Source organism: Phreatobacter sp. AB_2022a, assembly GCF_026847585.1.
Lineage (GTDB): Bacteria > Pseudomonadota > Alphaproteobacteria > Rhizobiales > Phreatobacteraceae > Phreatobacter.
In genome coordinates this window covers 1-98,199 of record NZ_JAPSET010000025.1, presented here as the reverse complement: position 1 = coordinate 98,199, position 98,199 = coordinate 1, and the positions used below count along the sequence as shown (strand labels likewise).

General features: G+C 68.5%; 81 protein-coding genes and 1 tRNA gene. 50 read left to right on the top strand and 32 right to left on the bottom strand.

From position 1 onward, the window contains the following. Positions 1-4 precede the first annotated feature (4 nt). Positions 5-919 carry a hydrogen peroxide-inducible genes activator gene (locus tag OZ671_RS18720; protein WP_268862145.1) on the bottom strand — a complete coding sequence of 305 codons (915 nt, stop codon included), beginning with the start codon at positions 917-919 and terminating at the stop codon, positions 5-7. Positions 920-1,019: 100 nt separating this feature from the next. Here OZ671_RS18720 and OZ671_RS18715 point away from each other — a divergent pair, with 100 nt between their 5' ends. The 8 genes from OZ671_RS18715 (at position 1,020) to OZ671_RS18680 (ending at position 9,221) form a co-directional block, all read left to right on the top strand. After that, on the top strand, positions 1,020-2,498 hold the full coding sequence (locus tag OZ671_RS18715; RefSeq protein ID WP_268862144.1) for a catalase: 1,479 nt from the start codon (positions 1,020-1,022) through the stop codon (positions 2,496-2,498). Between the two features lie 43 nt (positions 2,499-2,541). Beyond that, complete coding sequence (locus OZ671_RS18710; RefSeq protein ID WP_038302738.1) at positions 2,542-2,739, top strand: hypothetical protein; 198 nt, start codon at positions 2,542-2,544, stop codon at positions 2,737-2,739. 57 nt (positions 2,740-2,796) lie between these two features. Next, a complete protein-coding gene (locus OZ671_RS18705; protein WP_268862143.1) occupies positions 2,797-3,714 on the top strand; it encodes a polyprenyl synthetase family protein in 918 nt (305 codons plus the stop codon). A 92-nt stretch (positions 3,715-3,806) separates the two neighbouring features. Next, positions 3,807-5,324, top strand: a complete 1,518-nt coding sequence (locus OZ671_RS18700) for an ABC transporter substrate-binding protein (RefSeq protein ID WP_268862142.1) — start codon at positions 3,807-3,809, stop codon at positions 5,322-5,324. A gap of 142 nt (positions 5,325-5,466) precedes the next feature. Then, positions 5,467-6,384, top strand: coding sequence for an ABC transporter permease (locus OZ671_RS18695; RefSeq protein ID WP_038302734.1), 918 nt, complete (start codon positions 5,467-5,469; stop codon positions 6,382-6,384). A gap of 1 nt (position 6,385) precedes the next feature. Continuing rightward, a complete protein-coding gene (locus OZ671_RS18690; protein ID WP_038302732.1) occupies positions 6,386-7,285 on the top strand; it encodes an ABC transporter permease in 900 nt (299 codons plus the stop codon). After that, on the top strand, positions 7,282-8,247 hold the full coding sequence (locus tag OZ671_RS18685) for an ABC transporter ATP-binding protein (RefSeq protein WP_268862141.1): 966 nt from the start codon (positions 7,282-7,284) through the stop codon (positions 8,245-8,247). The genes OZ671_RS18690 and OZ671_RS18685 overlap by 4 nt, the downstream gene beginning before the upstream one ends. Beyond that, complete coding sequence (locus OZ671_RS18680) at positions 8,244-9,221, top strand: ABC transporter ATP-binding protein (RefSeq protein ID WP_268862140.1); 978 nt, start codon at positions 8,244-8,246, stop codon at positions 9,219-9,221. Before OZ671_RS18685 ends, OZ671_RS18680 begins: the two co-directional genes overlap by 4 nt. A gap of 21 nt (positions 9,222-9,242) precedes the next feature. Here OZ671_RS18680 and OZ671_RS18675 read toward each other — a convergent pair whose 3' ends face one another. Beyond that, entirely contained in the window at positions 9,243-9,485 is a 243-nt protein-coding gene (locus tag OZ671_RS18675) for a hypothetical protein (protein ID WP_038302726.1), read from the bottom strand. Between the two features lie 167 nt (positions 9,486-9,652). Here OZ671_RS18675 and OZ671_RS18670 point away from each other — a divergent pair, with 167 nt between their 5' ends. Next, complete coding sequence (locus OZ671_RS18670) at positions 9,653-11,047, top strand: M20 family metallopeptidase (protein WP_268862139.1); 1,395 nt, start codon at positions 9,653-9,655, stop codon at positions 11,045-11,047. Beyond that, positions 11,044-12,315 carry an NAD(P)/FAD-dependent oxidoreductase gene (locus tag OZ671_RS18665; protein ID WP_268862138.1) on the top strand — a complete coding sequence of 424 codons (1,272 nt, stop codon included), beginning with the start codon at positions 11,044-11,046 and terminating at the stop codon, positions 12,313-12,315. The genes OZ671_RS18670 and OZ671_RS18665 overlap by 4 nt, the downstream gene beginning before the upstream one ends. 252 nt (positions 12,316-12,567) lie before the next feature. On the opposite strand, the gene OZ671_RS18660 is transcribed toward OZ671_RS18665, so the two are convergent. After that, complete coding sequence (locus tag OZ671_RS18660) at positions 12,568-13,206, bottom strand: TetR/AcrR family transcriptional regulator (protein WP_268862137.1); 639 nt, start codon at positions 13,204-13,206, stop codon at positions 12,568-12,570. 153 nt (positions 13,207-13,359) lie between these two features. Between OZ671_RS18660 and OZ671_RS18655 the strand changes: the two genes are divergently transcribed. Next, complete coding sequence (locus OZ671_RS18655; protein WP_268862136.1) at positions 13,360-15,093, top strand: CocE/NonD family hydrolase; 1,734 nt, start codon at positions 13,360-13,362, stop codon at positions 15,091-15,093. Between the two features lie 101 nt (positions 15,094-15,194). Here OZ671_RS18655 and OZ671_RS18650 read toward each other — a convergent pair whose 3' ends face one another. Together OZ671_RS18650 and typA are read right to left on the bottom strand one after the other, a co-directional pair. Further along, complete coding sequence (locus OZ671_RS18650) at positions 15,195-15,596, bottom strand: c-type cytochrome (RefSeq protein WP_038302845.1); 402 nt, start codon at positions 15,594-15,596, stop codon at positions 15,195-15,197. Between the two features lie 128 nt (positions 15,597-15,724). After that, a complete protein-coding gene (gene typA, locus OZ671_RS18645; protein WP_268862135.1) occupies positions 15,725-17,548 on the bottom strand; it encodes a translational GTPase TypA in 1,824 nt (607 codons plus the stop codon). Between the two features lie 683 nt (positions 17,549-18,231). Between typA and OZ671_RS18640 the strand changes: the two genes are divergently transcribed. The 6 genes from OZ671_RS18640 to OZ671_RS18615 all read left to right on the top strand — a co-directional run bounded on the left by OZ671_RS18640 (position 18,232) and on the right by OZ671_RS18615 (position 24,370). Continuing rightward, on the top strand, positions 18,232-18,597 hold the full coding sequence (locus OZ671_RS18640; RefSeq protein ID WP_038302718.1) for a hypothetical protein: 366 nt from the start codon (positions 18,232-18,234) through the stop codon (positions 18,595-18,597). A 150-nt stretch (positions 18,598-18,747) separates the two neighbouring features. Beyond that, positions 18,748-19,932 (top strand): cupin domain-containing protein, encoded by a 1,185-nt coding sequence (locus OZ671_RS18635; RefSeq protein ID WP_268862134.1) that lies wholly within the window; start codon positions 18,748-18,750, stop codon positions 19,930-19,932. Between the two features lie 479 nt (positions 19,933-20,411). Beyond that, entirely contained in the window at positions 20,412-21,263 is an 852-nt protein-coding gene (locus OZ671_RS18630) for a hypothetical protein (RefSeq protein WP_268862133.1), read from the top strand. A 26-nt stretch (positions 21,264-21,289) separates the two neighbouring features. Then, positions 21,290-21,550 carry an acyl carrier protein gene (locus tag OZ671_RS18625; RefSeq protein WP_038302842.1) on the top strand — a complete coding sequence of 87 codons (261 nt, stop codon included), beginning with the start codon at positions 21,290-21,292 and terminating at the stop codon, positions 21,548-21,550. After that, positions 21,550-23,085: an AMP-binding protein gene (locus OZ671_RS18620; RefSeq protein ID WP_268862132.1), complete on the top strand. Its 1,536-nt coding sequence runs from the start codon at positions 21,550-21,552 to the stop codon at positions 23,083-23,085. Before OZ671_RS18625 ends, OZ671_RS18620 begins: the two co-directional genes overlap by 1 nt. Next, positions 23,072-24,370 (top strand): type III PLP-dependent enzyme, encoded by a 1,299-nt coding sequence (locus tag OZ671_RS18615; protein ID WP_268862131.1) that lies wholly within the window; start codon positions 23,072-23,074, stop codon positions 24,368-24,370. Before OZ671_RS18620 ends, OZ671_RS18615 begins: the two co-directional genes overlap by 14 nt. 36 nt (positions 24,371-24,406) lie before the next feature. Here the strand turns inward: OZ671_RS18615 and OZ671_RS18610 are convergent, their stop codons facing one another. Then, positions 24,407-26,176: a flavin-containing monooxygenase gene (locus OZ671_RS18610; protein WP_268862130.1), complete on the bottom strand. Its 1,770-nt coding sequence runs from the start codon at positions 26,174-26,176 to the stop codon at positions 24,407-24,409. 166 nt (positions 26,177-26,342) lie between these two features. On the opposite strand from OZ671_RS18610, the gene OZ671_RS18605 reads away from it, so the two are divergent. Continuing rightward, positions 26,343-27,587 carry an aminotransferase class III-fold pyridoxal phosphate-dependent enzyme gene (locus tag OZ671_RS18605; RefSeq protein WP_268862129.1) on the top strand — a complete coding sequence of 415 codons (1,245 nt, stop codon included), beginning with the start codon at positions 26,343-26,345 and terminating at the stop codon, positions 27,585-27,587. 4 nt (positions 27,588-27,591) lie between these two features. Here OZ671_RS18605 and OZ671_RS18600 read toward each other — a convergent pair whose 3' ends face one another. Together OZ671_RS18600 and OZ671_RS18595 are read right to left on the bottom strand one after the other, a co-directional pair. Further along, positions 27,592-29,013 (bottom strand): amidase family protein, encoded by a 1,422-nt coding sequence (locus OZ671_RS18600; RefSeq protein WP_268862128.1) that lies wholly within the window; start codon positions 29,011-29,013, stop codon positions 27,592-27,594. Positions 29,014-29,024: 11 nt separating this feature from the next. After that, positions 29,025-30,458, bottom strand: a complete 1,434-nt coding sequence (locus OZ671_RS18595; RefSeq protein WP_268862127.1) for an amidase — start codon at positions 30,456-30,458, stop codon at positions 29,025-29,027. A 272-nt stretch (positions 30,459-30,730) separates the two neighbouring features. On the opposite strand from OZ671_RS18595, the gene OZ671_RS18590 reads away from it, so the two are divergent. Continuing rightward, the gene (locus OZ671_RS18590; RefSeq protein ID WP_268862126.1) at positions 30,731-32,308 is read left to right on the top strand and encodes an ABC transporter substrate-binding protein; all 1,578 of its coding nucleotides are present in this window, start codon (positions 30,731-30,733) and stop codon (positions 32,306-32,308) included. 60 nt (positions 32,309-32,368) lie between these two features. Here OZ671_RS18590 and OZ671_RS18585 read toward each other — a convergent pair whose 3' ends face one another. Both OZ671_RS18585 and OZ671_RS18580 read right to left on the bottom strand, forming a co-directional pair. Then, entirely contained in the window at positions 32,369-33,166 is a 798-nt protein-coding gene (locus OZ671_RS18585) for an AAA family ATPase (protein WP_268862125.1), read from the bottom strand. A 9-nt stretch (positions 33,167-33,175) separates the two neighbouring features. Then, the gene (locus tag OZ671_RS18580) at positions 33,176-33,379 is read right to left on the bottom strand and encodes a MerR family transcriptional regulator (RefSeq protein WP_268862124.1); all 204 of its coding nucleotides are present in this window, start codon (positions 33,377-33,379) and stop codon (positions 33,176-33,178) included. Between the two features lie 365 nt (positions 33,380-33,744). Between OZ671_RS18580 and OZ671_RS18575 the strand changes: the two genes are divergently transcribed. Further along, positions 33,745-37,161, top strand: coding sequence for an autotransporter-associated beta strand repeat-containing protein (locus OZ671_RS18575; RefSeq protein ID WP_268862123.1), 3,417 nt, complete (start codon positions 33,745-33,747; stop codon positions 37,159-37,161). A gap of 63 nt (positions 37,162-37,224) precedes the next feature. On the opposite strand, the gene OZ671_RS18570 is transcribed toward OZ671_RS18575, so the two are convergent. Then, positions 37,225-37,848: a TetR/AcrR family transcriptional regulator gene (locus tag OZ671_RS18570; protein ID WP_268862149.1), complete on the bottom strand. Its 624-nt coding sequence runs from the start codon at positions 37,846-37,848 to the stop codon at positions 37,225-37,227. 182 nt (positions 37,849-38,030) lie between these two features. Between OZ671_RS18570 and OZ671_RS18565 the strand changes: the two genes are divergently transcribed. Genes OZ671_RS18565 through OZ671_RS18540 form a run of 6 tightly spaced genes read left to right on the top strand, consistent with a single transcriptional unit; the run spans position 38,031 to position 44,290 of the window. Next, a complete protein-coding gene (locus OZ671_RS18565; RefSeq protein WP_268862122.1) occupies positions 38,031-39,080 on the top strand; it encodes an ABC transporter ATP-binding protein in 1,050 nt (349 codons plus the stop codon). A 36-nt stretch (positions 39,081-39,116) separates the two neighbouring features. Then, positions 39,117-40,166: an ABC transporter substrate-binding protein gene (locus OZ671_RS18560; RefSeq protein WP_268862121.1), complete on the top strand. Its 1,050-nt coding sequence runs from the start codon at positions 39,117-39,119 to the stop codon at positions 40,164-40,166. Positions 40,167-40,183: 17 nt separating this feature from the next. Further along, positions 40,184-41,029, top strand: coding sequence for an ABC transporter permease (locus tag OZ671_RS18555; RefSeq protein ID WP_268862120.1), 846 nt, complete (start codon positions 40,184-40,186; stop codon positions 41,027-41,029). Further along, on the top strand, positions 41,026-41,829 hold the full coding sequence (locus OZ671_RS18550; RefSeq protein WP_268862119.1) for an ABC transporter permease: 804 nt from the start codon (positions 41,026-41,028) through the stop codon (positions 41,827-41,829). Before OZ671_RS18555 ends, OZ671_RS18550 begins: the two co-directional genes overlap by 4 nt. Then, a complete protein-coding gene (locus OZ671_RS18545; RefSeq protein WP_268862148.1) occupies positions 41,826-43,451 on the top strand; it encodes a class I adenylate-forming enzyme family protein in 1,626 nt (541 codons plus the stop codon). The genes OZ671_RS18550 and OZ671_RS18545 overlap by 4 nt, the downstream gene beginning before the upstream one ends. Before the next feature lie 41 nt (positions 43,452-43,492). Beyond that, positions 43,493-44,290, top strand: coding sequence for an enoyl-CoA hydratase/isomerase family protein (locus OZ671_RS18540; RefSeq protein ID WP_268862118.1), 798 nt, complete (start codon positions 43,493-43,495; stop codon positions 44,288-44,290). A 496-nt stretch (positions 44,291-44,786) separates the two neighbouring features. Here the strand turns inward: OZ671_RS18540 and OZ671_RS18535 are convergent. Next, positions 44,787-44,862, bottom strand: a tRNA-Ala gene (locus OZ671_RS18535). Between the two features lie 107 nt (positions 44,863-44,969). Further along, on the bottom strand, positions 44,970-47,768 hold the full coding sequence (gene secA / locus OZ671_RS18530; protein ID WP_268862117.1) for a preprotein translocase subunit SecA: 2,799 nt from the start codon (positions 47,766-47,768) through the stop codon (positions 44,970-44,972). Between the two features lie 386 nt (positions 47,769-48,154). On the opposite strand from secA, the gene OZ671_RS18525 reads away from it, so the two are divergent. The 3 genes from OZ671_RS18525 to OZ671_RS18515 all read left to right on the top strand — a co-directional run bounded on the left by OZ671_RS18525 (position 48,155) and on the right by OZ671_RS18515 (position 51,893). Beyond that, positions 48,155-49,156 (top strand): peptidylprolyl isomerase, encoded by a 1,002-nt coding sequence (locus tag OZ671_RS18525; RefSeq protein WP_268862116.1) that lies wholly within the window; start codon positions 48,155-48,157, stop codon positions 49,154-49,156. A gap of 158 nt (positions 49,157-49,314) precedes the next feature. Continuing rightward, the gene (locus OZ671_RS18520) at positions 49,315-50,718 is read left to right on the top strand and encodes a lipopolysaccharide biosynthesis protein (protein WP_268862147.1); all 1,404 of its coding nucleotides are present in this window, start codon (positions 49,315-49,317) and stop codon (positions 50,716-50,718) included. Next, entirely contained in the window at positions 50,715-51,893 is a 1,179-nt protein-coding gene (locus OZ671_RS18515) for a GNAT family N-acetyltransferase (RefSeq protein WP_268862115.1), read from the top strand. Before OZ671_RS18520 ends, OZ671_RS18515 begins: the two co-directional genes overlap by 4 nt. Here the strand turns inward: OZ671_RS18515 and OZ671_RS18510 are convergent. From OZ671_RS18510 to OZ671_RS18500, 3 genes are all read right to left on the bottom strand, one after another. Next, positions 51,862-53,481 (bottom strand): AMP-binding protein, encoded by a 1,620-nt coding sequence (locus tag OZ671_RS18510; RefSeq protein WP_268862114.1) that lies wholly within the window; start codon positions 53,479-53,481, stop codon positions 51,862-51,864. The genes OZ671_RS18515 and OZ671_RS18510 overlap by 32 nt on opposite strands. A gap of 104 nt (positions 53,482-53,585) precedes the next feature. Beyond that, positions 53,586-55,562, bottom strand: coding sequence for a protein meaA (locus OZ671_RS18505; protein WP_268862113.1), 1,977 nt, complete (start codon positions 55,560-55,562; stop codon positions 53,586-53,588). A 153-nt stretch (positions 55,563-55,715) separates the two neighbouring features. Continuing rightward, the gene (locus tag OZ671_RS18500) at positions 55,716-55,970 is read right to left on the bottom strand and encodes a GlsB/YeaQ/YmgE family stress response membrane protein (protein ID WP_268862112.1); all 255 of its coding nucleotides are present in this window, start codon (positions 55,968-55,970) and stop codon (positions 55,716-55,718) included. A 307-nt stretch (positions 55,971-56,277) separates the two neighbouring features. Here OZ671_RS18500 and ccrA point away from each other — a divergent pair, with 307 nt between their 5' ends. Next, positions 56,278-57,555 (top strand): crotonyl-CoA carboxylase/reductase, encoded by a 1,278-nt coding sequence (gene ccrA / locus OZ671_RS18495; RefSeq protein WP_268862111.1) that lies wholly within the window; start codon positions 56,278-56,280, stop codon positions 57,553-57,555. 48 nt (positions 57,556-57,603) lie between these two features. Here the strand turns inward: ccrA and OZ671_RS18490 are convergent, their stop codons facing one another. The 3 genes from OZ671_RS18490 to OZ671_RS18480 form a co-directional block, all read right to left on the bottom strand. Then, complete coding sequence (locus OZ671_RS18490) at positions 57,604-57,912, bottom strand: DUF1330 domain-containing protein (protein ID WP_268862110.1); 309 nt, start codon at positions 57,910-57,912, stop codon at positions 57,604-57,606. 121 nt (positions 57,913-58,033) lie between these two features. Continuing rightward, positions 58,034-59,023: a Bug family tripartite tricarboxylate transporter substrate binding protein gene (locus OZ671_RS18485; protein WP_268862109.1), complete on the bottom strand. Its 990-nt coding sequence runs from the start codon at positions 59,021-59,023 to the stop codon at positions 58,034-58,036. After that, the gene (locus tag OZ671_RS18480) at positions 59,020-59,259 is read right to left on the bottom strand and encodes a hypothetical protein (protein WP_268862108.1); all 240 of its coding nucleotides are present in this window, start codon (positions 59,257-59,259) and stop codon (positions 59,020-59,022) included. Before OZ671_RS18480 ends, OZ671_RS18485 begins: the two co-directional genes overlap by 4 nt. Before the next feature lie 28 nt (positions 59,260-59,287). Here OZ671_RS18480 and rpmI point away from each other — a divergent pair, with 28 nt between their 5' ends. From rpmI to pheT, 6 genes are all read left to right on the top strand, one after another. Continuing rightward, positions 59,288-59,488, top strand: a complete 201-nt coding sequence (gene rpmI / locus OZ671_RS18475; RefSeq protein WP_038302662.1) for a 50S ribosomal protein L35 — start codon at positions 59,288-59,290, stop codon at positions 59,486-59,488. Positions 59,489-59,535: 47 nt separating this feature from the next. Continuing rightward, positions 59,536-59,901 carry a 50S ribosomal protein L20 gene (gene rplT, locus OZ671_RS18470; RefSeq protein ID WP_038302660.1) on the top strand — a complete coding sequence of 122 codons (366 nt, stop codon included), beginning with the start codon at positions 59,536-59,538 and terminating at the stop codon, positions 59,899-59,901. A gap of 167 nt (positions 59,902-60,068) precedes the next feature. Then, the gene (locus OZ671_RS18465) at positions 60,069-61,127 is read left to right on the top strand and encodes an aromatic ring-hydroxylating oxygenase subunit alpha (RefSeq protein WP_268862107.1); all 1,059 of its coding nucleotides are present in this window, start codon (positions 60,069-60,071) and stop codon (positions 61,125-61,127) included. 90 nt (positions 61,128-61,217) lie between these two features. After that, a complete protein-coding gene (gene pheS / locus OZ671_RS18460; RefSeq protein ID WP_268862106.1) occupies positions 61,218-62,300 on the top strand; it encodes a phenylalanine--tRNA ligase subunit alpha in 1,083 nt (360 codons plus the stop codon). Further along, a complete protein-coding gene (locus OZ671_RS18455) occupies positions 62,297-62,722 on the top strand; it encodes an ASCH domain-containing protein (RefSeq protein ID WP_268862105.1) in 426 nt (141 codons plus the stop codon). The genes pheS and OZ671_RS18455 overlap by 4 nt, the downstream gene beginning before the upstream one ends. Continuing rightward, positions 62,719-65,136, top strand: a complete 2,418-nt coding sequence (pheT, locus tag OZ671_RS18450; RefSeq protein WP_268862104.1) for a phenylalanine--tRNA ligase subunit beta — start codon at positions 62,719-62,721, stop codon at positions 65,134-65,136. The genes OZ671_RS18455 and pheT overlap by 4 nt, the downstream gene beginning before the upstream one ends. A gap of 64 nt (positions 65,137-65,200) precedes the next feature. On the opposite strand, the gene OZ671_RS18445 is transcribed toward pheT, so the two are convergent. Continuing rightward, positions 65,201-65,791, bottom strand: a complete 591-nt coding sequence (locus OZ671_RS18445; protein WP_268862103.1) for an isochorismatase family protein — start codon at positions 65,789-65,791, stop codon at positions 65,201-65,203. 152 nt (positions 65,792-65,943) lie between these two features. Between OZ671_RS18445 and OZ671_RS18440 the strand changes: the two genes are divergently transcribed. The 3 genes from OZ671_RS18440 to OZ671_RS18430 all read left to right on the top strand — a co-directional run bounded on the left by OZ671_RS18440 (position 65,944) and on the right by OZ671_RS18430 (position 70,652). After that, on the top strand, positions 65,944-66,798 hold the full coding sequence (locus OZ671_RS18440) for a LysR family transcriptional regulator (protein WP_268862102.1): 855 nt from the start codon (positions 65,944-65,946) through the stop codon (positions 66,796-66,798). 84 nt (positions 66,799-66,882) lie between these two features. Next, entirely contained in the window at positions 66,883-68,268 is a 1,386-nt protein-coding gene (locus tag OZ671_RS18435) for a leucyl aminopeptidase family protein (protein ID WP_268862101.1), read from the top strand. Positions 68,269-68,366: 98 nt separating this feature from the next. Then, positions 68,367-70,652: an NADP-dependent malic enzyme gene (locus OZ671_RS18430; protein WP_268862100.1), complete on the top strand. Its 2,286-nt coding sequence runs from the start codon at positions 68,367-68,369 to the stop codon at positions 70,650-70,652. Positions 70,653-70,655: 3 nt separating this feature from the next. Here OZ671_RS18430 and OZ671_RS18425 read toward each other — a convergent pair whose 3' ends face one another. Next, positions 70,656-73,235 carry an EAL domain-containing protein gene (locus OZ671_RS18425; protein ID WP_268862099.1) on the bottom strand — a complete coding sequence of 860 codons (2,580 nt, stop codon included), beginning with the start codon at positions 73,233-73,235 and terminating at the stop codon, positions 70,656-70,658. A gap of 105 nt (positions 73,236-73,340) precedes the next feature. Here OZ671_RS18425 and OZ671_RS18420 point away from each other — a divergent pair, with 105 nt between their 5' ends. Continuing rightward, on the top strand, positions 73,341-73,952 hold the full coding sequence (locus OZ671_RS18420) for an HAD family hydrolase (RefSeq protein WP_268862098.1): 612 nt from the start codon (positions 73,341-73,343) through the stop codon (positions 73,950-73,952). Here the strand turns inward: OZ671_RS18420 and OZ671_RS18415 are convergent. Together OZ671_RS18415 and OZ671_RS18410 are read right to left on the bottom strand one after the other, a co-directional pair. After that, positions 73,897-75,978 (bottom strand): PAS domain-containing hybrid sensor histidine kinase/response regulator, encoded by a 2,082-nt coding sequence (locus OZ671_RS18415; RefSeq protein WP_268862097.1) that lies wholly within the window; start codon positions 75,976-75,978, stop codon positions 73,897-73,899. The genes OZ671_RS18420 and OZ671_RS18415 overlap by 56 nt on opposite strands. 219 nt (positions 75,979-76,197) lie before the next feature. Then, on the bottom strand, positions 76,198-76,701 hold the full coding sequence (locus OZ671_RS18410) for an AAA family ATPase (RefSeq protein WP_268862096.1): 504 nt from the start codon (positions 76,699-76,701) through the stop codon (positions 76,198-76,200). Between the two features lie 93 nt (positions 76,702-76,794). Between OZ671_RS18410 and OZ671_RS18405 the strand changes: the two genes are divergently transcribed. Next, entirely contained in the window at positions 76,795-77,244 is a 450-nt protein-coding gene (locus tag OZ671_RS18405) for a GNAT family N-acetyltransferase (protein ID WP_268862095.1), read from the top strand. 4 nt (positions 77,245-77,248) lie between these two features. On the opposite strand, the gene OZ671_RS18400 is transcribed toward OZ671_RS18405, so the two are convergent. From OZ671_RS18400 to rsmI, 6 genes are all read right to left on the bottom strand, one after another. Then, on the bottom strand, positions 77,249-78,784 hold the full coding sequence (locus OZ671_RS18400) for a YifB family Mg chelatase-like AAA ATPase (RefSeq protein ID WP_268862094.1): 1,536 nt from the start codon (positions 78,782-78,784) through the stop codon (positions 77,249-77,251). A gap of 95 nt (positions 78,785-78,879) precedes the next feature. Next, entirely contained in the window at positions 78,880-79,182 is a 303-nt protein-coding gene (locus OZ671_RS18395; protein WP_268862093.1) for an AzlD family protein, read from the bottom strand. Between the two features lie 4 nt (positions 79,183-79,186). Further along, positions 79,187-79,939 carry an AzlC family ABC transporter permease gene (locus OZ671_RS18390; protein WP_268862092.1) on the bottom strand — a complete coding sequence of 251 codons (753 nt, stop codon included), beginning with the start codon at positions 79,937-79,939 and terminating at the stop codon, positions 79,187-79,189. A 116-nt stretch (positions 79,940-80,055) separates the two neighbouring features. After that, positions 80,056-80,997 carry a glutathione synthase gene (gene gshB / locus OZ671_RS18385; protein ID WP_268862091.1) on the bottom strand — a complete coding sequence of 314 codons (942 nt, stop codon included), beginning with the start codon at positions 80,995-80,997 and terminating at the stop codon, positions 80,056-80,058. A gap of 11 nt (positions 80,998-81,008) precedes the next feature. Next, on the bottom strand, positions 81,009-81,404 hold the full coding sequence (locus OZ671_RS18380; RefSeq protein ID WP_268862090.1) for a YraN family protein: 396 nt from the start codon (positions 81,402-81,404) through the stop codon (positions 81,009-81,011). Next, the gene (gene rsmI / locus OZ671_RS18375) at positions 81,401-82,324 is read right to left on the bottom strand and encodes a 16S rRNA (cytidine(1402)-2'-O)-methyltransferase (RefSeq protein ID WP_268862089.1); all 924 of its coding nucleotides are present in this window, start codon (positions 82,322-82,324) and stop codon (positions 81,401-81,403) included. Before rsmI ends, OZ671_RS18380 begins: the two co-directional genes overlap by 4 nt. A gap of 279 nt (positions 82,325-82,603) precedes the next feature. Between rsmI and OZ671_RS18370 the strand changes: the two genes are divergently transcribed. From OZ671_RS18370 to OZ671_RS18340, 7 genes are all read left to right on the top strand, one after another. Then, positions 82,604-83,836, top strand: coding sequence for a penicillin-binding protein activator (locus tag OZ671_RS18370; RefSeq protein WP_268862088.1), 1,233 nt, complete (start codon positions 82,604-82,606; stop codon positions 83,834-83,836). Between the two features lie 138 nt (positions 83,837-83,974). Beyond that, a complete protein-coding gene (locus tag OZ671_RS18365) occupies positions 83,975-84,916 on the top strand; it encodes a DMT family transporter (protein ID WP_268862087.1) in 942 nt (313 codons plus the stop codon). Positions 84,917-85,025: 109 nt separating this feature from the next. After that, positions 85,026-85,652: a response regulator transcription factor gene (locus OZ671_RS18360; RefSeq protein ID WP_038302604.1), complete on the top strand. Its 627-nt coding sequence runs from the start codon at positions 85,026-85,028 to the stop codon at positions 85,650-85,652. Between the two features lie 159 nt (positions 85,653-85,811). Further along, positions 85,812-86,036: a hypothetical protein gene (locus OZ671_RS18355; protein WP_268862086.1), complete on the top strand. Its 225-nt coding sequence runs from the start codon at positions 85,812-85,814 to the stop codon at positions 86,034-86,036. Positions 86,037-86,217: 181 nt separating this feature from the next. Beyond that, on the top strand, positions 86,218-87,717 hold the full coding sequence (locus OZ671_RS18350; RefSeq protein WP_268862085.1) for a phosphomannomutase/phosphoglucomutase: 1,500 nt from the start codon (positions 86,218-86,220) through the stop codon (positions 87,715-87,717). Positions 87,718-87,823: 106 nt separating this feature from the next. After that, entirely contained in the window at positions 87,824-88,060 is a 237-nt protein-coding gene (locus OZ671_RS18345; RefSeq protein ID WP_038302600.1) for a hypothetical protein, read from the top strand. A gap of 384 nt (positions 88,061-88,444) precedes the next feature. Continuing rightward, positions 88,445-89,311 (top strand): GNAT family N-acetyltransferase, encoded by an 867-nt coding sequence (locus tag OZ671_RS18340; protein WP_268862146.1) that lies wholly within the window; start codon positions 88,445-88,447, stop codon positions 89,309-89,311. 84 nt (positions 89,312-89,395) lie between these two features. Here the strand turns inward: OZ671_RS18340 and OZ671_RS18335 are convergent, their stop codons facing one another. Together OZ671_RS18335 and OZ671_RS18330 are read right to left on the bottom strand one after the other, a co-directional pair. Then, a complete protein-coding gene (locus tag OZ671_RS18335; protein ID WP_268862084.1) occupies positions 89,396-90,592 on the bottom strand; it encodes an NAD(P)/FAD-dependent oxidoreductase in 1,197 nt (398 codons plus the stop codon). Positions 90,593-90,628: 36 nt separating this feature from the next. Continuing rightward, a complete protein-coding gene (locus OZ671_RS18330) occupies positions 90,629-91,390 on the bottom strand; it encodes an MOSC domain-containing protein (protein ID WP_268862083.1) in 762 nt (253 codons plus the stop codon). A 252-nt stretch (positions 91,391-91,642) separates the two neighbouring features. Between OZ671_RS18330 and clpB the strand changes: the two genes are divergently transcribed. Continuing rightward, a complete protein-coding gene (gene clpB / locus OZ671_RS18325; protein WP_038302596.1) occupies positions 91,643-94,240 on the top strand; it encodes an ATP-dependent chaperone ClpB in 2,598 nt (865 codons plus the stop codon). 104 nt (positions 94,241-94,344) lie between these two features. Next, positions 94,345-95,760: a methylenetetrahydrofolate--tRNA-(uracil(54)-C(5))-methyltransferase (FADH(2)-oxidizing) TrmFO gene (trmFO, locus tag OZ671_RS18320; RefSeq protein ID WP_268862082.1), complete on the top strand. Its 1,416-nt coding sequence runs from the start codon at positions 94,345-94,347 to the stop codon at positions 95,758-95,760. Positions 95,761-95,784: 24 nt separating this feature from the next. Here the strand turns inward: trmFO and OZ671_RS18315 are convergent, their stop codons facing one another. Continuing rightward, positions 95,785-97,713, bottom strand: coding sequence for a M23 family metallopeptidase (locus OZ671_RS18315; RefSeq protein WP_268862081.1), 1,929 nt, complete (start codon positions 97,711-97,713; stop codon positions 95,785-95,787). Positions 97,714-98,199: the final 486 nt, after the last annotated feature.

Sequence of the window (98,199 nt, the reverse complement as noted above, 5' to 3'; positions counted from 1 at the left end):
CGGGTCAGATCGTGCCGGTCTCCGGCGGCAGGGCAGGCCTGGCCTCGACGATCATGCGGCCGAACTCGACGAAGTCGCGCTTGCGGGGCGAGCTCGACCGCCAGGCAAGGCCCAGCACCCGGTGCGGCTCGGGATCGGCGAAGCGCATCAGCTTCAGCGCCCCGTAGCGCGCCTCGACGTCGACGCAGATCTCCGGCAGCAGGGTGAGGCCGAGCCCGTTCGCCACCATCTGCACCAGGGTCGACAGGCTCGACGCGCCGAACGTGTCGATGTTCTCGATCCTGCGCAGGTTGCAGAAGGTCAGCGCCTGGTCGCGCAGGCAGTGTCCCTCCTCGAGCAGCAGCAGACGGTCGTCCTTCAGGAGATCCGGCGTCGCCTGGACCCGGCCGTGCAGTTCGCGCGAGGCGGGCAGGGCGAGCAGGAAGCGGTCATCGAACAGGCGGATCGTCTCGATGTCGGCGTGGTCGACCGGCAGCGCCGCCAGCATCAGATCGAGGCTGCCCTCCACCAGCTCGGCGGTGAGCTGGCGCGTCTGGGTCTCGCGGATATGCACATCGAGCTCGGGAAACGCGTCGCGCAGCAGCGGCAGGAAACGCGGCAGGATGTAGGGCGCGATCGAGGGAATGACGCCGAAATGCAGCGTACCGGTGAGCCGGCCGGCGCGCTGGTGGGCATAGTCGCGCAGATCGCGCAGGTCGGCGAGGATGCGCTGGGCCCGGCGCGCGATCTCGCGGCCGTCCTCGGTGAGCTGGATGCCGTTGCGCCGGCGCTCGACGAGCTGAAGCTTCAGCTCGCGCTCCAGCTCCTGGAGCTGCATGGAAAGGGCCGGCTGGGTCACGGCGCAATGATCGGCGGCCCGGCCGAAATGTTTGTGACGGGCCACCGCATCGAAATAGCGGAGTTGCTTGAAGGAAATCATATCGATCAGATTTTCTTATCGAGAGGCCAGGTTAATCCGATTGGCCTTGATCGACAAGGCCCGCCTAGAACGGTTCCGCTTCTCAGCCAGGAACCGTCACATGCCCGACAAACCGACCCTGACCACCTCAGCCGGCGCGCCGATCTCCGACAACCAGAATTCGCTGAGCGCGGGTCCGCGTGGACCCCTGCTGATGCAGGACTATCAGCTGATCGAAAAACTCGCGCACCAGAACCGCGAGCGGATCCCCGAGCGGGTCGTGCACGCCAAGGGCTGGGGCGCCTACGGCACGCTGACGATCACGCAGGACATCAGCCGCTACAGCCGGGCGAAGCTGTTCGCCAGGGTTGGCGGCAAGACCGATCTGCTGCTGCGCTTCTCCACCGTCGCCGGCGAGCTCGGCGCGGCCGATGCCGAACGCGACGTGCGCGGCTTCGCCGTCAAGTTCTACACCGAGGAGGGCAACTGGGACCTCGTCGGCAACAACACGCCGGTGTTCTTCGTGCGCGACCCGCTGAAATTCCCCGACTTCATCCACACCCAGAAGCGCCACCCCCGCACCAACCTGCGCTCGCCGACCGCCATGTGGGATTTCTGGTCGCTGTCGCCGGAAAGCCTGCACCAGGTGACCATCCTGATGTCGGACCGCGGCTTGCCGGTCGCGCCGATGTTCATGAACGGCTACGGCTCGCATACCTATGCGATGATCAATGCCGCGAACGAGCGGTTCTGGGTGAAATTCCATTTCAAGACCCGTCAGGGCCACAAGTTCCACACCAATGCCGAGGCGGCCGGCGTCATCGGCCGCTCGCGCGAGAGCTACCAGGAGGCCCTGTTCGGCGCGATCGAGCGCGGCGAGTTTCCGCGCTGGACGCTGTGCATCCAGGTCATGCCGGAGGCCGATGCCGACAGGACGCCCTACAATCCCTTCGACCTGACCAAGGTCTGGCCGCATGCGGACTATCCGCTGATCGAGGTCGGCGAGTTGGAGCTGAACCGCAATCCGGCCAACTATTTCGCCGAGGTCGAGCAGGCCGCCTTCTCGCCGTCCAACATCGTGCCCGGCATCGGCTTCTCGCCCGACAAGATGCTGCAGGCGCGGATCTTCTCCTATGCCGACGCCCATCGCTATCGGCTCGGCACACATTACGAGGCGCTGCCGGTGAATGCGCCGCGCTGCCCGGTGCACCACTATCACAAGGACGGCGCGATGCGGTTCTTCCGCAACGATACCGGCAACCCCGATGCCTATTACGAGCCGAATTCGGTGAACGGCCCGGCCGAGGCGCTCGACTATCGCGAGCCGCCGCTCGGGATCTCGGGCGATGCCGACCGCTTCGACCACCGGACGGGCAATGACGACTACACCCAGCCGGGCAACCTGTTCCGCCTGATGACGCCGGCCGAGCGCAACCGGCTGATGGACAACATTGCCGAGGCCATGCAGGGCGTGCCGGTCGAGATCGTCAGGCGCCAGGTCGGCCACTTCTTCCGCTGCGATCCCGACTACGGCATCGGGGTCGCCACCCGCATGGGCCTGTCGGTCTCCGACCTGCCCGGAGCCGAGGCCGCCGAATGACGCGGCGGTCTCACGTCAACCCCGTCCCGCCAAGGAGCATGCCATGACCACTGCCCATGCCACCAACCGTTCCGACGCGGTGAGCGAATTCCTCACCGATGCGCGCATCGACGCGCTCAACAGCGCGCTCGCCGATCGCGGCATCGGCGCCGACCGGATCATCTCGATCCTGCCGGTGGCCGGCCGCACGCTGATCGACGCGGCGCCGGAGCAGTTCCGGGTGCTCTACCGCCTCGGCTGAGCGACCGGGGACGGCGCGGCCCTTGACGCGCGCGCCGTCCTCGGCCACCCAGCGGTCATGTTCGAGACCCAGCTCACCGAATGTGCCCGCAAGGTCGAGGCCGTCCTCGACGACCTGCTCACCGAAGCCGCGCGGCCCGGCGAGATCGCAAGGCCCGTGCTTCTCGCCGCCGCCATGCGCCACGGCGTCCTTGCCGGCGGCAAGCGCCTGCGGCCCTTCCTCGTCCGCGAGACGGCGCGGCTGTTCGGCGTGCCGGAGGCGCGCGCCCTGCTCGCCGGGGCGGCGCTGGAGCTCGTCCATTGCTATTCGCTCGTCCATGACGACCTGCCGGCGATGGACGACGACGATCTGCGCCGCGGCCAGCCGACCGTGCACCGGGCCTTCGACGAGGCGACGGCGATCCTCGCCGGCGACGCGCTGCAGACGCTCGCCTTCGAGGTGCTGGCGGGCGAGGCGGTGCATCCCGACCCGCGTGTCCGGGCCGAGCTCGTGCTGCTGCTCGCCCGGGCGAGCGGCCTCGGCGGCATGGCCGGTGGCCAGATGCTCGACCTCGAGGCCGAAGGCCGCTTTGCCGGCGGCGTCCCGCTTGCCCTGCCCGAAGCGGCTATCCGCCGCCTGCAGGCGATGAAGACCGGTGCGCTCATCCGCTTCGCCTGCACGGCCGGCGCGGTGCTTGGCGAAGCCGGCGCCGACCGGCGCGCGGCGCTCGAAGCCTATGGTGCGACCATCGGTCTCGCCTTCCAGATCGCCGACGACCTGATCGATCTCGAAGGCGATGCGGCTAGCGCGGGCAAGGCGACCGGCAAGGATGCCGGCCGGGGCAAGGGCACGCTCGTCTCGCTGCACGGCGCGGCCTGGGCCCGGGCCGAGCTGGACCGGCTCGTCGCGGAAGCCTCCGGGCATCTCGCGCCCTTCGGCGCTGGCGCAGACCTGCTCGCAGAGACGGCGCGGTTCATCGCCTTCCGCAAAGCGTAAGGCGGCAGCGGCCATCCGCTTGACAAAATCCGGCCCGGGCCGGAAGGATCAGGATAAATCCTGATTACAGGATAAGACAGAAAGAGGGTCTGATGAGGCGGTTGTGGGGGCTCGCGCTGGGCGCGGCTGTTCTGTTCGGGCTGGCCATGCCGGCAGAGGCGCAGAAACGCGCCAATACGGTGCGCTTCGGTTACGACCAGGTGCCCGAAAATGTCGATCCCTACTACAACAGCGTCCGTATCGGCGTGATCCTTGGCCAGCAGGTCTGGGACACGCTGATCTATCGGGATCCGAAGACCAACGAATATCGCGGCCAGCTCGCCACCGCCTGGCGCTGGATCGACGAGCGCACGCTGGAGCTCGATCTGCGCCAGGGCGTCAAGTTCCACAACGGCGAGGAATTCGACGCCGACGACGTGGTGTTCACGCTGAACTACGTGTCCGATCCGGCCAACAAGTCGGTCACCCAGCAGAATGTCAGCTGGATCCAGCGGGTCGAGAAGATCGACAAGTACAAGGTGCGGATTGTCACGCGCCGGCCGTTCCCCGCGGCGATCGAATATCTCGCCGGGCCGATCGTCATCCATCCCAACGACTATTATGCCCAGGTCGGGCCGCGCGGCATGAACGAGCGGCCGATCGGCTCCGGTCCCTACCGGGTGGTCGAGCACCAGCTCGGCAAGCAGATCACGCTCCGGCGCAATCCCGACTATTTCCGCGACAGCCCGAAGCCGCAACCGACGATCGAGACGATCGTGGTGCGCTTCATTCCGGACCGGCAGACCCAGGTCGCCGAAATGCTGGCCGGCGGCCTCGACTTCATCATGAACATCGCGCCCGACCAGGCGGCGCAGATGCGCGCCGTGCCGACGCTGCAGATCGTCTCCGGCGAGACCATGCGCATCGCCTTCCTGCAGATGGCGACCTCCGAGCAGTCGCCGACGCCGGCGCTGCGCGACGTCAGGGTGCGCCGCGCGATCAACCATGCGATCGACCGCCAGACCATGGCGACCCAGCTCGTCGGGCCCGGCTCGCGGGTGCTCAACGCCATCTGCTTCCGCACCCAGTTCGGCTGCGACGATTCGGGTGCCACGCAGTACCCCTACGACCCCGCCAAGGCGCGCCAGCTGCTCGCCGAAGCCGGTTTCCCGAACGGTTTCGAGCTCGACCTGCACTCCTATCGCGAGCGCAACCAGGCCGAGGCGATGATCAACTATCTCCGGGCGGTCGGCATCCGGGCGACGCTGCGCTTCGGCCAGTATGCGACCTTTCGCGAGCAGAACCGGGCGAACCGCGCCTCGCTCGCCCACCAGACCTGGGGCTCGTTCTCGGTCAACGACACCTCGGCCTCGACCTCGGTCTTCTACAAGGGCGTCGACGACGATGTGACGCGCGATCCCGAACTGATCTCGCTCCTGTCGCGCGCCGACACCGTGACCGATCCGGACCAGCGCAAGGCGGCCTACCGGGCAGCGCTCGCGCGGATTTCCGAGCAGGCCTATTCCGTGCCGCTCTATTCGCTGGTCACCTTCTATGCGACGGCCAAGGACCTGGAGTTCACGCCCTATCCGGACGAGCTGCCGCGGTTCTGGGAAATGCGCTGGAAATGACCGGAGGGCGGCTGCCGCGCGCAGCCGCGTCGACCGGTTGATGCAATAGGCATGCACCTGGAACGGGCAACTGTTCCAGGTGCTGCGTTTCGAGCGGCCCCGAACGGCGTGGGTCGCGCCAAGCCAGGACGATCGGGGAGACATGCTGATCTACACGCTGAAGCGGCTGGGCCTCGCCGCGCTGGTCGCCTTCGCGGTCTCGGCGCTGGCCTTCCTCCTGCTGCGCCTGTCGGGCGATGTTGCGCTGGCGCTGGCCGGCGAGGGCGCGCGCGCCGAAGACATCGCGATGATCCGCCAGCAATATGGCCTCGATCGGCCGTTGCTCCTGCAATATCTCGAATGGCTCGGCCGCACGCTGACCGGCGATTTCGGCCAGTCGCTCTATTTCAAGTCGCCGGTGATCAATCTGATCGGCGAGAAGTTCGGCACCACCATGATCCTGGCGCTCCTGTCGATCGGCTTTGCGCTCGCCGTGTCGATCCCGCTCGGCGTGATGGCGGCGATCTGGCAGAATTCCTGGATCGACCGGCTGTGCCTCGCCATCGCGGTGGTCGGCCAGGCGCTGCCCAACTTCTTCTTCGCCCTGTGCCTCATCATGGTCTTCGCCATCGGCCTGCGCTGGCTGCCGGTCTCGGGCGCCGACGGCTGGGAATATTTCGTGCTGCCGACGATTGCGCTCGGCTACTACGTGACCCCGCCCTTCATGCGGCTCATTCGCGCCGGCATGATCGACGTGCTCGGCTCCGACTATGTCCGCACCGCCCGCGCCAAGGGCCTGCCGGCCTCCACCGTCGTGATCAAGCACGCCCTGCGCAACGCGCTGGTGCCGGTCGTCGCGCTGACCGCGGTGCAGATGGGCTTCCTGCTCGGCGGCTCGATCGTGGTCGAGACGGTGTTCGCGCTCGACGGCCTCGGCTACCTCGCCTACCAGGCGATCAGCCAGAAGGACTTTCCGGTCATCCAGGCGGTGCTGATGCTGCTGTCGGTCGGCTATGTCGGCCTGACGCTCGCCGCCGACCTCGTCAATGCCTGGCTCGATCCGCGTATCAGGGTGGCGTGACATGACCGACGCAATCCACGCCGACGCTTTCGACGTCAAGGAGCCCTCGGCCGCGCTCAGGCTGTGGCGCCGCATCCGCGGCCACAAGGGCCTGATGTTCGGCTCGGGTCTCTTCCTCGTCATCGTGCTGGTCGCTCTGACCGCGCCCTTCGTCGCCCCGCACGACCCCTATGCCCAGGACCTGATGAACCGGCTGGTGCCGCCGATCTGGTACGAGCGCGGCACTTGGGTCCATCCGCTCGGCACCGACAATCTCGGCCGCGACTATCTCTCGCGCCTGCTCTACGGCGCGCAGATCTCGCTGCTGATCGGTTTCGCCGTCATGCTGATCTCGGGCACGATTGGCACCGCGCTCGGCCTCTCCGCCGGCTATTTCGGCGGCCGCATCGACATGGCGATCACCTTTCTCGTCACCACCCGCCTGGCGCTGCCGGTCGTGCTGGTGGCACTCGCCGTCGTCTCGATGGTCGGCGGCACGCTCGGCATCGTCATCGCCGTGCTCGGTTTCCTGAAATGGGATCGCTTCGCCGTGGTCATGCGCTCGGCCACCCAGCAGGTGCGTTCGCTCGACTATGTCGCCGCGGCGGAGGCCGCGGGCGCGTCGAAGGCGCGCATCATCTTCGGCGAGATCCTGCCCAATGTCGCGCCCCAACTCATCGTGGTCGCCACCGTCGAGGCGGCGAGCGCGATCCTCTTGGAGGCTGCCCTGTCGTTCCTCGGGCTCGGCGTGCAGCCACCGCTGCCGTCCTGGGGCCTGATGATTTCCGAGGCCAAGAATTTCATGTTCTTCTCGTTCTGGCTGATCGCCATTCCCGGCAGCGCCCTGGCGCTGCTGGTGCTCGCCATCAACATGATGGGCGACGGCCTGCGCGACGTGACCGCGCCGGAGGGCCGCTCGTGACCGCGGTTCTCGACGTCCAGGATCTCAAGGTCGACCTCGCGGTCGCCGCCGGCACGCTGCATGCGGTGCGCGGCGTCTCCTTCGCCATCAACCGGGGCGAGACGCTCTGCCTCGTCGGCGAGAGCGGCTGCGGCAAATCGATGACCGCGCTGTCGGTGATGGACCTCCTGCCGCCGCGCGCGACCCGCTCGGCGAGCCGGCTGTCGCTCGGCGGCGAGGACCTGATCGCCGGCGGGCCGAAACGCTGGAACGCGCTGCGCGGCGACCGGATGGGCATGATCTTCCAGGAGCCGATGACCGCGCTCAACCCGGCCTATACGATCGGCGACCAGCTGATGGAGCATCATCGCCTGCACAAGGGCTCGACCGCTGCCGCCGCGCGCGAGCGGGCGGTGTTCCTGCTCGACAAGGTCGGCATCGCCAATGCCGGCCAGCGGCTCGGCCAGTATCCGCACCAACTCTCCGGGGGGCTGCGCCAGCGCGTGATGATCGCCATGGCGCTGATGTGCGGGCCGGACCTGATCGTCGCGGACGAGCCGACGACGGCGCTCGACGTGACCATCCAGGCGCAGATCCTCAGGCTGCTCATGGAGCTGCAGAAGGAGCTCGGCATCGCCCTGCTGCTCATCACCCACGATCTCGGCGTGGTCGCGCGCATGGCCCATCGGGTGGCCGTCATGTATGCCGGCGAGATCGTCGAGACCGGCACGGCGGCCGAGGTGTTCAACGCGCCGAAGCATCCCTATACGCTTGGACTGATGGATTGCATCCCGGTGCCCGGGCGGACGCTGCCGGGCGACCGGCTCGGCTCCATTCCGGGCGTCGTACCCTCGCTCGTCGGGGACATAACCGGGTGCGCCTTCCGCACCCGTTGCAAGCTCGCCGATACCGGCTGCGCGGCGGCGATCCCGTCCCACCGGGACGGCGGCCATGTCTGGTCCTGCCTGAAGGTTGCGGCATGACGACGCTCCTGACCATTTCCAACGTCTCGCGCACCTTCAAGGTCGCCCAGGGCCTGTTCGCGGCGAAGAAGACCCTGCACGCGGTCAACGGCGTCGACCTGACCGTCGAGAAGGGCGAGGTTCTCGGCATTGTCGGCGAGAGCGGCTGCGGCAAGTCGACGCTCGCCAAGATGGTGCTTGGCCTGCTGCCGGCTTCGACCGGCGAGATCCGGCTCGAGGGCACGGATATGCGCAGCCTCGACCGCAAGGCGGTGGCGCGACGCATCCAGCCGGTGTTCCAGGACCCCTATTCCTCGCTCAACCCGCGCAAGACGATCAGCGCCATCGTCGCCTTTCCGCTGGCCGTTCACGGGGTCGGCAGCGCCGAGGAGCGGCGCGAGAAGGCGATCGCCATTCTCGACAAGGTGGGCCTGCCGAAACGTTTCGCCGACCGCTATCCGAACCAGCTCTCCGGCGGCCAGCGCCAGCGCGTGGCGATCGCCCGCGCGCTGGTCATGGAACCGGAGCTGGTGGTGTGCGACGAGCCGACCTCGGCGCTCGACGTTTCCGTGCAGTCGCAGATCCTCAATCTGCTGATGGATCTCAGGCGCGACCTCGGGCTGACCTATGTCTTCATCTCGCACAATCTCGCCGTCGTCGAACATATCGCGACGCGGGTGGCGGTGATGTATCTCGGCCGGGTGGTCGAGCTCAGCGAGACCGCGACGCTGTTCCGCGCGCCGCGCCATCCCTATAGCCGGGCGCTGCTGCAATCGGTGCTGACGCCCGAGCCGGGCGGCGGCATTCCGGAAACCGGACTCGGGCTCGCCTTTCCCGATCCGCTCAATCCGCCGCCCGGCTGCGCCTTCAATCCGCGCTGCCCCGAGGCCTTCGCCGCCTGCCGGAGCATTGCACCGCGCAATGTCGGCGACGGCGGCGGGCTCGTTGCCTGCCACCTGCACGACCCGGAACGGACGAAGGCCGCCGCAGCCTGACGGCGGCGGCGCGCCCGGGCCTCAGCCCTTGGCGCGGCGGCGGGCGAATTCCTCGTCGATCCGCCGGAGCTCCTCGGCGGGAGCGTCCAGGAGCGGCTGGATGAGCGTGTCCCAGGCGCTCAGCTGATGGGCGAGCAGCGAATCCTTGCCTTCGTCCGCGACCTGCTTGGCAAGGTAGTAGGCAGCCGAATCCTCGGGGAAACGACCCGCGGCAATATGCTCCCGGAGCCGCCGCGACAGCTCCTCACGATCCGTGCCGGTCATGATGGCCTCCTGTCGATCATCAACAACGGCAGGGCAGGGGCCAAGGTTCCCTCGCGCCGCCGGTCTCGAATGCGCCAGGCGTCCTGGGCGGCACGGGGCGGCTCGGCTAGTCTCCCGGTTCCGATCCGGTCCTTTTCACCAGACAATCCCCCAAGCCCGAGTTGCCGATGACCCGCGCCGCCGCCATTTCCGCCGCCGAGAAGACCTTCGACGACGGCCGCCTGAAAGCGATCTTCGCCCGCCGGATCGCCATTCCGACCGAGAGCCAGAATCCCGATCGCGGGCCCGACCTGGCGCGTTACCTGACCGAGGAAATGCAGCCGTGCCTGGAAGCGCTCGGCTTCACCTGCACGATCCTGACCCATCCGAAGGCCAAGGCGCCGTTCCTGCTCGCCGAACGCATCGAGGACCCGGCGCTCGTCACCGTGCTCGGCTATGGCCATGGCGACGTGATCCGCGGCCTCGAAGGCCAGTGGAAGGACGGGCGCGATCCCTGGACGCTCGACGATACCGGCACGCGCTGGTACGGCCGCGGCGTCGTCGACAACAAGGGCCAGCACACGATCAATATCGAGGCGCTGCGCTGCGTGCTGGAGACGCGCGGCAAGCTCGGCTTCAACGTGCGCTATCTCATCGAAATGGGCGAGGAGGTCGGCTCGGCCGGCCTGCACGACCTCGCCCGCGACCACGCCGGGCTGTTCAAGGCCGACATCCTCATCGCCTCCGACGGCCCGCGGCTCGTCGCCGAGCGGCCGACGCTCTATCTCGGCTCGCGCGGTGGCGCCTCCATCGATCTCTCGATCAACGCCCGCGAGGGCGGCCACCATTCCGGCAACTGGGGGGGCCTTCTGTCCAATCCAGCGATCCGGCTCGCCCACGCCATCGCCACCATCGTCGGCCCGAAGGGCGAGGTGCGCGTCCACGAACTGCTGCCGAAGGAAATGCCGGCCTCGGTGAAGCGGGCGCTCGCCGACGTCGAGCCGGTGAGCGGCCCCGGCGATCCCGAGATCGAACCGTGGTGGGGCGAGCCCGGCTTCAGCGCTGCCGAGAAGCTCTATGGCTGGAACACCTTCGAGGTGCTGGCCTTCGGCTCCGGCAATGCCGACAAGCCGGTCAATGCGGTGCCGCCCTCGGCGATCGCCCGCTGCCAGATCCGCTTCGTCGTCGGCTCGGATCCGGCCGGCTTCATCCCGGCGATCCGCCGCCATCTCGACCACCACGGCTTTTCCGATGTCGTGGTCGCGCCCTCGCGCGATGCGATGTTCCATGCGACTCGCACCGACCCCGATCATCCCTGGGTGCGCTGGGCGGCGGCCTCCGTCGAGCAGACGACCGGCATCAAGCCGGCCGTGCTGCCCAATGCCGGCGGCTCGCTGCCGAACGACGTCTTCGCCGACATTCTGGGCATGCCGACCATCTGGGTGCCGCATTCCTACCCTGGCTGCTCGCAGCACGCGCCGAACGAGCATGTGCCGGTCGCGCTGCTGCGGCAGGCCATGGCCATGATGGCCGGCCTTTACTGGGACCTCGGCGAGGGCACCCATCCCAAGGTCGCCCGATGAGCGAGGGAAAGGGGGCGGGACCGGTCGACGTCGCCGTCGTCGGCGGCGGCATGGTCGGCATGGCGTCCGCCCTTGCCTGTCTCGAACGGGGCCTCAGCGTCGCCGTCATCGATCCCGGCGCGATCCGGGACGCCGCGAGCTACGGCAATGCCGGCGTCATCTCACGCGGCTCGCTGTTTCCCATGGCGGCGCCGGGTCTCACCGCCCGGCTGCCGTCCTACGCGTTCAACCGCAACCCGGCGATCCGGATCGACTACGGCTCGCTCCTTGCCGTCGCACCCTGGCTCCTCGCCTTCCTGCGCCGCTGCAACCTCGCCGCCTTTCGCGAGGCCGCCGCGGCGCTCGACCCGCTCTGCGCGGCCTCCTACGACGAGCACTGGCGGGTTGCCGGCGAGGTCGGCGCGCGCGACCTCATCGCCCGGCGGGGCTGGCTGAAGCTCTACCGGAGCGAGGCGGCCTTTGCCGCATCGGCGCTGGAGCGCGAGATCCTCGATCACTATCGCGTCGAGACCACGGTCATCGACGGCCCGGAACTCAACCCGTTCGAACCGGCGCTGACGCGGCGCTTCGCCAAGGGCCTCTGGTTCAGCACGACCGGTTCGGTCAGCGACCCAGGCGGCCTGGTGCAGCGCTACGAAAAGGCGGTGGCGGCGCGCGGCGGCCGCATCCACGCTGCCCGCGTCACGGCGCTGAGCGCCAGCGACGCCGAAGCGGCGGTGACGCTCGAGGGCGGCGGCGCGATCGCGGCCGGGACGGTGGTGCTGGCCGCGGGCGCGGCCAGCGGAGCGCTGGCGCGCACGCTCGGCTATCGCCTGCCGCTCGCCGCCGAGCGCGGCTATCACCGGCATTTCGCCGATGCCGGCCAGCACAAGCTGTCGCGGCCGATCTACGATACCGGCGGTGGCTATGTCGTCTCGCCCATGGCTGCCGGCCTCAGGCTGCTCTCGGGCGTCGAGCTCGCCCGCCACGGCGCGCCGCCCAACCCCGCGCAGCTCGCCGCGGTCGAGCCGGAGGCGCGCGGCACCCTTGCCTTCGGCGATGCCCTGGAGCCCGCGCCCTGGGGCGGATCGCGGCCGTCGACGCCCGACGGCCTGCCGGTGATCGGCCGCGCGCCGCGGCACCGGCGCATCGTCTTCGCCTTCGGCCATGGCCATATCGGCCTGTCGACCGGCCCGATCACCGGGCGGCTGGTGGCGGAACTGATCGCCGGCGCCGCGCCGAGCGTGCCGGTCGCGCCGTTCGGAGCGGAGCGGCTGCTTCGGGGCTGATCACGTCCGGCGGCCGCGTGGGGCAAGAGCGCATCGCAGATCCTTGCATCGAGCATTGCCGTGGTTTGCGTCTCGCTCCGCTCGCCCCCCAGCCATGCGGAATGCTCAGAATGGCATCGGGCATGCTTTTGAAGCGATGAGCTGGATGCGCATCCGGAACTGCCGCGAGCGAAGGCGAGCCTTGAAGCATGGCTTGCTTTCGCGCCGGGCGGATCATCCCGAACCAGCCCTGCGCCGGAGGCACGCCCCCGCTCAGCATGCCGCCGCCGCGCGTGCCTGCTGGCGCAGGTGCAGGTCGAGCACCTTGCGGTTGGCGGCGTCGAGCGCCTCGAAATGGCCGATGATCGTGCCGTCGCGCTCGAGGGCCGGCTGGCTGACCGCGGCATGGACGAGCAGGACGATCGACTGGTGCAGCGACGTCGCGCAGAGGCGGATGTGATCGGGATGCGCCTCCGGGCGGTGATCCCGCAGGATGGCCGCGAGGTCGTCGACCATGGTGCCGATATTGGCGTCGAAACGGGCCGCGCTCGGGACGCCGCCGCAGACGTCGATCAGATTGAGATGCAGCATCGGCTTGTCGCGATGATCGCGCAGGCAGGCGACGAAGATCGCCCGCAGCCGCTCGGACACGTCGTGGCCGCCTGATGCGAGGCGCGCGCCATGCACCAGCGCGGCGCTCTCCTCGAGGTGCCGCCGGAGGAGGCTGCGGGCGATGGCCTCCTTGTCGTCGAAATATTGATAAAGCGAGCCGATGCCGACGCCGGCGACTTCGGCAATCCGGTTGGTGGTCGTCTCGGCGAGCGGCGCAGTGTTCAGAACGCGAGCGGCGCCTTCCAGGATGAAGTCGACCATCTGCCGGGAACGCGCTTGCTGCGGGACTTTCCTGAGCATGGGGCTCCCCCGGCGTGGCGGCGGAAAACGCGAGTTGCGCGACCTTCCGGCATGCCCGGACACTGCGGCCGTCAAGCAGCAGAACCGGGGAGCGCCGCCGCGTCACCCGGATGGTGACACCCCGCCGCCCCCCTGACAACCGGACGAGCCCGCATGACCACTGTTCCATCCGCCCGCCGTGTCGAGACCGGCATTGCCGGCATGATCTTCGAACGCGATGTCGAGGTCACCATGTCCGACGGCCTCGGCCTCCGGCTCAACATCTACCGTCCCGACAGGCCCGGCCGCTTTCCGGTGGTGATGCTGCACGGTCCCTATGGCAAGGATACGCGCGATGCGGATGCGCCGGCCTACCAGGAGGCCTGGACAAAGCTCCTGGCCAAACATCCCGACCTCGGCAAGGCTTCGTCATGCCGCTTCATCCGCTGGGAGGCGCCCGATCCTGAACGCTGGGTCCCGGCAGGCTATATCGTGATCCATGCGGACAGCCGTGGCAGCAATGCGTCGCCCGGCTTCCTCGACCCGTTCGCGCCCCGGCACACGGAGGATTACGCCACGCTGATCACCTGGGCCTCGCGCCAGTTCTGGAGCAACGGCAAGGTCGGCCTGCTCGGCATTTCCTATTACGCGATCAACCAGTGGCAGGTGGCCGCGCGCCAGCCCGAAGGCCTGGCGGCGATCATTCCTTGGGAGGGCGCCTTCGATCATTACCGGGACATCAGCCATCACGGCGGCATTCCCAGCACCGAATTCCTGAAGCTCTGGTTCGCGCGCCAGCTGATTCCCAATCAGCACGGCAACGGCGAGACGCCTTATACCGATGCGCTGTCGGGCGAGACGACGACAGGTCCGGCCCTGTCCACGGCGCTCCTGGCGGCGAACCGGAACGCGCCGGCCGATACCTATCGCTCGCGCCCCTTCGACGGCGCCTATTTCGGCGAACGCACGCCGGACGGCAGCCGGATCCAGGTGCCGCTCCTGTCGGTCGGCAATTGGGGCGGCCACGGCCTGCACGGCCGCGGCAATATCGAGGGCTATCTTGCGGCCGGCAGCACGGCGAAATGGCTGCGTATCCATACCGGCGACCATCATGCGCCGTTCTATGCCGAGGAGGCGCTCGCGTTGCAGATGCGTTTCTTCGACCGCTTTCTCAAAGGCGAAGACAATGGCTGGGACGACGAGCCGCCGCTCAATCTGGCCATCCGTGGTCCGCATGGACTGGCCTGGCGCGCCGAGAGCCAATGGCCGCTGAAGGGCACGCAGTGGCGGCCCTATCATCTCGACGCGGCGAGCGGCGGCATGGCCGCGGGCGGACCGGCGGCACCGGCGGAGGCGTCCTACGAGGCGCTGGGTGAGGGGCTGACCTTCACGACGGCGCCGTTCACCGCGGAAGCGGAATTCACCGGGCCGGTGAAACTCAGGCTCTGGGTGAAGTCATCGACGGCCGACATGGACATTTTCGCGACGCTGCGGCTCATCGACCCCGAGGGGCGCGACGTCATGTTCGACGGCGCGACCGAGCCGCAGGCGCCGGTCTCGCAAGGGTGGCTGCGCGTGTCGCACCGGATGCTGGACGGCGAGCGTTCCACCGAGGCGCGGCCCTATCATCCGCATCGGACGATCGAACCGATCAGGCCGGGGCAGCTCTACGAGGTCGATGTCGAGATCTGGGCGACCAGCATCGTGGTGCCGCCGGGCTATCGCCTGGCCCTGACCGTCGCGGGCAGGGACTTCGCATGGCCCGGTGCGAGCGGCCTCACCAAGGGGTCCGGCCCGTTTCTGCACCTCGACAGGGACCCCGCGCTCTATGCGGGGACCAACACGATCGCGACCGGCGAAGGGCAGGCCTCCTACCTGCTCCTGCCGCTGATCCCGAAAAACCGGTGACCGACGGGCCGGCCGCCGCGGCGGCGCGCAGCGCGGCGATGCCGGACCGCGCCTCGCGGCGCGCCGCGTCCGCCGATGGTTGGCCCGACAGGCGCCGCGCCTTACTGCGCCGGCTTGCCGTCGGGTCCGAAGGTGCGCAGATAGGCGATGAGATCGGTGATCTGCTGGTCGTTGCGCAGGCCGGCAAAGACCATGCGCGTGCCCGGCGTCACGCCGCGCGGGTCGCGGATATAGGTGGTGAAGTTTTCCGGGCTCCACACCTTGGAGGTGATTTCCGGACGCTTGTAGGCGTCGGAATAGTTGTAGCCCGGGGCGGTGCCGGCGGTGCGGCCGAACAGGCCGTTCAGCTGCGGGCCGACGCCGTTGCGGGCGTTCTCGCCGACCTGGTGGCAGGCGCGGCACTGCGCGAAGACCCGCTGGCCGGCGGCTGCGTCCTGGGCCGAGGCGAGCTGCGGCGCCGCAAGGAGAGCGGAAAAGGCGGCAAGGGCGATCAGGTTGCGCATGGCGTTCCTCTGGGCATGTCCGGCGCTGCGCCGGCCCGGGGACCGGCGCATCACTCTATACCCATTCTAGCCAGCGCGGGCGGCGGCGGACAATTCACATGTCGTCGCGGCGGCCCTTCGGCCTCAGCTCAGCTCACCGCCTCGCGCGCCTTCTCGAAACGCTTGCGCTCGTTCGGGTCGAGATGGGTCTTGCGCAGGCGGATCGATTTCGGCGTCACCTCGACCAGCTCGTCGTCCTGGATCCAGGCGAGCGCCTTTTCCAGGGTCATGCGGATCGGCGGCGTCAGGCGCACCGCCTCGTCCTTCGACGTCGTGCGGATATTGGTGAGCTTCTTGCCCTTCAGCACGTTCACTTCGAGATCGTTGTCGCGGTTGTGGATGCCGATGATCATGCCGCGATAGACGCGCACGCCGGGATCGATGACCATCGGGCCGCGATCCTCGAGGTTCCACATGGCATAGGCGACCGCCTCGCCGATATCGTTGGAGATCAGCACGCCGTTGACCCGGCCGGCGATCTCGCCGCGATAGGGCCCGTAGGAGTGGAACAGCCGGTTCATGATCGCCGTGCCGCGCGTGTCGGTCATCAGCTCGCCCTGATAGCCGATCAGGCCGCGGGTGGGCGCCAGGAAGACGAGCCGCAGGCGGTTGCCGCCGGACGGCCGCATCTCGGTCATCTCGGCCTTGCGCTCGCTCATCTTCTGAACGACGACGCCGGAATGCTCCTCGTCGACGTCGATCAGCACCTCCTCGATCGGCTCCAGGGTGGAGCCGTCCTCGGCCTTCTGGAACACGACGCGCGGCCGCGACACGGCGAGCTCGAAGCCCTCGCGGCGCATGGTCTCGATCAGGATGGCAAGCTGCAGTTCGCCGCGGCCGGAGACGTAGAAGGAATCCTTCTCCGCGCTTTCTTCGATCCTGAGCGTCACATTGCCCTCGGCCTCCTTCAGGAGGCGGTCGCGGATCATCCGGCTCGTCACCTTGTCGCCCTCGGTGCCGGCGAGCGGCGAGTCGTTGACGATGAAGCTCATGGTGACGGTCGGCGGATCGATCGGCTGGGCCTGGATCGGGGTGTCGACCTCGGGGGCGCAGAACGTGTCTGCGACCGAGCCCTTGGAGAGGCCGGCAATGGCGACGATGTCGCCGGCGACGCCTTCCTCGATCGGCTGACGCTCGATGCCGCGGAAGGCGAGAATCTTCGAGACGCGCCCGGTCTCGACCACGCTGCCGTCGCGGGCCAGCACCTTGATGCTCTGGTTCGGCTTGACCGAGCCGGAGGAGATGCGGCCGGTGATCATGCGGCCGAGGAAGGGATTGGCTTCCAGCAGCGTGCCGAGCATGCGGAACGGGCCGGGCTCGACCTTGGCCGGCGGCACGTGCTTCAGGACCAGGTCGAACAGCGGCGCGAGGCCTCCGTCGATCGGGCCTTCCGGCTTCTCGGCCATCCAGCCCTCGCGGCCCGAGCCGTAGAGGATCGGAAAGTCGAGCTGCTCGTCGGTCGCATCCAGCGCCGCGAACAGGTCGAAGACCTCGTTGATGACCTCGACGTGGCGGGCGTCGGGTCTGTCGATCTTGTTGATCGCGACGATCGGCCTCAGGCCGATCTTGAGCGCCTTGCCGACCACGAACTTGGTCTGCGGCATCGGACCCTCGGCGGCGTCGACCAGCACGATGGCGCCGTCGACCATCGACAGGATGCGCTCCACCTCGCCGCCGAAATCGGCGTGGCCGGGCGTGTCGACGATGTTGATCCGCGTGTCCTTCCAGACGACCGAGGTCGCCTTGGCGAGGATGGTGATGCCGCGTTCCTTTTCCAGGTCGTTGGAATCCATGACGCGCTCGGCCACCCGCTGGTTCTCGCGGAACGAGCCCGATTGCTGGAGCAATTTGTCGACCAACGTGGTCTTGCCATGGTCGACGTGAGCGATGATGGCGATATTGCGCATGTTCATGGGTCGGCGTCCGTCGCGGAAAGCGAAAAAAGCGGGCCCCCGTCCGCCGTGAGCCCGCATGCCTTGCTGCGGTGCACATATAGGAGCCACGCGCCCTGCGCAACGGCGGTGACGCAACAGCGCGCGCATCGGCGACCGGGGCGCGCCCCTCGCAGGGCGGCCGCGGAGCCTCGCGCGGCGCATTCTGCGGCGGCCCTCGCGTTTTGCAAGACGTCTTGCATTCTGCAACTGCCATTCCGCGAGAGCCGCAGCCGGGCAGCCGGCACGCCATCGACATGTTGGGGGCGCTCTCGCGAAAGAGCCCAAGATGTGGGCCGGCACGACCATGCGGCCAATTGGCACCGGTCGTGCAGAAGAGACGGCGGACCGGCTTCTGGTATTGCGTCGCCGGTCCTCTGGCCAGGATGGGAGGGGACCGCAATCTGCGACCCCTTGAAAGCGGTCTCCTCCCCTCCACTTCGCCCCCCGCCGCACCTCATCCTCCGGACTGGCACCAGGCTTGCGGCCGTCGCCGCATCCAGCGGTTTTTCACTGTTGCTCCAGTGAGTTGGGTTGACGTGGCGCGTCATCTCGAGGGGTGACGCAAGGTCAATTTTTCTGTTGGTCAATGCGACAAGCTGTGGCAGCATCTGCCCGGTTCTAATCGCTTCGGAGTTCAGCCGGGGCGGTGTGGGGAGTGCACGATGACCGATGCCACCAACGACAAGCCGATGGTCCAGGATGCCGAGACGCCGGAAGCCGGCGCGGCCGGCAAGCCGGTGAACCGCAGGCTGTTCCTGTTCAAGTCGGCGCTCGGCGCCGCGACGCTGGCGACGGTCGGTACCGTGGTCGCTCCGGCCCCCGCCGAGGCGCAGCGCGTGCGCGTCACCGACAACGATCCCTATGACGCCGAGGGCCGCGGCCGTGGCCGCTATGTCCGCCGGCGCGGCACGGACAACGATCCCTACGACGCCGAGGGACGCGGCCGGGTCAGGGTCTATCGCCGCCGCGGCGTTCGCATCACCGACAACGATCCGCGCGATCCGCGCGGTGGCGGCCGCGGCTGGTAAGCCGGGCCTGACCTGCGGCGCGGAATCGAGCGGCCGCGCCGCCATCCCGCCGTCGACCCGAGGGAAAACCGGGCCTGCCCACGCCGAGCGGGATGGAAGAGAGACTGCCGCCGCCGGCACCGCGGCGACGGCTGCATTGGAGACATGGACATGACCCTGGCCGCGGAAGCCTTCGCGCTCGCCTTCGGAGACCTGTCGGTCGAAGACGGATTGAAGATGCGCGAGGCCGCGGTCATGCGGCACTTCCCGGCGGTCGACCGGGCGCGCTTCGCCCGGCTCCTGTCGGTCGCCGATCTCGACGCCTTCCTGAAGACCGATGCGGCCCAGGCGCCCCGGGTCACCATGGCCGACAGCGGCCGCACCGGCTCGGCCGGCGTGCCCGACGAGCTCTTCACCTTCTCCGACGGCAAGGTCGATCCATCACGGCTGTTTCCGCTGTTCGACGGCGGTGCGACGCTGGTCGTCTCGCAGTTCCACGAATTCCATCCGCCGCTCGCCCGCTTCTGCCGCGGGCTCGAGCAGATCTTCCTGCATGCGGTGCAGGCCAATATCTATCTGACGCCGCCCGGCGCTCAGGGGTTCCGCACGCATTACGACACGCATGACGTGCTGGTGCTGCAGGTGGCGGGCGAAAAGCGCTGGCGTGTCTGGGGCGATGCGGTCATGCCCCATGCCACCCGTCGGACACCGTGGGATTCGAAGATCCACCCGGTCGATCCCGAGGGCGGCCGCGAGGTGGTGCTGCGGGCCGGCGACGTGCTGTTCGTGCCGCGCGGGGTCTTGCACGACGCCTCGGTCCAAGGTGGCGGCGAACCCTCGCTGCATGCGACGATCGGCCTCCTGGAGCCGAGCTGGGCCGACGCGCTGCGTGCGGCCATCGATCAGATGGAAGCGCGCGAGCCCTCCTTGCGCGAGTCGTTCCGCACCTGGCGGCTCAATGACGACGCGGCGCGCCTCGCCTTGCCGGCGGCCGCGGCCGAGCGCCTGGCGCGGGTCGCGACCGAAACGAGCCTCGACCTCGTCGCCATGCAGTTCCTGCAGCAGCTCGCGACCGACCGCATGCCGATGTCGGGCCGCGGCCTGATCGCTCCGGCACCCGGTGCGGACGACCGCCTCGTCCTGGCGGAAACGGTGCATCACTATGTAGTGCCGGACGGTGGCGGCGCGGAATTGCGCTGGGCGGGCGAGGCCATCCGGCTCAGTGGCGACGAGCTCGACTGGCTGATGAGGCTGCAGGACGGCGCGAGCCCGAACATGCTGGGTGGCGGTCCGGCGCTCGCCTTCTGCCGCAAGCTCGTCGCGCTCGGCATTCTGGTGCGCGACCGCACGGCCTAGCGCCGCCGCTTCCCGGTTCTCGTTCTGGCTGGTGCGTGATCGCGGACACGGTCTGCGTCTCGCCGCGCTTCGCCAGCCCGACACGCCCCGATGCCGCGCAGACCGGCAGGCGGAGCGCGGCTGCCTCGTTCGGCGTGCCGTGGCCATCGGCTTTTTGCGACCGACACAACCCTTCGATGCAGCTGGTCCGCAGTTCGCGCCTTGCGCGGGCGGCCCATAAGTGTATCTGCTTATGCTCTGACGCTTTCGAAAGCTTGGTGCAGGACAGACATGCCAACGGCCAGCCGCCCGACTATGGCCTCTTGCAGTCTGCGGGCGCTGCGCTTTCGTCATGGACGACGCGGTCGAGGGCCGGCGCAGGCGCGGGCCATGTGGCCGATCGCCGCGCCGAGGCCCCGAACGGCGTTGTTAACGGTTTGATATTAAGAATGAATCGTCCTCCTTCTGCAAAATTGCCGATTCCGAGCTAGATCACCGTGATGCTGGTCCCGATCGACGAGACGAACATGGAGCGCGCGCATGCCCTGCTTGCGCGCGGCTTCCCGTCTCGCCAGCCGGCCTTCTGGGTCGAAGGACTGAAGCGGCAGGCGGAACACCACGCCCGGCGCGACGGCGGGGCGATCGGGCAACTCCTTCGTGTCGGCGGCGACGATGTCGGGGTGATCCTGACCATGCGCAGCTGGCGGGCCGATGCGGCCGGCGGTCGGCGCAAGATCGTCAACCTGTCGAGCTGGTATGTCGAGGAGGCCCATCGCTGGCTCGCGCCGCGCATGCTGAAATCGGTGCTGAGCGAACCCGACGCGATCCATACGGATCTGACTCCCAGCGAAAACGTCGAGCAGCTGAACGGCCGCCTCGGCCTGATGCCCTGGAACGACGGTGTGCTGCTGGTGGTGCTGCCGGCGGTGGCCTGGAGGCGTGACGAGAGGCCGGCCGAGGTGGTCGGGCTCGACGCGGTACCGCGCGGACAGCTGCCGGCGACGACCTGGACCATGCTCGAGGACCATCAGGCGCTGGGCTGCATTTGCATCGCGCTCCGGCGGGGCGAGGCCTATCGGCCGCTGATCTTCACCCGGACCCGCCGCAAGGGACTGCCCACCGCCCGGCTCATCTATGCGGACAGCAAGGGGGAACTCGCCGGCGCGATCGCCGCGGTGTCGCGGTTCCTCCTGGCGCACGCTATCCTCATGCTGGAAGTGCCGGCCCGGCGCGACGAGCGTCTTCCCGCGGCCTGGTTCAGCGAAGGCATGCGGCCGACTTTCGCGCGGGGCGCGATCGATCCCGACAGCGTCGACCACGCCTATTCCGAACTGGTTCTGTTGCAATACTGATCAATTTCCATGCGAGCCCGATGACCATGCCCGAGACCGATGCGGCCGATGCCAAGGCGATCATTCGCGAATTCCTGCTGCAGCGCTTTCCCGGCCTGGGGGCACGCCCCTTCGACGATCAGAGCTCGATCCTGACCGGCGGCGCGGTCGATTCGCTCGGCGTGCTCGATCTCATGGGCTTCATCGAGGAGCGGTTCGGCATCGAGATCTCGGATCAGGATTTCGATCCGGCCAATTTCGAAACGGTGGACCAGCTCGCCCGTTTCGTCGAGCAAGCGCGGCGGTGATGGCCTCGCCCTATCTCACCCATCACCTGCTTGCGACCGGCACATCCGGCGGCGACGCGGCAGTCGCGCTGATCGACGGCGAGCGGTCGATGTCCCATGGCGCGCTGCGCCGGCAGGTGGCGCACGCCGCCGGCGTCCTCGGCGGCCTCGGCCTCGGGCGCGGCGACCGGGTGGCGATCGTGCTGCCGAAATCGATCGAGGAATGCTGGGCGATCTTCGCGGTCAGCGCGGCCGGCGGCGTGTTCGTCCCCGTCAACAGCCTGCTCCAGCCAGCGCAGATCCGCCATATCGTCGCCGATTGCGGCGCCCGCATCGTGCTGACCAGCGCGGCGCTGGCCGAGCGGGTCGGCGAGGCGCTTGCCGGGTTCGAGGTGGCGATCCATCGCGTCGACGATGCGCGCTGGCAGCCCGCGGGCGAACCGGACGGGGTGCGCGATGCCGCCATCGGCGAGGATCTCGCGGCCATTCTCTACACGTCCGGCTCCACCGGCCGGCCGAAGGGCGTGATGCTCAGTCATCGCAACCTGATCGCCGGCACGCGCATCGTCCGCACCTATCTCGGCATCACCGCCGCCGACCGGATCCTCTCGGTGCTGCCGTTCAGCTTCGACTACGGCCTCAATCAGCTCCTGACCGCCATGGAGCAGGGGGCGAGCCTCGTGCTGCTCACCTTCCGGTTCGGCGACGAGATCGTCGCCGCCATCCGCGACCACGGCGTCACCGGGCTTGCCGGCGTGCCGACCATCTGGGCGATCCTGACCCGGGCGACCCCGTCGCTCGCCCGCACGCCCCTGCCGAGCCTGCGCTACATCACCAATTCCGGCGGCGCGGTCCCCTCGCAGACCGTGCGGCTGCTCCGGAGTCGGCTGCCGGATACGCGCATCTTCCTGATGTACGGCCTCACCGAAGCCTTTCGTTCCACCTTCCTGCCGCCGGAGGAGATCGACCGGCGCCCGACCTCGATCGGACGGGCGATCCCCGAGACCGAGATCTTCGCCATCGATGCCGAGGGCCGGCGCACCAAGCCCGGCGAGCCGGGCATCCTGGTCCATCGCGGGCCGACCGTATCGCTCGGCTATTGGAACCGCCCCGACGACACGGCCGAAGTGCTCAAGCCGCACCCGTTCATTCCGAGCGCCCAGGGCGGCGAGACCGTCTGCTATTCCGGCGACCTCGTCTATGAGGACGAGGACGGCTTCTTCCACTTCGTCGGACGCCGCGACGCCATGATCAAATCGGCCGGCTACCGCATCAGCCCGACCGAGGTCGAGGAGGTGCTGATGGCGACCGGCGCCTTCGCCCAGGTCGCGGTCGTCGGCCTGCCGGACCCCTTCGCGGGCCAGAAGGTGCATGCGGTGGGGGTCGCGAAAGACGAGGCGGTCGATGCCGAGGCGGTGCTGCAGGCCGCGGCGCTGCAACTGCCGCCCTATATGGTGCCACGGGCGGTCGAATGGGTGAGCACGCTGCCGGTGACGCCGAACGGCAAGGTCGACTATCGCGGGCTCGTTGCGGAGCGCAGCCGTGACGGCGCCTGAGGCGGGAAACGGCGGGCCGAGCCAGGCCGAGCGGCTGGCGGCCGAGATCTTCAGCGTCGAGGCCGGCCATCTCCTGGTCGGCGGCGTGAGGCTTGCCGATATCGCGGCCCGGCATGGCACGCCGCTCTATGTCTATGACGCCGCCGTCATGCGCCGCAATCACGCGCGGCTGGCCAGGGCGCTCGCCGGCCTTGCCGACATTCACTATTCGATCAAGGCCAATCCGAATCCGGCGGTGGTGGCCGTGTTCCTCGCCGAAGGAGCGGGCGTGGAGATCGCCTCGCTGGGCGAATACCGGATCGCGCGCGCGGCGGGCGCTGCGCCGGGACGGATCCTGTTCGCAGGGCCGGGCAAGCGCCGCGCCGAGCTCGCCGCCGTCATGGCCGATGGCATCGGCGAGATCCACCTCGAGAGCTTCGAGGAAATCGCCCGGATCGAGGCGCTCGCCGGCGGCACAGCGGTGCCGGTGGCGATCCGCGTCAATCCGGTCGCCGAGGTGCAGGGCGGCGCCATGCGCATGGGCGGTCGTCCGGCGCCTTTCGGCTTCGACGAGGAGGATCTCGATGCGGTCGTCGACCGTGTCGCCGCGAGCTCCTGTCTGAAGCTCACCGGCGTCCACATGTTCGCCGGCACCCAGATTCTCGACGCCGACATGCTCGCCGCGCAATGGACGCACGGCCTCGCCGTGGCGCGCCGTGTCGCCGCCCGCATCGGCCGCCCGCTCGACACGATCGATCTCGGCGGTGGCCTCGGCATTCCCTATTTTGCCGGCGAAAAGCCGCTCGATCTCGATCGCCTGGCCAGCCACGTGCCGACGCTCAAGGCAGAGCAGGCGGCCGATCCGCTGATCCGTGCGGCGCGGATCGTGGTCGAGCCCGGGCGCTTCCTCGTCGGACCGGCGGGCGTCTATGTCGCCGGCGTGCTCGCCGCCAAGCGCTCGCGCGGTGCACGCTTCCTCGTCACCGACGGCGGCATGCACCACCACCTGGCCGCCTCCGGCAATCTCGGCCAGGTCATCAAGCGCGACTATCCGCTGCTCGCACCGGACCGTGTCGGCGCAGCCTCGGCCGGGCCGGCCAGTGTCGTCGGGCCGCTCTGCACGCCGCTCGACACGATCGCGCGCAAGGCCGAGCTCCCCGACCTCGACGAAGGCGACCTGGTCGCCGTGCTGCAGTCCGGGGCCTATGGCCTGACCGCGAGCCCGGTCCATTTCCTCGGCCACCCCGCGCCGAAGGAGGTGCTGGTCGACAATGGCACGGTGCGCCTCGTCGGCGGCGATACCTGACCGCGGGGCCATGCGGGGTGCGCGGCGCGATCGGGATCAGGCGGCCGGGCCGGCGTAGACGGGTGTCGCGATGCGCTCGAAGCGCGCCTTGAGCTGGATCGCGACATAGCGGGAATAGTGCCGCGACTGGGCGAGGTTGCCGCCGTGGAACCACAGGCCTGCCTGTGCCGTCGGCTTCCACATGTTGCGCAGCTCGCCGAGCCAGGGCCCGGGGTCGCGCGCGGTTCCCGATCCCATGCCCCAGCACGGACCGACCTTGTCGGCCACCGCCTGCGAGATCAGCTCCGCCGCCCAGCCGGTCATCGAGCCGTAGCCGGTGGCATAGACGACGAGATCGGCCGGCAGGCTCGACCCGTCGTCGAGCAGGACCGCGTCCTCCGACAGGCCGGCAATGCCCACACCGCTGCGCAGCGCGATCTGGCGGGTGGCGATCAGCTCGGAGGCGCCGACATCGATGTAGTAGCCGGAGCCGCGGCGCGGATACATGAGGCTGAGGCCGGTCTCGTCCTCGCCGAAGGTGAGCTGGAAACCGACGGCCCGCAGCGCTTCGTAGAAGGCCGCATCCTCCTGCTTCATCTGCGCGACGACGGGCTTCAGCAACTGCGGCAGCAGCGCGTAAGGTGTCGAAGCCGCGATGAGGTCTGCCTTGTCGGCGTCGATGCCGGCGCGGTTGGCGGCCTCCGAATAGAGCGCCCAGCCGAGCCGCTGGACCGTCTCCGAGCGCACCACCAGCGTCGGCGAGCGCTGGACCATGGTCACCTCGGCGCCGTGCTCCCAGAGGTCGGCCGCAATATCGTGCGCCGAATTGTTCGCACCGATGACGACGCAGCGCTTGCCTGCGAAGGCTCGCCCGTCGGGATAGTCGCTCGAATGGCATTGCACGCCGCGGAATGCATCCTGGCCGGGCAGGCGGGGCAGCTGCGGCTTGCCCGACATGCCGGTGGCAAGAACCAGATGCTGCGGGCGCAGCGTGATGGTCTCGCCCGCACGCTCGACGGAGACGGTCCATTCGCCGCGACCTTCGTCATAGGCGGCGGCGCGGCAGGCGGTTCCGGTCCACAGGTCCAGCTCCATGATCGTGCTGTAGGCTTCGAGCCAGTCGCCCATCTTGTCCTTCGGGGTGAAGACCGGCCAATGGTCCGGGAAGGGCAGATAGGGCATGTGGTCGTACCAGACCGGATCATGCAGGCACAGCGAACGGTAGCGCCGGCGCCAGGCATCGCCTGCGCGGGCATGCCTGTCCACGATCAGCGTGGGCACGCCGATCTGCTTCAGCCTGGCGCCGAGCCCGAGCCCGCCCTGGCCGCCACCGACGATCAGGACGTAAGGCTGGCGATCGAGGCCGAGCCGGGCGTCCGCCGCACGCTGATCCGCCCAGGTCGTGCGGTTGCGGACCACCCCGTGGGCCGTGCCGAGCGGGCGCGTCTCGCGGCATTTTTCCTCGAAGCCTGTCAGTTCGCGCAGCGCCGTAAGCAGGGTCCAGCAGCGGCCGTCCTTGAGACGCGCATGGCCGCAGCCACGGCCGACGGCGGTTTCGAAAGTGAACCAGAACGCGACGCCCGCCTCGGTTGCTTCCGGGCTGCCGTCGAGCTGCCAGCGCGTCGAGGCGACCGCGCGGCCGCGCGCCCGAAGCATGGCGGCGATGGCGGCGCGCCCCTCCAGCGTGACGATGTTCCAGGTGAAGGCGACGAAGTCGCGCCAGTAGCTCTCCTCCAGGAAGAGCTCGGCCGCCGCCTCCGGGCCGGCATCGGCGAGATGCGCCGCGAAGGCGGCAAGCCAGCGTGTCGCCTCGGTCTCTGCATTCATGCGCGCTCGTCTCCTGCCCTGGCATCGGCAGGAATGCTGCCGCAGAGGCCGATCGGCCGGCAATCCGGCCGCATGTTCATGGCCGCGCGCGCATGGCTGTCATGCGTGCCGCTCCCGACGGGCGCCGCTTAGGCTGGCAGCAGCCCATGGCCGCCGGAGATCCGCGATGCCCCAGTCCAGCCCGCCCGCGCTCGCCAACTCGATCGACGCCGCCCTGCGGGCGAGGGCGAGGCAGGTGATCCCGGGCGGCCTCTGGGGCCATCTCAATGCGGCGAACCTGCCGGAGGGCTATCCGCAGTTCTTCGCCCGGGGCGAGGGCTGCCATGTCGTCGATGTGGACGGGCGGCAGTTCGTGGACTTCATGTGTTCCTGGGGGCCGATCGTCCTCGGCCATCATCACCCGGCGGTCGAGGCGGCGGCGCGGCGGCAGGCCGCCCTCGGCGACACGCTCAACGGCCCGGCGCCGGTCCTCGTCGACCTCGCGGAACTGATGGTCGAGACGATCCCGCATGCCGACTGGTGCCTGTTCGAAAAGAACGGTGGCGATGCGACCACCGCCGCGGTGACCATCGCGCGGGCCGGCACCGGCCGGAAGAAGCTGCTCGTGGCGCGCGGCAGCTACCATGGCGCCGTGCCCTGGTGCACGCCTTCGCTCGCCGGCGTGACGGCCGAGGATCGCGCCCACATCCTGCACTACGACTACAACGACATTGCCGGCGTCGAGGCCGCGGTCGAGCAGGCGAAAGGCGATCTCGCCGCGATCCTCGTCACCGCCTTCCGGCATGACATGGCCAGGGCGCTGGCGCTGCCGGAGCCGGCCTTCGCGCGGCGGCTCAGGGAGCTCTGCGACGACGCCGACGCGGCGCTGATCGTCGACGACGTGCGCGCCGGCTTCCGGCTTCATCTCGGCGGCTCCTGGGAGACGATCGGCGTGCGGCCGGATCTCTCGGCGTTCAGCAAGGCGATCGCCAACGGCTATCCCCTCGGCGCCATCACGGGCGGTGACCGCTGGCGCGAAGCGGCAACGAAGATCTTCACGACGGGGTCGTTCTGGTGCGCGGCGGTCCCGATGGCTGCGGCGCACGCGACGCTCACCGAGCTCAGGCGCATCGACGGGCCGGACCTGATGGCCCGCATGGGCCAACGGCTACGTGACGGCCTTGCGCGCGGTGCGGCCCGGCACGGTCTCTCGATCGACCAGAGCGGCCCGGCGCAGATGCCGCTGATGCTGTTCGCGGAGGATGCCGGCTTCGCGAAGGGCTCGGTCTTCTGCAGCGCCGCTCTGAGGGCCGGCGCCTATTTCCACCCGAAACACAACATGTTCCTGTCGTGCGCCCACACGGAAGCGGCGATCGATCGGGCATTGGAGGCCGCGGACGAGGGGTTCGCCGCGGTTGCCCGGATGGCCTGAACCGTCACATGGCGTCGAGAGCCTCGACCAGCCTCGGATGTGGCTGCGCGAAGCCGAGCGCGGCCTCGATGGCAAGACCCGCTTCCAGGATCAGCCGCTCCGCATATTTCGGGCCGACCACCTGCAGGCCGACGGGCAGGCCGGACGCCGACAGGCCGCAGGGCGTGGTCGAGGCCGGCTGGCCGGTCAGGTTGAAGGGCAGCGTGAACGCCACGCTGTCGCGCCAGCGATCATAGGTCGGGCCGTGATAGACCGTCTCCACCGGCGGCGCGACATGCGGCATGGTCGGCGTGAGCAGGAGGTCATGGTCGCGATGGAACGCCGCGAAGGTGCGTCCGAGCGCGGCGCGCGCCGCTTCGGCGTCGAGCAACTGGTCGATGCCCACATCCATGCCGCGCTCGGCGAGCGCGCGGAAGCCGGGGTCGAGGTCGGCCCAGCGTTGCCTCGGGATCAGCCGCATCCGACGCGCGAAGGCGCCGATCCAATAGGCTTCGAACCGGTCCTTCAGGTCTCCGATCGGCGAGGGCACCTCGGTGATCGTCGCGCCGCGGCCGCGCAGCGTCTCGACCGCCGCGTCGACAACGGCACGAACCTCGTCATCCGCACTGACGCCGCCGAGGGCCGGGGCATAGGCGATGCGCAGCCCGGCGAGCCTCGGCGTCAGGTCCGCCAGCCAGCCGTCCGGCGGCGGCGGCAAGGCGAACCAGTCGCGGTCGTCGGGGCGCGCCATGACTGCAAGCGTCACGGCGGCATCAGCAACCGTCCGGGCGATAGGGCCGCCAGCGACGAGCGTCGCGAACAGGCCTTCCTGAAGATGATGCGGCACCCGGCCGAAGGTCGGCTTGATTCCAAAGAGCCCGCAGAAGCTGGCGGGAATGCGGATCGAGCCGCCGCCGTCATTGCCGAAGGCGATGGTGCCGATGCCGGCCGCGACGCAGGCCGCCGCGCCGCCGCTCGATCCTCCCGGTGAGACCGCGATGTGCCACGGATTGCGCGTCGGGCCGCCCTGGAGCGGCCCGTCGGTGAGGCCCTTCCAGCCGAATTCCGGCAGGCGTGTCTTGCCGAGGATCACGGCACCGGCCTCGCGCAGCCGGGCGACGACCGGCGCATCCGCCGTCGCCGGCGTGTCGGAGCTGGTCAGCGAGCCGTGACGGGTCGGGAAGCCGGCAAGGTCGACATTGTCCTTGATGGTCACGGTGATGCCGTCGAGCAGGCTCGCAGGGCGACCCGCCGCCCAGCGTGCGTCGCTGTCCGCGGCCGCCTTCAGCGCGCCGTCGGCGTCGACGACCTGCATGGCGTTGAGTACGGGGTCGATCCGCGCGATGCGCGCGAGATGCCGGCCTGCGATGACGCTCGGCCTGGTGCTGCCGGCCGCGAAACGTTGGCCAAGCTCGGCGATGGAGAGGAAGCAGTCGGCATCGTGCATGGCCATCCCCGTCAGGCCGCCTTCGGCCGGTGCTGCGCCCAGGGGCGGGTCAGTTCGAGCAGCGAGGCGAAGCGAAGCACGTCGGTGTCGCAGCCCCACCGTCCGACGACCTGAATACCGGTCGGCAGGCCGTCGGCGCCGAAACCGGAAGGGATCGACAGAGCCGGATGGCCGGTGAGGTTGAACGGGTACTGGTAGGAGGTCCAGCCCTGGCGCGTGATCCCGCATTTGACACCGTCGACCTCGACCTCGTCGTTCGCGGCGTCGAAGCCGACCGGCAGCGCCGTGCGCGAATGGGTCGGCATGACCAGGACGTCATAGCGTTCGAACAGCGCCTGGATCTGCCGGAACAGCCGCGTGCGCGCGAACTGGGCGTTGCGGAAATCGGCCAGGCTGAAGCGGGCGCCCCGTTCCATGAAGGCGAGGGTCACCGGATCCATCCGGTCCCGCCACTTGGGCAGGTAGGGCGCGCAGAAGACGGCGAAGTTCGCCTGGTAGAGAATGCGTCCCTCGTATTCGATCCAGTCGATCGCGTCGGTCACCTCCTCCACATCCGCGCCGAGGCCAGCCCAGGCTTCGAGCGAGGCGCGCGTATTCGCCAGCACGTCGGCGGCAACCCGCGGATTGGCGCAACGCTCGACATAACCGATGCGGAGCCCGGACAGGTCATGCCCGATGAGCGCGGGAGAAAGCCGCCGGCGGTCCTCGCCGCCCTGCGACCAGGGATCCCTTGCCGTCGCGCCGGTCAAGACGGCATGCATCACCGCGGCGTCCGTTACGGTGCGGGCGAGCGGGCCGGCATAGACGTTGTTGCCGAAGGCATCGCGCGTCGTATCGTAAGGCACGGCTCCGAGCGTCGGTTTCAGCCCGACCAGGCCGCAGCAGGCGGCGGGGCCGCGCACCGAGCCTGCCCCGTCCGTGCCGAGCCCGAGGGGGGCAAGGCCCGCCGCGACGGCGGCTGCGGCACCACCGCTGGATCCGCCGGGGGTGCGTTCCGGGTTCCAGGGGTTGCGCGTGACGCCGAAGCTCGGGCCATCGGTCAGGCCCTTGTTGCCGAATTCCGGCGTCGTGGTCTTGCCGATGATGACGGCGCCGGCCTGGCGCAGGCGCGCGACGAGGACATCGTCATGAACCGCGACATTGTCGGTAAAGATCGCCGTGCCGTGCGTCGTCCTGACACCGGCGACATCGACAAGGTCCTTGATGTGGATGGGAACGCCGTGCAGCGGGCCGAGCGCGACTCCGGCCATGACGGCATCCTCGGCCCGCTTGGCTTCCGCCAGGGCCTGGTCCGCCATGACGGTCACGAAGCAGTTGAGGCGCGGCTGCTCCCGCTCGATCGCCGCCAGCACCGCGCGGGCATAGTCCACCGGCGAGAGCTTGCGGGCTCGGATCAGGGCTGCCGCTTTCGTCGCGGAGGTGAACAGAAGATCGGCATCCAGCATGACGAACCCTCCCGACGCGCGTCACGGCGGGGTGCGGGATGCGCCTGCCATGCTCAGCACCGGGGATCATGCGGCGTACCACTCTTTTGTCCATCCACCTGAAATGCAGGCCAGCATTCTCCAAAGACGGCCTTCGGGGGAAGAAAATTCGACCTGGACCGATTGCGCGCCCAGGCTGCCGGGCTAACCTTGCGAGGATCTGTCGACGTGCATCCTTCAGGCGGCGCGGGCCGGCTTCCCCGGCCTCATCATGTGCAAGCGAGGGCAGTGCCATGGCCTTGACGACCTTGACCCGCAGGAACGCGCTTGTCGGCGCGAGCGCCGTCGCCGCCGCCGGGATCATCCGGCCGCGCGAGGCGCGTGCCGAAAAATCGCTGACCGTCGTGCTGGAATCCGAGGTCGTGATCTTCGATCCGCATTTCACGACCGCCGCGATCACGCGCACCTTCGGCTACCACATCTTCGATACGCTGTTCGCCATGGACGGCAAGGGCGAGATCCGGCCGCAAATGGTGGCGCGCTACGAGACCTCGCCCGACAGGCTGACCTGGACCTTCACGCTGCGCGACGGCCTGAAATGGCATGACGGGGCGCCGGTGACCGCGGCCGAATGCGTCGCCTCGGTCAACCGCTGGGCGCCGCGCGACGCCATCGGCCGGATGCTGCGGGCCGCGACCGCCACGATGGCAGCCAAAGACGACAAGACCTTCGCGATCGTTCTGAAAGAGCCGTTTCCCTTGATGCTCCAGGCGCTCGGCAAGGCGAACGCGCCGCTGCCGGTGATGATGCCGATGCGCTTCGCGTCGACGCCCGGCGACCAGCGCATCACCGTGCCGCCCGTCGGCTCCGGGCCGTTCCGCTTCCGCGCCGACCTCTGGAAGTCCGGCACTTCCATGATCCTGGAGCGCAACCCGGACTATGTCCCGCGCGCCGAGCCCGCCGATTTCCTCGCCGGCGGCCGCGCGGTCAAGATCGACAGGCTCGACCTGCGGGTCATGCCCGACCAGATGACCGGCGCGAACGCCCTCATCAGGGGCGAGATCGACTATATGCAGTATCTGCCCTTCGATGCCCTGCCGCTGCTGCGCCGCGCGCGCGACGTCAAGCTGCTGAGCATCGGCGGCATCCATCAGTTCCAGGGCAATTTCCGGCTCAACCATGCATCCCCGCCGTTCAACGATCCGGCGGTGCGGCGCGTGCTCTGGAAGCTTGCCGACCAATCGTCGATCCTGTCGGCCATCGGCGTTCCCTCGGAGTTCCACGCGCCGCAATGCCCGTCCTTCTGGATGTGCGACGCGCCGCTGTCGACCGCCGCCGGTGCGGAGATCGCCAAGCTGGACATCGAAGCCGCGAAGGCTGCGCTGAAGGCGACCAGCTATGCCGGCGAGCCGGTCATCATCCTGGAGGTTGCCGGCTCGATCAGCCAGACCGCCGCGCAGGTGCTGGCGCAGAACATGAAGAATGCCGGCTTCACCGTCGACGAGCAGACGATGGACTGGGGCACGGTGCTCGCCCGGCGCGTCAAGAAGGATGGCTGGTCGATGTTCCCGGTCTATTCGAACGGCACCGACATGATCTCTCCGCTCAATCATTTCTATATCGCCTCGACCTGCGAGGACTATCCCGGCTGGTCGTGCGACGCGCGCGTGCCGGACCTCCTCAAGGCCTTCAGCCGCGCGGAGGATCAGGCCGGGCGCAAGAGGATCGCGGAGGAGATCCAGAAGGTCGCCTACGAGCTGACCCCGTCGGTCATGTGGGGCCAGTTCACGATTCCGGCAGGCTACCGGGCCAGCCTCAGAAACCTGCCGCAGTCGTCCTATCCGATGTTCTGGGACGTCGAGCGCGCCTGAGCGAAGCCGGCTCACGACGGGGTCGAACGCCGGCGAACTCCGCCGGGCGGTGACGCGTGGCTAGGCCGCTCCGAGCCGCGCCCTGACGCTGGGGCTGGCAAGGCAGGTCGCGACCGCCTCGTAGCCCGGCGCACCCGGATAGGGCGCGACCAGCGTCGGCGGGCTGTGGTTGGCCGGGCAAAAGAGGATCGCTTCGGCGGCGCCGATGGCCGAGAGGTCGAGGATCGCGCTGGAGCGCGTCATCAGGAACAGCGGCGGGTGGTCGGGACCGCGGCGGCGCAGGTGCGCGATCAGCGCTTCCTGGCTTGGTTGATCCAGTCCCTGCTCGACCATGTCGACGACCATGAAGGCCGGCTCCCGCGCTTCCAGGGCGGCGATGAGGGCAAGAAGCGCGTCGCTCGGCGTGGCGCCGTCCTCGGTGAGCCAAGCAAGCGTCGCCTCGACCCGGGTGGCGAGTGCCGGATCGGCCGCAATCCGCGCCCGCGCCGCCGCCGCACCATCCACCGCCCGGTCGAGGTCGACGAAAACGGCGCCGGGCAGGGCGTCGGCGAGGCAGCGGGCAAGCCGCGTCTTGCCGCTGCCGCGCGGACCGATGACATAGGTGAGCGGCTTGATGTCGCGCAGCACGAAGCGCTCGCCGCCCCAGGGCCAGGGCAGGTCGAAGGCCACGACTGCGGCCATGGTCGGGGCGACGAGGCGTGCAAGCTCGCCGATGACAGGCAGGTGGCCCTGGGCAAGACTCGCCCGGATTTCACGCAGGCGCGCCAGGGCGGTGGAAAGATTGCCGACCTCTCTTTCCAGCCGCGCCTGATGGGCGGCGAGCGCCGGTTCGAGGTCGCCCGGCCTCCCGGCCAGCACGCGCCCGACCTAGCCGAGGCTGAGGCCGAGAGCGCGCAGGGCGGCGATCTCGGCCAGGCGGGCCATGTCGTCGGGACCATAGCTGCGCCAGCCGGCGGCGGTGCGGCCGGGCGCGACCAGGCCGTGCCGCTCATAAATCCGCAGCGCCTTGGCCGAGACGCCGAGCCGTCTTGCGGCTTCCGCGGGGGCGGAGAAGGCGGTGGAAGGGCGCATGAATCACCTCGCCGGTTGTGGGCCGGCGTCTTATCGGGCCGGTCCCAGGGGGCGGGTCAAGGGGGAGCGGCGAGAGCAGGGGGTGTGCCGTGGCGACAACAGTCGGGCATTAAGTCAATACGCGATTGCTATGCCAACCTCTAAGCAATCTTGCCTGTTTCAGCTTATGAGCGCAGATATAGCGAGTCAAATTACCTAGAAAATGCAGCGCTAATATGTGTAATTTTGCACTTCTCGCGGTAAAAAGCTCAGTTGTTTCGTTTGCGGTTGCCGTGCTTTTCGGCGCTCAGCCGGCGCGGGCGTTGTGCACTTTCGTTCTTGGTTCTGCACCATTGATCGAAACGTGCACGGCCGCGGTTACGGACGTGACGATCTCAGGTACTCCCCTCGGTGTCGCTCGTCTGGGGGGAATTGGCGAGAGTGTCGATTTGACGATCTCACGATCTTTTCTGAGCGGCCCGGATATCGGCGCCAGCGTAAACACAAGCGGTATTGGCACAGTTCGCCTCTCCGTCGTGGGCTCAACAATCGAAGGGCAAAGTAGTGCGGGGGTCAGCGTCGGCGGCAGCGTCTATTCGGGCGCGATCACCGTCAATATCGATTCGGCGAGCACGCTCTACGGCTCAACTGGATTGCACGTGAACACCGGCGTTGTTCAGCCACTCGCCTCCGCAACAGTCACCGTCGGTGGGTCGATCCTCGGTAGCCGTTTCGGCATCCTGAGTGGCGGCAATGTCGTGCTAGAACTCAGCGGCAGTGTTTCCGGTAGCCACGCCGCAATAGCATTCAACGGGGGAACCAACAGGATCACGCTGCAGGACGGAGCGCGTGTGCTGGGCCAAATCTGGGGGTGGGGTGATACCACTCTCGTTTTCGACGGTTCGGGCTTCAATTCATATCTCGACCAGGCTTATGCTAGCCGCGCGATCAAGAACGGCACCGGCACCTGGGTTCTGAATGCCGCGTCGGTCGCGAGTGCGGCAGTTCAAGGCTTCTGGATCAATTCAGGCACCATCGAGCTAGTCGGCTCCGTGGGCAGCCTTGCCCCCGGAAGCACACGCTTCTTCAACGCCGGTACCCTGTCGATCAACAGCGCAGACTATGTCTATTTGCGCGGCGAGATCTCCGGCACCGGCAAGCTTGTTCAGACCGGCCCAGGAACGACAGTCCTCACGGCCGAGAATACCTATATCGGCGGAACCTTCATCGATGGCGGCCGCCTGCATCTCGGCGAGGGTGGGCTCTCCGGATCGCTCTCTGGCTCAATCGCGAACAACGGGGTCCTTGCTTTCCATCGTTTCGATTTGTTGACCGTGGCCAATCCGATTTCGGGGGCTGGCCGGGTCGAGCAGATTGGCGAGGGCACGACGATCCTGTCCGCGATCAACAGCTATGCCGGAGGAACCGTGATCCGCGCGGGACGGCTTGCCGTCAGCCAGGACGACAATCTTGGCGCCGCCGCGGGTGGTATTTTGCTCGACGGTGGCACTCTCGCTATTTTCGGTCGCAGTTTTGCCAGCACGAGCCGCGAGATCGCATTGGGGGCGGGAGGTGGCATCAGCGTCGACGAGGCCTCGCACACCTTCACGATCGCGCGGCCATTGAGTGGTTCGGGCTGGCTGGCCAAGCGCGGGGCCGGCACTCTCGTTCTGACCGGCGCGAGCACCTATGCCGGAGCGACGTTCGTCAGCGCCGGGCGCTTGCACATCGGCGATGGCGGCCGCTCCGGATCGATCGCAGGCTTAATCGTGAACGATGCGGTGCTCGCGTTCAATCGCTCTGACACGTTCACCGTTAGCAACCCAATTTCGGGTACCGGCAAGGTCGAACAGACCGGCTCAGGCGCCACCATTCTTTCCGGCTTCAACAGCTACGCCGGTGGCACCCTGATTCAAGCGGGTCGGCTGTCGGTCAGCCGGGACGACAATCTCGGCGCTACGACCGGCGGCATCATGCTCGACGGTGGCGTTCTCGACATTTTGGGGCAGCGCTACTCAGGCACGAATCGTGAGATTTCGCTCGGAGCTAAAGGCGGCGGCATCAGCATTGACGAGGTGACAAACGCTTTCATCGTCTTGCGACCGCTGACCGGCTCGGGCGGTCTGACCAAGCTTGGGGCGGGCAGTCTCATTCTGACGGGCGCGAGCACACATGGCGGTGGGACTGACGTGCGATCGGGCGGTCTCTTCGTTGCCGGTTCGCTGGCGTCGGATGTTTGGGTCCGTCCAGAAGCGGTGATCGGCGGCTCGGGTTCGATTGGTAAGTTGCGGCTCGATGGGACCGTTTCGCCCGGCTTTTCGATCGGGACGCTGACGATTAACGGCACCGCGCGGTTCGGTGCGACCAGCCAGACGGTGATCGAGGTTGCCGAAGGAAGGTCCGACAAGGTCGTCGTCATGGGCGAAGCACAGATCGGCGGTCGCCTCGTCTTGATCCCACGCGGCATGAGTTTCAGCTTCGGCAAAGGGTATAGCATCCTCGAAGCCTATGGTGGCATTTCCGGGCGCTTCCATCCGGAGACGATCGAAGGGTCCTTTGGGCCGGCTGTGACGACTCGGCTCAGCTATTCGTCGACCGAGGTCGTCCTGACCTTATCACCTAATGTGCTGGTTCCGGTTCTCGGCGCGATCGGTCCGCCCAATGCAGCGCAGGTCGCGAGCGCCATCGATCGCGCGGTCGCTGCCGGTGCGGACAGCTCCCGCTTCTTTGCGCTCTATATGCAAGGACCCGAGCAAATGACCTCGAGCCTTGCTGCGCTGTCGGGCGAAGCGGCGATCGGCATGCAGAACGCCGCTTTCAGCGCGTCGAGCCAGTTTCTCAACATGATGCTCGATCCGATGGCCGGGGCGCGTGGCGCGCTGGCGTCCGGCTCGCGGTCGTCGCTGATCGAGATGGCCGACATGCCCGGTGGAGCAGGCCAAAACGAAACCGCACGTCGTGGAGAATGGGCGATCTGGACAAAGGCCTTCGGCCAATCCGGCCGGACCAATGGCGACCATACGATCGGCGCGAGTTCGGCTTCGCACAGTGTCTTCGGCGTTGCTGCCGGCGCCGATCGCCGATTGGGCCCCGACGCCCTGTTCGGCTTTGCCCTTGCCGGCGGCGGTAGCGCTTTCGGACTGGGCTCGCGGGGTGGTGGCACCGGCGACCTGTTTCAGATCGGTCTCTATGGTTCTAGCCGGCTTGGTCCAGGATATGTCTCCGCCGCTTTCGCCTATGGCGTCAATGCCTTCGACATGAAGCGGAACGTTAATCTCGCGGACCTTTCGACATACCGCGCGCAAGTGACGGCACAGACCGTGGGCGGTCGTATCGAGCTCGGCCAGCGCTTTGGCGCGGCGGCCGCCGGATGGGCGCCTTATGTCGCGCTGGAGGCGATCCACTATGCCGCGCCCAGCTATCGCGAAACACCCGGCAGGAGTGGCGACGCATTTGCCCTCGCATTCGCAGGGAAGACATCGACATCGATGCGCGTCGAGCCCGGCTTGCGCTTCGATCGGCAGATGCGGATCACCGAGTCGAGCGATCTCATCCTCTATGGCCGCTTCGCTTGGGCTTATCAGGCAACGGCCGACCGCTCGATCGATGCTCAGTTCCAGACCTTGTCCGGCGCCGCCTTCACTACCTTTGGTGGCCGGCCGTCCATGCACACCGCGCTCATGACCGTCGGCACCGAACTGCGCCTGGCCAACGGCTTGCGGCTCTCGTCGTCGCTCGACGGTGAGATCGGAACGCGGCATCAGGCGCTGCGTGCGAATGCAGCCCTTCGGGTCGAATGGTAGTCTAAGCCTGCTGGTCGGCAGGCGCGCGAGCCAAATCTGGCTGGTGCCGGGCTCGACAAGCGGTCACGGATCGCGGCCGAGCAGCGCGCGATGCCAGGACAGCGAAAGAACCTCGGCCAGCTCCAGCTCGCTGATCCCAGTATCAAGCCCGCGCGCGTATATGTCGTGCAGCAACTTGTCGACCATGGCAATGCAGCCAAGGGCGGTCGTGAGCAGCTCCGGTTCTCGGAGCTTTCGTCCCGAAGGGGCCTCACGACTGGCAGCGCGCACGACGCGATGAGCCAGGGCGAGGTTCGATTTCGTGCCAAGGCGCGCGAATTCCTCGAGCTGATCCGCCAGTTGAGTCTGGCAGCGCATCAGGCCGACATTCCGGCGATAGACGTCGATATAGTAGGTGTTGCCGGCGAGCAGCCGCTGGAAGAAGGATTGCTGAGGCTGCCGCTTGGGCCGGTGCTGGCGGATGGCGCTCATGAACGACGACAGCACGTCGTGGGCGACCGCGCGGCGGTCCTCCCAGTGAAGATAGAACGTGCCATGCGCGAATCCGGCGCGCTTGCAGATATCCGCGACTTTCAGGTCATTGAAGCCCGCCTCCTGGATCAGCTCAGCTGCTGCGACCATGAAACGTTGCCGCGTCGCCTCGGCCCTGGGCCGCTTGCCGCCTGCTTCGATTTCGGCCCTCAGCACGTCGGGCAAGCTGAAACCACCCGTCGCCACCCCAGGCGCCGGATCGTTCGAGGCAAATCGCTCAGGGGGTGCAACTGGCCTTGACACCACGATTGCTCCTTCCAATACTGACATTGATATCAGTTTCAGATTTGGTCATGCAACCTTCCATATCACATCCTCGGGACAGGAGCGCCGGGCCGGTGGGATCGCCGTTGTCGTTCGCGGGGATCGGCAAGCGATACGGCGATGTCGCGGCCTTGACCGACTTCTCGCTCGATGTCGCGGCCGGCGAGTTCGTCACCTTCCTCGGCCCCTCGGGCTCGGGGAAGACGACCGCTCTGAATATCCTGGCGGGCTTCATCGATCCGACGGAGGGGGAGGTGGCCATCGACGGCGTGCCGATCACCCGGCTGCCGAGCGACAAGCGCAATATCGGCATGGTGTTCCAGAGCTATTCGCTGTTTCCGCACATGAATGTCAGGGACAATGTCGGCTTCCCCTTGCGGATGCGCGGCGTGGTGCGGGCAAGGCGCGACCATCTGGCGGAAGCCGCGCTCGCCATGGTCCGCCTCGAAGGCTTCGGCGACCGCAAGCCGCACGAACTCTCCGGCGGACAGAGACAGCGCGTCGCCTTCGCCCGCGCCGTGGTGTTCGAACCGCAGGTGCTGCTGATGGACGAGCCGCTCGGTGCGCTCGACCTCAAGCTGCGCGAGGCGATGCAGGACGAAATCCGCCAGGTTCAGCGCCGCATTGGCTGCACCGTCATCTATGTCACGCACGATCAGGGCGAGGCGCTGGCGATGTCCGACCGGATCGTGGTGATGAGCGGGGGACGGATCGCGCAGGTCGGCACGCCGGCCGCCATCTATGACCAGCCACAGAACACTTTCGTCGCGCGCTTCGTCGGCGAAACCAATCTCCTGCCGGCGAGCGTCGTCGAAGGGGAACTGCGGCTTGGCAGCAAGGTCTTCGCCGTGCCCGCGGACGGTCCCGGCGTGGGCTGGCAAGGCAGCGTGGCGCTGAGGCCGGAGCACTTCGCGCGCGCGACCGCGGCGGGAGGGCAGGCCATTTCCTGCACGATCCTCGATGTCGCCTTTCACGGCGGCAGCTTCCGGTATGTCGCGGAAAGTCCGGAATTCGGCCGGCTCATCTTTCAGGAACAGCGCGGACAAGGGCACGAGCCGCTGGCTCCAGGCCAGGCGACCGCTCTCGGTTTCAGCATGGACAAGGCCGTCTTCCTCAACGGCTGACGCAGGGGCGCAGACCCGACCAACGGAGGGGTCAACATGACCGGGATGAACCGCCGCGACATCGGCAGGCGCGTGATTGCGGTAGCCGCCCTCGCCACGCCCCTCATCAGGATTGCAGGCGCGCAGAACGTCACCATCACCGTCAATGGCTCGGGTGGCAGCCTCGCTCTTACCATCGAGCGGCTCTACGAGAAGCCTTTTACCGCCCAGACAGGCATCGGTATTCGAGCCACCGCCCCCGTCTCCCTCGCCAAGCTCAAGGCGATGGTCGAGACCGGCAACATGGAGTGGGACCTCACCGAAATGGGGGCTGCCGATATGGTGGAGGCGATCCGCAACAACTGGCTGACCGAAATCGACTGGTCGGTGGTCGATCCCGACAGGAAGCTGCCCGAGATCGCCCGGCAGAAGTTCGGGATGGTCACCTCCACCTTCTCGACCGTCATGGCCTACCGGACCGACAAGTTCCGCGAGCGTGCGCCGAATTCGTGGGGAGACTTCTGGGACGTGCGCGCTTTTCCGGGGCCGCGAACCCTGCAGGACAGCCCCATGCACAACCTGGAATTCGCGCTGATCGCCGATGGTGCCGACAAGGACAAGCTCTATCCCCTCGACGTGGATCGGGCTTTCAGAAAGCTCGACCAGATCAAGCCGCATGTCGCGACGTGGTGGACCACCGGTGCCCAGCAGGTGCAATTGCTGCTCGACGGCGAGGCGGTCATGGGCACGGTGTGGAATGGTCGCGTCACGCCGCTGAAGAAGGAAGGCAAGCCGGTCGAGATTTCCTGGGGCGGCGGGGCACTGCAGCTGTCGTACTGGGCCGTTCCCAAGGGCGCGAAGAACCCGCGCGAGGCGATGCGCTACATGATGACGCGGCTCGACCCCGAAAAGGGCGCCGAATTCGTCCGGGAAGCCCCCTATCCCGGCTTCATTCCCGGCCTCATCGAGCGCCTGCCTCCGGACGTCGCCAGGCAATTGCCGATCCATCCCGACAACCTCGCAGCGCAGTATCAGTTCAGCGCCGACTTCTGGTCCGAGCACCGCGCGAAGCTCACCGAGCGCTGGGCCGCCTGGCTGTTGCGTTGATGCTCGGGCGGGAGGCCATGACCGTGACACTGCGCACTCGATGGATCGGGTTCGGGCTTGCATTGCCGCTGGTGCTGCTGTTCGCGATCTTCTTTGTCGTGCCGTTCCTGGAGATCATGCGCGTCTCCTTCGCGGGAAGGGGAGGCGCCATGACCGGGCTCGACTGGCTGCAAACCTCGCCGGTCTTCGCCGTGGTCTTCCTCAAGACGCTGAAGCTCAGCGTCACCGTCACGGCATGGTGTCTCGTCCTCGGCTATCCGGCCGCGTGCTTCATCGCCATGCAGCCGGAGCGCCGCCGCGGCGTGCTGCTGGCGCTGATCCTGCTGCCGTTCTGGACCAGTGTCCTGGTGCGCACCTACACTTGGTCCATCGTGCTGGGGCGGGAGGGCATTCTCAACGCCTCGCTGATCTGGCTCGGACTTGCGGACGGACCGACGCGCTTCATGTTCACGCCGCTGGCCGTGCATCTCGGCATGGTGCAGATCCTTCTGCCGGTGGCGATCCTGACGCTGGTCAGCGTGATGACCGAGCTCGATCCGAGCCTCGTCCGTGCCGCACGCGTGCTCGGCGCCGCGCCGGCCCGGGCCTTCTGGCACGTTTTCCTGCCAATGACGCGGCCGGGGATCGTCGCCGCCGCGATGCTGCTCTTCATTCTGTCGCTCGGCTTCTACATCACGCCGGCCCTGCTCGGCGGCCCGCGCCATCGCACCATCGCCAACCTGATCGACGTGCAGGTGAACCAGAACAACGACTGGACCACCGCTTCAGCGATGGCGCTGGTCCTGCTGGCGACGACGGCTGCAGCAGTGGCGCTGCTGCGCTGGCTGGTGCCCGACCGGAACCTCTACGGGAGCGGACGATGATCGACCGGCTGATCCGCATGGGGCTGACCGCCTGGTTTGCCGCGGTGATCGTATTCCTGCTGTTCCCGCTGATCTTCCTCGTGCCGCTGTCGTTGAACGAGTCCGAGATCCTCAGCTTTCCGCCACAGCGGTGGTCACTGCGCTGGTATCAGGCGCTGTTCACCGATCCGTCCTGGAGCAGCGCCCTGTGGCTGAGCCTCAAGGTGGCCGTCCTCGTGACCATCGTGTCCGTCGTCGTCGGGACGGCGGCGGCACTGGCGATCGTCCGCTACCGGCTGCCGGGCGCGTCGAGCCTCTATGGCCTGTCGGTCGCGCCGCTGGTCGTGCCGGGCATTGTCATCGCGCTCGGCATGTTCATGGTCTTCGCCCGGCTTCAATGGCTCGAAAGCCTGACCACGCTGGTGCTCGCCCATTGCGTCGTAGCGGTGCCCTATGTGGTGGTGGTCGCAGCCGCCGCTCTGCGCAATCTCGACGAGACCGTGGAGCGCGCGGCGCGCGTCCTCGGAGCGGGCCCATGGAAAACCTTTCTGCTCGTCACGTTGCCCGCACTCAGGCCGGCCGTCGTTGCGGGCGCGATGTTCGCCTTCTTCGCTTCGTTCGACGACCTGATCATCACCATGTTCGTCTCGGGCGCCATCGAGACCCTCCCGCTCCGGATCTGGAACGACCTCAACCTTCGCCTCGACCCCACAGTTGCGGCCGCCGCCTGCGTCATGGTCGCCATGTCGATGGCGGGGCTTGGATTTGCCGAAATCGTGCGCAGCCGAGGCCTGCGCCGCGCGAAAGTGGAATCCGCATGAGCGATCAGGAGCTTGATGAAGCCCTCCGCCTCCGCGCCGAGGTCGAAGGCCTGCCGTTTCCAGTCAACCTCGGCGCCTTCGTCGACGACGCGGCGCGGGAGATGGGTGATGCCATCGCCGCCAATTTCTTCGAAGGCGGGGAGTTCCTGACCTATCGTGACATCGCTGCGCGCACCCGCTCGCTCGCCGCCGGATTTGCCGGGCTCGGTATCGGTTCCGGCGACCGCGTCGGTGTGATGCTGTCCAATATCGGCGCCTTTCCGTTGACCTGGCTGGCACTGGCGCGGCTCGGCGCGATCATGGTGCCGATCAACGTCCGCTATACGCCACGCGAAGTCGCCTATGTGCTGGAAGACAGCGGCGCCCGGATGCTGGTGATCGAAGCCTCCGTCCTCGCGGATATCGGCTCGGCGCCGGAGGTGAGGGACCTTGCGGCGCTCGCCGACCCCGTCGTGGTCGGCGGCTCGGGTACCCGCTCGTGGGGGCTGCTGAGCCGGACGCCGGCGGAGGACTTCACGCCGCAACACGAGCCTGCGCTCGATGATCTGATCAACATCCAGTACACATCCGGTACGACAGGCTTCCCCAAGGGTTGCATGCTCAGCCACCGCTACTGGCTGACCCTGTCGCGGGTTGCGGCCATGCGTGCCAGCGGTACCGTGAAGAACGTGCTGGCCGCCCAGCCGTTCTATTACATGGATCCACAGTGGCTGCTGCTCATGGCCATGGGGCTGCGCGGCACGGTCTTCGTCGCGGCCAAGGCGTCGAGCACTCAGTTCCTCGACTGGATCCGCCGGTTCGACATCGAATATTGCATCTTCCCACAGATCGTCCTGAAGCAGCCGCCCCGTCCTGAGGACGCGACCCTGCCGCTGAAGATCGCTTCGGTCTTCGGGTTGCGCAAGGACATGCATGCCGAGATGGAGACGCGCTTCGGCGTCATCGCCCGCGAGAGCTTTGGCATGACCGAGGTCGGCTCGGCCCTTTACACGCCCTATGGCGCGACCTCCATGGTCGGCAGCGGCACCTGCGGCATTGTCTCGCCGTTTCGCGAGGCTACCATCCGTGACGAGGACGGCAACGAGGTCGCGACCGATGAGATCGGAGAATTGTGGATCCGCGGACCCGGCATCCTGCAGGGCTACTGGAACAAGCCGGAAGCGAACCGCGACAGCTTCCGCGAGGGCGGCTGGTTCCGCACCGGCGATTTGTTCCGGCGCGACGCGCGGGGCTTTCACTACATTGTCGGCCGCATCAAGGACATGATCCGCCGCTCCGGCGAGAACATCGCGGCGCGCGAGGTCGAGGCGGTCATGCTCGGCTGGCCTGATGTGCTTGAGGCTGCCGCCATCGGCGTGCCCGATATGGATCGCGGCCAGGAGGTCAAGGCCTGCCTCGTTCTGAAGCCGGGGGTCGATGCCAAGGCTTTCGACATCGCGGGGTTCTTCTCACACTGTGCCGCCCATCTCGCGCCCTTCAAGGTTCCGCGCTTTCTCGAACTGCGCGCCAGCCTGCCGAAAACGCCTTCGGAGAAGATCGCCAAGCATGTCATCGCCGCCGAACGGGATGACTTGCGCAAGGGCGCCTACGACCGCCAGACGGGATCCTGGACGCCCGACTGAGCCCGCGCCGCAACAGCTGCTGATCGACAGGGAGGGCTGCCGTGCCCCTGCACTACGAGAAGGACGGTCAGGTCGCCGTCTTCACCATCGAGAACGGCTCGGTCAATCCGACCACGCCGGCCATGCACAAGGAACTGTTCCGCTGCCTGAAGGACTTCCTCGCGGACACCTCGATCCGTGTCGGCATCCTCACCGGCAAGGGCGAGCGCGGCTTCTGTGCCGGCGACGACCTCAAGGCGCCGGTGAAGAGCGGGCTGACCCCCAAGCAGGAACTGACGGACCACCTCTGGCCACATCACGACGAGGGCGACGAACCCAGCGATTTTTCCTGGTCCCGCGATGTGCTGGCGCTGGAGCGGTTCAAGCCGATCATCGGCGCGGTCAATGGCTGGTGCCTTGGACAGGGGATGATCTATCTCCTGTCGCTGACCGATATCCGCATTGCCTCGACCAATGCGAAGTTCGGCTTTCCCGAAATAGCCTATGGCATGGGAGGGGCCGGCGGCACATCGCGGCTGGGCCTGCAGGTGCCGCATGCGGTGGCGATGTGGCTGCTCCTGACCGGCGACGCCATGGAGGCGGGGGAGGCGCTCTCCTGCCACCTCGTCAACAAGGTGGTAGAGCCGGAGGCGCTGATGGACGAAGCCTATCGCGTGGCCGAACGCATCGCGCGCCACCCGCCCCATGCGGTTCGCGTGGAGATGGAGGCCTATCTGAGATGCCGCAGCCTGTCGCAGGCCGACGCCCTGGCCTTCACCAAGCACCTCTACCGTGTCCAGCGCATGGGCCTGCGGGAGGATGGCTCCAGGCCAGACGCTTTTCTATACCGGCAGAGGTGAGGAATAGCTGTCATTGAAGCGCGCCGCGCGCCCGGGCCTCCCCGTGCGCGCAACAGGAACCGTCGCTGGCGCAGGGGCTTGGTCGATGCCTCAAATGCGGGGCGCTCCGCGATCGGGATAGCACTCCGACCATGCGCTTGAGTGTCGGCCGGAAGCCTGCCGAGGCCAGGACTCCGGCAGCCGTCCGTTCCCATGTGCATTTGAGCGCTTCGACGCGACGAATTTGCGCGAGACTGACGAGGAGGGGGCGCACGGATCACTTCCCCCTGCACCGCGCGACGACCGGCATATCAACCGTTCTCGCCGGTCAGCAGGTGGGCATCAAAGACGTCTGCGACCGCGTCCGGCTCGTCCGCTTCGTGAGCGACGATCTCGGCTCTCTCGGCCTGGAAGAGAAACCCCTGCAGCCCCTCGGCAATCCGTTCGGCCGGAGGCTGTCATCCATGTCTTAGGGACGATCTGTTACCCATGTGTCCGGGTCGGACAAAATGCGGGCTGGTGGAGCTGGGGGGATTCGAACCCCCGACCTCTGCAGTGCGATTGCAGCGCTCTCCCATCTGAGCTACAGCCCCGGCCCGCGAGCGCGCTTTTTAGGGTGCGCCGCTGTCCCGGTCAAGGACCGTTATCGCACTTCGTCAGCGCGACCGTCCGATGGTCCACAGGCGGGCGCCGGAGCGCCTCAGAGATACTGGCCGTGGCAGTGCTTGAACTTCTTGCCGGAGCCGCAGGGACAGACCTCGTTGCGCCCGACCTTGCCCCAGGTGGTGGGGTCGTTCGGGTTGCGGTCGGCGGCGGCCACCGTGTCGGATGCGGCGAGCGCCTGGAAGCTGCCGCCCGGCGCGCCGGCACCGGCCGCCGCGAACTCATCGAGCCCGGTCAGCGGGTCGATGTGGTGGGCGCTCATCGGCGGCAGGTCGGGCATCGGCGGCGGTTCCTGCAGCTCGACCAGGGCGAGCTGCTGGGTGGTCATCTCGCGCAGGCGCTCCATCAGGCCTTCGAACAGCTGGAAGGCTTCCGACTTGAACTCGTTGAGGGGATCGCGCTGGGCATAACCGCGCAGGCCCACCACCTGGCGCAGGTGGTCGAGCTGGACGATGTGCTCGCGCCAGAGATGGTCGAGCACCTGCATCACCACCGCCTTTTCGATCTGGCGCAGGATGTCCGGGCCGAACCGGGCGGCCTTGGAGGCCATCATCTCGTCGGCGGCGGTCTTGATGCGCTCGATCACCTCCTCGTCGGCGATGCCTTCCTCGCGCGCCCAGTCCGGGATCGGCAGGTCGAGGTTGAGGACGCGGTAGATCTCGTCCTTGAGGGTCGCCGTATCCCACTGCTCGGCATAGGCGTCGGGGGGGATGTGCTGGTGGACGAGGTCCTCGATGGTGCCGTGACGCATGTCGGCGACCATCTCCGACAGGTCGTCCTGGCTCATCAGCTCGATGCGCTGCTCGAAGATCACCTTGCGCTGGTCGTTGGCGACGTCGTCATATTTGAGGACGTTCTTGCGCAGGTCGAAATTGCGCGCCTCGACCTTCTGCTGGGCCTTCTCGAGCGCCCGGTTGATCCAGGGGTGGACGATCGCCTCGCCTTCCTTCAGGCCGAGCTTGGTCAGCATGCCCTCCATGCGGTCCGACCCGAAGATGCGCATCAGGTCGTCCTGCAGGGACAGGTAGAATTTCGAGCGGCCGGGATCGCCCTGGCGGCCCGAGCGGCCGCGCAGCTGGTTGTCGATGCGCCGGCTCTCATGGCGCTCGGTGCCGATGATGTAGAGGCCGCCAGCCTCGAGCGCGCGCTGCTTCAGCCGCGCCACCTGCTCGCGGATCGCATCCGCCTTGGCATCCTTCTCCGGGCCGGGCTCGAGATCGGCCAGCTCGACATTGATGCGCATGTCGGCATTGCCGCCGAGCTGGATGTCGGTGCCGCGGCCGGCCATGTTGGTGGCGATGGTGATGGCGCCCGGCACGCCGGCCTGGGAGACGATGAAGGCTTCCTGCTCGTGATAGCGGGCGTTGAGCACGGCGAAGACCTTCTCGCCGGCCGTGCCCTGGTCGCCGTCATAGAGCGGGGCGAAGGCCGCGGGGTCGTCCAGATTGACCTGCTTGAAGCCGTGCTTCTTCAGCATTTCGGCCAGCACTTCGGACTTCTCGATCGAGGTAGTGCCGACCAGCACCGGCTGGCCCTTGGTGCGGGCCGCGCCGACCTCGGCGATGATCGCCTCGAACTTGTCCTGGACGGACTTGTAGACTTCGTCGTCCTCGTCGACGCGCGCGACGCCGCGGTTGGTCGGGATCTCGACCACTTCGAGCTTGTAGATGTCCATGAACTCGTCGGCCTCGGTGGCGGCCGTGCCGGTCATGCCGGCGAGCTTCTTGTACATGCGGAAATAGTTCTGGAAGGTGATCGAGGCCAGCGTCTGGTTCTCGGGCTGGACCTGGACCCGCTCCTTGGCTTCGAGCGCCTGGTGCAGGCCTTCCGAATAGCGTCGGCCGGGCATCATGCGGCCGGTGAACTCGTCGATGATCACCACCTCGCCGTTGCGGACGATGTAGTCCTTGTCGCGCTGGAACAGCTTGTGCGCCTTCAGCGCCTGGTTGACATGGTGCACGGTCGAGACGTTCTCGACGTCGTAGAGATCGCCCTTCAGGATGCCGGCCTCGGCCAGCAGCTTCTCGATCTTTTCGTTGCCGGTCTCGCTCAGCGCGCAGGTGCGCTGCTTCTCGTCAATGTCGTAGTCATCCTTGCCGAGCTGGGGGATGAAGCGGTCGATGGTCGCGTAGAAGTCCGAGCGGTCGTCGAGCGGGCCGGAAATGATCAGCGGCGTGCGCGCCTCGTCGATCAGGATCGAATCGACCTCGTCGACGATGGCGTAGGCATGGCCGCGCTGCACCATCTCGGCGACCGAATACTTCATGTTGTCGCGCAGATAGTCGAAGCCGTATTCGTTGTTGGTGCCGTAGGTGATGTCGCAGGCATAGGCCGCGTGCCGCTGGGTGTCGTCGAGGCCGTGGACGATGACGCCGGTGGTCAGGCCGAGGAAGCCGTAGACCTTGCCCATCCATTCGGCGTCGCGCTTGGCGAGATAGTCGTTGACGGTGACGACGTGCACGCCCTTGCCGGCGAGCGCGTTGAGATAGACGGCGAGCGTTGCGACCAGCGTCTTGCCCTCGCCGGTCTTCATCTCGGCGATCGCGCCCTCGTGCAGCACCATGCCGCCGATCAGCTGGACGTCGTAGTGGCGCTGCTTCAGGACCCGCTTGGCCGCTTCGCGCACGGTGGCGAAGGCCGGCACCAGCAGGTCGTCGAGGGTCTTGCCGGCAGCGAGCTGCGCCTTGAACTCCTCGGTGCGGGCCCTCAGCGCCTCGTCGGAGAGCTTTTCCAGCTCCGGCTCCAGCTTGTTGATGGCCTCGATCCGCGGGCGATAGCCCCGGACCCGGCGGTCACTGCTGTTGCCGAAAATCTTGCGGGCGAGCGCACCGAACATCTTGAATCCTTCGCTTGAAGCCGTGGCCGACGATGGCCGGTCGAACGGGTGGGTCGCAAGGCCCCGCCTTCCGGTTCATCGCCTCGGCCCCACAAGGCGGGTGGAGAGCGCCCCGTGCGCCCCCCTCGTCGCTTCCCCGCGGGATATGCGTCCCGGGGCGGGCAAAGCCACGCCGTCGCAGGACGTGCGAGAGATATGGACGGGGGCAAGGGTTGTCAATTCGGCGCGAACCGGGCATTCCTGCCGCAACCGGCGGGCCACTCCTGCGTTAGCTTCCCCAAAGGTCGGTTCGGTCCAGCCGGACCGGTCTTGATGAATTCCTGCCCTAAATGCGCCACGCAAGCCCGCGAAGACGCCCCGTTCCCCTGACACAAGGCTCAATCCCGATGACCTGCCGTCTGCCTCTCGTCCTGGCCGCCTTTGCCGTGCTCGCAGGACCGATGGCCGCCTCCTTGGCCGTTCCCGCGGCCGCCCAGGCTCCTGCGGCGACGACCCCCGCGCCGGCGGCGCCCGCCGCGACCACGCCGGCCGCTCCGGCGCCGGGCGCGGCCGCGCCCCCCGCGCCGGACCGCGTCCTGGCGCGCGTCGGCGGTGTCGAGATCCGGCAGGCCGACCTCGACGCGGCCGAGGAGGATATCGGCGGCCAGACCACCGCCCAGATGACTCCCGACCAGAAGCGCGACTATCTGCTCGGCTTCGTCATCGACCTGACAATCGCCGCCCGCGCGGCGGAAGCGCGCGGCATCCAGAACGGGCCCGATTTCGCCCGCAAGATGGTCTATTACCGCAACAAGCTGCTCGTGGAGTCGCTGCTGTCGGCGGAAACCGCGGCACGCGTCACCGAAGCCGAGATGCGCAAGCTCTATGACGAGCAGCGGGCCCGGATCCAGCCGGAAGAAGAGGTGAGGGCGCGCCACATCCTGGTGGAGACCGAGGAAGAAGCGCGTGCGATCATCGCGCAGCTGCGCGGCGGCGCCGACTTCGCGGCCCTGGCCAAGGAAAAGTCGAAGGACCCGGGCGGCGCCGAGGGCGGTGATCTCGGCTTCTTCACCAAGTCGCAGATGGTGCCGGAATTCGCCAATGCCGCCTTCGCCATGCAGCCGGGCCAGGTCTCGACCGATCCGGTCAAGAGCCAGTTCGGCTGGCACGTGATCAAGCTCGAGGAGCGCCGGCCGCGCGCGATTCCGAGCTTCGAGCAGGTGCGCGGCCAGATCGAGGACTTCCTGACCCGCCGGGTCCAGGCCGAACTCGTGCAGAAGCTGCGCGCGGAAGCCCAGGTCGAGCGGCTGGTGCCGCCGGCCGCTCCCGCGACGCCGGCGACCCCGGGCGCTCCCGCCACCCCCGGTGCGGCCCCTGCGACGCCGGCGCCGGCGACGCCGCGGCCCTGAGCGCCGTCCCGAACAAGCGACGTCATTCAGCCGGCCGCCGTTGCGGCCGGCTTTTTTGTCCTTGATTTCCAACCGTTTCTTAACAGGCGGCGGACTATCGCTGGGGACGGAGCCGAGCTGGACCAGCGGCCCCGCGCGAGGATCTGCCGGTGTCGGTGATGGGATCGGACGAGGCGCAGATGGGGCGCGACGCCAAGACGCTGCTGTCGCCGCGCGGCATCGTCGAGCGCTTCAAGGCTGTGCTGACCGATCGCAGCCACCATTCCATTGCCCAGCGCGCCGCCGGCGCAGCCTTCCTCATCCGCGTCATGAGCGCCGCGATCGCCTATGTCAGCCAGGTCGCCATGGCGCGCTGGATGGGCCAAGGCGAATTCGGCATCTACGTCTCGGTCTGGGTCTGCGTGCTGCTGCTCGGCCACCTCTCCAATGCCGGGCTTGCCTCGGCGGCGCAGCGCTTCATTCCAGACTATGCGAGCCGCGGCGACGAGGCGGGTCTGCGCGGTTTCCTCGCCGGCGCGCGCCTCGTCGGGCTTGCCCTCGCGACCCTGGTCGCCGGCCTCGGCCTTATCGTCATCTGGCGGTTCGGCCCCTTTCTCGGCCAGCCCATGGTGATGCCGCTCGCGCTCGCTGCGATCTGTCTGCCGCTCTATGTGCTGACCGATATCCAGGACGGCATCGCGCGGTCCTATGACTGGACCGATCTCGCCCTCGGTCCGCCCTATCTGATCCGGCCGCTGCTGCTGCTCGGCGGGCTGCTGGCCGGGCGGGCCTTCGGCTTCGCCGCCGATGCGGTCACCGCCATGGCCTGCGCGGTCATTGCGACCTGGGCGGCCGGGCTCGTCCAGTTCGTGCTGATCCGGCGCCGGCTCGCCCCGCGCGTGCCGGCCGGGCTGCGTCGCTACGAGCCGGGGCTCTGGCTCAGGACCTCGGCCGCGATGTTCCTGGTCGAGGCCTTCTATATGGGCCTGACCTATGCCGACGTGCTGCTGCTGAAGCAGCTCGGCACGGCCGAGGAGGTTGCCGTCTACTGGGCCGCGGTGAAGACGCTGGCGCTCGTCGCCTTCATCTATTTTTCGGTGGCCGCCGCCGCCGCGCACCGGTTCAGCGAATATCACGTGACCGGCGACCGGGAGCAGCTCGCGGCCTTCCTCGCCGCCTCGATCCGCTGGACCTTCTTCCCCTCGCTCGCGGCGACCATCCTGGTGCTGGCGCTCGGCAAGCCGTTCCTGATGCTGTTCGGACCGGATTTCGTCAAAGGCTATCCCGCCATGTTCGTCGTGTCGGCGGGGCTGCTCGCCCGCGCGGCGGTCGGCCCGGTCGAGCGGCTTCTGTCGATGTCTGGCGAACAGCGCGCCTGCGCCCTCATCTATGGTGCCGCCTTCGCGACATCCGTCCTGCTCTGCCTCGTCCTCATCCCGCGCTTCGGCATGATGGGAGCGGCGAGCGCGACGGCTACCGCCTTGATCCTGGAATCGATCCTGCTGTTCCTCGTCACCCGACGCCGGCTGGGCCTTGCCATGTCGCTGCGGTTCTGGCCGGCGCCGCGCCGGGAACGGCCGTGACGGCGGCCGCCGCGAGCCGGGCCGGCCGGCCGGGTCCTGCCGGAGCGAGCCTGGCGCCGCGGCCGGGGAGCCTGTCGGAGCCGCTCGCGGCGCGCTGGGTCGGGGCCGCGGCCTGGCCGGGCCTCATCGAGGCCTGGGAGCGCCTCGCCCGGGTCGCGACGCCGAATGTCTTTCTGAATCCCGCCTTCGCGCTCGCCGCGCGCGGCGTCGACCCCGGCGCCGGCCTCGGTGCCGTGGTCGTGGAAGCGGACGGAGGGCTCGTCGGCTTTGCTCCGGGCCGGCTGAAGCTCGGCGGCTCGACCTTCGTGTTCTGGACCCATCCTTATGCGCCGCTCGGCGCGCCGCTGATCCTCGCCGACGCCGAAGAGGCGGTGCTCGGCGCAATCGTCGACCACCTGAAGGCGCAGGGCGTCGTCGCCCTCGACTGGCCGCTGATGGATGAGGGGGCGCCGCTGGCCAGGGCCCTGGCGCGCCTTGCCGCCCGGCGCGGGCTGCGGGTCGACGTCATCGAGGCCCACCAGCGTGCGGCCCTGGTCACGGCCGAGCCGCCGCAGCCGTCCAAGGAGGCGCGCCGGCTCCGCCGCCGGCTCGGCGAACAGGGGCGGGTGGAAACCGTCTCGACCGCAGCAGGCTTCGATGCGCAGGCGGCAAAAGCCGCCTTTCTCGCCCTGGAGGCTTCGGGCTGGAAGGGCGCGCGAGGGACGGCACTCGCCATGTCGGAGCCGATGCGTGCCTTTTTCGACGGCGCCGTCGGTCGCCTCATGGCGCGCGGCGAGGCCCAGATCGACCTCATCATGCTCGACGGCCGGCCGGTGGCCGCCGGCATCGTGCTGCGTGCCGGCACGCGCGGCTGGTACTGGAAGACGGCCTATGACGAGACCCTGGCACGCTTCTCGCCGGGCGTCCTGGTGACCCATGCGATCACCGCGCGTCTTGCGGCGGACGCTTCGGTGCAATGTGTCGATTCCTGCGCGATCGCCGGCCACCCGATGATCGACAGGGTCTGGCCGGCGCGGCTTGCGATGACGAGCCGGCTCGTCGCGCTGGGGCCGGACGGTGCCGGGACGGCCTATCGCATGGTGCTCGCGGCGATCCGGATGCGCCGTGCCGCGCGTGACTGCGCCAAGGCCGCGCTCGCGCGGATCAGGCGCGCTCGCGCAAGAGCCGGCGGATGACCTTGCCGGTGGTCGTCATCGGCAGTTCGTCGATGAAGGCGATCTCGCGCGGATAGGAATGGGCGGACATGCGGGTGCGGACGAAATCGCGAATCTCGCCGGCGAGCTGATCCGACGGCGCGGCGCCGCGCTTCAGCACGACGAAGGCCTTGACGATCTCGGTGCGCAGGGGGTCGGGCTTGCCGACCACGGCCGCGAGTGCCACCGCCGGATGCTTGATCAGGCAGTCCTCGACCTCGCCCGGCCCGATCCGGTAGCCGGCGGAGGTGATGACGTCGTCGTCGCGGCCGAAGAAATGGATATAGCCGTCCTCGTCCCGGATGCCCTGGTCGCCGGTGAGCATCCAATCGCCGAGGAATTTCTCGGCGGTCGCCTCCGGCCGGTTCCAATAGGCGAGGAACATGACGGGATCGGGTCGCTTGACCGCGATCTGGCCCTGCTCGCCGACGGCGCAGGGCACGCCGTCGGGGCCGATGACGTCGACGACATGGCCGGGCACGGGCTTGCCGATGGCGCCCGGCCGCGACACGCCGATCGCGGCGCAGGACGACAGCACCAGGTTGCATTCGGTCTGGCCGTAGAACTCGTTGATGGTGAGCCCGAGCGTCGTCCGGCCCCAGTCATAGGTTTCCGCGCCCAGCGCCTCGCCGCCGGAGGCGAGCGTGCGCAGCGCGAGGCGATGGCGGGCCCTCGGATTTTCGACCGAACGCAGCATGCGCAGCGCGGTCGGCGGCACGAAGGTGTTGCGCACCTCCATTTCGGCCATCAGGGCGAAGGCTTCGTCGGCGTCGAACTTTTCGAGCTTGCGGGCGACCACCGGCACGCCGAAATGCAGCGAGGGCAGCAGCACGTTCAGGAGGCCGCCGGCCCAGGCCCAGTCGGCGGGCGTCCACATGCGGTCGCCGGGCTGCGGAAAGAATTCGTGCGGCATCTCGACGCCGGGCAGATGGCCGAGCAGCACCCGATGGCCGTGCAGGGCGCCCTTCGGCTGGCCGGTCGTGCCCGACGTATAGATCATCATCGCGGGATCGTCGGCGGAGGTGTCGACGGGCGTGAAGCTGGAGCCGGCGCGGGCGAGCGTCTCGTAGAAGCCCTGAACCCCGGCGCCCGCCGCGCCGTCGGTGGAGAGGACGAGCTTCAGCGCGCCGAGCGAGTCGCGGATCTGGTCGATCTTCGCCACGCCTTCGGCATTGGTGATCAGGGCGCTAGCGCCCGAATCCTTCAGGCGATAGGCGAGAGCGTCGATGCCGAACAGCGCGGCGAGCGGCACGGCGACGGCGCCGATCTTGTAGATGGCGATATGGCTGATGGCGGCGGCCGCGCCCTGCGCCAGCACCAGCGCCACGCGATCGCCGCGGCGGATGCCGGCAGCGGTCAGCGCGTTGGCGAGGCGGTTGGAGGCGTCCTCGAGCCGGCCATAGGTGACCTCGTCGATGCTGCCGTCCGGCTTCTTCCAGAGGATCGCCACGCGGTCCGGCTCGGCCTTCGCCCAGCGGGTGCAGACGTCGACGCCAATATTGTAGCGGTCCGGCACCTGCCAGCGGAACGCGCGCGTCAGGGCCTCATAGTCGCGGATATCGGGCAGCATGGCATGATCTCTTCAGGGGCGCCGATCTTCGCATGGCGCGGCCGCGGGCGTCACGACCGAAACCGCTGTGATCCGGAAACCGGCTGGGTGACCGTTCGATCGCCTCAAGCCGCCTGCCTGGCGCCCTCGCCGACGATGCGCACGACATCGGCCATGATGGCGTTGAGCTGGAAATCCTTCGGAGTGTAGACCGCGGCGACGCCGGCCTTGCGCAGCAGCGCTTCGTCCTCGGGCGGGATGATGCCGCCGACGACGACCGGCACGTCCTCGAGGCCTTCGGCGCGCATGCGCTCCATCACCTCGGTGACGAGCGGAATGTGGCTGCCGGACAGGATCGACAGGCCGACGACATGGACGCCTTCCTCAAGCGCAGCATTGACGATCTCCGCCGGGGTCAGGCGGATGCCCTCGTAGACCACCTCCATGCCGCAGTCGCGGGCCCGCACGGCGATCTGCTCGGCGCCGTTGGAATGACCGTCGAGCCCGGGCTTGCCAACGAGGAACTTGATGCGGCGGCCGAGAGCCCGCGAGACCTGCTCGACCTCGAGCCGGATCGGCGCCAGGTCGCCCGCATCGGCCCGCGCGGCGCGGCCGACGCCGGTCGGTGCGCGGTATTCGCCGAAGACCTCGCGCAGCACCGCGCCCCATTCGCCGGTCGTCACGCCGGCCTTGGCCGCGGCGATCGAGGCCGGCATGACGTTGCGGCCTTCCTGGGCGGCGGCGCGCAGTTCGGCAAGCGCTGCGGCCGCGGCCTTGGCATCGCGCGCGTCGCGCCAGGCCTTGATCTTGGCGACTTCCTCCGCCTCGACCGCCGGGTCGACCACCATGATGGCGCCTTCGCCCGTCGTCAGCGGCGAGGGCTCGGTTTCGGTGAAGCGGTTGACGCCGACGACCACCTGCCGGCCGGCTTCGATCGCCTCGAGGCGCTTCGAATTGCTCTCCACCAGCTTCGACTTCATGTAGGGCACCGCGGCAATGGCGCCGCCCATCTCGGCGATCAGCTTCAGTTCGGCCTGGGCCTCGGCCTTCAGGCTCTCGACCTTGGCGGTGACGGCTGGATTGCCGTCGAACAGGTCGCCGAATTCGAGCAGGTCGGTCTCGTAGGCGAGGATCTGCTGCAGGCGCAGCGACCATTGCTGGTCCCAGGCGCGCGGCAGGCCGAGGGCCTCGTTCCAGGCCGGCAGCTGCAGCGCGCGGCAGCGCGCCTTCTTGGAGATCGTCACCGCCAGGGCTTCGATCAGGATGCGGTAGACGTTGTTTTCCGGCTGCTGCTCGGTCAGGCCGAGCGAATTTACCTGCACGCCGTAGCGGAACAGCTTGTGCTTGGGATCGGTGACGCCGTAGCGTGTCTCGACCAGCTCTTCCCAGAGGTCGACGAAGGCGCGCATCTTGCACATCTCGGTGACGAAGCGCATGCCGGCATTGACGAAGAAGGAGATGTGGCCGACCACCTCGCCGAAGCCACCTTCCGGCACCTCGCCCGAGGCCTTCACCGTGTCGAGCACGGCGATCGCATTGGCCAGCGCGAAGGCAAGCTCCTGCACCGGTGTCGCGCCCGCCTCCTGCAGGTGGTAGGAGCAGACGTTCATCGGGTTCCACTTCGGCATTTCCACCGTGGTGAACAGGATGGTGTCCTTGGTCAGCCGCAGCGACGGCTCGGGCGGGAACACATAGGTGCCGCGGGAGAGATATTCCTTGAGGATGTCGTTCTGCGTGGTGCCGGCGAGCTTCGCGCGCGGGGCGCCCTGTTCGTCGGCGACGGCGACATAGAGCGCCAGCAGCCAGGCCGCGCAGGCATTGATGGTCATCGAGGTGTTCATCTCGGCCAGCGGAATGCCGTCGAACAGCGTGCGCATGTCGCCGATATGGGCGATCGGCACGCCGACCTTGCCGACCTCGCCGCGCGCCAGGGCATGGTCGGGATCGTAGCCGGTCTGCGTCGGCAGGTCGAAGGCGACCGACAGGCCTGTCTGCCCCTTGGCGAGATTGGCCCGGTAGAGCGCATTGGATTTCGCCGCCGTCGAATGGCCCGCATAGGTGCGGATGAGCCAGGGACGGTCGCGGGTTTCCTTGGGTTCCAAGATCTGCTCCTCGGCGGGTTCTGCCGCTTGTTATGCCGGCTGCGCCGGCTCAGCGCCTTGGCCTCATTGTCTGTCCGATGCCTGCATATTGCAATGCAGCGTAAATCGGCCGCGCCACCCCCCATCCGGCAGAGGGTGGCGCGGTGGGGGGCCTCAGGCCCGCTTGACCAGGCTGATCACGAACAGGAGGATCACGGCGCCGATCACGGCATTGATGATGCTGCCGACGATGCCGCCGCCGATATGGATGCCGATGCGCGGCAGCAGCCAGCCGGCAATGGCGGCGCCGATAATGCCGACGATGATGTTACCGATGAGGCCGAAACCGGCCCCCTTCATCAGGACGCCGGCGAGCCAGCCTCCGATCGCGCCGATGATGATCCAGATGAGCAATGCTTCGATAGGCATGCCGAAGTCCTCCACGTGAAGCCCGTTGGGGGCAGGGGCGCCGTCACTATGGCATGTGTGAGGATAGGCACTTCGCCGGCCGCGACAACTGGTAAGACAGACTGGCGGCAATCGGCGCGCCCGCCTGGATTTGCCCGCATTCCGGGCGCTTTCTGTTCGGCAATATATCGAAAGTCTGAGAGGGCTTTTCGTTGCGATCATGTCATAGGCAGCGAAGTTCGTGCTTGCACAATCATGTTGCAGTGCACATAGTTCTGCCCCCGCCAGCCCCTGCGAGGGGAATGGTTTTCCGGACCAGAGGTGACCCATGGCCGCCGAAGCTCACGCTGCCCCCACAGCTCCGCTGAAGGATCTCTACGAGTTCGGTGAGGTACCGCCGCTCGGCCATGTACCGGCCACCATGTATGCCTGGGCCATTCGCAAGGACCGGCATGGCCCGCCCGAACAGTCCTTCAAGGTCGAGGTGGTGCCGACCTGGACGCTGGGCGAGGAAGAGGTGCTCATCTATGTGATGGCCGGCGGCGTCAACTACAACGGCGTCTGGGCCGGCCTCGGCCAGCCCGTCTCGCCGTTCGACGGCCACAAGCATCCCTTCCACATCGCCGGCTCGGATGCGTCCGGCGTGGTCTGGGCCGTCGGCTCCAAGGTCAAGCGCTGGAAGGTCGGCGACGAGGTCATCGTCCATTGCAACCAGGACGACGGCGACGACGAGGAGTGCAATGGCGGCGATCCGATGTTCTCCTCGTCCCAGCGCATCTGGGGCTACGAGACGCCGGACGGCTCCTTTGCCCAGTTCTGCCGCGTGCAGTCGCGCCAGCTCATGCAGAAGCCGAAGCACCTGCCCTGGGAAGAGGCAGCCTGCTACACGCTGACGCTCGCCACCGCCTACCGCATGCTGTTCGGCCATCCGCCGCACACGCTGAAGCCCGGCGACAATGTGCTCGTCTGGGGCGCTTCGGGCGGGCTCGGCGTGTTCGCGGTGCAGCTCGCCGCCGCCGCCGGCGCCAATCCGATCGGCGTCATCTCGGACGAGTCGAAGCGCGACTACGTCATGCAGCTCGGCGCCAAGGGCGTGATCAACCGCAAGGATTTCGCCTGCTGGGGCCAGATGCCGACGGTCAATTCCGAGGAATACGCCGCCTGGCTCAAGGAAGCCCGCAAGTTCGGCAAGGCGATCTGGGACATTACCGGCAAGAAGGACGTCGACATCGTCTTCGAGCATCCGGGCGAGGCGACCTTCCCGGTCTCCTGCCTCGTCGCCAAGCGCGGCGGCATGGTGGTGTTCTGCGCCGGCACCTCGGGCTTCAACATCACCTTCGACGCCCGCTACGTCTGGATGCGCCAGAAGCGCATCCAGGGCAGCCATTTCGCCCATCTGAAACAGGCCGCCGCCGCCAACCAGTTCGTGCTCGACCGGCGGGTCGATCCGTGCATGAGCGAACTGTTCCCCTGGGACAAGATCCCGGCGGCCCATGCACTGATGCTCAACAACAAGCACGCGCCCGGCAACATGGCCGTGCTGGTCAATTCACCGCGGCCCGGCCTGCGCACGCTCGACGACGTGATCGAGGCGAACAGCCGCTGACGCGGCAAAGAGGCGCCCGGGCAAGCCGCACGGGCGCCTTCCAGGCCCTCATGCGCCCGGCTGGGCGCCCTCGTAGCCCTCGATCACGATGGCGTCCATGATGGCGCCGCCCTTCTGCTCGGCCCGCGCCGCCTGGTATTCGGGCGAGTTCCAGCAGGCGAGCGCCTGCTCGTAGCTCGGAAACTCGATCACCACATTGCGCGAGCGGCTGGTGCCGGCCACCGTTTCGAACGTGCCGCCGCGCACCAGGAAGCGGCCGCCGAACTTGGCGAAGGCGATGCCGTTCTTGGCGACGTAGTTCTTGTAGGACTCGGTGTCGTTGACGTCGACGCGCGCGACCCAGTACCCCTTGGCCATGATCTCTCCTCCGTGAATGGGACGGGCAGTGCTAGCGCGGATCGCCGCCCGCCGCTATGGCGGCAAGCGCTGGCCTGCGGTTCCCGGCATGCCGGCCCGGCGTCGTCGCGGGGCCGCGCGCTCATTCCAGCGTGATGCCGAGGCTCTGGATGATCGGCCACCAGACGCCGCGGTCCGCCTTCATCAGCGCGTTGAACTCGGCCGGGCCGCCGGTCAGCGGGTCGAGCCCGATCTCCACCATGCGCTGGCGCACCTGGTCCTGCTTCAGCGCGGCGGCCATAACCTCGGCGAGCCGCGCGACGACCGGGTCCGGCGTCCTGGCGGGCACCACCACGCCTTGCCAGGCATAGGCCTCGAAACCGGTGAGGCCGAGCGCTTCGATGATCGTCGGCACGTTCGGCAGCGCGGCGAGGCGTGTCGCGGAGGCGACCGCGATCGGCCGCAGCGTGCCGTCGGAGAGGACGCTGCGGCCGGCGGCGAAGTCGACGAAGCCGACCTCCATGACCCCCGCCAGCATGTCGTTGATGACCGGCGCCATGCCGCGATAGGGCACATGGGTGAGTGTCGCGCCGGTCTCCTTCAGGAGCCGCTCCATGGCGAGATGATGCGGCGAGCCGAGCCCGGGCGAACCATAGTTGAGCGTGCCGGGCGATGCCTTGGCCCGCGCGACCAGATCGCGTGCGCTGGTGAGCGCCGAATCCTTCTTCACCGTCAGGAGCAGGTGGAAGCGCGCGGTGAGGCCGACAGGCCGGAAATCCTTGTCGGGGTCGAAAGGCAGCTTCTTGTAGAGTGCGGGATTGTAGACGAGCGTCTCGATGCCGGCGGTGAACACGGTATGGCCGTCGGGCTCGGACCGGGCGGTTTCGCCGGCCGCGAGGTTGGTGGCCGCGCCCGGGCGGTTCTCGATCACCATTTGCTGGCCGAGCGTCGGCGACATGGCGGCGCCGAGCAGGCGCGCCAGCACGTCGGTGCCGCCACCGGCCGGATAGCCGACGATCCAGCGCACCGGGCGTGTCGGATACTGCTGCGCCCGGGCGGCCGCGGCCGGCAGGAGGCCTGCGGCGGCAAGGCCCGCCATGGCGGCGCGGCGGCTGAGCATGGCATCGGTCATTCCGGTTTCCCCCATTGACCGCCCGTTCGCCGGGCGGCGAGATCCTGTTTTTCCAGCATGCCGTACCGGCAGGGCCTTGACCATCGGGACGAGCCCTTGTCGTCGATCCGATCTTCCTGTATAGGCCCGCCCTTCAGATCGCCCGGCTGATCAAGGGCTGCCGTGGCGATCTCGAAAAGCTCGACCGAGCGTTCCCTGCAGGACCGTTCCATCGCCTCGACGGCGGCGGGACTCAAGTCCTGCGACAGACTTTAAGAGAGCCAAATGCCCAAGATGAAGACCAAATCGGGCGCCAAGAAGCGCTTTTCGCTGACCGCGACCGGCAAGGTGAAATACACCCAGTCCGGCAAGCGTCACGGCATGATCAAGCGGACGACCAAGCAGATCCGCGAGCATCGCGGCACTGCCATCCTGTTCGAATCCGACGGCTACAACGTCAAGAAGTACTTCCTGCCGAACGGCTGATCAGCAGCTCTTCAGGAAATTTCTTTAGGATTTGAAGGAGATCAGTCATGGCCCGCGTCAAACGGGGCGTTACCGCCCACGCCAAGCACAAGAAGACCCTGAAGGCCGCCGCCGGCTTCCGCGGTCGTCGCAAGAACACCATCCGCGCCGCGAAGGCTGCCGTCGACAAGTCGATGCAGTACGCCACGCGCGACCGTCGCGTGAAGAAGCGCAATTTCCGCGCCCTCTGGATCCAGCGCATCAACGCCGCGGTCCGCGAGCACGGCCTCACCTATTCGCGTTTCATCGCCGGCCTGATCGGCGCCGGCATCGCCGTCGACCGCAAGGTCCTGGCGGATCTCGCCGTCACTGCGCCGGAAGGCTTTACGGCCCTGGTCGAAAAGGCCAAGGGTTCGCTGCCGGCAGCTTCCTGACCTCTTCACAAAGAGGTCTTACACGTCAGGCCCGCGCGACCCTTGACGGGGTGGCGCGGGTTTTTTCATGAACGGCAGGCCGGGCGGGGCATTCCGTTTCGATCGTAAGCCACACGCGGGCCGCCGGCGATGAGCCGGCCCCGATCGTGCTTCGGTGCGGAGACTTCATGCAGGGACTGACAGCCGAACTGATCAAGGGTCTCTGGTACGTCGCGGCTCCCGGCCGCGACCTCAAGCCCGGCAAGCTGCTGAACAAGACCCTGGTCGGCCAGCCGGTGCTGATGGGCCGGGCCGCCAATGGCGAGGTCTTCGCCATCCGCGACCATTGCCCGCATCGCGGCATCCCGCTGCGCTACGGCCAGTTCGACGGCCAGAGCATCCAGTGCTGCTATCACGGCTGGCGCTTCGACACGTCGGGCACCTGCGTCGAGATCCCGTCGCTGCGCGAGGGCCAGCAGATGGATCTGACCAAGATCAAATGCGGTTCCTACCCCTGCGTCGAACGCCAGGGCCTGATCTGGATCTTCTTTGCCAAGGACGGCGAGACGCCGGCCGAGGCCGGCCAGCCCGAACCGCCGCTGATGCCGGACTTCGCCGCCGCCGCCCGGCCCGGCTTCCACATCATGCTGCCGTTCCACTGCTCGGTGGACCATGCCGCCTTCGGCCTGATGGACCCGACGCACGCAGCCTATGTGCACACCTCCTGGTGGTTCAAGAAGGGCGCGAAGAAGCTGCGGCCGAAGGAGAAGAAGTTCGCCCCGTCGGAGCTCGGCTGGTCGATGGTCCGCCACGAGCTGCCGCCGCAAAACATCGCCTACAAGCTGCTCGGCACCCCCGTCACCACCGAGATCAGCTACATGCTGCCGGGCCTCAGGATCGAGAACATCCGCGGCGCCAAATACCAGGCGACCGGGCTCACCGCCCTGACGCCGGTCAACGAGGGGGAGACGGAAGTGCACCAGTTCTTCTGGGTCTCGGCCGCGTGGATGTCGGGCCTGAGGCCGCTGTTCGAACATCTCATGCGGGTCTTCCTCGACCAGGACCGGCGCGTGGTGATCCAGCAGCGCGAGGGCCTGGTGCACCATCCGAACCTGATGCTGATCAACGATGCCGACACCCAGGCGCGCTGGTGGATGCGGGTCAAGGACGCGTTCCTGAAGGCCCAGGCCGACGGCAAGCCGTTCGAAAACCCGCTGAGGCCCATGACCTTGCGCTGGCGCAGCTGACGGGGCGCAATCGCGCTTGACCAGACCGGCGGGCTTCGGCGAAACGAAGCCAGCTTCTTCAAGACCTTTCGAAAGATACCGGTTCTCGCAATGACCGATCTCGCCTCCCTCGAAAACGATCTCATGACGGCCGTCGCCGCCGCTTCCGACGAGGCGGCGCTCGAAGCCGTGCGCGTCGGTGCGCTCGGCAAGAAGGGCTCCGTCTCGGCGCTGCTCGCCACCCTCGGCAAGATGGCGCCCGACGAGCGCAAGACGGCGGGCGCCGCCATCAACGCGCTGAAGGACAAGGTGAGCGAGGCGCTCGGCGCCCGCCGCGACGTGCTCAAGGCCGCCGCCCTCGACGCCCGGCTCGCCGCCGAGACCGTCGACGTGACGCTCGCAACGCGCGAGAGCCCGGCGGAAGCCGGCCGCATCCATCCCCTGAGCCAGGTCTTCGACGAGCTCACCGCGATCTTCGCCGATATGGGCTTCTCGATCGCCGAAGGCCCGGACATCGAGACCGACGATCTCAACTTCACCAAGCTGAACTTCCCGCTCGGCCATCCGGCGCGCGAGATGCACGACACGTTCTTCTTCAATCCGAAGCCGGACGGCGAGCGGATGCTGCTGCGCACCCATACGAGCCCTGTGCAGGTGCGCACCATGCTGGCGCAGAAGCCGCCGATCCGGGTGATCTGTCCGGGGCGGACCTACCGCATCGATTCGGACGCGACCCACACCCCGCAGTTCCACCAGGTGGAAGGCCTCGTCATCGACAAGGGCAGCCATCTCGGCCATCTGCGCTGGATCCTCGAGGAGTTCTGCAAGGCCTTCTTCGAGGTCGACCAGGTCAAGATGCGCTTCCGGCCCTCGTTCTTCCCGTTCACCGAGCCGTCGCTCGAGGTCGACATCCAGTGCAACCGCCAGGGCGGCGAGATCCGCTTCGGCGAGGGCGAGGACTGGCTGGAGATCCTCGGCTGCGGCATGGTGCATCCGAACGTCATCCGCAACTGCGGCCTCGATCCCGACATCTACCAGGGCTTTGCCTGGGGCATGGGCATCGACCGCATCGCCATGCTGAAATACGGCATCAGCGATCTCAGGCAGTTCTTCGAGGCGGACGTGCGCTGGCAGGCGCATTACGGCTTCCGCCCGCTCGACCTGCCGACCCTCGCCGGCGGGCTCTCCTCGTGAGCGCCGCCCACCCCCTGGAGGCCTATCGCGAAGCGCCGCGCTGGGCGTTCGGCGACGGGCCGGAGCTTGCCGACGCATTGCTGGCACTGGTGCTCGATGGCCGCAAGCGGGCGACCTGCGACTCGCTCGCCGCCTGCCAAGCGAACATCATGCCGCGCATCGGCGAGATCAGCATCGTGCTCGACGGCGCCGGCCGGCCGGCCTGCGCCATCGAGACGACGTCGGTCGAGGTGAAGCGGTTCGGCGAGGTCGACGCGGCCTTTGCCTTCGACGAGGGCGAGGGCGACCGCTCGCTCGCCACCTGGCGGCGCGATCACCAGCGCTACTTCGAGCGGCAGGGCACCTATGCCGAGGACATGCAGGTCGTCTGTGAGCGCTTCAAGCTGCTCGACGTGTTCGAAAGATCGGAAATCCGTCCATGAAATTCACACTCTCCTGGCTGAAGGACCACCTCGACACCGAGGCTGATCTCGCCGAGATCACGGAAACGCTGACCCGCATCGGCCTCGAGGTGGAAAGCCTCGACGATCCGGGCGCGCGGCTGAAGGATTTCACCGTCGCCTATGTGATCTCCGCCGAGCAGCATCCGAACGCCGACCGCCTGAGGGTCTGCATGGTCGATACCGGCGCGGGCGAGCCGGTGCAGGTGGTCTGCGGCGCACCCAATGCGCGGACCGGCATGAAGTCGGTGTTCTCGCCGCCCGGCACCTATATTCCGGGCAAGAACATCACGCTCGGCGTCGGCACGATCCGCGGCGTCGAGAGCCGCGGCATGCTCTGCTCGGCGGCCGAGCTGGAGCTTTCGGAAGATCACGACGGCATCATCGACCTGCCGGCCGATGCGCCGGTCGGCCAGCGCTATGCCGACTATGCCGGGCTGTCCGACCCGGTGATCGAGATCAACCTGACGCCGAACCGGCCGGACTGCACCTCGATCCACGGCATTGCGCGCGACCTCGCGGCCGCCGGCCTCGGCAAGCTGAAGGCCGAGCGCGAGCCGCCGGTGAAGGGCAGCTTCCCGAACCCGCAGGCGATCGAGCTGCGCTTCGCGCCCGGCGAGGAGAAATATTGCCCGGCCTTCGCGCTGCGCCTTGTGCGCGGCGTGAAGAACGGCGCTTCGCCCGAATGGCTGCAGCGCCGGCTGACCGCCATCGGGCTCCGGCCGATCAATGCGCTCGTCGACATCACCAACTACATCACCTTCGACCGCGGCCGGCCGCTGCACGTCTTCGACGCGGCCAAGGTGAAGGGCAAGCTGGTGGTGCGCCGCTCCCAGGCCGGCGAGACGGTGCTCGGCCTCGACGGCCGCATCTACGGGTTCACCGGCAACGAGACGGTGATCGCCGACGACAACGGCGTCGAATCGATCGCCGGCGTGATGGGCGGCGAACATTCCGGCTGCGACGAGAACACCACCGACGTGCTGATCGAATCGGCGCTGTGGGATCCGATCGACATTGCCCGGACCGGGCGCAATCTCGGCATCATCACCGATGCCCGCTACCGGTTCGAGCGCGGCGTCGACCCGAACTACACGGTGCCCGGGGCCGACCTCGCCACCCGCATGGTCATCGACTTCTGCGGCGGCGAGGCGTCCGAGCTGACGCTCGCCGGCGAGATCCCGGATACCGACCTCATCATCAACTTCCCCTATGCCGAGACTCAGCGGCTGACCGGCCTCGACGTGTCCGAGCGGGAATCGAAGCGGATCCTGGAGAGCCTCGGCTTCATGGTGTCGGGCAATGGCCCGGTCGTGAAGGTGGTGCCGCCGTCCTGGCGGCCCGACGTTCACGGCAAGGCCGACCTCACCGAGGAGATCATGCGCATCGCCGGCGTCGACCGGGTGCTGTCGGTGCCGCTCGACCGTGGCGGCACGGTGCCGAAGCCGGTCCTGACGCCGCTGCAGAAGCGCACGCGCATCGCCCGCCGGGCGCTCGCCGCACGCGGCCTCGTCGAGGCCGTCACCTGGAGCTTCATCTCGAAGGCCGAGGCCGAGATGTTCGGCGGCGGCAAGCCCGAACTGGCGCTCGCCAATCCGATCGCGGCCGATCTTTCGGACATGCGGCCGACCCTGCTCGCCGGCCTGATCGCCGCCGCGCAGCGCAATGCCGACCGCGGCTATGGCGACGTCGCGCTGTTCGAGGTCGGCCAGGTGTTTTCGGGCGATCGTCCCGAGGACCAGAAGGTTGCCGCGGCCGGCCTCCGGCGCGGCCTTGCCAAACCGGAAGGCATCGGCCGCAGCTGGCAGGGCTCCGCGCCGGCCGACCTGTTCGACGCCAAGGCCGACGCGCTGGCCGTCCTCTCCGCCGCCGGCCTGTCCACCGGCGCCGTGCAGGTGGTGCCTGGCGCTCCCGCCTGGTTCCACCCCGGCCGGTCCGGCACGCTGCAGATGGGGCCGCAGAACGTCTTCGGCTGGTTCGGCGAGCTCCACCCCGCCGTGCTCGAGGCGCTCGGCGCCAAGGGCACGCTGGTCGCCTTCGAGCTGATCCTCGACAAGGTGCCGGCGCCGAAGGCGCGGCCGACCCGGGCCAAGCCGCAGCTCAGCCTGTCGCCGTTCCAGCCGGTCTCGCGCGACTTCGCCTTCCTGGTCGACCGCAAGGTACGGGCGGCCGACATCGTCAGGGCCGCGCAGGGTGCCGACCGCCAGCTCATCACCGATGCGACGGTGTTCGACGTCTATGAGGGCAAGGGCATCGATCCCGACAGGAAGTCGATCGCTCTCGCCGTCACCCTGCAGCCGCGCGACAAGACGCTGACCGAAGCCGAGATCGAGGCGGTGAGCGGCAAGGTGGTGGCCGAGGTGGTCAAGAAGACCGGCGGCAGCCTCCGGGCTTGAGCCACACGGCCGGTCAGGGATCCTGGTACCGAGCGGCGCGAGTCATCTCGCGCCGCTCCTTTGTTCAGGCGAAGGCGGCGACCGGGAAGATGCCGGCGAAGCGGTCGGCGAGCGCGGCGAGTTCCGCCTCGTGCAGCGCTCTGGCGCCGACCACGCCGCCATCGATGCCGGGCAGGTCGCGCGTCGCGCAGGCATCGCTCGCGACCGACGTCGCATAGCCGAGGTCGAGCGCGGCCCTGACCGTCGACGAGACGCACATATGCGTCATGAAGCCGATGACGATCAGCGGCTTGTCCGGCGCGCCGACGGCGCTGGCCAGCTCCGTTCCCGAGAACGAATTGGGCCGGGGCTTCTCGATCACCTGCTCGCCGGCCTGAGGCCGCAGTGCCTCGATGATCGCGCCGCGCGGCGCCTCGCGGTCGAACGGCCCGCCTTTGCCGCCCTTGTGGGCAATGTGGATGATCCGGCTGCCGGCGGCGCGGGCCTTCGCCAGCAGCGCGGCGGCACGCGCCACGGCCGGCTGCGCGTCGGGCAGGGCGAGCGGACCGTCCAGATATTCGTTCTGGTAGTCGACCAGGACGAGGGTGGCGCCGGCGAGCTTCGGCGCCTGCGGAGTGATGCCGGCCAGGCCGAAGAGGGTAACGGGTTTGGACATCGCGTGTCTCCTTGTACGCCGCCATTGAAGTGGCTGCGCACCTGCAGGTAAATCTGTAATATTGGCAGAAGAGCCTGCATTCTTGCAGGCCTGTGGCGATCCCCGGTCGGGCGCTGCCCGTGAGCCTGGCTGCGGAAAACGGAGGCGGGGGCATGACCTGGGACGATCTCGAGCTGCTGCGCTGCATCGCCGATGCCGGCACCCTGACCCAGGCCGGCCGGATCCTCGGCGTCGACCAGACCACGGCGGCGCGCCGGCTCGCGCGGGTCGAGCGCCAGCTCGGCGTCACCCTGTTCGACCGGATCGACGGCCGGCTGGTGGCGACCCCCGCGCTGGCTGCCGCGCGCGAGCATCTTGCCGTCATGGCGGATGCGGCGCGCCAGTCGGAGGCGGCGCTGCGCCAGACCAAGGCCGAGCTTGACGGCCGGGTGCGCATATCCTCGACCGGCTTCGTGCTGGCCCATCTCTTGGCGCCGGATCTCGCCGCCTTTCATGCCGCGCATCCGCGCATCGTCCTCGATCTTTCCGCCGAGACCCGCAATGTCAGCTTCGAGCGCCGGGAGGCCGACATTTCCATCCGCATGGCCCGGCCGGCGGAGGGCGAGGCGCTGGCCCGCTGGCTTGGCCTGCTCAGGCTCCGCCTCTATCGCGCCGGGGATGGCGAGGGCGCGGCGCCGCTCATGCGCTACGAGGAGGATCTGGCGCATGTGCCCGAGATGCGGGTGCTCGATCGCATCAGGCCGCAGGCGCAGGTGGTGGCGCGGGCCGGCCATCTCGACATTCTCGCCGAAGCGGCGGTGGCGCTCGGCGCCGAGGTCATGCTGCCGGAGGCGCTTGGCGATGCCGATCCGCGCTTCAGACGCGTCGACGATCCCGCCGCGGTCGCCGACCGTGAGCTGTTCATGATGATCCATCCCGACCGACGCCGCTCGGTCAGCGTCTCGGCGGTCGTCGCCTGGATCGAGACGGTCTGCCGCGCCAGGCTGATCCGCTCCGGCGCAGCATAGGGCGATCAGAAGGCCGCTGCCATGGCGGAGCCGGACGAAGCGGACTAGTCTGGACGTTTCGGCTCGTCATTCCGCAGGTCCGCCATGCATCCTCTTCTCAAGCCCACCGCCAGCGCCGGCGCCGTTCCGATCCACGTCGTCAATGCGGCGACGATCGATGCCGTGACGGCCGGCCTGACGTCGGCGCAGCGCGCCTATCTGGCCGCGACCGGCTACGAGCCGAAGCCGGGCAAGGTCGCATTGCTGACCGACGCGGCGGGCACGCTCTCGGTGGTGCTGTTCGGTATCGAGGCGGAGGGCGCCAGGCATGCCGATCCGCTTCTGGCGGGCCGTCTGCCGGCGCAGCTGCCGCCGGGGCTCTATCGCTTCGCCGGCAGGCTCGCCGATGCCGAGCGGGCTGCCTTCGCCTTCCTCGCCGCGCAATATCGCTTCGACCGTTACAAGCAGGCGCCGGCCCGCGAGGTCCTGCTCGCCTTGCCGGAGGGGGTCGACGGCGACAGCCTGACACGGGCGATCGAGGCGACGTTCCTCGCCCGCGATCTCGTCAATACGCCGGCAAACGATCTCGGCCCCGCCGAGCTCGAGGCGGCGATCCGTGAGCTTGCCGGCCGGCACGGCGCCGAGGTCAGCGCGACCGTCGGCGCCGATCTGCTCGCCGCCGGCCTGCCGATGATCCATGCCGTCGGCATGGGCTCGGCGCGGCCGCCGCGTCTCGTCGATCTCACCTGGGGTGACCCGGCCCATGCCAAGGTGACGCTGGTCGGCAAGGGCGTGTGCTTCGACACCGGCGGGCTCGACATCAAGTCCGATGCGGGAATGCTGCTGATGAAGAAGGACATGGGCGGCGCCGCGGCGGCGATCGGCCTTGCCCATATGATCATGGCGGCGAAGCTGCCGGTGCGCCTGAGGCTTCTGGTGCCGGCGGTCGAAAATGCCGTCTCGGGCACGGCCTTCCGGCCGGGCGACGTCTTCCCGACGCGCAAGGGCCTCTCCGTCGAGATCGGCAATACCGACGCCGAGGGACGGCTCGTGCTGTGCGACGCGCTGGCGCTGGCCGACGAGGAGGCGCCGGCGCTGATCGCCGATTTCGCCACGCTGACCGGCGCGGCCCGCGTGGCGCTCGGCCCGGACCTGCCGCCGATCTACAGCCACGACGATGCGCTTGCCGCCGAGCTCGTCGCCGCCGGCGCGCGCGTCGCCGACCCGCTCTGGCGTCTGCCGCTCTGGGCCCCCTATGCGACGGGGCTGGAGAGCCGGGTCGCCGATCTCAACAATGTCGCGACCGGCGGATTTGCCGGTTCGATCACCGCCGCGCTCTATCTCGACCGGTTCGTGGAGAAGGCCAAGGCCTGGATCCATGCCGACATCTATGCCTGGGTGCCGACGGAACGGCCCGGCCGGCCCGCCGGCGGCGAGTTCCAGGCCGGCCGCGCGCTGTTCGAGGTGATCAAGGCGCGCTTCGCCGGCTGACGCGGGCGCCGTTATCCATCGGCCGGTCGACCCGTTGCCGCGGCGTCGGCCGCCCCTTAAGGTCGTCCGTCCAAGCCCTTGGAAGCCAAAGAACAACGATGACGACCGACAGCACATCCGGCAAACGCAATCGCCCGACGATCACCGATCAGGAAGCGCTCGCATTTCATCAGATCGGCAAGCCAGGCAAGCTGGAAGTCGTACCGACCAAGCCGATGGCGACGCAGCGCGACCTGTCGCTCGCCTATTCGCCGGGTGTCGCCGTGCCGGTTCTTGCCATCGCCGAGGACGCCAACCGGGCCTTCGACTATACCGCGCGCGGCAACATGGTCGCCGTCATTACCAATGGCAGCGCCATTCTGGGCCTCGGCAATCTCGGCGCGCTCGCCTCCAAGCCCGTGATGGAGGGCAAGGCGGTCCTGTTCAAGCGCTTCGCCGACGTCGATTCGATCGACCTCGAGGTCGACACGGAGGATGCCGACAAGTTCATCGAGGCGGTGCGCTATCTCGGGCCCTCGTTCGGCGGCATCAACCTCGAGGACATCAAGGCGCCCGAGTGCTTCATCATCGAGCAGCGCCTGCAGGAGCTCATGGACATTCCGGTGTTCCATGACGACCAGCACGGCACCGCGATCATCGCCGCGGCCGGCCTCATCAATGCGCTCGACCTCACCGGCCGCACGGTGAAGGACACCAAGCTCGTGGTGAACGGAGCGGGGGCTGCCGGCATCGCCTGCGTCGAGCTTCTGAAGGCGATGGGCTTCACGCCCGACAACGTCATTCTCTGCGACACCAAGGGCACCATCTATCGCGGCCGCACCGAGGGCATGAACCAGTGGAAGTCGGGCCATGCCGTGGTCACCGACGCCCGTTCGCTGGCCGACGCGGTGAAGGGCGCCGACGTCTTCTTCGGCCTCTCGGTGAAGGGCGCTCTGACGCCGGAGATGGTCCAGTCGATGGCGCCGAAACCGATCATCTTCGCCATGGCCAATCCCGATCCGGAGATCACGCCGGAGGAGGTCCACGCGATCCGTTCCGACGCGATCGTGGCGACCGGCCGCTCGGACTATCCGAATCAGGTCAACAACGTTCTCGGCTTCCCGTTCCTGTTCCGCGGCGCGCTCGACGTGCGCGCGACGCAGATCAACATGGAAATGAAGATCGCCGCGGCCGAGGCGCTCGCCGACCTCGCCCGCCAGGACGTGCCTGACGAAGTCGCCGCGGCCTATGGCGGCGGCCGCCCGAAATTCGGGCCGGACTACATCATCCCCGTGCCGTTCGATCCGCGCCTCATGTATGCCGTGCCGATCGCGGTGGCGAAGGCGGCGATGGATACCGGCGTCGCGCGCCGGCCGATCATCGACATGGCCGCCTACAAGGCGGAGCTGATCGCAAGGCTCAATCCGGTCGCCGGCGTTCTCGCCCGCATCTTCGAGCGGGCCCGCCGGTCGCCGCGCCGCGTCGTCTTCGCCGAGGGCGAGGAGGAGCAGGTGATCCGCGCTGCGCAGAGCTTCGTCAACCAGGGCCTGGGCACCGCCATCCTGGTCGGCCGCGAGGACCGGGTGCGCCAGACCGCGGCGGGCGCCGGCATCGAGCTGAAGGACGGCATCGAGATCGCCAATGCCCGGCTGTCGACGCGCAACGCCGACTATGCCAGCCAGCTCTACGAGCGGCTGCAGCGCCAGGGCTACCTGTTCCGCGACTGCCAGCGCCTGGTCAACCAGGACCGCAACGTGTTCGGCGCGGCCATGGTCGCGGCTGGCGATGCCGACGGCATGGTGACGGGCGTGACGCGCAATTATTCCTCGGCGCTCGAGGACGTGCTGAGGGTGATCGACACCAAGCCGGGGCACCGGCTGATCGGCGTCTCGATCGTTCTGTCGCGCGGCCGCACGGTGCTGGTCGCGGACACCGCGATCACCGAAATGCCGACGGCGCAGGAACTCGCCGAGATCGCGATCGAGGCGGCCCATGCCGCCCGGCGGCTCGGCACCGAGCCGCGGGTGGCGCTGCTCGCCTATTCGACCTTCGGACATCCGCGCGGCGAGCGCTCCGACAAGGTGATCGAGGCGGTCCGGATTCTCGACAGCAAGCGGGTCGATTTCGAATATGACGGCGAGATGGCCGCCGATGTCGCGCTCAACCGCGATCTCATGCAGGCCTATCCGTTCTGCCGCCTGTCGGGCCCCGCCAACGTGCTGGTCATGCCGGCCTTCCACTCGGCCTCCATCTCCACCAAGATGATGCAGGAGCTGGCCGGGGCGACCGTCATCGGGCCGCTGCTGGTCGGCCTCGACAAGCCGGTGCAGATCGTGCCGCTCGGCGCGCGCGACACCGATCTCGTCAATATGGCGGCGCTCGCCGCCTACAATGTGGGCGGCTGACCGCTAGAGGCCGATCGGGGCGGTGTCGAAGTCACCGTCCTGCTCGCCCGGCACCAGGCTCGGCGCCTCGACGGAGGCTTCGATCGCGCGGGCAATGGCGGGAGCCGCCTCCGGCGGCACCGGGCGGGCGAAGACGAACCCCTGGACACAGTCGCAGCCGAGGTCGGTCAGCACCTCGACCTCGGCCTCCCGCTCGGCGCCCTCGGCGACGACCGACATGCCGAGGCCCCGCGACAGCGCGATGATGCCGCCGAGCAGCTTGCGTTTTTCGGGCCGGGTCGCGATGCCGTCGACGAAGGACCGGTCCACCTTCAGCCGGTCGAAGGGCAGGCGGGTGAGATAGCCGAGCGACGAATAGCCCGTGCCGAAATCGTCGAGCGCTAGGCGCACGCCGAGCGCGGAGAGGGCCGTCAGGGTGCGGCTGATGCGCTGCTCGGTATGATCGACGAACAGGCTCTCGGTCAGTTCGAGGCAGAGCAGGTGCGGCGGCAGACCGGTCTCGGCCAGCACGGCAGAGACCGCGGTCTCGAAATCCATGTTCCAGAACTGCGCCGGCGAAACGTTGACCGCGACGCCGCGAGTCGGCAGGCCCTCCTCGATCCAGCTCTGTGCCTGCCGGCAGGCCTCGCGCAGCACCCACAGGCCGAGATCGACGATGAGGCCCGAGCTTTCGGCGACCGGAATGAATTCGGCCGGCGAAACCGGGCCGCGCTCCGGGTGGCTCCAGCGCAGCAGCGCCTCGAAGCCGACCACCTTGCGGACCGGCAGCTCGACCTGGGCCTGGTAGTGGGCGTGGAGCGTGCCTTCGTCGATGGCGCGGCGCAGGTGCCGGCCGAGGTCGAGGCGCTGTTCCACGGCCTGCGCATAGGCGGGGGCGAAGACCATGCTGCGGCCGCGCCCGGCCTCCTTGGCCATGTAGAGCGCGAGATCGGCGTTGCGCATCGCCCCGTCGACGGTGGCGCCATCTTCCGGCAGCTTGGCGATGCCGACGGTCGCGCCGATGAAAGCCTCGCCATCGGCCAGGTCGATCGGCCCGGTCAGCCGCGCGACGATGGTGTCCGCCATGGCGGCAATATCGGCATCCTCGCCGCGCCGCTCCGTCAGAACCGCGAATTCGTCGCCGCCAAGCCGGGCGATGAAGGCCTTCGGCCCGAGCTCCTCGCGCAGCAGGCCGGCGACCTTGGCGAGCAGTTCGTCGCCAGCCGCATGGCCGAGCGAATCGTTGACCTCCTTGAAGCGGTCGAGGTCGATCAGCAGCAGCGCGGCGGCGAGGCCCTGGCGAAAGCAGCCGTCGATGACGGTCGCCAGCTCGCGCTTGAACAGGGCCCGGTTGGCAAGCCCGGTCAGCGGGTCGCGATAGGCGAGCACCTCCAGCCGGCGTTCGGCCTCCTTGCGCTCGGAAATGTCCTGCAACGTGCCGATGAGGCCGAGCACCCGGCCCTCGGCGTCGATCTCGGCCTTGCAGGTCAGGGCGAAGTCGCCGATCGAACCGTCGGCGCGGCGGGCCTGGACGTCGATCGTCTCGGTGCGCTTGGTGCGGATCACCAGCTTCTGCAGGGCAACGATCCGCCCGGCGCCGTCGCCGAGGAAATGGGCGAGGACATTGGCATGGGTCGGGTCGAAGCGGTCGCGATCGAGGCCAAGCAGGGCGAAGCATTCGTGGGCCCAGGTGACGCGTTCGGCGCGCAGGCGATAGGTCCAGGTGCCGATCTTGCCGAGACGGTGCGCCTCGCGCAGCGCCTCGGTGCGCTGGGTCAGGAGGCTCTCGGCCTGGCGCAGCTGGGAAATGTCGCTCGCCGTGCCGCGATAGCCGAGAAAGGTGCCGTCTGCGGCGAAGACCGGCTTGCCGCTGGAACGGATGGTGATGCTCGGCTCGCCCGGATTCTGGATGCTGTAGACGAGATCGCGAAACGGTCGGCGCGCGGCGAGATCGGCAAAATGCTGCTCGATGACCGCCCGGTCCTCGGGCACGATCGGCAAGTCGCGCCGGGTCAGCCCGTCGACGGTCGGCATGGTGACATTGGTCGGCCAGGCCGTGCCGGGAGCGAAATCGATGAAGCGGTGCTCGGCATCCGTCTGCCAGCACCAGTCCGAGGCCGTGCTGACGAAGTCCATCAGGCGCTGCTCGCTTTCGGCCAGCCGGCGCAGCGCCTCGGTTTCGTCGGTGATGTCGCGGCAGATGCCGCAGACCGCAGCGATCCGGCCGTCGGCATCGCGCTCGGCCTCGCCATGGACGATCATCTCGCGCCGCTCGCCGTCCGGGCGCAGATAGGTGCCGCGCACGGTATAGGACCGGCCGGTGCGCCAGCAGGCGTCGAAATGGCGCGCCAGCTCGTCCGGCCCGTCGCCGAGATAGCTCCTGCGGATGGTTTCGAGCGCCACCATGCCGGTCGGTGTCGAGAGCTGGTAGAGCTCCGCCAGCTCCGGCGAGATCCACAGCTGCGTGGCCTCGGGCCCGTTCGCCTTCCAATATCCCATGCGCGCCAGATGCAGCGCGCGGGCCAGCAATGCCGCATCGCCTGCAACGGGCGCTGAGGCACGGCCCGAGGCGTCCTGAGGGTGGGCGATCTGTTGGCCTGCCATGTGCGGAACCGGATGCTGTTGCCCGATTTTCGCCAAACGAGTTTTATCAGTCCGTTAAGTTCGTGAGATTCAACGCTAAATTCGCACGGTCGCAGGTAGCATCATATGGTATTGCAGCCGCTTCTGCCGGTCTTCGACATCGGCCGGGTCCTGATCCGCTGGGAGCCGCGGCGCGGCCTCGCCCGTTTCCTCGCCGACGAAGCCGCGATCGACCGCTTCATGGCCGAGACCGATTTCACCACCTGGCATGGACGCCAGGATGCCGGGCGCAGCGTCGCCGAGGCGGTGGCCGAGGCCAGCCGCCGCTTCCCGCACTATGCCCATGTGCTCGCCGGCTTTTATGAGCATTATGCCGAAAGCCTGCCCGGCGAGGTGCCGGGCACGCGGGCGATCTTCGAGGCGCTGGCGGCGCGGGGGCCCGTCTATGGCCTCTCGAACTTCTCGCGGGAACTGTTCGACCGGATCGCTCCGTCCTACCCCTTCCTCGGCGCCTTCACCGGCCTCGTCCTGTCCGCCGACGAAAGGCTCAACAAGCCGGATCCGCGGATCTACCGGGCGCTCTGCGCCCGCTACGGACTGAGCCCCGAGCGCCTCGTCTTCATCGACGATATCGAGGCCAATGTGGCGGCCGCCCGTGCCGAGGGCATGGCCGGGATCGTCTTCACGGATGCTGCTGCGCTGGCTGCCGCCCTTCGGGTGCACGGTCTGGCGTGGTGACCGGTCCATAGAGCTCCAGCGTTTCGGCGAGGCGGTCGCGATCGAGCGGCTTGGTGACGAAGGCATCCATGCCGGCGGCGATCGCCGCAGCGCGATCCTCGACGAAGGCATTGGCGGTCACCGCGATGATCGGCAGGCGCCGCCCGCCGGTCTCCTTCTCGCGGATCATGCGGGTTGCCGTCAGCCCGTCGCATTCGGGCATCTGCATGTCCATCAGCACCAGGTCGAAGGCGCTGCCCGGCGCAAGCGCGGCCGCGACGGCGGCGTGGCCGTCGCGCACCCAGACGGTTTCGTGGCCGAGCTTTTCGAGGAGCCGGCGTACCAGCAGGGCGTTGATCTCGTTGTCCTCGGCGACCAGCACTTTCAGCGCGCGATCGGTGGGCACCGGCGCCGGCCGCTCGCCGGTTTCCGCCGGGCCTGCCGCCGCATCGCCGGCCGGACGAGGGGCGGCCTGGACGACGAGCGATGCCTCGCGCACCGGCGAGATCAGCCAGCCGGCAATGCCATTTTCGCGCCAGTTGCCGACCGCGCTGCGCTCGGCAGGCCGCACCATCAGCACGGTGTGTTCGACGCGTCCGCCGAGAGCCGCGAGCGTCGCGGCGATCGCATCGTCACCCAGCCGGTGGTCGATCAGCACGGTGTCGAACGGCATGCCGGCCGGAATTTCCGCAGGACCGGCGGCGAGCACGGCGACGGCGCCACGCGCCGCAAGCCGCTGGCGCAGGATGCCGGGCTCGACCGTCGAGCCGGCGACGATCAGGACCTTGAGCCCGTCGAGCCGGCCGAGCGGGGCGGGCTGTTCGGCCGCAGCCTGCAGCGGCAGGCGCAGGGTGAAGACCGAGCCGCGGCCGAGCTCGGTGTCGACCCCGAGCGTGCCGCCCATGCGCGCCACGATGCGGCGCGAAATGGCGAGGCCCAGCCCGGTACCGGCATGGCGCCGGGCGAAGGTCGCCTCGCCCTGCTCGAATTCGTCGAAGATGCGCTCGACATCGTCGGGGGCGATGCCCGGGCCGGTGTCTGCGATCGCAATGACGAGCTCGGCTCCGGCGCGCGAGACGGTGATGCTGACGCCGCCAGTCTCGGTAAACTTCACCGCGTTGCCGGCAAGGTTCAGGAGGATCTGGCGCAGCCGCGTCGCGTCGCCGTCGAGCCGCTGCGGCACGTCGGGCGCGATGGCGGTCGCAAGATCCAGCCCCTTGTCGTGCGCGCGCGGGCCGAGCAGCTCGGCGACGCCCTCGACCACCGCGGCGAGCTCGAAGGGAGCGACGTCGAGATCGAGCCGGCCGGCCTCGATCTTGGAGAAGTCGAGGATTTCGTCGATCAGCGACAGCAGCGCCTCGCCCGACGATTTCACCGCGGCGGCATAGGTCTTCTGCTCGGGGGTCAGACGCGTGTCGAGCAGCAGCGCCGCCATGCCCATAATGCCGTTCAGCGGCGTGCGGATCTCATGGCTGACGGTCGCCAGAAAGCGCGACTTGGCGCTGGAGGCGCTTTCGGCGCGCGCCCGCGACTCGGCGAGCTGAGCCTCGGTCGCCTTGCGCTCGGTGATGTCGCGTCCGGCCGACTGGATCTCGTCGAGGCGGCCGTCGCTGCCGCGCACCGGATGGTGACGCCAGGCGATCCAGCGTTCGCCGTCGGCGGTGGCGATGCGTTCGTCGGCGCTGTGCGATCCGTCCGGCTCGCGCCGCTCGGCGGCGATCTCGATGACATGATGCGTGGTCGTGCGGCCGATCAAGGCGTCGGCCGGCTCGCCGACGAGGGCCGCATAGGCCTGGTTGGCGAAAGTGATGACCTTCTGCCGGTCGCGGCGCACGATCAGGTCGCCCTGGGCATCGACCAGGTCGCGGTGACGCTCTTCGCTTTCGGCGAGCTCGAAGACGCGGTCGGTGAGCGTCTCGACGGTTTCTTCGAGCGCCGCGGTCTTGCGGAGCAGGGCGGTGCGGATATGGGCCAACCGTGCAACCACCGCCAGCGCCGCGACGGCCAGAGCCGCGGCAATTCCGGCGAAGAGCGCTATTGAATCCACGGCTGGCCTCTCCACGCGGTCACAAAAGGAACGGAGGACACTATAGAAATAGGGTTGCCGGGCGGTTACCGGCAAGTCTCGCCGCGACCAGGCAGCGTGACAGCATGCCTCCGAGGGTTGCAAGCTGTCTGATCGGAGGCCTCCACCAACCGCGTGAACCGGCCGCAGGGCGCATCGATGGCGCGGTGGTCCGTCGAGGGCGGCCGCCGGCCCGTCCGGTCACCGGTGCGAGCCGCCAGCGGCGCGGAGGATCGCCTCGACGGTGGCCGCGACCGGCGGACGGCTGTCGATTTCATGGGTTGCGGCCTGGCGCAGCAGCGGCTCGACCCCGGCGACCAGCGCGGCCACCTTGCGCCGCTCGTCGGCGTGATGGCCATAACTGTCCGGGCCGCGTCGGGCGAGCCGCCCCATCAGCGTCTCGACCGGCGCGGAGAGCAGGATGATGGCGTCGAACAGCGAAAACAGCCGGTGCATGTTGGAGGCGCAGCCGCCGACGAAAAGCGGCGCGGCGCGCGGTTCGGACAGCAGGGCGCGAACCCTGTCCTCGCGCCAGACCCAGTCCCGGCCGGCAGCCGGCGTGAGCCTGTCCTCCGGCGCGGCATCGACCCATTCGGACCAGGCGGGGGCGTCGAGGTCGCGGGCATCGTGGCCGCGGTCGGCGAGTTCGCGGATGACCGCCGATTTGCCGGCTCCGGACATGCCGGTGACGAGGATCCGTTTCATGTGGCCTGCTCTCGCGCTGTCGGTCCGGCCGCTCGTCATGCGGGACCATGCATGCGCCACCCTATCCGGATATGGTCGATGGCGGAGGTGCCGATGGCGTTGGTCTTTCAGCTCAGGGATTTCACCGGTGACGATCTCGCCGACGTCGCCCGGCTCTGGCACGACAGCGCCCGGTCGATCGGGCTTGGCTTGTCGTCTCATCCGACGGTGGAAGCCTATCGCGAACGCCTTGCCGGCGAGGAGGCGCGTTCCTGGCGGATCCGCCTTGCGGCCGCGGACGGCAGGCTCGCCGGCTTCGTCGCCATGCAGCCGAGCTCCTGCTGGCTGAGGCAGCTCTTCGTCGCGCCGGCCTTGAAGGGACAGGGCGTCGGCGTGGCACTGCTCGACGACGCCAAGCGCGAGATGCATGGCGGCTTCTGGCTCAGGACCGACGCGGAGAACCGACGGGCGCGGCGCTTCTACGAGCGACACGGCCTCAGGCTCGACCGGCTCGCCGCGCATCCCGACCATGGCCAGATGACGGCACGCTACGTCTGGCCCTGACGGATCAGGTGACGCTCGACAGGCCTGCCGGCATGCCGCGATAGGTCAACGCTTCCGCGAGGTGGAGGCGGCCGAGGCTGGTCGCGCCGTCGAGATCGGCCAGCGTGCGCGCCACCTTCAGCACGCGGTGATAGCCGCGCGCCGAAAGCCGCATCGCCTCGGCGGCGTCGCGCAGGAGCGTCCTGCCGGCCGGATCGAGCGCCGCGACCTCGTCGAGCAGGGCGGGCGGGCAATGGGCGTTGAGGCCGGCGGCAAGGCCGAGCGCCTGGTAGCGCGCCGTCTGCATGGCCCGGGCCCGCGCGACGCGCGCGGCGATCTCTTCGCTGCCTTCGGCCGGAGCCGGCAGGATCAGGTCGGCGGCGGATACTGCCGGCACCGCGACGACGAGATCCATCCGGTCGAGCAGTGGCCCGGAAATGCGCGCCTGGTAGTCGGCCATGCAGCGGTCGTTGGCGCCACGCCGGCAGGCATAGCCCGGCGTGGCGGCCTGGCCGCAGCGGCAAGGATTCATCGCCGCCACCAGCTGGAAGCGGGCGGGGAAACTGACGCGCTGGCTGGCGCGGGCGATCACCGCCTCGCCCGTCTCGATCGGCTGGCGCAGGCCGTCGAGCACATGGGGCTGGAATTCCGGCAGCTCGTCGAGGAACAGGACGCCGTGATGGGCGAGTGAAACCTCGCCGGGCCGGATCCGCTGGCCGCCGCCGACCAGCGCCGGCATGGTGGCCGAATGATGCGGCGCGCGGAACGGCCGGCGCGTGGTGAGCGCGCCCTCCTGAAGCTCGCCCGCCACGGAATGGATCATCGATACTTCGAGCAATTCCGCCGCGGTCAGCGGCGGCAGGATCGAAGGCAGGCGGCTCGCCAGCATCGATTTGCCCGATCCCGGCGGCCCGCTCATCAGCAGCGCATGACCGCCGGCCGCGGCGATCTCGACCGCGCGCTTGGCGCTTTCCTGGCCCTTGATCTCGCGGAAATCGGCCAGCGGGGCATCGACCGCCCGAATGCCGGGTTTCGGGCGGGCGAGCACCTGGGTTCCCTTGAAGTGATTGGCGAGCTGGGTGAGGTTGTCGGGCGCGAGCACGTCGACATCCTCGCCGGCCCAGGCCGCCTCGGGGCCGGACGCGGCCGGGCAGATGATGCCGAGGCCGAGCGCATTGGCCGCTATCGCTGCCGGAAGAACGCCGTTGACGGCGGTCAGGCGGCCGTCGAGCGCGAGCTCGCCGAGCACGACATGGCCGTCCAGCGCATCATGCGGGATGGCGCCGATCGCGGCCATCAGGCCAAGCGCGATCGGCAGGTCGAAATGACTGCCCTCCTTGGGCAGGTCGGCCGGCGCGAGATTGATGGTGATGCGCTTGCCCGGCAGCGCAAGGCCCGAGGCGACGAGCGCGGAGCGCACGCGCTCCTTGGCTTCGTTCACCGCCTTGTCGGGCAGCCCGACAATGTTGAACACGACATTGCCCGAGAGCACATGGACCTGCACGTCCACGGGCTTGGCCTCGATGCCCTGAAAGGCGACCGTCGCGACGCGCTGGACCATGGCTCAACCCCTGGTGGGCAGTCTGCATGGCATAGGTTGTGGGAACAATCAGGGAACATCCCGATGGCGCGACGCCTAGGGCCGGGCGGACACGGTCAGGCGATGGCGCGCCAGAGCGCGAGGCCGGCAATGCCGGAGAGCGCGGCGAGCACCTCGTTGCCGGACAGGCGCATGACCGCCGCGACGAGGGCAAGCGCCACGAGCTCGCCCGGACGGCCGGCGAGCGCCGCCGGCGTCACGATGCCGGCCATGACGGCGACCGGGGTCGCCTTCAGGGCCGCGTCGAGCCGCGGCGTCGCGGTGACGAAGCGCATGAGCCAGAAGCCGCCGGCGCGGCAGGCATAGGAGGTGAGCACCATGACGGCGAGGAGGACGAGGAAGGTCGGGTCGATCGCCATGGTCTCAAGCCGCCTCGGCCGGAGCGCGGATCGCGGCCGTTGCCGCTCCGGCGAGGCCGGCCGCGACGACCGCCCAGCCGGCCGGCGCCAACAGGCTCGCTACGCTCGCCGCCGCGGTGGCCGCGATCAGCGGGAGAGTGTCGCGTGTCCGGTCGAACATGCCGACCGCCATGGCCGCGGCGAAAGCGACGATCAGGAAGTCGAAACCGAGCCGGGAGGGAGAGGGAATGAGGTGGCCGGCAACTTCGCCGAGGAGCGTGCCGGCGAGCCAGCCGGCGAACATGACGAGACCGGAGCCGAGCACGAAGGCCGCGTCGCGCCGGCCGGAGGCATGTTCCTTCATGGCGAGCAGCCAGTTGCCATCGCCCAGAAAGAACAGGCTGAGATAGGCCTTGTGGCCGGGCAGGGCGCCGAGCCAGGGACGCAGTGTCGCGCCGTAGAGAAGGTAGCGGGCGTTCATGAGCAGGATCGTCGCGGCCAGCGCGAAGGCCGTGCCGAGGCCGGCGGTGGCGAAGCCGCCGTCGCGATGGCCGAGCACGCTCAGGGCCGCGAGCTGGGCCGAGCCGGAATAGACCGCAGCACTCATCAGGAGCGCCTCGATGATCGAAAGGCCGGCCTGGCCAGCCACCAGGCCGAAGGCGATGCCGTAGACGAAGGTGCTGCTCGCCAGGGCCTGGGCGGCCCTGGCGCCGGCGGCGAGCCCCGCCAGCGTGAAGGTCACCGGCCGTGAGCTGCCGGTTTGCGCCGTGATGGTCATCACATCTAACCCTCTTGGGGGTTAGAATAGACGAGGCCGACGACCTGTCAACGACCGGCGCCTCGAGGGGACCGGTCGCGCGGGACGCGTGGTGTGGAATATTGAGGCGGCGGCGGTCAGCCGCGCTTCGCCTCGATCGCGTCCCAGACCTGGACGGCAAGGTCGGGACCGCCGAGGCGCTTGATGGCGCGGATGCCGGTCGGCGCCGTGACGTTGATCTCGGTCAGGTTGCCGCCGATCACGTCGATGCCGGCAATGACGAGGCCGCGCGCCTTCAGCTCCGGTCCGATGGTCTCGCAGATCTCGCGCTCGCGCTCGCTGATCCGGGTCGTCTCGGCGGCGCCGCCGCGCACCATGTTGGACCGCAGGTCGTCGGCCGCGGGCACGCGGTTGACCGCGCCGGCGAAGACGCCGTCGACAAGGATGATGCGCTTGTCGCCGGCGCGTACCGCGGGAAGGTAGCGCTGGATCACCCAGGGCTCGCGGCCGAGGCTTGCGAAGGTATCGAGGAAGGAGCCGAAATTCTCGTCGTCGGTGCGGATCCGGAAGACGCCGGCGCCGCCATGGCCGTAGAGCGGTTTCATGACGATGTCGCCCATCTCGGCCCGGAAGGCCTTGATCTCCTCGGGGTCGCGGGTGATCAGCGTCGTCGGCATCAGCTGCGGAAACAGCGTCACGAAGATCTTTTCCGGCGCGTTGCGGACGTGGAAGGGATCGTTGACGACGAGGGTCTTCGGATGGACGCGCTCCAGGAAGTGGGTCGCGGTGATGTAATGCAGGTCGAAGGGCGGATCCTGGCGCATCAGGACCACGTCGAATTCGTCAAGGCGCGTGCGCACCGGCGCGCCGGCGGTGAAATGGTCGCCCTCGACGTCGCGCACGGTCAGCGGCGAGACCCAGGCGGTGGGCACGCCGTCGGTGAGGGCCATGCGGTCGGGGTGATACCAGCCGATCTCGTGGCCGCGGGCCTGCGCCTCCAGGATCAGCGCGAAACCGGAATCCCCCTTGATCTTGATGGTCTCGATGGGGTCCATCTGGAAAGCGACCTTGAGCCGCATGGGCGTTCCTTTCAGAAATTCGCGTCGAAGGCACCTGGAATATGGCGCGGCAGGGCGCCCTTCGATACCAGGATCATATCGTAACGCCTATCGCAGTCGGCATGGCGGGGATGCGCGGCGCAGAAGCGCTCGGCGGCGGCGGTGATGCGCCGGCGCTGGGCGAAGCCGAGCGCGATCTCGGCATCGGCGAGCCGGGTGCGCGCCTTGACCTCGACGAAGACCAGCCAGTTGCCGCGCCGGACGATCAGGTCGATCTCGGCCCCCGGCGCGCGCCAGCGGCGGGCGAGAATGCGATAGCCCTTCAGCATGAGCATGAGGGCGGCCGTGGTCTCGGCGAGCCGGCCGCGCCCCCAGGCGCCGGAGCGTTTCGGATCGGCCTCGCGCCGGCGCGGCCGGGCGCGGCTCACGGCGCCCCGCCCGCATCGCCACGGGCCAGTTCCAGGGCCCGCTGGTACAGCTCGCGCCGGGCAAGGCCGGTGGCGGCGGCGACCGCGGCGGCCGCATCCTTGACGGAGTGGCCGGCAAGCGCCGCGCGCAGCATGGCATCGACATCGTCGGCCGGCGGCGGCGGCGCTTCCCCGGGCGGGCCGATCACCAGAACGATCTCGCCTTTCGGCTCGGGCGCGGCGGCGTAGTGGGTGGCGAGCGCGCCGAGCGAAGCCGAGCGCACCTCCTCATGCGCCTTGGTGAGCTCGCGGCAGACCGCGGCGGGCCGGTCGCCGAGCTCGGCGGCGAGATCGGCGAGCGAGGCGGCAAGGCGCGGGCCGGTTTCGAAAAAGACCAGCGAGCCGGGGACGCCGGCCAGCGCCCGGGCCCGGCCTCGGCGGCCGACCGTCCTGGCCGGCAGGAAGCCGTCGAAGAAGAAGGCGTCGGTTGGCAGCGCCGCCGCGACCAGCGCCGCCATGACCGCCGACGGTCCGGGCACCGGCACGACGGCAAGGCCGGCGGCGCGCGCCGCCTCGACCAGCTTGAAGCCGGGATCGGAGACCAGCGGCGTGCCGGCATCGGAGCAGAGCGCGACCGCTTCGCCGGCTTCGAGCCGCGCCAGCAGTTTCGGGCGCATCTCCGCGGCGTTGTGCTCGTGATAGGGCAGCAGCGGCACGGTGATGCCGAAATGATCGATCAGCCGGCGCGTGACACGGGTGTCCTCGCAGGCCACGACATGGGCGGCCGCCAGGGTCTCGACGGCGCGAATGGTGATGTCGCGCAGATTGCCGATCGGGGTCGCCACCACATGCAGGCCCGGCTCGAGCGGCCGCGCGCTGAAGGCGGTGCCGCCGACGAGATAGCGGCGCGCGGGGGCGGGCGTTGCGGCGGGGCGCGTCATCAAGAATCAATCTCCGCTGGGAATATGCCGGGCAGCGACTTTCGCCGGCGGGCCGGGCCGCGATCGCATGCGGCCCGGCCCACGGCTGCGTCACCTAGCCTGGATCGGCCGTGCCCGCCATGGCCGCGCCGGCCGGATTCGCGTGGAGGGAGGATGCATGGAGACGGCGATTGTTGCACAGGTGCAACGCCGATCCGCGTCCGAAGGTTTGACCTTGGCGCTGCGACACGGTTAATGCGACATAGTGGGCGGGGAGCCTGGGGCATGTGGAGGCCTTTCGTGGTGACGAGACCGGCTGTTCGACAAGACTTTAGCCCGGCGCGCGATGCGACGGCCGGCCTTTTGAAGATCAATCTCGCCCGGCGCGGCTTCATATCCGCGGCCATGCTCACCATGCTGGCCGGCTGCTCGGGCCTCAATACCGACGGTTCCGCCCCCGGCGCGCCCGGCGTCCCGGCTGCGACCGGACCCGCCACGCCCGGCACGACCATCGGCAACGGTTCGGTGAAGGTCGCGCTGCTGCTGCCGCTTTCGGCGGGGGGCCAGTTCGGCGCCATCGCCACCGGCATGCGCAATGCCGCCGAGCTCGCGGTCGCCGATTTCCAGGGGGCCGACATCACCATCCTCGTCAAGGATGACGGTGGCACCGCCCAGGGCGCGCAGGCCGCGGCGCAGGCCGCCATCCAGGAAGGTGCGGAAATCATCCTCGGCCCCGTGCTCGCCGACGCCGTGCGCGGCGCCGCCGCCGTCGCCCGCCCGGCGGGCAAGCCGATCATCGCCTATTCCACCGATGTCGGCGTCGCCAGCCGTGGCGTCTACGTGATGGGCATCACGCCGCAGGTGAGCGTCGACCGCATCGTCGAATATGCCGCCCAGCAGGGCAAGCGCTCCTATGCCGCCTTCGTGCCGAACTCGGCCTATGGCCAGGTGGTGCAGGGCGCCTTCCAGGAAGCCGTCAGCCGCACCGGCGGCCGGGTCGTCGCGATCGAAAGCTTCCCGACCGAGGCGAGCGGCATCAATGCCGCCGCCACCAAGCTCTCCGGCGTTGCCGGCCAGATCGATGCGATCTTCGTGCCGGATCCCTATAACGGCCAGGCGGTGCGGGCCCTGGCGGCCGCCGGCATCAACACCCAGCGCGTCCAGGTGCTCGGCCTCGGAACCTGGGTCGACAATCGCGCCGCGGCGCAGGCGGCGCCTGGCGCGGTCTATTCCGCGCCGGACGGCGCGGGCTTCCGCAATTTCGCGACGCGCTACCGCGCCCGTTTCAACAGCGATCCGCCGCGCACGGCGGCCCTTGCCTACGATTCGGTGTCGCTGGTCACCGCGCTGGTGCGCACCCAGGGCTCGCAGCGCTTCTCGGAAAGCGTCCTGACCAACGCCGCCGGCGCCAATGGCGTCGACGGCCTGTTCCGCTTCCGGCCCGACGGCACGACCCAGCGCGGCCTTGCCGTGGTCAATGCGAGCGGACGGGTGGTGAGCCCGGCGCCGCGCTCCTTCAACGCCGGCAGCTGAGGCCGGCATCGACGGACGGATCGGGAAGCCGGCCTCGCGCCGGCTTCTTTCGTTCCGGCCGGGGTGACGGCCGGCGCACGCCTCCCATGCGGCCGGGCCGGTTCGGCGCAGGGCCAAATCGGCTATGGCTTGCACATCATGAAAGAAGGACCGCTTGCGCTCGACGGGGCCACCCCGCTCGCGCCCGCCGCCGATCCGGCCGCGGCGCGCCTCAGGCTGAAGGGTATCGGCCTGATGGTGATGGCGCTCGCCTGCTTCGCCTGCCTCGATACCATCGCCAAGGGTCTCAACACGGTGATGGATCCGATCCAGGTGGTCTGGGCACGCTACACGGCGGCGCTGGTGCTGGTCCTGATCATGTTCAATCCGCTGCGCAATCCGCAGGTGCTGGTGACGCGGCGGCCGTGGATCCAGGCGATCCGCTCGGCGCTGCTGTTCGGCTCCACAGCGTTCAATTTCATCGCCCTGCAATATCTCCAGCTCGACCAGACGGTGTCGATCATGTTCGCGACGCCGTTCATCGTCGCGGTGCTGGCCGGCCCGTTCCTCGGCGAATGGATCGGTCCGCGCCGCTGGGCGGCGGTCGTCGTCGGCTTCATCGGCGTCATCGTGGTGACCCAGCCGTGGAGCGGGCGGATGCACTGGTCGATGCTGCTGTCGCTCAGCGGCGCCTTCTTCTACGCGGTCTACAGCCTGCAGACGCGCGTGCTGGCGAACTATGATTCCGCCGGCACCACGTCGATCTACTCGGTCGCCTTCGGCGCGCTGGTCGCAAGCTGCCTCGTGCCGTTCGTCTGGGTCACGCCGACGAGCCTCTGGGTCGTGGTCGGCATGGCCGCGATGGGTGCGCTCGGCGCCATCGGCCACTGGCTGCTGATCCGCGCGCACGGCCTCGCGCCGGCCGGCGTGCTCTCGCCCTTCATCTATACCCAGATCGTCTGGATGGTGACCTTCGGCGCCCTGTTCTTCGGCCAGGTTCCCGCGCCGAACACCCTTGCCGGGGCGGCCATCGTCATCGCTTCCGGCCTCTATCTGCTCTACCGGGAGCGGGTGGTGAAGGGCGCCGGCCCGGCGGCTTGACCGTCCGGCAATTTGTCGCATACGGTTATGTACAGATAGGGTTTTGCGTGGCTTTGGGCAGCACGAACCGCCCAAACGCACCGTCATAGGGCTGCGAGGGGGCTTGGTCATGTCGACGGACGCAGGCCATGCGGGCGACCTCTTCATCGTCGATGACGACGCCGCCATTCGCGACGCGCTGACCATCCTGTTCGAGCAATCCGGGTTTCGCGTCGCCGGCTATGCCGACGGCCCGACGACACTCGCCGCCCTGCAGCACCGCTCACCCGATGCCATCCTGCTCGACGTGCAATTGCCCGGTCCGAGCGGGCTCGACGTGCTGCGCCAGCTCAATGCCCGCAAATTCGCCGGGCCGGTCGTCATGATCTCCGGCCATGCCGACATTCCCATGGCGGTGGAGGCGATCAAGACCGGCGCTGTCGACCTCGTCGAAAAGCCCTTCGACGCCGAGAAGGTCATCGTGCAGGTGGTGCAGGCGCTGGCCGCGCACAACCGGCGCCGGGCCGAGCGGGCGGATCCCGTCGCGGCGCTCGGGCCGGATGGCGCGAGCCTGCTCACCCCACGCGAGCGCGACGTGCTGCAGGAGCTCGTGCGCGGCGCCTCCAACAAGGAAGCCGGGCGCAGCCTCGGCATCAGCCCGCGGACCATCGAGGTCCACCGCGCCCGGATCATGGAAAAGCTCGGCGCCAAGAATGCCGCCGATCTCGTCCGCGTCATCTACGACGAGCGGCGCTGATCGGCGCCGCCAGACTTGTCGCTGGCGCCGATCCTGCCCGAAAGTTGCACTTGATCGCGGCTCTGCAGCCGCCTTATCGTGAAGAAATCGGCGTCCGGACCTGATCGAGGGACGCCTGTGGGCCGTGCATGCGCATTTCCGCGACTTGCGAGGCTGGCCATGTCCGAGGAACCCGTTCTCTACGCACGCCTGCAGGGTGGTGTCCTGGAGGTCGCGTCCGACCGCCTCACCCTGCGTTCGCCGTCCGGCCGCCTGGTGGCGGTCGAGGATCACGTGCGCACGCTCTTCGCCAAGGTGCCGGAGATCCGCCTCATGACAGTGGATGAGGCGCCCTGGATCCTGTCCCACCACATCCTCACCGCGCCGTTCCGGCGGGCCGCCTGATCGCCTTCCCCGCTCCAACGGATCTTTTGCGCCGCTGCCGCGTTTGGCCCGGCGTCGTCACGCCGCGGGCTGAATGCCGCTCACCCGCCGTTCATCATGGGCGTGCCATGGCCTTTCTCCCGCGGCCGGCGCTATAAGCGGCGGGCCGCTCCTTTTCTCGTCGCGCGAAGGTTCATCCCGCATGTTTCCAAAACCGCTGCCGTCGCTGACCCCGAACACAGCCGCCTATGAATCGCTGCCGATGGTCAAGCCCACGGGCTTCCGCGAATATGACGCCCGCTGGTTCTTCGGCAAGGAACTCAACCTGATGGGCGTGCAGGCCGTCGGCATGGGCCTCGGCACGCTGATCGGCCGGCTCGGCGTCAAGCGCGAGATCGTGGTCGGCCACGATTTCCGCAGCTATTCCGCCTCCATCAAGATGGCGCTGGTCTCCGGGCTGATGGCCGCCGGCTGCAAGGTGCGCGACATCGGCCTGGCCATGTCGCCCATGGCCTATTTCGCCCAGTTCGAGCTGGACGTGCCTTGCGTCGCGATGGTCACCGCCAGCCACAACGACAATGGCTGGACCGGCGTCAAGATGGGGGCGCAGCGCCCGGTCACCTTCGGGCCCGACGAGATGTCGGCCCTGAAGAAGATCGTGCTGGAGGCTGATTTCGACCTGGTCGGCGGCGGCTCCTACCTGTTCATCGAGGATTTTGCCGGCCGCTATATCCGCGACCTCACCAACCGGCCGAAGATCAGCCGCAAGCTGAAGGTGGTCGCCGCCTGCGGCAACGGCACGGCCGGCGCCTTCGCCCCGCAGATTCTGGAAAAGCTCGGCTGCGAGGTGATCCCGCTCGATGCCGAGCTCGATTTCAACTTCCCGCGCTACAACCCGAACCCCGAGGACATGAAGATGCTTCATGCCATGGCGGATGCGGTGAAGGAGCACGCCGCCGATGTCGGCCTCGGCTTCGATGGCGACGGCGACCGTTGCGGTGTCGTCGACAATCACGGCGAGGAGATCTTCGCCGACAAGATCGGCGTGATGCTGGCGCGCGACCTTGCCAAGGTGCACGGCCCCTCGCAGTTCGTGGTCGACGTCAAGTCGACCGGCCTGTTCGCCTCCGATCCGGAGCTGAAGCGGCTCGGCGCCACCACCGACTACTGGAAGACCGGCCATTCCTACATCAAGCGACGGGTGCGCGACCTGAAGGCGCTGGCCGGCTTCGAAAAGTCCGGCCACTTCTTCTTCAATGCGCCGGTCGGGCGCGGCTATGACGACGGTGTCGTGACCGCGATCGCCGTCATCGACATGCTCGACCGCAATCCCACCAAGTCGATGGCCGAGCTCTATGCCGACGTGCCGAAGACCTGGGGCACGCCGACCATGGCGCCGAAATGCGCCGACGAGGTCAAATACGACGTGGTCGATCGCATCACCAAGCGCTTCGAGGACATGCGCGACCACGCCCAGCGCGTCGCCGACCATGCCATCGTCGACATCGTCACCGTCAACGGCGTGCGCGTCACCGCCTCCGACGGCACCTGGGGCCTGGTGCGCGCCTCGTCGAACAAGCCGGAACTGGTGGTCGTGGTGGAGAGCCCGGTCTCGGAGCAGCGCATGCGCGACATGTTCAAGGCGGTCGACGCAGTGGTGCGCGAGAACCCGGAAGTCGGCGAATATAACCAGACGATCTGACGTAGCGTAAAAAATTCCGGCGGGCACGCCATCGGCCCGCCGGAATTTACCAGTCGTTAACCATGCCGTGTGAGGCTTTCCCGGACAAAGCAGGCCGGGGGGCTCCATGACTGAAACGACGTCCGTCAGCGACGACATCAAGCGCGTGACCCATCGCGCGGAAATCGAAACCCTGCGCGCCATCACGAGCGGCATCGCCTCGTTCGGCGCCGCGGTGCGCAGCAGCCCGCTGAGCAATACGCAGAAGTCGCGCGTGCTCGCGAGCCTCGCCGAAGCCTCCGGCAACATGCTGGTCGCGACCAGCACCTACATGACCGAGCTCGGCGCCGCCCGCACCCAGTAGCGCCGGCGGCAAGGCCTGCGGACCGCCATCGGGTGCCGCGCCGGCTAGCGGAAACTGCCATGTCCGCCGGAGCCCGCACGGCGCCGGCGGTCTTCCGTCGTCCGCGGCCCGGCGGACGCGGCGGATGGGCGCATCCGCCCGGTTTTGCTTGCAAAGAATCCGGCTCGGCCTATGTCATCGATCCGTCGCGCCTCCGTCATTCGCCTGTCTGCTTGATGCGGGACGAGGAGCGACGGGCATGGGACGAATCGACGCGGGTCGGTCTCGCCGTCATGCCGTCGGGAGACAACGGCCATGACCGAGCCGGTCGCCAAGCGCCAGATGACGCCGATACGTGCCTTCGACCCGTCGGTCTGGGCCGACCAGGGACGCAAGATCATCCCGATGATGCGCGCCTATGGCGGCATCCGCCTGCGCGATGCCCGCGCGGACCTGCCCGAGACGCTCGGCCGCATCGGTTCGCTGGAGGTCAGGCTCGCCGCCAATGCCGCCGAAGTGCGGCGGGCGCAGAAGCTGCGCTTCAAGGTCTTCTACGAGGAGATGCAGGCGATCGCCGACGGCGCCTCCAAGCTGGCGCGCCGCGACATCGATGCCTTCGACGCGATCTGCGACCACCTGGTGGTGATCGATCACGACGTGATCAAGCGGCCGCGCTTCGGTCCGCCGCGGCCAGCCATCGTCGGCACCTACCGCCTGCTGCGGCAGGAGGTGGCCGACCGCCATGGCGGATTCTACACCGCCTCCGAATTCGACATTTCCGGCCTGCTCGCGCGCCACAAGGGCCTGCGCTTCCTCGAACTCGGCCGGTCCTGCGTCAAGCCGGCCTACCGCAACAAGCGCACGGTGGAACTGCTCTGGCACGGCATCTGGACCTATGTGCTGCGGCACCGGATCGACGCCATGTTCGGCTGCGCCAGCCTCGACGGCACCGATCCGCGCGCGCTGTCGCTGGAACTGTCGTTCCTGCATCACCATGCCGCGGCGCCCACCGAATGGGCGGCGCGCGCGCTGCCTTCGCGTTATGTCGGCATGGACCGGCTGTCCAAGGACGCGGTCGACGTCAAGCGCGCGCTGCATGCCCTGCCGCCGCTGATCAAGGGCTATCTCCGGCTCGGGGCGCATATCGGCGAGGGCGCCGTGGTCGACCACCAGTTCGGCACGACCGACGTCCTGGTGGTGCTGCCCGTCTCGGCGATCAATCCGCGCTATATCGGCCATTTCGGCGCGCAGGGCGAGCGCCACGCGGCATGATGGGCGCCGGGCGGCCCGGGACGCCGACGTGCCGGGCTGGCGCGATTGGCGCCACCGGATCGTGTGCGACGCGGCGGCCGGCCGTCACACGGCCTGGCCGGCGCTCCAGCCCGAGGACCAGGCCCACTGGAAATTGTAGCCGCCGAGCCAGCCGGTGACATCGACCACCTCGCCGATGAAATAGAGACCGGGCACGGCGCGCGCCTCCATGGTGCGGGAATCGAGATCGCGGGTGTCGACGCCGCCGAGCGTCACCTCGGCGGTGCGATAGCCCTCCGAGCCGTTCGGTTTCACCCGCCAGCCATTGACCGCCGCATCGACGCGGGCGAGCTGCTTGTCGGAGAGATCGGCAAGATTGCCGGCAAGGCCGAACTCCTCGGCAAGATGCTGGGCGAGGCGTTTCGGCAGGTGCGCGGCAAGCGCCGTCTGCAGCGCCTGCCGGCCGTTCGCCGCGCGCGCCGCGCGCAGGGCCGCCATCAGATCGGTGCCGGGCAGCATGGCGATGCCGATCTCGTCGCCCTCGCGCCAGAACGAGGAGATCTGCAGGATGGCCGGGCCGCTGAGCCCGCGGTGGGTGAACAGCATGGCCTCGGCGAACCGGGTCTTGCCGTGGCTCGCCACGGCATCGACCGCGATGCCGGCGAGGGGGCCGAGCCGGGCGAGCAGGTCGGGCGCGAAGGTGAGCGGCACGAGGCCGGGACGGGTCTCGACGAGGCCGAGGCCGAAGCGCTCCGCCAGCTCGTAGCCGAGGCCGGTCGCGCCCATTTTGGGGATCGACTTGCCGCCGGTCGCCACCACCAGGGCCGTCGCGACGACGGACCCCTGGTCGAACGCGATATGAAAACCGTCCTCGCGCCTTGCCACATCGCGCAGCGTCGTCCTCAGGCTGAGCTCGACGCCGTGACGGCGCATCGCGCCGGTGAGGAGATCGATGATCTCGCGGGCCGATCCGTCGCAGAAGAGCTGGCCGAGGGTCTTTTCGTGAAAGGCGATGCCGGCCGCCTTCACCCAGCCGATGAAGTCGTGCTGGGTGTAGCGGCTGAGCGCCGAAATGCAGAAGCGCGGATTTTGCGACAGGAACTGGCGCGGGCTCGTATTGAGATTGGTGAAGTTGCAGCGGCCGCCGCCGGAAATGCGGATCTTCTCGCCCGGCGCGGCGGCATGGTCGACGACCAGCACGCGGCGGCCGCGCTTGCCGGCCTCGATCGCGCACATCATGCCGGCCGCGCCGGCGCCCAGCACGACCGCGTCGTAGCGGGCCGGTGAAAGCCTGGCGCTCATCGGCCGGCGCCCTTGGGATCGCGCTCCGTCATCGGCTCAGTGAACGGCGACGGGATCGCCGACGGCGATGCGGCCGCTGGTCCTGATGCCGACATAGATGCCGCAATCGGCATGGCCGTAGGTGCGCATCAGGACGGCGGGGATCATGACGTCGCGCATCGCCGTCTTCGGATTGACGGTCGTCGCGGCGCAGCGCTCGGTGCGCTTGAGGCCGTGCACCTGGACGCCGCCGAGCCGCACCGGCTTGTCGATCCAGTCGAATTCGGCGAAGGCCGGCAGATCGTCGAGATAGATGTTGGCGCGGAAGCGCAGCGGGTCGAGCGCCATGCCGACCTCCTTCTCCAGCGCCCGGACGGTGGCCAGATTGATGACCGAGGCGAAACCCGAACGCGAATCCATGAAGCGGAAGCCGGCCGGGGCGGTCAGCACCCTGGGCTCGCCGGCGAGCTCCCGGCCGAGGAACCCCCTGAAGAAGGCTTCGACCGCCGCACGCCCCTCCGCCGTCGCGAGATTCGCGCGGACCGGCTCGATTCCGTCGCCCGCTATGCCGAGCTCGCCGCTCGCGGCCTCGTAGCGCGTCTTCAGCTTCGCCAGCGCCGCCTGGCGCGCCAGGACCAGGAACTTGGTCTTGGGCTGGTGTTCCGGGGCGGCGGGGTCGAAGCCGGAGGGGCCATTCTCGATGGCGAACAGCCGATCGCCGGGAAAATGCGCCGCAGCCGTCAGTTCCGCTTCCGTCAGCGGTTCGGCGGAAAGCCCCTTGACGGGATAGCGATAGAGCGCGGCAATGCGGGCGGCCATGGCGAAACGTCCTGCGTCGTGATCGGCGGCCCCGACGTGGCGGAAGGCGCCGGCCGGGTCAAGTTCAGCGCCGGTCACTCATGGTTGCGGGCCTGTCGTGCGGATCACGACGGCGTGAGATTGCCTCTTCCGTCCCGCGGCCCGCCTCCCCATATCCGGCCTGCCGGTCGCTTCGGGGCCGGACATCAATTCGGTCGGACGCTTCATCCGGGCTCAGGCGAGACGGCGGGGGCGGGCAGAAGGAGAGGCCAGATGAATTTCGACAAATATACCGAGCGCGCGCGCGGTTTCGTGCAGTCGGCCCAGATGCTGGCAACGCGCGAGGGGCATCAGCAGTTTGCGCCGGAGCACCTCCTGAAGGTGCTGCTCGACGATCCGGAGGGCCTGTCGGCCGGACTGATCCGCCAGGCGGGTGGTCAGCCGCAGGTCGCACTCGCCCGGACCGAGGAGGCGCTGGCGAAGATTCCGAAGGTGCAGGGTTCCGGCGCCGGCCAGCTCTATCTGGCGCCCGGCATTGCCCGCGTCTTCGCAGCCGCCGAGAAGGCCGCCGAGAAGGCCGGCGACAGTTTCGTCACCGTCGAGCGGCTGCTGCTCGCGCTGGCGCTTGAAAAAGATACCGAGGCCGGCAAGGCGCTGAGCGCCGCCCATGCCACCCCGCAGGCGCTGAACAAGGCGATCGAGGCGCTGCGCAAGGGCCGCACGGCCGATTCGGCCTCGGCCGAGAACGCCTATGACGCGCTGAAGAAATATGCCCGCGACCTGACCGCCGCGGCGCGCGAGGGCAAGCTCGACCCGGTCATCGGCCGCGACGAGGAGATCCGCCGCACCATCCAGGTTCTGTCGCGCCGGACCAAGAACAATCCCGTGCTGATCGGCGAGCCCGGCGTCGGCAAGACCGCCATCGTCGAGGGCCTGGCGCTGCGCGTCATCGACGGGGACGTGCCGGAGAGCCTGAAGGACAAGGCGATCCTGTCGCTCGACATGGGCGCGCTGATCGCCGGCGCCAAATATCGCGGCGAGTTCGAGGAGCGGCTGAAGGCCGTCCTGCAGGAAGTGACGTCGTCCGACGGCGGCATCGTGCTGTTCATCGACGAGATGCACACGCTCGTCGGCGCCGGCAAGGCGGACGGGGCGATGGACGCCTCCAACCTCCTGAAGCCGGCTCTGGCGCGCGGCGAGCTGCACTGCATCGGCGCGACCACGCTCGACGAATATCGCAAGCACGTGGAGAAGGATCCGGCGCTCGCCCGCAGGTTCCAGCCCGTCTTCGTCGACGAGCCCTCGGTCGAGGACACCGTTTCGATCCTGCGCGGCATCAAGGAAAAATACGAGCAGCATCACCAGGTCAGGATCACCGACGGCGCGATCGTCGCCGCGGCGACCCTGTCGAACCGCTACATTACCGACCGCTTCCTGCCCGACAAGGCGATCGACCTCGTCGACGAGGCGGCCGCGCGGCTGCGCATGCAGGTCGATTCCAAGCCGGAAGAGCTCGACGAGATCGACCGGCGCGTGATCCAGCTCAAGATCGAGCAGGAGGCGCTGAAGCGCGAGACCGATGCCGCCTCGAAGGACCGGCTGAAGCGGCTCGACAAGGACCTCGCCGCTCTCGAGGAGGAGAGCGCCGCGCTCACCGCGCGCTGGAAGGCGGAGAAGGACAAGCTTGGCGCTGCCGCCGACATCAAGCGGCGGCTCGACGAGGCGCGCAACGGCCTGGCCAATGCCCAGCGCAAGGGCGATTGGGCGAAGGCGGGCGAGCTGTCCTACGGCGTCATTCCCGAGCTCGAGAAGCGGCTCGCCGAAACCGAGCAGCAGAGCGCCAGCGCCATGGTGGAGGAGGCGGTGACCGCCGACCATGTGGCGCAGGTCGTCTCGCGCTGGACCGGCGTGCCGGTCGACCGGATGCTGGAAGGCGAGCGCGACAAGCTCCTGCGCATGGAGGACGAGATCGGCCGCCGGGTCGTCGGCCAGGGCGAGGCGGTCAAGGCGGTCTCGACCGCGGTGCGCCGCGCCCGCGCCGGCCTGCAGGATCCCAACCGGCCGATCGGCTCGTTCATGTTCCTCGGGCCCACCGGCGTCGGCAAGACCGAGCTGACCAAGGCGCTCGCCGAGTTCCTGTTCGACGACGAGACCGCCATGGTCCGGATCGACATGTCCGAATATATGGAGAAGCACTCGGTGAGCCGGCTCATCGGGGCGCCTCCCGGCTATGTCGGTTATGACGAAGGCGGCGCGCTGACCGAGGCGGTGCGGCGGCGGCCCTATCAGGTCGTGCTGTTCGACGAGATCGAAAAGGCCCATCCCGACGTCTTCAACGTGCTGCTGCAGGTGCTCGACGACGGCCGCCTGACCGACGGTCAGGGCCGCACCGTCGATTTCCGCAACGTGCTCGTCATCATGACCTCGAATCTCGGCTCCGAGCTTCTGGTCATGCAGAACGAGAACGAGGACGTCGACCAGGTGCGCGACGGCGTGATGGCCATCGTGCGCGGCCATTTCCGCCCCGAGTTCCTGAACCGGGTCGACGAGATCATCCTGTTCGGCCGCCTGAAGCGCGAGCAGATGACCGCGATCGTCGAGATCCAGCTGAAGCGGCTGCAGAAGCTGCTCGACGAGCGCAAGATCGTGCTCGACCTCGACGGCAAGGCCAAGGCCTGGCTCGCCGACAAGGGCTACGATCCCGCCTATGGCGCGCGCCCCTTGAAGCGCGTGATCCAGAAATGGCTGCAGGATCCGCTGGCCGAGAAGCTGCTCGGCGGCGAGATCAAGGACGGCGATACGGTGAAGGTGACCGCCGGCACCGACCGCCTGTTCTTCGAGACCGGGGCGGCGGCGGTCGCGGCGGAGTGAGCCGCGACGCCGTGATGCCTCCCGGGCACCGCTTCGGGGCCGGCCGGTTCAGGCCGGCCCCGCTGCCGTAGCCCTTGCCGTCTTTCCAGGGTAGAAGGCCGGTCATGACCACGTTCAAACCCATTCATGTCGTCGGCGGCGGCCTTGCCGGCTCGGAAGCGGCCTGGCAGATCGCCGGTGCCGGCGTGCCGGTCGTCCTGCACGAAATGCGCCCGGTGCGCGAGACCGACGCCCACAAGACCGACGGGCTGGCCGAGCTCGTCTGCTCCAATTCCTTCCGGTCCGATGATGCCGAGACCAATGCGGTCGGGCTCCTGCATGCCGAGATGCGGCGGGCGGGCTCGCTGATCATGCGCATGGGCGATGCCCATCAGGTGCCGGCCGGCGGCGCGCTGGCCGTCGACCGCGACGGTTTCAGCCAGGGCGTCACCGCCGCGCTCGAGGCGCATCCCCTGGTGACCATCGAGCGCGGCGAGGTCGCCGGCCTGCCGCCGGCGGACTGGGACAGTGTCATCGTCGCGACCGGGCCGCTGACCTCGCCGGCGCTCGCCGCGGCGATCCAGTCGATCACCGGCGAGAATGCGCTCGCCTTTTTCGACGCGATCGCGCCGATCGTGCATTTCGACACGATCGACATGGAGGTGGCCTGGTTCCAGTCGCGCTACGACAAGGCGGGGCCCGGAGGCACCGGCGCCGACTACATCAACTGCCCGATGAACCGCGAGCAGTACGAGGCTTTCGTCGACGCGCTGCTCGCCGGCGAGAAGACCGAGTTCCGCGAATGGGAGGGCACGCCCTATTTCGACGGCTGCCTGCCGATCGAGGTGATGGCCGAGCGCGGCCGCGAGACCTTGCGCTGGGGCCCGATGAAGCCGGTCGGGCTGACCAACCGGCACAAGCCGACCGAAAAGGCCTATGCCGTCGTCCAGCTTCGGCAGGACAACAAGCTCGGCACGCTGTTCAACATGACCGGCTTCCAGACCAAGCTGAAATATGGCGAGCAGACGCGCGTGTTCCGGATGATCCCCGGCCTGGAAAAGGCGGAGTTCGCCCGGCTCGGCGGCATCCACCGCAACACCTATCTGAACTCGCCGAAAATGCTCGACGAGACGCTGCGCCTGAAGGCCGAACCGCGCCTGCGCTTCGCCGGCCAGATCACCGGTTGCGAGGGGTATGTCGAGAGCGCGGCGATCGGCGGCATGGTCGGCCGTTTCGCCGCCGCCGAACGTCTCGGCCAGGCTCCCATCCTGCCGCCGGCGACCACCGCCCATGGCGCGCTGATCAACCACATTACCGGCGGCCACGTGACGACGATCGACGAGGGGCCGCGCTCGTTCCAGCCGATGAACGTCAATTTCGGCCTGTTTCCGCCGCTCGCGCAGAGCCCGACCAAGGGGCCCGACGGCCAGCGCCTGCGCGGGCCGGCCAAGACCCAGGCGCGCAAGAAGGCGCTGTCGCAGCGCGCGCTCGCCGATTTCGACGCCTGGCTCGGCGCGGCTCGGTCGCTCGCGGCCGAATAGGTTCGTTGGCAGAAGGGCCCGGCGCTAGCGGCGGGTCTCGGCGGTCACGCGCGTTTCGGCGCGGTCGCGGGTCATCAGCGCATCGATGCGGTCGCGTTCGCGGATGAACTCGGCGAGCGCCCGGCCTTCCAGCTCGCGGCCGCGCGGCACGCGCACGCGCATCGGGTCGACGAAGCGGCCATTGACCAGCACCTCGTAGTGCAGGTGCGGGCCGGTGGCGAGGCCGGTATTGCCGAGATAGCCGATCACCTGCCCCTGGCGCACGCGCACGCCCTCGGAGATGCCGCGGGCGAAACCCGACATGTGCGAATAGGTCGAGGTATAGCCGTTGGCGTGCTCGATCTCGATGCGGCGGCCATAGCCGCTCTGCCAGCCGGCCTTGATCACCGTGCCGTTGCCGGCGGCGATGATGGGCGTGCCGATGCGGTCGGCCCAGTCGACGCCGGTATGCATCTTGTAATAGCCCATGATCGGGTGCCGGCGCATGCCGAACTCCGAGCGCATCTGCCCCGAGGTGATCGGCTTGCGGATCAGGAATTTGCGCGCCGATTTGCCGTTCTGGTCGTAGTAGTCGACGACCCCGTCGGCGGTCGAGTGGAAGCGATAGAAGCGGCGGGTTTCGCCGCCCGTCGTCAGCGAGGTGTAGAGAATGTCGCCGCGTTCGGCGTCGCCCTCCTCGTCGGAGGCGTAGAACACCTCGAACAGGTCGCCAGGCCCGACGCGGCGATTGAAGTCGACGTCGTGGGAGTAGAGGCGGATCATCTCGTCGATGATCGGCTTCGGGATCTCCTGGCGCAACGCCGTCTCGTAGATGGCGTTGTAGAGGCGCATGCCCGAGCCTTCGTCCTCCTCCTCGGCATCCTGCGTGATGGTCGCGGCGTCGGCCGGGTCCTCCATGGCGACGTAGCGCCCCTCGTCGGAAAGCGCGACGGCCGATTCCGGCGCACGGTCGCCCAGCACGATGATGCGCACCGGCTGCTGCCGGCCCGACGGGCCGAGCGCGAACAGCACGCGCACGCGCTGGTTCTCGCGCAGGGTGATCTCCCGGCCGCCGCGGCTGAAGGCCATGGCGATGAGGCGGGCGTCCTCGCGCGTCGCGCCGAGTTCAAGCATGATCGAAGAGATGGTATCGCCGGCCTTGGCGACGGCCACCCGGTCCGGTGGCGTCTGGCCGGAGGTCGCTGCCGGGGTATCCGCCTTCTGCACGCGCGATACGTTGGGGGCGGCCGGATCGAGCCCGGGATCGGCGCCGGCCTGGACCGGCGGCTGTGGCAGCGCGACCGGAATGGCCTGCTCGCGCCGCATCGCCACCTCGCGGACGCGCGTGAGGATCTCATCCGTCGTCAGCGTCATCATGCTGCGCTCGGACAGGGCCATGCCGCTCATGTCGCGGGTGACGATGGTCATCTCGCCGTCGGTGTCCGGCTCGGCCTCGGGCGCCCGTTCGGGCTGGTCGCCGGCGAGCAGGCGCAGCGGGTTGAATTCGGGAATGTCGTAGTCGCCGCTCGAGGTCTGCACGAGGTTGGCGACCACGCGCGTATGCGGCCGCACCCGGATGATCTCGCGGTCGCCGACCCGCAGCGTCTGGGAGACGCGGATGGTCTGTTTGGAGGTGGCAAAGGCATCGGCCAGCGGGGTCAGGCGATCGCCCTTGCGCGCGGTATTGGTCGGCCGGTCGGCAACGGGGCCGGCCGCACGCACCAGGGGCGCCATGATCTCGGCGGGCGCGGCGGGCCGGGTCGGGTTTTCGAGCGCGGCCCAGACCGCGCCGCCCATCAGCCCTGCGCCGCAGAGACCAGTGAGCACCGTTCCGGAAAACCAGCGGACATTGATGCCGCGCCCCTCGATGCCGCGACGCGTCGAGCCGTCGGCCGACAGCGGCGGCTCGTTGCCGAGCGCCAGCGTCGGCTCGTCGTTCTGCCTCCCATAAGTCGATCGGCGTATGGGCTGCAAACTGAAGCTCTCCGTGACGACAGCGGCGCTGCCGCGGCATGCAGGACTGATGATGCGGGCGGACGTTGCCCGGACGACTCGGCGCCGTCAAGCGATGCGGCGTCTCAAAAGGGCTTGGAATGTGGCGTGGTGAGGGCCGAAGGTGCGGCCTGTCCCCGTCCTGCGGCCGTGGCGGCCCCCGGTTTCGTCCCGGCCGAGGCTATCAGCCCGCGCATGTCGCGCGCGCCCGCGCGAGGGCAGGCAGGATGTGGCGGCTGGCCTCGCCAATTGAGGGGCGAGCGGGGGCCCGCCGGGGCTTCCCTGGCCCGGCAGGTTTCCGTTAACTTCTGGAAAGGCGAGTGTTTACCGGGGGATGGGTCGGGTTTTGGGGGATCTGTCCACAGGGCGGCGGGGAGTGTGTCGTGGCGGTGTCATTTTCTTTTCGCTGGCGTGTTGACAGTCGGAGAAGGGTTGGCCTATAACCCGGCCATCGACGCGGCGCCGCGC

Excerpts from the sequence above, each read along its gene's own strand:
- OZ671_RS18365 (WP_268862087.1), top strand. The coding sequence starts at position 83,975 with ATGAAAGAAGGACCGCTTGCGCTCGACGGGGCCACCCCGCTCGCGCCC.
- OZ671_RS18560 (WP_268862121.1), top strand. The coding sequence starts at position 39,117 with ATGACCGGGATGAACCGCCGCGACATCGGCAGGCGCGTGATTGCGGTA.
- OZ671_RS18620 (WP_268862132.1), top strand. The coding sequence starts at position 21,550 with ATGGCCTCGCCCTATCTCACCCATCACCTGCTTGCGACCGGCACATCC.
- OZ671_RS18400 (WP_268862094.1), bottom strand. The coding sequence starts at position 78,784 with ATGGTCCAGCGCGTCGCGACGGTCGCCTTTCAGGGCATCGAGGCCAAG.
- OZ671_RS18695 (WP_038302734.1), top strand. The coding sequence starts at position 5,467 with ATGCTGATCTACACGCTGAAGCGGCTGGGCCTCGCCGCGCTGGTCGCC.
- OZ671_RS18465 (WP_268862107.1), top strand. The coding sequence starts at position 60,069 with ATGCAGGGACTGACAGCCGAACTGATCAAGGGTCTCTGGTACGTCGCG.
- OZ671_RS18435 (WP_268862101.1), top strand. The coding sequence starts at position 66,883 with ATGCATCCTCTTCTCAAGCCCACCGCCAGCGCCGGCGCCGTTCCGATC.
- OZ671_RS18545 (WP_268862148.1), top strand. The coding sequence starts at position 41,826 with ATGAGCGATCAGGAGCTTGATGAAGCCCTCCGCCTCCGCGCCGAGGTC.
- OZ671_RS18350 (WP_268862085.1), top strand. The coding sequence starts at position 86,218 with ATGTTTCCAAAACCGCTGCCGTCGCTGACCCCGAACACAGCCGCCTAT.
- OZ671_RS18580 (WP_268862124.1), bottom strand. The coding sequence starts at position 33,379 with ATGCGCCCTTCCACCGCCTTCTCCGCCCCCGCGGAAGCCGCAAGACGG.
- OZ671_RS18330 (WP_268862083.1), bottom strand. The coding sequence starts at position 91,390 with ATGGCCGCCCGCATTGCCGCGCTCTATCGCTATCCCGTCAAGGGGCTT.
- OZ671_RS18335 (WP_268862084.1), bottom strand. The coding sequence starts at position 90,592 with ATGAGCGCCAGGCTTTCACCGGCCCGCTACGACGCGGTCGTGCTGGGC.
- OZ671_RS18710 (WP_038302738.1), top strand. The coding sequence starts at position 2,542 with ATGACCACTGCCCATGCCACCAACCGTTCCGACGCGGTGAGCGAATTC.
- OZ671_RS18420 (WP_268862098.1), top strand. The coding sequence starts at position 73,341 with ATGGTATTGCAGCCGCTTCTGCCGGTCTTCGACATCGGCCGGGTCCTG.
- OZ671_RS18630 (WP_268862133.1), top strand. The coding sequence starts at position 20,412 with ATGCTGGTCCCGATCGACGAGACGAACATGGAGCGCGCGCATGCCCTG.
- OZ671_RS18660 (WP_268862137.1), bottom strand. The coding sequence starts at position 13,206 with ATGCTCAGGAAAGTCCCGCAGCAAGCGCGTTCCCGGCAGATGGTCGAC.
- OZ671_RS18345 (WP_038302600.1), top strand. The coding sequence starts at position 87,824 with ATGACTGAAACGACGTCCGTCAGCGACGACATCAAGCGCGTGACCCAT.
- OZ671_RS18410 (WP_268862096.1), bottom strand. The coding sequence starts at position 76,701 with ATGAAACGGATCCTCGTCACCGGCATGTCCGGAGCCGGCAAATCGGCG.
- OZ671_RS18715 (WP_268862144.1), top strand. The coding sequence starts at position 1,020 with ATGCCCGACAAACCGACCCTGACCACCTCAGCCGGCGCGCCGATCTCC.
- OZ671_RS18555 (WP_268862120.1), top strand. The coding sequence starts at position 40,184 with ATGACCGTGACACTGCGCACTCGATGGATCGGGTTCGGGCTTGCATTG.
- gshB (WP_268862091.1), bottom strand. The coding sequence starts at position 80,997 with ATGCGGCTCAAGGTCGCTTTCCAGATGGACCCCATCGAGACCATCAAG.
- OZ671_RS18405 (WP_268862095.1), top strand. The coding sequence starts at position 76,795 with ATGGCGTTGGTCTTTCAGCTCAGGGATTTCACCGGTGACGATCTCGCC.
- OZ671_RS18590 (WP_268862126.1), top strand. The coding sequence starts at position 30,731 with ATGGCCTTGACGACCTTGACCCGCAGGAACGCGCTTGTCGGCGCGAGC.
- pheT (WP_268862104.1), top strand. The coding sequence starts at position 62,719 with ATGAAATTCACACTCTCCTGGCTGAAGGACCACCTCGACACCGAGGCT.
- OZ671_RS18550 (WP_268862119.1), top strand. The coding sequence starts at position 41,026 with ATGATCGACCGGCTGATCCGCATGGGGCTGACCGCCTGGTTTGCCGCG.
- OZ671_RS18485 (WP_268862109.1), bottom strand. The coding sequence starts at position 59,023 with ATGACCGATGCCATGCTCAGCCGCCGCGCCGCCATGGCGGGCCTTGCC.
- OZ671_RS18520 (WP_268862147.1), top strand. The coding sequence starts at position 49,315 with ATGGGATCGGACGAGGCGCAGATGGGGCGCGACGCCAAGACGCTGCTG.
- OZ671_RS18690 (WP_038302732.1), top strand. The coding sequence starts at position 6,386 with ATGACCGACGCAATCCACGCCGACGCTTTCGACGTCAAGGAGCCCTCG.
- pheS (WP_268862106.1), top strand. The coding sequence starts at position 61,218 with ATGACCGATCTCGCCTCCCTCGAAAACGATCTCATGACGGCCGTCGCC.
- OZ671_RS18490 (WP_268862110.1), bottom strand. The coding sequence starts at position 57,912 with ATGGCCAAGGGGTACTGGGTCGCGCGCGTCGACGTCAACGACACCGAG.
- OZ671_RS18640 (WP_038302718.1), top strand. The coding sequence starts at position 18,232 with ATGACCGATGCCACCAACGACAAGCCGATGGTCCAGGATGCCGAGACG.
- OZ671_RS18355 (WP_268862086.1), top strand. The coding sequence starts at position 85,812 with ATGTCCGAGGAACCCGTTCTCTACGCACGCCTGCAGGGTGGTGTCCTG.
- OZ671_RS18525 (WP_268862116.1), top strand. The coding sequence starts at position 48,155 with ATGACCTGCCGTCTGCCTCTCGTCCTGGCCGCCTTTGCCGTGCTCGCA.
- OZ671_RS18625 (WP_038302842.1), top strand. The coding sequence starts at position 21,290 with ATGCCCGAGACCGATGCGGCCGATGCCAAGGCGATCATTCGCGAATTC.
- OZ671_RS18650 (WP_038302845.1), bottom strand. The coding sequence starts at position 15,596 with ATGCGCAACCTGATCGCCCTTGCCGCCTTTTCCGCTCTCCTTGCGGCG.
- OZ671_RS18720 (WP_268862145.1), bottom strand. The coding sequence starts at position 919 with ATGATTTCCTTCAAGCAACTCCGCTATTTCGATGCGGTGGCCCGTCAC.
- OZ671_RS18360 (WP_038302604.1), top strand. The coding sequence starts at position 85,026 with ATGTCGACGGACGCAGGCCATGCGGGCGACCTCTTCATCGTCGATGAC.
- OZ671_RS18610 (WP_268862130.1), bottom strand. The coding sequence starts at position 26,176 with ATGAATGCAGAGACCGAGGCGACACGCTGGCTTGCCGCCTTCGCGGCG.
- OZ671_RS18635 (WP_268862134.1), top strand. The coding sequence starts at position 18,748 with ATGACCCTGGCCGCGGAAGCCTTCGCGCTCGCCTTCGGAGACCTGTCG.
- OZ671_RS18600 (WP_268862128.1), bottom strand. The coding sequence starts at position 29,013 with ATGCACGATGCCGACTGCTTCCTCTCCATCGCCGAGCTTGGCCAACGT.
- OZ671_RS18595 (WP_268862127.1), bottom strand. The coding sequence starts at position 30,458 with ATGCTGGATGCCGATCTTCTGTTCACCTCCGCGACGAAAGCGGCAGCC.
- OZ671_RS18700 (WP_268862142.1), top strand. The coding sequence starts at position 3,807 with ATGAGGCGGTTGTGGGGGCTCGCGCTGGGCGCGGCTGTTCTGTTCGGG.
- OZ671_RS18395 (WP_268862093.1), bottom strand. The coding sequence starts at position 79,182 with ATGGCGATCGACCCGACCTTCCTCGTCCTCCTCGCCGTCATGGTGCTC.
- OZ671_RS18500 (WP_268862112.1), bottom strand. The coding sequence starts at position 55,970 with ATGCCTATCGAAGCATTGCTCATCTGGATCATCATCGGCGCGATCGGA.
- OZ671_RS18340 (WP_268862146.1), top strand. The coding sequence starts at position 88,445 with ATGATGCGCGCCTATGGCGGCATCCGCCTGCGCGATGCCCGCGCGGAC.
- OZ671_RS18425 (WP_268862099.1), bottom strand. The coding sequence starts at position 73,235 with ATGGCAGGCCAACAGATCGCCCACCCTCAGGACGCCTCGGGCCGTGCC.
- OZ671_RS18390 (WP_268862092.1), bottom strand. The coding sequence starts at position 79,939 with ATGACCATCACGGCGCAAACCGGCAGCTCACGGCCGGTGACCTTCACG.
- OZ671_RS18430 (WP_268862100.1), top strand. The coding sequence starts at position 68,367 with ATGACGACCGACAGCACATCCGGCAAACGCAATCGCCCGACGATCACC.
- OZ671_RS18445 (WP_268862103.1), bottom strand. The coding sequence starts at position 65,791 with ATGTCCAAACCCGTTACCCTCTTCGGCCTGGCCGGCATCACTCCGCAG.
- ccrA (WP_268862111.1), top strand. The coding sequence starts at position 56,278 with ATGGCCGCCGAAGCTCACGCTGCCCCCACAGCTCCGCTGAAGGATCTC.
- clpB (WP_038302596.1), top strand. The coding sequence starts at position 91,643 with ATGAATTTCGACAAATATACCGAGCGCGCGCGCGGTTTCGTGCAGTCG.
- OZ671_RS18680 (WP_268862140.1), top strand. The coding sequence starts at position 8,244 with ATGACGACGCTCCTGACCATTTCCAACGTCTCGCGCACCTTCAAGGTC.
- rplT (WP_038302660.1), top strand. The coding sequence starts at position 59,536 with ATGGCCCGCGTCAAACGGGGCGTTACCGCCCACGCCAAGCACAAGAAG.
- OZ671_RS18665 (WP_268862138.1), top strand. The coding sequence starts at position 11,044 with ATGAGCGAGGGAAAGGGGGCGGGACCGGTCGACGTCGCCGTCGTCGGC.
- typA (WP_268862135.1), bottom strand. The coding sequence starts at position 17,548 with ATGAACATGCGCAATATCGCCATCATCGCTCACGTCGACCATGGCAAG.
- OZ671_RS18440 (WP_268862102.1), top strand. The coding sequence starts at position 65,944 with ATGACCTGGGACGATCTCGAGCTGCTGCGCTGCATCGCCGATGCCGGC.
- OZ671_RS18510 (WP_268862114.1), bottom strand. The coding sequence starts at position 53,481 with ATGCTGCCCGATATCCGCGACTATGAGGCCCTGACGCGCGCGTTCCGC.
- OZ671_RS18670 (WP_268862139.1), top strand. The coding sequence starts at position 9,653 with ATGACCCGCGCCGCCGCCATTTCCGCCGCCGAGAAGACCTTCGACGAC.
- OZ671_RS18655 (WP_268862136.1), top strand. The coding sequence starts at position 13,360 with ATGACCACTGTTCCATCCGCCCGCCGTGTCGAGACCGGCATTGCCGGC.
- OZ671_RS18675 (WP_038302726.1), bottom strand. The coding sequence starts at position 9,485 with ATGACCGGCACGGATCGTGAGGAGCTGTCGCGGCGGCTCCGGGAGCAT.
- trmFO (WP_268862082.1), top strand. The coding sequence starts at position 94,345 with ATGACCACGTTCAAACCCATTCATGTCGTCGGCGGCGGCCTTGCCGGC.
- secA (WP_268862117.1), bottom strand. The coding sequence starts at position 47,768 with ATGTTCGGTGCGCTCGCCCGCAAGATTTTCGGCAACAGCAGTGACCGC.
- OZ671_RS18705 (WP_268862143.1), top strand. The coding sequence starts at position 2,797 with ATGTTCGAGACCCAGCTCACCGAATGTGCCCGCAAGGTCGAGGCCGTC.
- rsmI (WP_268862089.1), bottom strand. The coding sequence starts at position 82,324 with ATGACGCGCCCCGCCGCAACGCCCGCCCCCGCGCGCCGCTATCTCGTC.
- rpmI (WP_038302662.1), top strand. The coding sequence starts at position 59,288 with ATGCCCAAGATGAAGACCAAATCGGGCGCCAAGAAGCGCTTTTCGCTG.
- OZ671_RS18605 (WP_268862129.1), top strand. The coding sequence starts at position 26,343 with ATGCCCCAGTCCAGCCCGCCCGCGCTCGCCAACTCGATCGACGCCGCC.